At 71.3% G+C, this 113171-nt stretch carries 106 protein-coding genes, 1 tRNA gene and 2 pseudogenes (1 of these 109 cut by a window edge); 59 read left to right on the top strand and 50 right to left on the bottom strand.

What is annotated here, in order from left to right; genetic code table 11:
- Positions 1–88: 88 nt before the first annotated feature.
- From MRBLWS13_RS12460 to MRBLWS13_RS12430, 7 genes are all read left to right on the top strand, one after another.
- Positions 89–862: a hypothetical protein gene (locus MRBLWS13_RS12460; RefSeq protein ID WP_349425682.1), complete on the top strand. Its 774-nt coding sequence runs from the start codon at positions 89–91 to the stop codon at positions 860–862.
- A gap of 265 nt (positions 863–1127) precedes the next feature.
- A complete protein-coding gene (locus tag MRBLWS13_RS12455; protein WP_349425681.1) occupies positions 1128–2363 on the top strand; it encodes an amidohydrolase in 1236 nt (411 codons plus the stop codon).
- 25 nt (positions 2364–2388) lie between these two features.
- Positions 2389–3639 carry an MFS transporter gene (locus MRBLWS13_RS12450; protein ID WP_349425680.1) on the top strand — a complete coding sequence of 417 codons (1251 nt, stop codon included), beginning with the start codon at positions 2389–2391 and terminating at the stop codon, positions 3637–3639.
- Positions 3640–3858: 219 nt separating this feature from the next.
- Entirely contained in the window at positions 3859–5388 is a 1530-nt protein-coding gene (locus MRBLWS13_RS12445) for an MATE family efflux transporter (RefSeq protein ID WP_349425679.1), read from the top strand.
- A 229-nt stretch (positions 5389–5617) separates the two neighbouring features.
- Positions 5618–5983, top strand: coding sequence for a metalloregulator ArsR/SmtB family transcription factor (locus tag MRBLWS13_RS12440; RefSeq protein WP_349425678.1), 366 nt, complete (start codon positions 5618–5620; stop codon positions 5981–5983).
- Positions 5980–7014 (top strand): cation diffusion facilitator family transporter, encoded by a 1035-nt coding sequence (locus MRBLWS13_RS12435; RefSeq protein ID WP_349425677.1) that lies wholly within the window; start codon positions 5980–5982, stop codon positions 7012–7014. Before MRBLWS13_RS12440 ends, MRBLWS13_RS12435 begins: the two co-directional genes overlap by 4 nt.
- Before the next feature lie 245 nt (positions 7015–7259).
- A complete protein-coding gene (locus MRBLWS13_RS12430; protein ID WP_349425676.1) occupies positions 7260–8510 on the top strand; it encodes an alpha/beta fold hydrolase in 1251 nt (416 codons plus the stop codon).
- 265 nt (positions 8511–8775) lie between these two features.
- On the opposite strand, the gene MRBLWS13_RS12425 is transcribed toward MRBLWS13_RS12430, so the two are convergent.
- The gene (locus MRBLWS13_RS12425) at positions 8776–11058 is read right to left on the bottom strand and encodes an esterase-like activity of phytase family protein (RefSeq protein ID WP_349425675.1); all 2283 of its coding nucleotides are present in this window, start codon (positions 11056–11058) and stop codon (positions 8776–8778) included.
- Between the two features lie 225 nt (positions 11059–11283).
- Entirely contained in the window at positions 11284–11760 is a 477-nt protein-coding gene (locus tag MRBLWS13_RS12420; RefSeq protein WP_349425674.1) for an ATP-dependent endonuclease, read from the bottom strand.
- Between the two features lie 227 nt (positions 11761–11987).
- Between MRBLWS13_RS12420 and MRBLWS13_RS12415 the strand changes: the two genes are divergently transcribed.
- Together MRBLWS13_RS12415 and MRBLWS13_RS12410 are read left to right on the top strand one after the other, a co-directional pair.
- Positions 11988–12923, top strand: a complete 936-nt coding sequence (locus MRBLWS13_RS12415) for an aldo/keto reductase (protein WP_349425673.1) — start codon at positions 11988–11990, stop codon at positions 12921–12923.
- Between the two features lie 238 nt (positions 12924–13161).
- Entirely contained in the window at positions 13162–13620 is a 459-nt protein-coding gene (locus tag MRBLWS13_RS12410; RefSeq protein ID WP_349425672.1) for a GyrI-like domain-containing protein, read from the top strand.
- Positions 13621–13706: 86 nt separating this feature from the next.
- On the opposite strand, the gene MRBLWS13_RS12405 is transcribed toward MRBLWS13_RS12410, so the two are convergent.
- Positions 13707–14393 (bottom strand): type 1 glutamine amidotransferase domain-containing protein, encoded by a 687-nt coding sequence (locus tag MRBLWS13_RS12405; RefSeq protein WP_349425671.1) that lies wholly within the window; start codon positions 14391–14393, stop codon positions 13707–13709.
- A 115-nt stretch (positions 14394–14508) separates the two neighbouring features.
- On the opposite strand from MRBLWS13_RS12405, the gene MRBLWS13_RS12400 reads away from it, so the two are divergent.
- The gene (locus MRBLWS13_RS12400; protein ID WP_349425670.1) at positions 14509–15408 is read left to right on the top strand and encodes a LysR family transcriptional regulator; all 900 of its coding nucleotides are present in this window, start codon (positions 14509–14511) and stop codon (positions 15406–15408) included.
- Between the two features lie 72 nt (positions 15409–15480).
- On the opposite strand, the gene MRBLWS13_RS12395 is transcribed toward MRBLWS13_RS12400, so the two are convergent.
- Both MRBLWS13_RS12395 and MRBLWS13_RS12390 read right to left on the bottom strand, forming a co-directional pair.
- Positions 15481–15660 carry a CsbD family protein gene (locus MRBLWS13_RS12395; RefSeq protein WP_349425669.1) on the bottom strand — a complete coding sequence of 60 codons (180 nt, stop codon included), beginning with the start codon at positions 15658–15660 and terminating at the stop codon, positions 15481–15483.
- A 32-nt stretch (positions 15661–15692) separates the two neighbouring features.
- A complete protein-coding gene (locus tag MRBLWS13_RS12390; RefSeq protein ID WP_349425668.1) occupies positions 15693–16373 on the bottom strand; it encodes a hypothetical protein in 681 nt (226 codons plus the stop codon).
- Between the two features lie 155 nt (positions 16374–16528).
- On the opposite strand from MRBLWS13_RS12390, the gene MRBLWS13_RS12385 reads away from it, so the two are divergent.
- Together MRBLWS13_RS12385 and MRBLWS13_RS12380 are read left to right on the top strand one after the other, a co-directional pair.
- A complete protein-coding gene (locus MRBLWS13_RS12385) occupies positions 16529–17341 on the top strand; it encodes an alpha/beta fold hydrolase (RefSeq protein ID WP_349425667.1) in 813 nt (270 codons plus the stop codon).
- Positions 17338–17658: a SelT/SelW/SelH family protein gene (locus MRBLWS13_RS12380; RefSeq protein WP_349425666.1), complete on the top strand. Its 321-nt coding sequence runs from the start codon at positions 17338–17340 to the stop codon at positions 17656–17658. Before MRBLWS13_RS12385 ends, MRBLWS13_RS12380 begins: the two co-directional genes overlap by 4 nt.
- Before the next feature lie 3 nt (positions 17659–17661).
- Here the strand turns inward: MRBLWS13_RS12380 and MRBLWS13_RS12375 are convergent, their stop codons facing one another.
- On the bottom strand, positions 17662–18111 hold the full coding sequence (locus tag MRBLWS13_RS12375; protein ID WP_349425665.1) for a hypothetical protein: 450 nt from the start codon (positions 18109–18111) through the stop codon (positions 17662–17664).
- Between the two features lie 250 nt (positions 18112–18361).
- On the opposite strand from MRBLWS13_RS12375, the gene MRBLWS13_RS12370 reads away from it, so the two are divergent.
- The 3 genes from MRBLWS13_RS12370 to MRBLWS13_RS12360 all read left to right on the top strand — a co-directional run bounded on the left by MRBLWS13_RS12370 (position 18362) and on the right by MRBLWS13_RS12360 (position 20925).
- Positions 18362–19744 carry an aminotransferase class V-fold PLP-dependent enzyme gene (locus MRBLWS13_RS12370; protein WP_349425664.1) on the top strand — a complete coding sequence of 461 codons (1383 nt, stop codon included), beginning with the start codon at positions 18362–18364 and terminating at the stop codon, positions 19742–19744.
- A 111-nt stretch (positions 19745–19855) separates the two neighbouring features.
- The gene (locus MRBLWS13_RS12365) at positions 19856–20584 is read left to right on the top strand and encodes an acyl-CoA synthetase (protein WP_349425663.1); all 729 of its coding nucleotides are present in this window, start codon (positions 19856–19858) and stop codon (positions 20582–20584) included.
- Positions 20581–20925, top strand: a complete 345-nt coding sequence (locus MRBLWS13_RS12360) for an amino acid transporter (protein ID WP_349425662.1) — start codon at positions 20581–20583, stop codon at positions 20923–20925. The genes MRBLWS13_RS12365 and MRBLWS13_RS12360 overlap by 4 nt, the downstream gene beginning before the upstream one ends.
- Positions 20926–20950: 25 nt before the next feature.
- Here MRBLWS13_RS12360 and purB read toward each other — a convergent pair whose 3' ends face one another.
- The gene (purB, locus tag MRBLWS13_RS12355) at positions 20951–22333 is read right to left on the bottom strand and encodes an adenylosuccinate lyase (RefSeq protein ID WP_349425661.1); all 1383 of its coding nucleotides are present in this window, start codon (positions 22331–22333) and stop codon (positions 20951–20953) included.
- Between the two features lie 59 nt (positions 22334–22392).
- Positions 22393–22899, bottom strand: coding sequence for a low molecular weight protein-tyrosine-phosphatase (locus MRBLWS13_RS12350; RefSeq protein ID WP_349425660.1), 507 nt, complete (start codon positions 22897–22899; stop codon positions 22393–22395).
- Positions 22900–23065: 166 nt separating this feature from the next.
- Here MRBLWS13_RS12350 and MRBLWS13_RS12345 point away from each other — a divergent pair, with 166 nt between their 5' ends.
- From MRBLWS13_RS12345 to MRBLWS13_RS12335, 3 genes are all read left to right on the top strand, one after another.
- A complete protein-coding gene (locus MRBLWS13_RS12345; RefSeq protein ID WP_349425659.1) occupies positions 23066–25714 on the top strand; it encodes an ExeM/NucH family extracellular endonuclease in 2649 nt (882 codons plus the stop codon).
- A gap of 145 nt (positions 25715–25859) precedes the next feature.
- Positions 25860–26162: a hypothetical protein gene (locus MRBLWS13_RS12340; protein WP_349425658.1), complete on the top strand. Its 303-nt coding sequence runs from the start codon at positions 25860–25862 to the stop codon at positions 26160–26162.
- Positions 26159–27754, top strand: coding sequence for a hypothetical protein (locus MRBLWS13_RS12335; RefSeq protein WP_349425657.1), 1596 nt, complete (start codon positions 26159–26161; stop codon positions 27752–27754). Before MRBLWS13_RS12340 ends, MRBLWS13_RS12335 begins: the two co-directional genes overlap by 4 nt.
- 1 nt (position 27755) lies before the next feature.
- On the opposite strand, the gene MRBLWS13_RS12330 is transcribed toward MRBLWS13_RS12335, so the two are convergent.
- On the bottom strand, positions 27756–28145 hold the full coding sequence (locus MRBLWS13_RS12330) for a phage holin family protein (RefSeq protein ID WP_349425656.1): 390 nt from the start codon (positions 28143–28145) through the stop codon (positions 27756–27758).
- A 90-nt stretch (positions 28146–28235) separates the two neighbouring features.
- Here MRBLWS13_RS12330 and MRBLWS13_RS12325 point away from each other — a divergent pair, with 90 nt between their 5' ends.
- The 4 genes from MRBLWS13_RS12325 to MRBLWS13_RS12310 all read left to right on the top strand — a co-directional run bounded on the left by MRBLWS13_RS12325 (position 28236) and on the right by MRBLWS13_RS12310 (position 33346).
- The gene (locus MRBLWS13_RS12325; RefSeq protein ID WP_349425655.1) at positions 28236–29357 is read left to right on the top strand and encodes a histidinol-phosphate transaminase; all 1122 of its coding nucleotides are present in this window, start codon (positions 28236–28238) and stop codon (positions 29355–29357) included.
- Between the two features lie 53 nt (positions 29358–29410).
- A complete protein-coding gene (locus tag MRBLWS13_RS12320; RefSeq protein WP_349425654.1) occupies positions 29411–30535 on the top strand; it encodes a thiamine pyrophosphate-dependent enzyme in 1125 nt (374 codons plus the stop codon).
- A 95-nt stretch (positions 30536–30630) separates the two neighbouring features.
- Complete coding sequence (locus MRBLWS13_RS12315) at positions 30631–31596, top strand: alpha-ketoacid dehydrogenase subunit beta (protein WP_349429052.1); 966 nt, start codon at positions 30631–30633, stop codon at positions 31594–31596.
- Positions 31597–31966: 370 nt separating this feature from the next.
- Positions 31967–33346, top strand: coding sequence for a dihydrolipoamide acetyltransferase family protein (locus tag MRBLWS13_RS12310; protein WP_349425653.1), 1380 nt, complete (start codon positions 31967–31969; stop codon positions 33344–33346).
- Between the two features lie 21 nt (positions 33347–33367).
- Here MRBLWS13_RS12310 and MRBLWS13_RS12305 read toward each other — a convergent pair whose 3' ends face one another.
- On the bottom strand, positions 33368–34012 hold the full coding sequence (locus tag MRBLWS13_RS12305) for a hypothetical protein (protein WP_349425652.1): 645 nt from the start codon (positions 34010–34012) through the stop codon (positions 33368–33370).
- 81 nt (positions 34013–34093) lie between these two features.
- Here MRBLWS13_RS12305 and MRBLWS13_RS12300 point away from each other — a divergent pair, with 81 nt between their 5' ends.
- The 7 genes from MRBLWS13_RS12300 to MRBLWS13_RS12270 all read left to right on the top strand — a co-directional run bounded on the left by MRBLWS13_RS12300 (position 34094) and on the right by MRBLWS13_RS12270 (position 40997).
- Entirely contained in the window at positions 34094–35242 is a 1149-nt protein-coding gene (locus tag MRBLWS13_RS12300) for a zinc ABC transporter substrate-binding protein (protein ID WP_349425651.1), read from the top strand.
- Between the two features lie 29 nt (positions 35243–35271).
- On the top strand, positions 35272–36075 hold the full coding sequence (locus MRBLWS13_RS12295) for a metal ABC transporter ATP-binding protein (protein ID WP_349425650.1): 804 nt from the start codon (positions 35272–35274) through the stop codon (positions 36073–36075).
- A complete protein-coding gene (locus tag MRBLWS13_RS12290; RefSeq protein ID WP_349425649.1) occupies positions 36072–36935 on the top strand; it encodes a metal ABC transporter permease in 864 nt (287 codons plus the stop codon). The genes MRBLWS13_RS12295 and MRBLWS13_RS12290 overlap by 4 nt, the downstream gene beginning before the upstream one ends.
- A 144-nt stretch (positions 36936–37079) precedes the next feature.
- On the top strand, positions 37080–37493 hold the full coding sequence (locus MRBLWS13_RS12285; RefSeq protein ID WP_349425648.1) for a transcriptional repressor: 414 nt from the start codon (positions 37080–37082) through the stop codon (positions 37491–37493).
- Between the two features lie 121 nt (positions 37494–37614).
- Positions 37615–38580 (top strand): permease, encoded by a 966-nt coding sequence (locus MRBLWS13_RS12280; RefSeq protein ID WP_349429051.1) that lies wholly within the window; start codon positions 37615–37617, stop codon positions 38578–38580.
- Positions 38573–39574, top strand: a complete 1002-nt coding sequence (locus MRBLWS13_RS12275; protein ID WP_349425647.1) for a TIGR03943 family protein — start codon at positions 38573–38575, stop codon at positions 39572–39574. The genes MRBLWS13_RS12280 and MRBLWS13_RS12275 overlap by 8 nt, the downstream gene beginning before the upstream one ends.
- A complete protein-coding gene (locus MRBLWS13_RS12270; protein WP_349425646.1) occupies positions 39564–40997 on the top strand; it encodes a hypothetical protein in 1434 nt (477 codons plus the stop codon). Before MRBLWS13_RS12275 ends, MRBLWS13_RS12270 begins: the two co-directional genes overlap by 11 nt.
- Positions 40998–41079: 82 nt before the next feature.
- Here the strand turns inward: MRBLWS13_RS12270 and MRBLWS13_RS12265 are convergent, their stop codons facing one another.
- Positions 41080–42729 carry an MFS transporter gene (locus MRBLWS13_RS12265; RefSeq protein WP_349425645.1) on the bottom strand — a complete coding sequence of 550 codons (1650 nt, stop codon included), beginning with the start codon at positions 42727–42729 and terminating at the stop codon, positions 41080–41082.
- Positions 42730–42803: 74 nt separating this feature from the next.
- Between MRBLWS13_RS12265 and MRBLWS13_RS12260 the strand changes: the two genes are divergently transcribed.
- Entirely contained in the window at positions 42804–43481 is a 678-nt protein-coding gene (locus MRBLWS13_RS12260; protein ID WP_349425644.1) for a DNA-3-methyladenine glycosylase, read from the top strand.
- Here MRBLWS13_RS12260 and MRBLWS13_RS12255 read toward each other — a convergent pair.
- Positions 43465–48588 carry a hypothetical protein gene (locus MRBLWS13_RS12255; protein ID WP_349425643.1) on the bottom strand — a complete coding sequence of 1708 codons (5124 nt, stop codon included), beginning with the start codon at positions 48586–48588 and terminating at the stop codon, positions 43465–43467. The two genes, MRBLWS13_RS12260 and MRBLWS13_RS12255, sit on opposite strands and share 17 nt — an antisense overlap.
- 392 nt (positions 48589–48980) lie before the next feature.
- Here MRBLWS13_RS12255 and rpmB point away from each other — a divergent pair, with 392 nt between their 5' ends.
- The 3 genes from rpmB to rpsN are packed head-to-tail and all read left to right on the top strand — an operon-like array spanning position 48981 to position 49696.
- A complete protein-coding gene (gene rpmB, locus MRBLWS13_RS12250; RefSeq protein WP_055832508.1) occupies positions 48981–49217 on the top strand; it encodes a 50S ribosomal protein L28 in 237 nt (78 codons plus the stop codon).
- On the top strand, positions 49217–49387 hold the full coding sequence (gene rpmG, locus MRBLWS13_RS12245; RefSeq protein WP_005051772.1) for a 50S ribosomal protein L33: 171 nt from the start codon (positions 49217–49219) through the stop codon (positions 49385–49387). The genes rpmB and rpmG overlap by 1 nt, the downstream gene beginning before the upstream one ends.
- Before the next feature lie 3 nt (positions 49388–49390).
- Complete coding sequence (gene rpsN, locus MRBLWS13_RS12240; protein WP_163615787.1) at positions 49391–49696, top strand: 30S ribosomal protein S14; 306 nt, start codon at positions 49391–49393, stop codon at positions 49694–49696.
- Positions 49697–49777: 81 nt separating this feature from the next.
- Here the strand turns inward: rpsN and MRBLWS13_RS12235 are convergent, their stop codons facing one another.
- A complete protein-coding gene (locus MRBLWS13_RS12235) occupies positions 49778–50362 on the bottom strand; it encodes a TetR/AcrR family transcriptional regulator (RefSeq protein ID WP_349425642.1) in 585 nt (194 codons plus the stop codon).
- Positions 50363–50497: 135 nt separating this feature from the next.
- On the opposite strand from MRBLWS13_RS12235, the gene MRBLWS13_RS12230 reads away from it, so the two are divergent.
- Positions 50498–50845, top strand: a complete 348-nt coding sequence (locus MRBLWS13_RS12230; protein WP_349425641.1) for a DUF1048 domain-containing protein — start codon at positions 50498–50500, stop codon at positions 50843–50845.
- 135 nt (positions 50846–50980) lie between these two features.
- On the top strand, positions 50981–52111 hold the full coding sequence (locus MRBLWS13_RS12225; protein WP_349425640.1) for an alpha/beta hydrolase: 1131 nt from the start codon (positions 50981–50983) through the stop codon (positions 52109–52111).
- Positions 52112–52262: 151 nt separating this feature from the next.
- Here MRBLWS13_RS12225 and MRBLWS13_RS12220 read toward each other — a convergent pair whose 3' ends face one another.
- Positions 52263–53117, bottom strand: coding sequence for an alpha/beta hydrolase (locus MRBLWS13_RS12220; protein WP_349425639.1), 855 nt, complete (start codon positions 53115–53117; stop codon positions 52263–52265).
- 224 nt (positions 53118–53341) lie between these two features.
- Here MRBLWS13_RS12220 and MRBLWS13_RS12215 point away from each other — a divergent pair, with 224 nt between their 5' ends.
- The 3 genes from MRBLWS13_RS12215 (at position 53342) to MRBLWS13_RS12205 (ending at position 56535) form a co-directional block, all read left to right on the top strand.
- Positions 53342–53935: a TetR/AcrR family transcriptional regulator gene (locus MRBLWS13_RS12215; RefSeq protein ID WP_349425638.1), complete on the top strand. Its 594-nt coding sequence runs from the start codon at positions 53342–53344 to the stop codon at positions 53933–53935.
- Between the two features lie 210 nt (positions 53936–54145).
- Complete coding sequence (locus MRBLWS13_RS12210) at positions 54146–54433, top strand: HU family DNA-binding protein (protein WP_045301792.1); 288 nt, start codon at positions 54146–54148, stop codon at positions 54431–54433.
- Positions 54434–54555: 122 nt separating this feature from the next.
- Positions 54556–56535: a cytochrome c oxidase assembly protein gene (locus tag MRBLWS13_RS12205; protein WP_349425637.1), complete on the top strand. Its 1980-nt coding sequence runs from the start codon at positions 54556–54558 to the stop codon at positions 56533–56535.
- Positions 56536–56574: 39 nt separating this feature from the next.
- On the opposite strand, the gene MRBLWS13_RS12200 is transcribed toward MRBLWS13_RS12205, so the two are convergent.
- The 3 genes from MRBLWS13_RS12200 to MRBLWS13_RS12190 form a co-directional block, all read right to left on the bottom strand.
- Positions 56575–58374: a SulP family inorganic anion transporter gene (locus MRBLWS13_RS12200; protein ID WP_349425636.1), complete on the bottom strand. Its 1800-nt coding sequence runs from the start codon at positions 58372–58374 to the stop codon at positions 56575–56577.
- Positions 58375–58429: 55 nt separating this feature from the next.
- Positions 58430–59488 (bottom strand): hypothetical protein, encoded by a 1059-nt coding sequence (locus MRBLWS13_RS12195; protein ID WP_349429050.1) that lies wholly within the window; start codon positions 59486–59488, stop codon positions 58430–58432.
- Positions 59489–59686: 198 nt separating this feature from the next.
- On the bottom strand, positions 59687–60520 hold the full coding sequence (locus tag MRBLWS13_RS12190; protein ID WP_349425635.1) for an NAD(P)/FAD-dependent oxidoreductase: 834 nt from the start codon (positions 60518–60520) through the stop codon (positions 59687–59689).
- 54 nt (positions 60521–60574) lie between these two features.
- On the opposite strand from MRBLWS13_RS12190, the gene MRBLWS13_RS12185 reads away from it, so the two are divergent.
- Complete coding sequence (locus MRBLWS13_RS12185; RefSeq protein ID WP_349425634.1) at positions 60575–61057, top strand: MerR family transcriptional regulator; 483 nt, start codon at positions 60575–60577, stop codon at positions 61055–61057.
- Between the two features lie 9 nt (positions 61058–61066).
- Positions 61067–62431 carry a DEAD/DEAH box helicase gene (locus tag MRBLWS13_RS12180; RefSeq protein WP_349425633.1) on the top strand — a complete coding sequence of 455 codons (1365 nt, stop codon included), beginning with the start codon at positions 61067–61069 and terminating at the stop codon, positions 62429–62431.
- 15 nt (positions 62432–62446) lie between these two features.
- Here MRBLWS13_RS12180 and MRBLWS13_RS12175 read toward each other — a convergent pair whose 3' ends face one another.
- Both MRBLWS13_RS12175 and MRBLWS13_RS12170 read right to left on the bottom strand, forming a co-directional pair.
- Complete coding sequence (locus MRBLWS13_RS12175) at positions 62447–63100, bottom strand: biliverdin-producing heme oxygenase (RefSeq protein ID WP_349425632.1); 654 nt, start codon at positions 63098–63100, stop codon at positions 62447–62449.
- Between the two features lie 44 nt (positions 63101–63144).
- Positions 63145–63471 carry a DUF2470 domain-containing protein gene (locus MRBLWS13_RS12170; RefSeq protein ID WP_349425631.1) on the bottom strand — a complete coding sequence of 109 codons (327 nt, stop codon included), beginning with the start codon at positions 63469–63471 and terminating at the stop codon, positions 63145–63147.
- Positions 63472–63551: 80 nt separating this feature from the next.
- On the opposite strand from MRBLWS13_RS12170, the gene MRBLWS13_RS12165 reads away from it, so the two are divergent.
- The 3 genes from MRBLWS13_RS12165 to MRBLWS13_RS12155 all read left to right on the top strand — a co-directional run bounded on the left by MRBLWS13_RS12165 (position 63552) and on the right by MRBLWS13_RS12155 (position 66890).
- Positions 63552–64817: a serine hydrolase domain-containing protein gene (locus MRBLWS13_RS12165; RefSeq protein WP_349429049.1), complete on the top strand. Its 1266-nt coding sequence runs from the start codon at positions 63552–63554 to the stop codon at positions 64815–64817.
- A gap of 62 nt (positions 64818–64879) precedes the next feature.
- Positions 64880–65740: an EamA family transporter gene (locus MRBLWS13_RS12160; protein WP_349425630.1), complete on the top strand. Its 861-nt coding sequence runs from the start codon at positions 64880–64882 to the stop codon at positions 65738–65740.
- Positions 65741–65888: 148 nt separating this feature from the next.
- Positions 65889–66890 carry a Gfo/Idh/MocA family oxidoreductase gene (locus MRBLWS13_RS12155; protein ID WP_349425629.1) on the top strand — a complete coding sequence of 334 codons (1002 nt, stop codon included), beginning with the start codon at positions 65889–65891 and terminating at the stop codon, positions 66888–66890.
- Positions 66891–66893: 3 nt separating this feature from the next.
- Here the strand turns inward: MRBLWS13_RS12155 and MRBLWS13_RS12150 are convergent.
- A pseudogene (locus MRBLWS13_RS12150) lies at positions 66894–67214 on the bottom strand (substrate-binding domain-containing protein); the annotation flags it as partial.
- Here MRBLWS13_RS12150 and MRBLWS13_RS12145 point away from each other — a divergent pair.
- Positions 67167–67382: pseudogene (locus MRBLWS13_RS12145) on the top strand (hypothetical protein); the annotation flags it as partial. The pseudogenes MRBLWS13_RS12150 and MRBLWS13_RS12145 sit on opposite strands and share 48 nt — an antisense overlap.
- Before the next feature lie 147 nt (positions 67383–67529).
- Here the strand turns inward: MRBLWS13_RS12145 and MRBLWS13_RS12140 are convergent.
- From MRBLWS13_RS12140 to MRBLWS13_RS12130, 3 genes are all read right to left on the bottom strand, one after another.
- A complete protein-coding gene (locus tag MRBLWS13_RS12140) occupies positions 67530–67955 on the bottom strand; it encodes a pyridoxamine 5'-phosphate oxidase family protein (protein WP_349425628.1) in 426 nt (141 codons plus the stop codon).
- Positions 67956–68033: 78 nt separating this feature from the next.
- Positions 68034–68576, bottom strand: a complete 543-nt coding sequence (locus tag MRBLWS13_RS12135) for a GrpB family protein (RefSeq protein ID WP_349425627.1) — start codon at positions 68574–68576, stop codon at positions 68034–68036.
- Positions 68577–68971: 395 nt separating this feature from the next.
- On the bottom strand, positions 68972–69439 hold the full coding sequence (locus MRBLWS13_RS12130) for an HNH endonuclease (protein WP_349429048.1): 468 nt from the start codon (positions 69437–69439) through the stop codon (positions 68972–68974).
- On the opposite strand from MRBLWS13_RS12130, the gene MRBLWS13_RS12125 reads away from it, so the two are divergent.
- Positions 69438–70229 (top strand): hypothetical protein, encoded by a 792-nt coding sequence (locus tag MRBLWS13_RS12125; RefSeq protein ID WP_349429122.1) that lies wholly within the window; start codon positions 69438–69440, stop codon positions 70227–70229. The two genes, MRBLWS13_RS12130 and MRBLWS13_RS12125, sit on opposite strands and share 2 nt — an antisense overlap.
- Before the next feature lie 283 nt (positions 70230–70512).
- A complete protein-coding gene (locus MRBLWS13_RS12120; protein WP_349425626.1) occupies positions 70513–71271 on the top strand; it encodes a class I SAM-dependent methyltransferase in 759 nt (252 codons plus the stop codon).
- A 152-nt stretch (positions 71272–71423) separates the two neighbouring features.
- Here the strand turns inward: MRBLWS13_RS12120 and MRBLWS13_RS12115 are convergent, their stop codons facing one another.
- The 3 genes from MRBLWS13_RS12115 to MRBLWS13_RS12105 all read right to left on the bottom strand — a co-directional run bounded on the left by MRBLWS13_RS12115 (position 71424) and on the right by MRBLWS13_RS12105 (position 74817).
- Positions 71424–73442, bottom strand: coding sequence for an acyltransferase (locus MRBLWS13_RS12115; RefSeq protein WP_349425625.1), 2019 nt, complete (start codon positions 73440–73442; stop codon positions 71424–71426).
- A gap of 4 nt (positions 73443–73446) precedes the next feature.
- Positions 73447–73517: transfer RNA gene (locus MRBLWS13_RS12110), tRNA-Gly, on the bottom strand.
- A gap of 79 nt (positions 73518–73596) precedes the next feature.
- On the bottom strand, positions 73597–74817 hold the full coding sequence (locus tag MRBLWS13_RS12105) for a nucleotide disphospho-sugar-binding domain-containing protein (RefSeq protein ID WP_349425624.1): 1221 nt from the start codon (positions 74815–74817) through the stop codon (positions 73597–73599).
- A 132-nt stretch (positions 74818–74949) separates the two neighbouring features.
- Between MRBLWS13_RS12105 and dcd the strand changes: the two genes are divergently transcribed.
- Positions 74950–75555 carry a dCTP deaminase gene (gene dcd / locus MRBLWS13_RS12100; RefSeq protein ID WP_349425623.1) on the top strand — a complete coding sequence of 202 codons (606 nt, stop codon included), beginning with the start codon at positions 74950–74952 and terminating at the stop codon, positions 75553–75555.
- 4 nt (positions 75556–75559) lie between these two features.
- Here dcd and MRBLWS13_RS12095 read toward each other — a convergent pair whose 3' ends face one another.
- Positions 75560–76573 (bottom strand): hypothetical protein, encoded by a 1014-nt coding sequence (locus MRBLWS13_RS12095; protein WP_349425622.1) that lies wholly within the window; start codon positions 76571–76573, stop codon positions 75560–75562.
- 293 nt (positions 76574–76866) lie between these two features.
- On the opposite strand from MRBLWS13_RS12095, the gene MRBLWS13_RS12090 reads away from it, so the two are divergent.
- Positions 76867–77514 (top strand): PadR family transcriptional regulator, encoded by a 648-nt coding sequence (locus tag MRBLWS13_RS12090; RefSeq protein ID WP_349425621.1) that lies wholly within the window; start codon positions 76867–76869, stop codon positions 77512–77514.
- 3 nt (positions 77515–77517) lie between these two features.
- Here MRBLWS13_RS12090 and MRBLWS13_RS12085 read toward each other — a convergent pair whose 3' ends face one another.
- The 15 genes from MRBLWS13_RS12085 to MRBLWS13_RS12015 all read right to left on the bottom strand — a co-directional run bounded on the left by MRBLWS13_RS12085 (position 77518) and on the right by MRBLWS13_RS12015 (position 92756).
- Positions 77518–78528, bottom strand: a complete 1011-nt coding sequence (locus MRBLWS13_RS12085; RefSeq protein ID WP_349425620.1) for a HAMP domain-containing sensor histidine kinase — start codon at positions 78526–78528, stop codon at positions 77518–77520.
- Positions 78525–79229, bottom strand: coding sequence for a response regulator transcription factor (locus MRBLWS13_RS12080; RefSeq protein ID WP_349425619.1), 705 nt, complete (start codon positions 79227–79229; stop codon positions 78525–78527). The genes MRBLWS13_RS12085 and MRBLWS13_RS12080 overlap by 4 nt, the downstream gene beginning before the upstream one ends.
- Before the next feature lie 101 nt (positions 79230–79330).
- Entirely contained in the window at positions 79331–80296 is a 966-nt protein-coding gene (locus tag MRBLWS13_RS12075) for an NAD(P)/FAD-dependent oxidoreductase (RefSeq protein WP_349425618.1), read from the bottom strand.
- Positions 80289–80618: a ferredoxin gene (gene fdxA, locus MRBLWS13_RS12070; protein WP_045299416.1), complete on the bottom strand. Its 330-nt coding sequence runs from the start codon at positions 80616–80618 to the stop codon at positions 80289–80291. The genes MRBLWS13_RS12075 and fdxA overlap by 8 nt, the downstream gene beginning before the upstream one ends.
- The gene (locus tag MRBLWS13_RS12065) at positions 80615–82009 is read right to left on the bottom strand and encodes an FAD-dependent oxidoreductase (protein WP_349425617.1); all 1395 of its coding nucleotides are present in this window, start codon (positions 82007–82009) and stop codon (positions 80615–80617) included. The genes fdxA and MRBLWS13_RS12065 overlap by 4 nt, the downstream gene beginning before the upstream one ends.
- A 47-nt stretch (positions 82010–82056) precedes the next feature.
- A complete protein-coding gene (gene cobA, locus MRBLWS13_RS12060; protein ID WP_349425616.1) occupies positions 82057–82872 on the bottom strand; it encodes a uroporphyrinogen-III C-methyltransferase in 816 nt (271 codons plus the stop codon).
- On the bottom strand, positions 82869–83849 hold the full coding sequence (locus tag MRBLWS13_RS12055) for an ABC transporter permease (protein ID WP_349425615.1): 981 nt from the start codon (positions 83847–83849) through the stop codon (positions 82869–82871). The genes cobA and MRBLWS13_RS12055 overlap by 4 nt, the downstream gene beginning before the upstream one ends.
- 13 nt (positions 83850–83862) lie before the next feature.
- Entirely contained in the window at positions 83863–84750 is an 888-nt protein-coding gene (locus MRBLWS13_RS12050; protein WP_349425614.1) for an ABC transporter ATP-binding protein, read from the bottom strand.
- A 1-nt stretch (position 84751) separates the two neighbouring features.
- The gene (locus tag MRBLWS13_RS12045) at positions 84752–85822 is read right to left on the bottom strand and encodes an ABC transporter substrate-binding protein (protein WP_349425613.1); all 1071 of its coding nucleotides are present in this window, start codon (positions 85820–85822) and stop codon (positions 84752–84754) included.
- 54 nt (positions 85823–85876) lie between these two features.
- A complete protein-coding gene (locus MRBLWS13_RS12040; protein WP_349425612.1) occupies positions 85877–87268 on the bottom strand; it encodes a GTP-binding protein in 1392 nt (463 codons plus the stop codon).
- Entirely contained in the window at positions 87269–88231 is a 963-nt protein-coding gene (cysD, locus tag MRBLWS13_RS12035) for a sulfate adenylyltransferase subunit CysD (RefSeq protein ID WP_349425611.1), read from the bottom strand.
- Positions 88228–88971 (bottom strand): phosphoadenylyl-sulfate reductase, encoded by a 744-nt coding sequence (locus tag MRBLWS13_RS12030; protein WP_349425610.1) that lies wholly within the window; start codon positions 88969–88971, stop codon positions 88228–88230. Before MRBLWS13_RS12030 ends, cysD begins: the two co-directional genes overlap by 4 nt.
- Before the next feature lie 127 nt (positions 88972–89098).
- A complete protein-coding gene (locus MRBLWS13_RS12025; RefSeq protein WP_349429047.1) occupies positions 89099–90820 on the bottom strand; it encodes a nitrite/sulfite reductase in 1722 nt (573 codons plus the stop codon).
- A gap of 164 nt (positions 90821–90984) precedes the next feature.
- The gene (locus MRBLWS13_RS12020) at positions 90985–91692 is read right to left on the bottom strand and encodes a CbiX/SirB N-terminal domain-containing protein (protein ID WP_349425609.1); all 708 of its coding nucleotides are present in this window, start codon (positions 91690–91692) and stop codon (positions 90985–90987) included.
- Between the two features lie 125 nt (positions 91693–91817).
- Positions 91818–92756, bottom strand: a complete 939-nt coding sequence (locus tag MRBLWS13_RS12015) for a hypothetical protein (protein ID WP_349425608.1) — start codon at positions 92754–92756, stop codon at positions 91818–91820.
- A gap of 121 nt (positions 92757–92877) precedes the next feature.
- Between MRBLWS13_RS12015 and MRBLWS13_RS12010 the strand changes: the two genes are divergently transcribed.
- Entirely contained in the window at positions 92878–93582 is a 705-nt protein-coding gene (locus tag MRBLWS13_RS12010) for a MarR family winged helix-turn-helix transcriptional regulator (protein WP_349425607.1), read from the top strand.
- A gap of 92 nt (positions 93583–93674) precedes the next feature.
- Here MRBLWS13_RS12010 and MRBLWS13_RS12005 read toward each other — a convergent pair whose 3' ends face one another.
- From MRBLWS13_RS12005 to MRBLWS13_RS11995, 3 genes are all read right to left on the bottom strand, one after another.
- The gene (locus MRBLWS13_RS12005; RefSeq protein ID WP_349425606.1) at positions 93675–95729 is read right to left on the bottom strand and encodes a substrate-binding domain-containing protein; all 2055 of its coding nucleotides are present in this window, start codon (positions 95727–95729) and stop codon (positions 93675–93677) included.
- Positions 95730–95849: 120 nt separating this feature from the next.
- A complete protein-coding gene (locus MRBLWS13_RS12000; protein ID WP_349425605.1) occupies positions 95850–96422 on the bottom strand; it encodes a hypothetical protein in 573 nt (190 codons plus the stop codon).
- Between the two features lie 128 nt (positions 96423–96550).
- Positions 96551–98053 (bottom strand): MFS transporter, encoded by a 1503-nt coding sequence (locus MRBLWS13_RS11995; RefSeq protein WP_349425604.1) that lies wholly within the window; start codon positions 98051–98053, stop codon positions 96551–96553.
- Positions 98054–98137: 84 nt separating this feature from the next.
- Between MRBLWS13_RS11995 and MRBLWS13_RS11990 the strand changes: the two genes are divergently transcribed.
- The 6 genes from MRBLWS13_RS11990 (at position 98138) to MRBLWS13_RS11965 (ending at position 104802) form a co-directional block, all read left to right on the top strand.
- Positions 98138–99721 (top strand): MFS transporter, encoded by a 1584-nt coding sequence (locus MRBLWS13_RS11990; RefSeq protein WP_349425603.1) that lies wholly within the window; start codon positions 98138–98140, stop codon positions 99719–99721.
- Positions 99722–99926: 205 nt separating this feature from the next.
- The gene (locus MRBLWS13_RS11985) at positions 99927–100520 is read left to right on the top strand and encodes a peptidase M23 (protein WP_349425602.1); all 594 of its coding nucleotides are present in this window, start codon (positions 99927–99929) and stop codon (positions 100518–100520) included.
- Between the two features lie 190 nt (positions 100521–100710).
- Entirely contained in the window at positions 100711–102606 is a 1896-nt protein-coding gene (gene dnaK / locus MRBLWS13_RS11980; protein ID WP_349425601.1) for a molecular chaperone DnaK, read from the top strand.
- 2 nt (positions 102607–102608) lie between these two features.
- A complete protein-coding gene (locus MRBLWS13_RS11975; RefSeq protein ID WP_349425600.1) occupies positions 102609–103238 on the top strand; it encodes a nucleotide exchange factor GrpE in 630 nt (209 codons plus the stop codon).
- A gap of 14 nt (positions 103239–103252) precedes the next feature.
- Positions 103253–104248: a DnaJ C-terminal domain-containing protein gene (locus tag MRBLWS13_RS11970; protein ID WP_349425599.1), complete on the top strand. Its 996-nt coding sequence runs from the start codon at positions 103253–103255 to the stop codon at positions 104246–104248.
- 80 nt (positions 104249–104328) lie between these two features.
- Positions 104329–104802: a MerR family transcriptional regulator gene (locus MRBLWS13_RS11965; RefSeq protein ID WP_349425598.1), complete on the top strand. Its 474-nt coding sequence runs from the start codon at positions 104329–104331 to the stop codon at positions 104800–104802.
- Between the two features lie 4 nt (positions 104803–104806).
- On the opposite strand, the gene MRBLWS13_RS11960 is transcribed toward MRBLWS13_RS11965, so the two are convergent.
- The gene (locus tag MRBLWS13_RS11960) at positions 104807–105004 is read right to left on the bottom strand and encodes a hypothetical protein (RefSeq protein WP_349429046.1); all 198 of its coding nucleotides are present in this window, start codon (positions 105002–105004) and stop codon (positions 104807–104809) included.
- Between the two features lie 43 nt (positions 105005–105047).
- Between MRBLWS13_RS11960 and MRBLWS13_RS11955 the strand changes: the two genes are divergently transcribed.
- Entirely contained in the window at positions 105048–105413 is a 366-nt protein-coding gene (locus MRBLWS13_RS11955) for a dihydrofolate reductase family protein (RefSeq protein ID WP_349425597.1), read from the top strand.
- Positions 105414–105494: 81 nt separating this feature from the next.
- Complete coding sequence (locus MRBLWS13_RS11950) at positions 105495–106367, top strand: hypothetical protein (RefSeq protein WP_349425596.1); 873 nt, start codon at positions 105495–105497, stop codon at positions 106365–106367.
- Between the two features lie 99 nt (positions 106368–106466).
- On the opposite strand, the gene MRBLWS13_RS11945 is transcribed toward MRBLWS13_RS11950, so the two are convergent.
- Positions 106467–109811, bottom strand: a complete 3345-nt coding sequence (locus tag MRBLWS13_RS11945) for a DUF5979 domain-containing protein (protein ID WP_349425595.1) — start codon at positions 109809–109811, stop codon at positions 106467–106469.
- A 101-nt stretch (positions 109812–109912) separates the two neighbouring features.
- Here MRBLWS13_RS11945 and MRBLWS13_RS11940 point away from each other — a divergent pair, with 101 nt between their 5' ends.
- Entirely contained in the window at positions 109913–110335 is a 423-nt protein-coding gene (locus MRBLWS13_RS11940) for a hypothetical protein (protein ID WP_349425594.1), read from the top strand.
- A gap of 168 nt (positions 110336–110503) precedes the next feature.
- On the opposite strand, the gene MRBLWS13_RS11935 is transcribed toward MRBLWS13_RS11940, so the two are convergent.
- Both MRBLWS13_RS11935 and MRBLWS13_RS11930 read right to left on the bottom strand, forming a co-directional pair.
- Positions 110504–111295: an amidohydrolase family protein gene (locus MRBLWS13_RS11935; protein ID WP_349425593.1), complete on the bottom strand. Its 792-nt coding sequence runs from the start codon at positions 111293–111295 to the stop codon at positions 110504–110506.
- Between the two features lie 177 nt (positions 111296–111472).
- Positions 111473–112129, bottom strand: a complete 657-nt coding sequence (locus MRBLWS13_RS11930) for an amidohydrolase family protein (protein ID WP_349425592.1) — start codon at positions 112127–112129, stop codon at positions 111473–111475.
- Positions 112130–112209: 80 nt separating this feature from the next.
- Here MRBLWS13_RS11930 and MRBLWS13_RS11925 point away from each other — a divergent pair, with 80 nt between their 5' ends.
- Positions 112210–112824 carry a TetR/AcrR family transcriptional regulator C-terminal domain-containing protein gene (locus tag MRBLWS13_RS11925; RefSeq protein WP_349425591.1) on the top strand — a complete coding sequence of 205 codons (615 nt, stop codon included), beginning with the start codon at positions 112210–112212 and terminating at the stop codon, positions 112822–112824.
- Positions 112825–112851: 27 nt separating this feature from the next.
- On the opposite strand, the gene MRBLWS13_RS11920 is transcribed toward MRBLWS13_RS11925, so the two are convergent.
- Positions 112852–113171: the end of a DUF2252 domain-containing protein gene (locus tag MRBLWS13_RS11920; RefSeq protein ID WP_349425590.1), read on the bottom strand. Its footprint extends 1078 nt past the window's final position; only the last 320 of its 1398 coding nucleotides appear in the window; its start codon lies off the right edge, out of view; it ends in the stop codon at positions 112852–112854.

Here is a 113171-nt window from a genome sequence, read left to right as displayed (position 1 = left end):
CCGTGCGCCTGCGAGCGGAGCCCGGACGCCCGTCGGATCCGCGCCGCGACCATGGCCTCGCGACATCTCGTCCCAGTAGGTTCATCACATGAACCTCGCCGCCAAGGTCACCACGGGCGTCGCCGTGCTCATCGTCGGCGGCTTGGTGGCCCTCGCGGCACCTGCCGTCGCGTCGGTGCACGGGGCGCTGTCCTCCTGGGTGATCTTCCAGCCGACCGAGGAGCCGACCGAGGAGCCGACCGTCGAGCCCGCATCCGCGGAGGATGGCGCGATCGGCGAGGAGATGATCGACGAGCTGGGCGACGGGTACGTGTACGTCGGAAACGGCACCGCGATCCCGAAGGGTAGTCCTGCCGGGTGCGAGGAACCGGCCTGGCTCCACGTCGGCGGAACGAGCGCGAGCATCAGCGGCGACCTGGTGGACCGGGGCGCACGCGACCTCGCCGCGGGCACCGTGGGCCTGGACGACGAGGGTCGGATCAAGACCTACACGGTCGCGGCGGGTGACGCGCTGTTTGCTATCGGGGACCGGTTCTGCATCGCGAACGCGCTGACGATCGCGATGCTCAACCACACTCGCACGATCCAGCCCGGCGAGGTGCTGCTGCTCCACCCGGACAGTTCGATCCCGTGGGTGCCGTACTACAACCCGGTGACCACGCCCGCCGGATACCAGCAGATCCCCTACCAGCTCGCCGTCGAGGCGATGAGCGCCGCGGCCCACGCGGGCGACCTCGACCGGATGCGCGCGATCTTCGCGGACGAACTGTCCGGTCTGTTCCCCGATCCGGCTGAGGCCCAGGTGATCGCGCAGGCGCTCGACGCCGGCGACCTCGATGTGTTGCGCCAGATGTTCGCGTAGTGCCCAGCCCGCCGAGGGCGGCCGGAAGGCACCGCCCCCAAGGCGGACGGTGTTCCTGCCGAGTCGGGCGCCCAGCCCTCGTCGGAGCGGATGTCATCCGTGGGCGGGACCCTGACCACGATCCTCTGAGCGTCCACCACCGGGGTTCCGTCACGTCCAGCCAGCGATCACCCCCGTGTCCGAGGCATCCACCCGAGTACGTGCCCACGGTGCTGGACGGTCCGCCCGCCGGGTGAGTCCTCCGGCCCCGCGTAGGTTGGAGAGCATGGCTCGCATCCTCGCCGTGACCGGCGGCTACGTCGTCCCTGTCAGCTCTGACCCCATCCCGAACGGCACCCTCGTCGTCACCGACGGCGTCATCACCGCCTTCGGCGGGGCGGACACGGCGGTGCCCGCCGGCGCCGAAGTGATCGACGCGACGGGCAGTTGGGTCGTCCCCGGATTCGTCGAGTCCCACGGCCACCTCGGCGTCCACGAGGACGGCGAGGGATGGTCGGGCAACGACACGAATGAGATGACCGACCCGAACGGGGCACGGTTCCGCGCTCTCGACGGCATCGACATCGAGGAGGTCGGCTTCCGCGACGCGCTGCGCGGTGGTGTGACGACGGCCGTCATCAAGCCCGGGTCGGGCAACCCCATCGGCGGCCGGACGGTCGCCATCAAGACGTGGGGCGGCCGCACCGTCGACGAGCAGGTCCTCGCCACCGACGTGTCGGTGAAGGCGGCGCTCGGTGAGAACCCCAAGCGCGTGTACGGCGACCGGAAGCAGACGCCGTCGACGCGGCTGGGCGTGGCATCCGTCCTCCGCGACGCGTTCGTCGCTGCGCAGAACTACGCCGACAAGCGCACCTCGGCCGTCGACAAGGACGAGCCGTTCGAGCGAGACCTGGGCAAGGAGACGCTCGCCGCAGTGCTCGCGGGCGACCTCCTCTGGGATCAGCACTGCCATCGTCATGACGACATCGCCACGGCGATCCGGCTGTCGGAGGAGTTCGGCTACCGCCTGATCGTCAACCACGGCACCGAGGCGCACAAGATCGCCGATGTCCTCGCAGAGAAGCAGATCCCGGTGATCTTCGGGCCGCTGCTGACCTCGCGCTCCAAGGTGGAGCTGCGCGACCGCGCCATCGGCAACCTCGCCCTCATCGCCGAGGCGGGTGTCAAGGTCGCCATCACGACCGACCACCCCGTGGTGCCCATCGACCAGATCCGCCTGCAGGCGATCCTGGCGGTGCGTGAGGGCCTCCCCGCCGAGACGGCGCTGGAGGCGCTGACGACCAATCCGGCCGACATCCTCCGTCTGAACGAACGCGTCGGCGCTCTCGAGCCCGGCCGGGACGGCGACGTGGTCGTGTGGTCGGGCGACCCGCTCGCCGTCGACTCGCGCGTGCAGCGCGTGTTCATCGAGGGGCGCGCGGTCTATGAGCCGGGTACGGATGCCGGCTCGCGCGTCGTCGAGCGCTGGGAGCGCTTCGGTCGCACGTCGTGGATGGGATGACGACGCGCGGCCCGGCATCGTGAGCATGCCCGACGAGGACCGGGGTGCACCCGGCCACGTCCCCCGGTCGTCGTTCGCCCGTTACTGGGCGGCGGCCGCGATCAGCTCGTTCGGGACCGCCGTCTCGGCCGTCGCGATGCCGGTGCTCGTGGTGCAGCTGCTCGCGGCGACGCCGGCGGAGGTCGGCATCGTCAACGCGGCGCAGTTCGTGCCGTACGCCGTTCTCGGGCTGATCGCCGGCGCGTACACGGATCGCTGGCGCCGCAAGCCGATCCTCGTCTGGTCCAGCATCGGCCGGGCGGTGTCGCTCGGCGCGATCCCGGTGCTCTGGCTGACCGGCATGCTCGAGATCTGGATGCTCGTGGTGCTCCTGCTGCTGTTCGGCTCGTTCTCGGTGTTCGGGTTCGCGGCGACGCAGTCGTTCCTGCCCCGGCTCGTGCCGCGGTCGCGACTGGTGGTGGCGAATGCGCGCCTGGATCAGACGGATGCCGCAGCCCAGACCGTGGGGCCGGCACTGGGCGGCGGGCTCGTCGGCTTGCTGGGCGCTCCCATCGCGCTTCTGGTCGACGCGGTCAGCTACCTCGTCGATGCGCTGCTAAACGGGAGCATCCGCGTGGACGAGCCTCGCGAGCGCCGCCCCGACCGCAATCTCCTGCGCGAGATCCGGGAGGGGCTGCGCTGGGCGTACGCGCACCCGACGCTCGCCCCGCTCGCGGTGTCGACGCACGTCTGGTTCTTCGCGAACGGCATCGCGTTCACCGTGCTCTCACTCCTGGCGCTGCGGTCGCTCGGCTTCACCGCGTTCACCTTCGGACTGCTGCTGGCCGTGTCGGGATCGGCGGCTCTGCTCGGCGCGACCTTCGCGGCGAGATTCGGGTCGTGGCTGGGCACCGGGCCGGCGATCATCGTCGCCCGCGCGGCCTATCCGATCGCCTGGCTGCTGGTCGCGGCGACGGCGTGGCTGTCCGCGGGACCGGTACTCCTCTATATGGCGCTCGCAATTCACGGGCTCGCGGCCGGTGTCGAGAACGCGAACGAGATGGGGCTCCGGCAGGCGGTGACTCCCGATGCCCTGCTCGGACGCGTCAATGCGAACACGCGCTCGGCCAACCGGACCGCGGCGGCGCTCGGCGCCCTCGCCGGAGGTGCGGCGCTCGGCCTCGTCGGGGACCAGTGGACGCTCGTCGCCGTGATGGTCGTCTTCGCTGTCGCCGCGCTCATCGCGGTCCTCTCGCCGCCCCTCCGTGAGATGCGCATCCTTCCCGACTCGGACTGAGTCCGCGCACGCGGCTCGCTCGCCACTCCGCCCGCCGACCCGCTGGGCACGCGCCCCGGCTCGCCGGAGGAGGACCGACGACGGAGGCGGATCGCGACGAATTCCTCCCCCGAGGTTGGTGACTTCCCGAATCGATTCGATACACTGGTCGACTGTCGCCCGTCGCCTGCTGGTGCGGCATCCTTCCCTCTCCTCGCCTTCTCCTTCGAGAGCCGCCTCATGACCACCGCCCTGACGACGGGCCGCCCTTGGCGCGTCATCGTCGTGTTCGCTGTCCCGCTGCTCATCGGCAACGTCGTCCAGCAGCTGTACCAGTTCGTCGATGCGATCGTCGTCGGACGCCATCTCGGCGTCGATGCGCTCGCCGCGGTGGGTGCGACGGGCAGCATGCTGTTCCTGCTGCTCGGGTTCGCGTGGGGTCTGACGTCGGGCTTCGCCATTCCCACGGCGCAGGCGTTCGGCGCTCGCGACTATGCGGCCGTGCGCCGGTCGGTCGCGGCAGGCACCATCCTCACCGGCGCGTGCACGCTGCTGCTCACCGTCGGCGCGCCCCTCCTGGCGGGGCCGCTGCTCGTGCTGCTGCAGACGCCGCCCGAGCTCATGGACGATGCGGTCGTCTTCGCGCAGATCAGCTTCCTCGGCGCCGGCGCGATGATGTTCTTTAACTACCTGTCGGCGATCATCCGCGCCATCGGCGACTCCCGCACGCCGCTCGTCTTCCTCGCGCTGGCCTGCGCTCTCAACGTCGTGCTGGTCATCCTCATGGTCGGCACGTTCGGCTGGGGTGTCGGCGGCGCCGCCGTCGCCACCGTCGTCTCGCAGGCGATCTCGGTGCTGCTGTGCCTCGAGTTCGTCCGTCGACGGATGCCGGTGCTCCACGTCCGCCGCGAAGACTGGCGCGTGAGCCGCGCAGAGCTTGCCGAGCACCTGCGCCTCGGCCTGCCGATGGGCTTCCAGGCCTCGATCATCGCGATCGGGACGCTGTCGGTGCAGGTCGCCCTCAACGAGCTGGGCGCCGACGCGGTCGCGGCCTACACCGCGGCATCCCGCGTGGACGGCCTCGCCGTCGCCCTCCTGCAGTCGCTCGGCCTCGCCGTGTCGATGTTCGTCGCTCAGAACCACGGCGGCGGCCGGCCCGACCGCATCCGCCGCGGCGTCACCCAGGCGACGTGGATGTCGGTGGCGGCCGCGATCGTGCTCGGCGTCCTCCTCATCGCCTTCGGCGCCGCGCTGGTGCAGCTGTTCGTCGGCCAGGAGGCGGACGAGGTCGTCGACCTCGCCGCGCAGATGCTCGCGATCAACGGGGCGAGCTACTGGATCCTCGGCATCCTGTTCGTCCTGCGCGGTGCACTGCAGGGTCTCGGCCACACGCTCATCCCGACGGTGACCGGCGTGATCGAGCTCTTCATGCGCGTCGGCGCGGCGGTCGTGCTCGGCGGCATCTTCGGCTTCATCGGCGTCGCGGCCAGCAACCCGCTCGCCTGGCTCGGGGCCGTCGTCGTGCTCGTTCCCGCGTACATCCACTCCCACCGGCAGCTGGCATCGGCTCCGATCACTCCGATGGTCGCGACGCCGACCACGCCCATCGCCGTCATCGGTCCCACCGACGGCTCGATGGTCGTGGACGCCGTGGTCACGCAGCCCATCGTGCTGCCGACCGCCGCGCAGACGGCGACGCCGACTCCGCCGCGTCGTCGGCGCCGGCGTCTGCGCGCGTCCGACCGCGAGCGGCGCAGCGCCGGCGGCTGAGTCCGGCCTGCGGTGCAGCGGCGCGTGGGAGTCCCGGTTTCGCCGAGACCGAGGAATCCCGTCGAGCCGTGGGACGGCGCCCGCGGCCTCGCCGCGCATGCCCTGTCCCGGTGGGGGTGAGGGTCTTGCCTGCCGAGCGCGAGTCTTGCCCGCGAGCTTCGCCTGCCCCCGGCTCACGCCGGACCGCTGCTCGTGTGCGGTTGCGAGCCGATGGACGTAGTATCTGCGTATGAGTGCAGATAAGCAGGGATGCGGATACGCGGTCGACAGCAGCTTCGTCGAACTCGCGGTGGAGGTGTTCGCCATGCTGGCCGACGCGACCCGCGTGCGGATCGTGCTCGCCCTGCAGGACGCCGGCGAGCTGTCGGTGAACCACCTCGCCGACATCGTCGACAAGTCGCCCGCCGCCGTGTCGCAGCATCTCGCGAAACTGCGGCTCGCGCGCATCGTTTCGACGCGGCAGGAGGGGCAGCGGGTGTTCTACCGGCTCGAGAACGAGCACGCCTCCCGCCTCGTCGCCGACGCGATCCACCAGGCCGAGCACTCGCTCGGCGGCACGCCCCGCCACCACCACGCCGACAAGGGCTCCGAATGAGCGCGCAGGCCGCGGAGCACCACGACCACGACCACGACCACGACCACGGCGACCACGACCACTCCCACCCGGGCGGGCTGCGAGGGTTCCTCCACGAGGTGTTCGTGCCGCACTCGCACGACGCGGCGGATTCGATCGACGATGCGATGGAGGCGAACTCCGCGGGCATCCGCGCGCTGAAGATCAGCCTCGTGATCCTGCTCGCCACCACGGTGCTGCAGGCGATCGTGGTCTTCTTCAGCGGCTCGGTCGCGCTCCTCGCCGACACCGTCCACAACCTCTCCGACGCCCTCACGGCCGTGCCGCTGTGGATCGCGTTCGTGCTCGGCCGGCGCGCGGCATCCCGTCGCTACACCTACGGGCTCGGCCGCGCCGAAGACCTCGCGGGCCTGTTCATCGTGTTCGTCGTCGCGCTCTCGGCGATCGTGGCGGCCTGGCAGGCGATCGATCGGATGCTGCACCCGCAGCCGCTTCACAACCTCGGGTGGGTGATCGCCGCCGGCGTGATCGGGTTCGCCGGCAACGAGATCGTCGCCGTGTATCGCATCCGCGTGGGCAAGCGCATCGGGTCCGCCGCGCTCGTGGCGGACGGTGTGCATGCCCGCACCGACGGCTTCACCTCGCTCGCGGTGGTGCTGGGCGGCATCGGCGTGCTCCTCGGCTTCCCGCTGGCCGACCCGATCGTCGGTCTCGTGATCGCGGCGGCGATCTTCGTGCTCCTGATCGGCACCGTGCGCAGCGTCTGCCGCCGCCTCCTCGACGGCGTCGAGCCGGAGCTCGTCGACCGCGCCGAGCACGCGCTCGCGCACGTCGACGGCATCGCGCGGATCGACCGCGTCCGCCTCCGCTGGGTGGGACACCGCCTCCAGGGCGACGCGCTCGTCGCCGTCTCGGCGACCTCCGACGCCGGCGCGATCGCCGTCGACGCCGAGCGCAGCGTGCGCGAGCACCTGCGCAACGTCGACGACTTCATCGTCACGGCACGCGGCCTCAGGATGCTCGACCACCGGGACGAAACGCACACGCCGTAAGACGTCCGCTCGGAGGCTCGAGGCGTTTCGTCCCTGCGTTTCGACTCGCAAGCTCGCTCAATGGCCACGTTCCTCGCTCGCTCAACGACCGGGCGTCGCGTTGCCGCGTGCTGTGCACCCCGAGCCGGGCGGCGCTCCTTCAGGAGGCGCAGAACGTCCTTACCCCCGCGCCGTTGCGGCGTGTCGTGACCCCCGAGAGCGGCGGCGCAGGCACGGCGTCGGCGAGTGCCCCTACGCTCGTACGCATGTCCGTGACGACGCGCCGCATGCAGGACCTGACCATCGACGACCACATCCTCACCGTCCCGCTGGTGTGGGGCGATCCAGCGGACGCCCGCACGATCGACATCCATGCCGCCGTGGTCACGCGCGAGGGCGGAGAGCAGCTCCCGAACCTCGTGTTCCTCCAGGGCGGGCCGGGACACGAGGCGCCCCGCGCCTTCCACTCTCCGCAGGGGCCGTCGTGGCTCGACGAGGCTCTCGAGCACTACCGTCTGGTGCTGCTCGACCAGCGGGGCACCGGGCTGTCGACACCGGTCTCGGACCGCGACCTCGAGCGCGGCACGGGCGAGCTCGCGGAGTACATCACGCACTTGCGGGCCGACGCGATCGTGCGGGACTGCGAGGCGGTGCGCGAGGAGCTGGGCGCCTCGACCTGGAGCGTGCTGGGGCAGTCCTTCGGCGGCTTCACGACCCTCGCCTATCTCTCCACGGATGCCGGATCCCTCGAGCACGTGTACATCACCGGCGGCCTCAGCGCCGTGGGGCGTCATCCCGACGATGTGTACGCCCTCACCTACGACAAGATGCGCGAGGCGTCCGAGCGCTACTACCGGCGATTCCCGGCGCATCGCGACGCGATGCGGCGGATCGTCGACCTCGCGGACGCGGGTGCCATCGTGCTGCCGGACGGCGAAGTGGCCTCCGTCTCGCGGGTGCGCTCGGCCGGCTCGGCGCTCGGGACGAACGAGGGGTGGCAGAAGCTGTGGAGCCTGCTCGAGCTCGAGCCGCACACCAACGCCTTCCGCCACGACCTCGCCGCCGCGATGCCGTTCGATGTGCGCAACCCGCTGTACTACGTGTTCCACGAGTCGAGCTACGCCGACGGACACGCGACCGACTGGTCGGCCGAGCGCACCGAGCCCGACGACTTCCGGGACGACCCGACGCTCTTCACCGGCGAGCACGTCCGCCGCGAGTGGCTCGACACGGTTCCCGGCCTGCAGCCGTGGCGCGACGTCACCCTCGAGCTCGCCGAGTTCGCCTGGCCGCAGCTGTACGACGCCGACGCGATCACTGCATCGGGCGCCCGCGGCGCCGCCGCCGTCTACGCCAACGACCTCTACGTGCCGTTCGAGTTCTCGATGGAGACCGCACGGCTGCTTCCCGGCGTGACGCCGTGGATCACCAGCGAGCACGAGCACAACGGCCTGCGCTCGGGTGGCGAGGTGCTGTCGCGCCTCATCGACATCGCGCATGGCCGCCGCGTGCGCTGACACGGGCGGGAACGGATGCCGCGGGCTGGTGCGGCCGCGGGTTCGGCCCCGTCACCCCACGCCGAACGCACGGTCGTTGAGCGAGGGAGCGCCAGCGACAGAGACGAAACGTGCCGCGCCGCTCGTCTGCGTCGTGTCCGGCGCGTTTCGTTTCTGCGTTTCGACTCGCAAGCTCGCTCAACGACCACGTTCCTCGCTCGCTCAACGATCGAAACGGGGCGGAGGATGCCGCAGCATCCCCCGCCCCGTCCGGCGTCTCGTGGGCTCAGCCCGCGAGGGTCACCGTGTCGATGGTCACCGCGGCGATGCCGGGGTGGTCGCTGAAGACCCCGTCCATGCCGGCGGCGATGAACGCCGTCAGCTCACCGGCGAGGTCGCCGTACGCGTTCGGGTCGGCGCTGGAGCGGAACTCCAGCGGGAGGAACTGGTTCTCGGCGCGGAACGTCCAGCCGTGCACCGAGAGGCCCGCGGCGTGCGCGTCGGCGATGACCGGCGTCGGCGTGCCCAGACGGCCCTCTGCCGTGCGGGGGATCATGACGGACTTCTCGAGGCCCACGCCGTCGGCATAGGTGGCGATCTCAGCCAGCCCGGCGGGCGTCACCAGGTCCCTGTAGGTGCGGGTGTCGCCCGCGAGCGTGAAGTCGTACGGCCGACCAGATCCGCTCACGAGCTGCGCGAGCGTCACGTCGGTCAGGCCGTCGAGGTCGCGCAGGTTCGCGGTCTCGAAGCTCTGCACGATGACGGGCGCGTCCGCGCGGTCGAGGCCGTTCGCCTGCAGCGCCGCGACGAGCGGCTCCTCCAGCGACAGGCCGATCGAGTCGAAGTACGACGGATGCTTCGTCTCGGGGTACACGCCCACGGTGCGGCCGTCGCAGCTGACCGAGTGGCGGGCGAGGTCGATGACCTCGTCGAGCGTCGGGATCACGTACAGGCCGTCGAACGCCGTGTTGGCCGGACGCGTCTGGGGCAAGCGCTCCTTCGCACGCAGCGTCCGCAGCTCGGCGAACGTGAAGTCCTCGGTGAACCAGCCGGTGATCGAGACGCCGTCGATGACCTTCGTGGTCTTGCGGGCGGCGAACTCGGCGCGGGTCGCGACATCCGTCGTCCCGCTGATCTCGTTCTCGTGGCGCGCCACCAGCACGCCGTCCTTGGTGGAGACGACATCCGGCTCGATGTAGTCGGCGCACTGCACGATCGCCGCCTCGTACGCGGCCAGCGTGTGCTCGGGGCGCGACCCGCTCGCGCCGCGGTGCCCGATCAGGCTCACGGTCGAGGGCTCGATCTTGGTCTTGTCGAGGTCGATGATCGCGAACTCGGTGTCGTCGGGGGTGCCGGGGATGCGCGCGTCGTTGCCCGGGTAGTTGTTGTCGTTGCCGATGAGCAGGCTGCCGTCCTTCAGCTGCACGACGGTCTCGAACGACTGCACCGGGAGCGAGTAGATCTCGCCGGTGCCGTAGCCGTCGCCCGCACCGATGCCGTGGGGGTTCGCGATGCGCAGGGCGTCGAGCACCAGCTTCTTCTCGAGGTAGCCCTCGGCGTCAGTGCGGCGCAGGTCCACCTCGTAGACGCGCTTCGTCACCGACTGCTCGCCCTCGAAGTCGTCGCGCTCGATGAGGATGAGCACGTCGCCCCGCACAGTGAACGCGTCGCCGATGACGTTCGGCTCCTGGTCGGTCTGGTAGCTCCAGGTGCGGCCGGTGTACTCCCCCGCACGCGTGTCGAACTCGAGGATCTCGCGACGACGCAGGTCGTCGTCGTCGGCGTACGAGCCCTCGACGACCGGATAGAGGTAGCGGCCGTTCACCGAGGCGGCCATCGCCTCGAAGCCGCGGCTCGCCCGCACCCGCGGGGTCTCGCCCGCCCGCAGGTAAGGGTTCTGCGGCGACTTCGCGCCGTCGAGCGCGTACGGCTTTTCGAGCAGCGTGCCCTCGGCGTCGAAGTGGAGCAGGAAGGGACCGAACTCCTCGCCGACCCAGAACGACCCGTCCTTGGCCTTGACCACCGACTCGATGTCGAAGTCGCCGCCGGTGAGCAGGCGCTCCGTAGTGCCCTCGTTCACGATCGGGAAGTCGAGCACGCCGTTGCGGTCGTTGTACGAGATGAAGCGCTGGACCTGGATCTCGCCGGTGCCGCCGTCGGCGGTCTGCCACGCCGGCCGTACGAGGTAGTTGCGCAGCAGGAAGTCGGCCGAGTTGCCCTTGGTGCCGAACCCGTTGTCGGGCTGTGCCCAGAACGTGCCGTCGCCGTTGTCGATGGCGGCCGAGAATCCTGGGATGACCTGGCCGTCCCAGGGTCCGGTGCGGCCGTTCGCGGGGCTCGCGAGCGCGCCCGATGCCGGCCCTGGTTCGAGGTGATCGGCCGAGAGCGTGGCCCGGGCGACGAGCGTCGGCACGTGCGTCTGCACGAACGGCGACGACGACGTCGCCGACGCGGCGGGCACCGGCTGGGCGGAGGCGGCGGTGGCGGGGAGGAGGGCGACGGCGGTGACCGTCGCTGCTGCCGCGGCGAGAAGGCGCGGCAGGACGCGTCGGGTGGGGAATCGACTCATGTCCCCGACGCAACCGCGACCGCCGGACCGCACGCTGACCGGCCGGCGACGAGCCTGCGACGACTCGGTGAACGGGGAGCGAGCGGCGCGTGAGAACACCCTCATCACGGCAGACGGATGCCGCCCGCGACGGGTCCGGGGCGTTTCGTCTCGCTCGTTCCTCGCTCGCTCAACGACCGAACGCTTCTCGCAGCTCACCGCCCACGCGCACCGGCGGTCAGCCCGTCAGACGGCGGCGAGGAGCGCGGTCAGCGGCGGCGGCATCCGGTCCAGCGGAACGGCGTCGGCCAGGAGCTGCGCGTAGCGGGCCTTGTTGCCGCTGCGGCCGCCGAAGAACCGAGCGAGCTGCGCCTCGACGGGGCGACCGCGCTGGAAGGGCTGCCGCTGCAGGCTGCGGAACGACGCCAGCTCACCCTGCTCGGCGATCACTGCCTCGACTCCTGGGATGCCGAGGGCGCGCACGAACTCGGCCTCGAGGTCGGGGTCGCAGACCAAGACGTCGTCGAGCACCCGCTCGAAGTCGTGCCGCTCGCCCTGGTCGACGAGCCCCAGCAGCCGGATGCCGGCGAGCTCGGCGGCCACGCGCCGGGCGCCCTTGGAGCCGCCGACGACGCGCACCTGCGGCATCCGGATCCCCAGCCGGGTGGCGAGCGTCTGGAGGGCGATGCGGTCGCTCTCGCCCTCCACCAGCACGACGGTCATGCGGCTGCGGCTTCCGCGCGCTCGTCGGCGAGGGTGACCAGGTACTCGAGCTGACGGTGCTCCATGAGACCTCCCCCGCCGCGCGGATGCGGCATCCATTCGCGATGATTCTCAATCACACAACATACAGTTGTTGGACTTCTTTGTCCCTACTGCCTAGCGTGGAGCGCGCAGGACGGGCCGACCGCGCGCGGGAGGCCCGGCACACCCGAACCGAGAGCGGACCAATGAAGACCATCGAACTCACCGGCGTCGAGCGTCCCGCACCCAACGTGGTGCTGGGGCTCATGCGCATCCAGGACCTCGACGACGACGCGGTTCGCACCCTCGTCGGCACCGCCCGCGATGCCGGGATCGACTTCTTCGACCACGCCGACGTCTACGGCCGCGACGTGCACGGCTGCGAGCGACGGTTCGCCGAGGCCATGCGGCTCACCGCGTCGGAGCGGGCCCAGATCACGATCCAGACGAAGGCCGGCATCGTCCGCGAGGGGCCGTACTTCGACTTCTCGTACGACCACATCGTCTCGGCGGTCGAGGGGTCGCTGCGCGCCCTCGACACCGACTACATCGACATCCTGCTGCTGCACCGGCCGGACGCCCTTGTCGAGCCCGACGAGGTCGCGCGGGCCTTCGACGAGCTCGAGGCGGCGGGCAAGGTGCGCGCGTTCGGCGTCTCGAACCACACCCCGCGACAGATCGACCTGCTGAAGAAGTCCGTGCGCCAGCCGATCGTGGCGAACCAGATCCAGCTCTCGATCACCCACGCCCCGTCGATCGCACAGGGCGTCGCGGGGAACATGCAGGGCGAGGAGCAGTCGCTCACCCTCGACGGCGGCGGGATCGTGGACTACTGCCGCCTGCACGACATCGTCATCCAGGCGTGGTCGCCGTTCCAGGCGGGATTCTTCAACGGCGTCTTTCTCGGTTCGCCGGACTACCCCGAGCTGAACGCCGTCATCGACCGGCTGGCCGCCGCGTACGACGTGCCGGCCATCGCGATCGCGGTCGCGTGGATCACGCGCCACCCGGCGCTGATGCAGGTCGTGCTGGGCACGACGACCCCTGAGCGCGTGAGCGCGGCCACCGAGGGCTCGGACCTCCGCCTCACGCGCGCCGAGTGGTACGCGCTGTTCCGCGCGGCGGGCTACCGCGTGCCCTGAGGCGCACACGCCGCAGGAAGACGGATGCCGCGGCCCGCGGCATCCGTCTTCTTCTTGTTGTGCGCGCCCTGCGACGGTCGGGCTGTGTCGAGGGGGGTCGTCTGCGCGGCGGGGATATGCCATGGTCGGAGGTGGTCTCCCCTGGAACCCGTCGCAGCGCCCGCGCCGCGGCGGTCCCCGGATGCCGCGACACCGGCCGCCGGATGGGCGACACCGGAACTTCGAAGGAGAAGCGCAGATGACCGACCTCGAATACCGCCGCCTCGAACCCGTCACGGTCTACGCGGCCACCGACGTCGCGCCGGGCGGTGAGAACGTGCCCGCCGCGATCGACCGCATCCTGCCGTCGCTGCACGCGGCCCTGGACGCCGCCGGCGTCGACTATCGCGAGCCGGGCACGTTCTGGTACGAGCCGATGGAGGGCACCGACGACCTGCGGGTGTGGGTCTCGTGGGTCGCCGGCGACGAACCGGTTCCCGGCGACGCCTGGCAGGTGGTCGACCTCCCCGCCGTGGAGCGGGCGGCGGTGACGACCTACCGCGGCGAGATGTCCGCCATCGGCGCCGCCTGGGGCGCGTTCATGGGAGCGGTGATCGCCGACGGCGGCACGTTCGCGGGCCCGTCCCGCGAGGTGTACCTGCAGGCGGACGGCCCGCAGTCGACCTGGGTGACCGAGCTCCAGCAGCCGGTCGGCTGAGCCGGCACGCGGGAGAGCGGGGTCTCTCCGCGGCCCGGCGGTGCGGCGGGCTCCGGGGTGGCCGTGGTCGCGGCATCCGTGGTGCCTCAGTGCGCCGCGAGCACCTCGACCAGGCGCTGCGCGGTCGCGACGCTCGACTGCGGGTTCTGACCGCTCACGAGCGCTCCGTCGGTCGCGACCGTGACGGACCACGGCTGGCCCGGCTCGACGACCGCGCCGAGCTCGCGCAGACGGGTCTCGACGAGATAGGGCGAGGCGTCGCCGAGGCCGCCCTGCCGCTCCTCGTCGTCGGTGAAGACCACGAGCCGGCGGCCCGCGAACGCGAACGAGCCGTCCTCGCGTACCGCGCTGAGGAGCCCCGCGGGCCCGTGGCACAGCACGCCCACCACCGCATTCCGGTCGACCGCGTCGATGAGCAGGCGTCCGAGATCGGCGTCGACCGCGAGGTCCACCATCGGCCCGTGACCGCCCGGCAGTGCGATCGCGTCGTACTCGCCGTCGCGGACGTCGGCGAGTGCCCGCGGGTGCGCGAGCAGTCCGTCGATCGACGCGAGGTAGTCGCGCAGCGCCTCGGCGGAATCACCCGAGAGGCTGCCGGGATCTACCGTCGGGCGAACGCCGCCGGGGGTCGCGATGTCGACCCGGTGCCCGGCGGCGACGAGTTCCCGGTGCAGCTCGACCAGCTCCTCCGCCCAGAATCCGGTCGGGTGGGCCGTGCCGTCCGTGAGGGCGATCGCATCGGCGCCGGTGACGGCCATGAGTACGTGTGCCATGTGCTTCTCCCGTTCTGCGACCCGTGCGAGCCGCTGTGGAGGAAACCCGGTACCCATCACCGTCATTTCCTATGATCGGATCCAGCCATAGGTTTCCTGATGGAAGGACTGTTGCATGCAAGAGCTCGACCTGCTGTACACGTTCGTCGAGGTGCACCGCGCGGGCTCGATCACGGCGGCGGCCGCGCGCCTCGGCCTCAGCCAGCCGTCCGTGAGCGAGCGGATCGCCCGCCTCGAGGCAGAGCTGGGAACGCCGCTCTTCACGAGATCGGTGCGCGGCGCGACCCCCACACCCGCCGGCGATGCGCTCGCCGCACGCGTGGCCGCACCGGTCGACCGCCTGCGCGAGGTGTGGACGGTGCCCGACACCGGCGCGGTGGAGACGGTGAGAGTGGGCGGCGCGAGCGATGTGGTCGCGGCACGCGTCGTCCCCGCGCTGGCGCCGCTCACCACCCGCGGCGTGCGCCTGGAGTTCTCCCTCGGCCTCGCGCACGACCTGCTCGAGCGGCTCGCGGGCGGCGGTCTCGACGTCGTGGTGTCCTCGGTGCGGACGCCGATGCGCGGCATCCGCTATCGAGGCCTCGTCGACGAGGAGTTCGTTCTCGTCGGTGCGCCCTCGCTCGCCGGCACGATCGACCCGCATCGCCTGGCCGCCGATCCCGCCGAGGCCCTCCGGCATCTGCCGCTGGTCGCCTACGACGCCGATCTGTCGATCGTGCGGCGCTACTGGCGCAGCCAGTTCGGGCACCGTCCCGCCAACGCGGTGGCGATGACCGTGCCCGACCTCCGGGCGGTGCTCGCGGCGGTGATCGCGGGCGCTGGGATCTCGGCCCTGCCGCGTTACCTGGCGGAACCCGCGATCGGCGCCGGCGCCGTGGAGCTGGTCCACCGATCCGCCGAGGCGCCGATCAACACCCTGCACCTCGCAATCCGCGCTGGAGCGCCGCCGACGGCCGCGACCACGCGGGTCATCGACGCACTCGTCGAACGTGCGCGGGACTGGGATGTGTTCTGACGCCGGCCTCCGGCCCCCGGACACGACGATGCCCCGGACCCGCCGGGGATCCGGGGCACCGTCGCCGGCAGATCACCGATCGTCGGTGAACGCGTCCTTCACGTCCTGACCGGCCTTCTTGACCTTGGCGCTGGCCTGGTCGGCCACGCCTTCGGCCTGCAGGCGCTCGTTGTCGGTCGCGTCTCCGACCGCCTCCTTCGCCTTGCCCTTGACGTCTTCCATGTTGTGCTTGATGTCATCGTCCAGACCCATGGTGGATCTCCTTTCTCGTGGTGGATAGAGGTTCAGACCCGCTCGTCGCCGAAGCCTGCGCGGTCGACGCGGCGGTGGTAGCGCATTCCGGCCGCTCCGCCGAGGATCGCCGCGATGAGCGTGATCACGGCGGCGCCGATCGCGGTCAGGATCCCGGTCCAGGTCGCCGCGTCGGGGGTGACGGGGATGCGGGGGAAGATGTCGACGTTCGCCAGGATGTCCCACTGCGCCCCGGCGATGGCCGTCACGACGGCTACGACGATGGCGATGGCGATCGCCCAGAGCCAGACGGCCAGACCCTGCTTGGCCCCGCTCAGCCGCGCCATGCGCCCGGCGACATAGCCGCCGGCGAAGTAGGCGACGAAAAGCACGACGGCGATCGCGATCGCTCCGATGATGGTCGCAGCGCCCATGTTCTGGTCGGCGGCACCGACCGCGTCTTCGACGGTCTCAGGCGAGGCCAGGCCGGTCGCCGCTCCGATCGCGGCGACCACGGCGGTGAGGGCCACCAGCGCGCCCAGGGCCGCGAGCCATCCGAAGAAGGCGGCGCCGAACTTGATGCCGCCGAAACGCTCGTGCTCGCGAGCCACGACGGTGTCGCGCAGAGACGCGTCACGGCTGTCGGCCACGCCATTGCGGTCGAGGTCGGTGTCGGTGCGCCGCGGGGCCAGGGGCTCCGTCGGGCGTGAACCGCGGGGGTCGTCCATGCTCATGCCGCGACGTTAGGCGGAACAGCCGTGAACGCTCAGCCCGTTGCGATTCGGCGTCGAGAAGCGTAATCTCCGCGGCCTGGCCCGGTGGTGCGGGGTCGTTACGCGACGTGTGCGGCTGCGGCGGTGCCGGCGCGGATGGGAGCAGAATGGCGGGTATGGATGCCGTCGCCCCCGTCGTGCGCACCGAGATGCCGCAGCCCAGTTTCATCATGTCGAACGAGGGGTACCAGCTGGCGACCTACGCCTGGGGCGAGCTCGACGCCGACGCCGTCCTGTGCGTGCATGGATTCGCATCGAGCTGCCGTGACAACTGGGTCGAGACCGGCTGGGTGCGGATGCTGACCGCGGCGGGCTACCGGGTCATCGGGGTCGACCAGCGGGGCCATGGGGCCAGCGACAAGCCCGACGATCCCCGCGCGTACTCCATGACCGCGTTCGTCGGGGACTTGATCGCGGTGCTCGACACCTACCTCGTCGACGCCGTGCGGTACGTCGGATACTCCCTCGGCGCCCGCGTCGGGTGGCAACTCGCGGTCGACGCGCCGGAGCACATCAGCCGCGCGGTGCTGGGTGGCATCCCCGACGGCCGACCGCTCGGACGCCTGCGCATCGATCAGGCCCGGGCGTATGCCGGGGAAGGCATACCGGTGACCGACGCCGTCACGCAGAACTACGTGCGACTCGCCGAGCGCGTGCCGCAGAACGACCTGCGCGCGCTCATCGCGCTCGCCGAGGGGATGCGGTTCGGCGACGCCGACCCGGATCCCGCGCGTCCCCCGGCCCAGCCGGTCCTCTTCGCCACCGGTGCGGAGGACGCGATCCTCGAGCGCTCCCGGACGCTGGCGGCGACCGCGCCGAACGGCACCTTCGTCGAGATCCCGGGCCGGCATCACTTCAACACCCCCGGGTCGCGCGCGTTCCGGGACGCCGCGCTGGAGTTTCTCGCCCCGGACGGAGACGTCGCATGACGCACCGCGTCCGGGTCGTCTACTGCACGCAGTGCGCGTGGATGCTCCGCGCGGCATGGATCGCCCAGGAGCTGCTGACGACGTTCCAGGCCGAGCTCATGGGGGGCGGCGCCACCCTCGAGCCCGGCACCGGCGGCATCTTCGAGGTGTATGCCGACGACGAGCTCGTGTGGTCACGCACCGCGGACGGCGGCTTCCCCGACATCGTCGTCCTCAAGCGGCGCGTGCGTGACCGCATCGCGCCCGGGCGCGCGCTCGGTCACGCCGACCGCGCCGCCGATCGCCCGGCGCGCGACGGCGGCGAGGCGACGAGGTAGGCCTCAGGCGGGCTCGGCGACGGCGTTCTTCACCAGCTGGGTGATCTTCTTCTCGACCTCGGGAGTCCACGCGAGCACCGCGAAGCCGATCGGCCACATCTCGCCGTCGTCCAGCCGTGAGGGCTCGTCGAAGTTGATCGTGGCGTAGCGGGTCTTGAACTTCGACGCCGGCTGGATGAAGACGACGACCTTGCCGTCGCCGTTCGCGTAGGCGGGGAAGCCGTAGAACGTCTTCGGCACGAGGTCGGGCGCGGTGTCGGAGACGACCTTGTGCAGGCCCTCCGCCAGGACTTTGTCGGTGCCCTCGAGCTTGCCGATCGCCTCCAGCACCTGCTTCGTGCCCGCCTCGCGGTTCTTTCCCGCCTTGGCCTGAGCGCGCAGCTCCTTGGCGCGATCCTTGACAGCCTGGCGCTCGATGTCACTCAGTCCGTCGGATGACGTCTTCTCGGCCATTTCGTTCTCCTTCGCGTTCGAGGGGCTGCTTTCGCGGCTCGTGATCTCAAGCTACGACGCGGTCTGCGGGCGCGCTTCTCCATTCCTGCTTGATGGTGGACTCGTGATCACCAGGGTTCGGGGCGCACCGCGAACTCCTGGGGCGCACGCGGCACGCCCCGACCGGGCACGGTGCGCCCCGAACCCGGACGGTCCCGAAACGGCGCCCGTGGTCTAGCGTGATCTGCACCCTGAACACCGAGGAGCCGCAATGTCCGCGACATCCCCGGAGGAGATGCACGCCATCTCGTCCGACACCCGCCACACCGTCGAAGACGTCCTCGAGTACGCACGGCGCCGGGCGCTGTACGAGGACGTGCCGCTCGACAAGCCGATGACTCCCCGCGACCTGGAGCGGCTGGCATCGGGCTCGATCACGCCGGAGGGCATCGGCTCGCGGCGAGCGATCGCGCTGTTCGAGAACGTGCTCGCCCCGTCCTGCGTGTCGACCGATCACCCCGGCTATCTGTCCTTCATCCCCTCGGCCCCGACCAAGGCGTCCCTGGCGTTCGACGTCGTGGTGTCGGCATCCGCCATCTACGGGGGCTCGTGGATGGAGGGCTCCGGCGCCGTCTACGCCGAGAACGAGGTGCTGCACTGGCTCGCCTCGGAGTTCGGGATGCCGGAGGGCTCGGGTGGCGTGTTCGTGCAGGGCGGCACGATCGGCAACCTCTCGGCCCTGGTGACGGCGCGGGACGCCGCTCGGCGCCGCGCTGCCGAGGAGGGACGCGTGGCGCCGCCGCGCTGGGTGGTCGTGTGCAGCGCGGAGGCGCACTCGTCGATCGCGTCGGCCGCCGCCGTCATGGACGTGGACGTCGCGACCGCCGAGGTTGACGCGGACGGCCGCCTGCACGGCGAGGCGGTTGCGCGGGTGCTCGACGAGCACGGCGACGCGGTGTTCGCCGTCGTGGCGACCGGCGGCACGACGAACTTCGGCATCGTCGACGACATCGCGGGTGTCGGAGCCGTCGCTCGCGAGCGCGGCGTGTGGTTCCACGTCGACGGCGCCTACGGGCTGGCGGCGATGCTCGTCGAGCGGATGCGGCCGGCGTTCGCCGGCGTGGGGCTCGCCGACTCGCTCATCGTCGACCCGCACAAGTGGCTGTTCGCGCCGTTCGACGCGTGCGCGCTGATCTATCGCGAGCCCGCGCTGGCGCTGTCGGCCCACACGCAGAAGGCCGAGTACCTCGACACCCTCACCGGGAAGCCCGACTGGAACCCGTCCGACCTCGCCATCCAGCTCACTCGCCGCGCCCGCGGACTGCCACTGTGGTTCTCCCTCGCGACCCACGGCACCGAGCAGTACCGCGCCACCATCGAGTACGGCATCGACCTCGCCCGTGCAATCGCCGACGAGATCGAGGCGCGCGAGGGGCTGTCGCTCGTGCGCGAGCCGCAGCTGTCGGTCGTGGTGTTCCGCCGCGAGGGCTGGACGCTCGCGGACTACGAGGCGTGGTCGGACCGCCTCCTCGAGGAGCAGCACGCGTTCGTCGTGCCGAGCTCCCACGCCGGTGAGCCGGTGCTGCGCTTCGCGATCATCTCGCCGCTCACCACGTTCGAGCTCCTCACCGGCATCCTCGACACCCTCGCCTGACGGCGCGAGGACGGGGGCCGGGAGGGGGTTCAGGATGCTGTCACCTACGACGCACGTAGACTGAAGGCATCCGTTCTCGCTTCTGAGAACCCGCTCCTCCGCAGGATCACCGTGACCTCAGCCGATTCCCGCACGTTCGCCGTGCGCCATGTGCAGCTCGCGCGCGCCGCGTTCGCTGCCCTCGCGGCGCTCATGATCACGTTCTCGCCGGATCATTCGGCAGCTGTGGGCAGCGCGGTCTTCAGCGGCTTCGCGATCGCCACCGGACTGGTGCTGCTGCTCGCGATCTGGCTGGTGTACCCCGCCCGCCGCCGCTGGCCTGCGGCCGCCCTCGGCGGCATCTCTGTCGCCGCCGGCATGGCGGGCGGTCTCTCTCCGCTCCGCACCGTGACCGGCTACTTCGTCATCGTCATCGTGTGGGCGCTGCTCAGCGGCATCATCGAGCTCATCGCCGGGTGGCGCGGGCTCCGCGGTGACCGCGAGAGGCGCGAGATCGCGCCCGGTGTCGCCGACGCCCGGCCGGCCGCCCTCGTCGGCCCCCGCTCCGAGAGCCGCGACGCCGTCGTCGTCGGCGCCATCACGATCCTGCTCGGCGTCGCCCTGCTGTTCGTGCAGCCCGCGTATGCGCTCAACTACACGATCGAAGAGGCGCACGCGACCTTCACCCTCACCGGCATCACGATCGGCGTCGGGCTGTTCGGCGGCTACGCGGCGATCGTCGCGGTCTACCTCGGCATCGCCGGCTTCTCGCCGCGCCCGGCCGAGTCGGACACCGCCGAGAGCGTCACGGCGGAGGCACCCGCATCCGCCGACACCACCCCGCAGAAGGACTCCGCGTGAGCCACGACAGCCCCACCCGCCGCGACCTGATGAAGCCCCTGCAGCTGCTCGGGCTGGCGTTCGGCGCCGCTCTGTTCGCGGGCGTCGTGACGCTCGTGTCGATGGGCTTCTTCCAGCAGCGCACTGCCGACGAGGCGCAGCGCGCCGTGGTCACCGCCCTGGTCATCGCCGGCATCAGCTTCATCGCGGTGCTGCTCATCGTCTCGCTCCTGCTGCTCGCGGTCGACCCCGCCCAGGTGACGAAGCAGATCGACCGGCCCGTGCTGTTCGACGACGAGTCCGAGAAGCCGGAGCCGGGCGAGGACCCAGGTGCCGCGGCGTCCGGAGACCCGAAAGCCTGATCTCGCAACACTCCCGCCGGGACGCTCAGTCGAGCTCGTCGACCAGCTTCGAGGCGAGCCCGTCGTACGTCGCGGGGGTGAGCGCCAGCAGGCGCTCCTTCGCCTCGTCGCCGATGTCGAGCCCGCGCACGAACTCCGAGAGCTCGGGCCCGCCGACGCGGCGGCCGCGGGTGAGGTCCTTGAGGAGTGCGTACGGGTCGGTGATCCGCGACCGGCCGGCCGCGATCTCGGCGCGTACGACCGTCTGGATCGCCTCGGCCAGCACCTCCCAGTTGGCGTCGAGGTCGGCCCGCAGCGCGTCCTCGGCCAGCGAGATCTCCCCGAGGCCCCGCTGCAGGTTGTCGAGCGCGAGCAGCGCGTGCCCGAACGCGACGCCGATGTTGCGCTGCGTCGTCGAGTCGGTCAGGTCGCGCTGCAGGCGGCTCGTGACCAGCGTCTGCGAGAGCGTCGCCAGCAGTCCGCCCGCGATCTCGAGGTTCGCCTCGGCGTTCTCGAACCGGATCGGGTTGATCTTGTGCGGCATCGTCGACGAGCCGGTGGCGCCGGCGACGGGGATCTGCGTGAAGTAGCCGATCGAGATGTAGGTCCAGATGTCGGTCGCCAGATTGTGCAGGATGCCGCCGGCGTGCCGGACGCGGTCGTACAGCTCGACCTGCCAGTCGTGCGACTCGATCTGCGTGGTCAGGATGTTGAAGTCGAGGCCGAGGCCCTCGATGAACCCGCGCGAGAGCTCCGGCCAGTCGACCTCAGGGGCGGCTGCGAGGTGCGCCGACCACGTCCCGGTCGCACCCGAGAACTTCGCGAGGTACTCGCCGCCCTCGATCTGGTCGGCGACGCGCGAGAGGCGCCACGCGAAGACCGCGAGCTCCTTGCCCATCGTCGAGGGCGTCGCCGGCTGGCCGTGCGTGCGCGACAGCATCGCGGCGTCGCGATGGTCCGCGGCGAGCTGGGTGAGCGTGGCGATGACGGCGCGCAGCTTCGGCAGCCACACGCGCCGAACGGCGCGCTGCACGGTGAGCGCATACGAGGTCGAGTTGATGTCCTCGCTGGTGCAGGCGAAGTGCGTGAGCTCGGCGACGGCGTCGAGGCCGAGGGTCGACAGCCGGTCGCGCACGAGGTACTCGACGGCCTTGACGTCGTGGCGCGTCACCGCCTCCTTCTCGGCGAGCCAGTCGATCTCGGCCTGCCCGAACTCGAGGTACAGCGCGCGCAGGCGCGCCTTGTCGTCGTCCTGCAGCGGCGAGGTGCCGAACAGCGAGCGGTCGGTGAGGGCGATGAGCCACTCCACCTCGACCTCGACGCGGGCGCGGTTCAGCCCGGCCTCGGACAGGTACTCGCCCAGTTCGCCGACGGCGGGGCGGTAGCGCCCGTCGAGGGGGCTGAGGGGCTGCGGGGGAAGTGAGGTCACGGTGGCTCCCGTCGGTCTCGGCGAAGACGACCGTCGATCCGGCGTCATGGCACCGGAGGTCATGGCGCAGGGCGGATGGCGGGTTCGAGTTGCCGGAAGAGCGCCCGGCTCGCACTCTCGATCATACCGAGCACCTCGTCGAACATTCCGGGCCCGGCATAGTACGGGTCGGGCACGTCCAGCGTGAGAGCGGTTGGATCGAACGAGAGCAGCAGCGCGATCTTGTCGGCGTCGCCCTCGGTGCGCGCCCATCCGTGCAGGATCCGCTCGTGGCTGCGGTCCAGCGCCACCACGAGGTCGCTGTGTGCGAAGTCGGCGTGCGTGAACTGCCGCGCGCGGTGATGGGCGCCGTCGTAGCCGGCACGCTCGAGCGCCGCGATCGTGCGCAGGTCGGCCTGCTCGCCGACGTGCCAGTCGCCGGTGCCGGCACTCGTCGAGGCGACTCGGGCGCCCAGGCCCGAGGAATCCGCGAACTCCCGGAACACGACCTCGGCCATCGGTGAGCGGCAGATGTTGCCGGTGCATACGAACACAACGCGGAAGGGCGCCACGTCGGTCGCGGTCATGGGTTCCATTCTGGACCGAGGCGACACCGAACGTTAAGGATCTCTCCTCCGGAGGGCTTCCATCGGAGGATGCCGCTCCCCTAGCTTGTGACCAGCGGGGAGGCGACCGGCCTGCCCGCGGTCCCCTTGCGCGGTCCACCGGCCGCCGTCCTCGCGTGGAGGTCCCGTGTCCCCATCACCCCGCAGATTCGCCGCCGCCGCCGCGGCCCTCACGCTCGCCGCGGCGGGCGTGGTGGCCTTCGCCGCACCCGCGGCCGCGGCATCCGGAGATCTGCTCATCAGCGAGTACCTCGAGGGATCGTCGAACAACAAGGCGATCGAGATCTACAACCCGTCGACCGCGAGCGTGAATCTCGCGACGACCGGATACGCGCTTCAGCAGTATTCGAACGGCAGCGCCTCGGCCGGACTGACGATCCCGCTCACCGGCTCCGTCGCAGCGGATGACGTCTACGTGCTCGCGCACGGTGCGGCCAATGCCGCCCTCCTGGCGGCCGCCGATCAGGTGACGGGCACGACCACGGGGCTCTTCAACGGCGACGACGCGGTCGCGCTCGTGAAGAACGGGGTCATCGTCGACGTCATCGGCCAGATCGGGGTCGACCCCGGGACCGAGTGGGGCACCGGCCTGAACTCCACGGCCGACAACACCCTCCGCCGTGCCGCGGAGACATGCATCGGCGACACGAACGGCGCCGACGCCTTCGACCCGGCGGTCGGCTGGACAGGATTCGCAACGGACACGTTCGACGGGTTCGGTGCGCACGACGCGGACTGCGCTCTCGAACCGCCGACCGACCCGGACCCGGGCCCGGTCGCGGACTGCGCCGCCACCCCGGTGACGATCGGATCCGTCCAGGGCTCCGGTGCGGCGTCGCCGATCCAGGGGCAGAACGTGCTGATCAAGGGTGTCGTGGTCGGCGACTTCCAGTCGACCGGCGGCTACGACGGCTACTACATGCAGGACGGCGGCGACGGCGACACGGCGACCTCCGACGGCATCTTCGTCTACGCCCCGGGCGGCACCGCCGTCAACGTCGGCGAGAGCGTCAGCGTCGCCGGTGCGGTCAAGGAGCAGTTCGGGCTCACCGAGGTCGTCGCGGCCGACGTGGAGGTCTGCCCCGGCGGTGCGACCATCCCCGAGCCGACGCCGCTGCAGCTGCCGGCCACCGTCGAGCAGCGCGAAGCGCTCGAGGGCATGTACGTGACGCTCCCGCAGCAGCTCGCGATCGGCGAGACGTTCGAGTACGGGCGCTTCGGCACGATCACGCTGACCAACGGCCGGCTCGACACCCCCACGGCAGTCGTGGAGCCCGGTGCGGCAGCCGTCGCGCTGGCGGCCGCCAACCTCGACAACAGCATCACGCTCGACGACGGCCGCAGCACCCAGAACCCCGACCCGGCGATCCACCCCGACGGCGGGACGTTCACGCTCGAGCACTCGTTCCGCAGCGGCGACCTCGTGCAGAACGCCACCGGCGTGCTGGACTACCGCTTCGACGTGTGGGGCGTGCAGCCGACCGAGGCCGCCGACTTCACCGTCGGCAACCCGCGGCCCGAGTTGCCGGACGTGGGCGGCGACCTGAAGATCTCGAGCTTCAACGTGCTGAATTACTTCACCTCGATCGACCCGACCCCGACGATGTCGGGTGACGACGACTACTACCGCGGCGCCGACACGGCCGAGGAGTTCCAGCGCCAGCAGGACAAGATCGTCTCGGCGCTCGCCGAGATCGACGCGGACGTGTTCGGGCTCCTCGAGATCGAGAACAACGGCACGGCGGTGCAGGCGCTCGCCGACGCGCTCAACGCGCGCGTGGGTGAGGGCACCTACGTGCCCGTCACGACGGGCGTCATCGGCACGGATGCCATCGCGACGGCGATCATCTACAAGCCGGCGTCGGTCGCCCCGGTGGGCGCGCACCTGCTCATGACGAGTGCGATCGACCCCGCCTGGTCGGACGAGCGCAACCGCCCGGGGCTCACCCAGCGGTTCGCATCGACCGAGACGGGCGAGGAGTTCGTGGTGTCGGTGAACCACCTCAAGTCGAAGGGCTCGGCCTGCGCCGAGAGCCCCGACCTCGGCGACGGACAGGGCAACTGCAGCGCGCTGCGTACGGCGGCCGCCACGGCGCTCACGACCTGGCTCAACACCACGGTGGCGACGGACGGCCGGGCGATCGTGATCGGCGACCTGAACTCGTACGACCACGAGGACGCGATCGACGGGTTCGTCCAGGGCGGCTTCACCGACCTGGAGAAGCAGTTCAACGGCGAGCACGCGTACTCGTACGTGTTCGACGGGCAGTTGGGCTACCTCGACTACGCCCTCGCACAGCCGGCGCTGCTCGCGGATGTGTCGGGTGCCTCGGCGTGGCACATCAATGCCGACGAGCCGAGCCTCATCGACTACGACATGTCGTTCAAGCTTCCGGCGCAGGACGCCCTCTGGGCGCCCGACCCGTACCGCTCGAGCGACCATGACCCGGTGATCGTGGGGCTGAACCTCACGCCCCCGGACACGACGGATCCCACCATCGAGGTGTCGGCCGAACCGTCGGCCGTGTTCCCGCCGAACAACAAGATGCGCACGGTCGAGTTCACGATCGACGCCGCCGACGACAGCGGCGACGTCACCGTCGAGTTCACGGACGCGACTGCGACCGGCTCGTCGAAGGCGGACTGGGAGCAGATCGACGACGACACGTTCCGCGTCAAGGCTGTGAAGGGCGCGGTCTACCGCTTCACCTGGACGGCGACGGATGCCGCGGGCAACACCGCGACAGACACGGTCGAGGTGGTCGTGGGCAAGTAGGGCTCTCGAGCTCTCCACACCCCCGAGGGGCGTCGTTCCGATGCGGAGCGGCGCCCCTCCTCCACATGCGGCCGAGGGGCGCCGTTCTCCACGGACCGTCGCCGCCTCGGCGGCGCCCCGATCCCTCGAGGAGCACGATCGACGGGTGACTCTCGTTCCCCCGGTCGCCGATGCGGCGTCTCATCAGCTCGCCGAGGTCGTGCGCGAACTCGCACGACTCCTCGACCGGATCGCGGATGCCGCGCTCGTCGCGCGCGGACTCGCCGACGCCGTCGACTGGCAGGCGAAGGCGGCCACGGCGTTCCACGACCGGGCCACCGCATGGGCGGGCGACGTGTCGGGGCTCACCTGCCTGACCGAGACCGTGCGGTACGACGTCGCACGCGCCCGCGAGCGCGCGGCGTTCGCGGAGTCGCTTTCCGCAGTGTTGTCCGGGGCGGGACGATGAGAGACCCGTCCCCCGGGAACGACGTGTTGGCACCTGCCGTTCCCCGTCAGGACGGGGCGACGGAAGGCGGCCTGCTGGCGCCCGACCTCGTCCGTGATCCCGGACGCCTCGGTCCGAGCGAAGGACTCATCAGCCTGCTCGCCGACAACTGGCCGCGCGTCGACGACGGCCTGCAGATCCGCAGCGGCGGCGCCGTGGCGGTGGACACGGCCACCCTGTCTGCGGCCGCCGTGCGCTTCGATGCCGCTCGCGAGGAGCTCGCCGCCATCGCCGACCGCGTGCGCGCGCTGCAGGACGTGCTGCGGATGCTGCCGGCGCACACGGACGACGCGCGGGCGGCGGCATCCGCTCTCGCCGCGCAGCTGCAAACGGTGCACGAAGAGTCCGAGGAGATCGCCCGCGCGCTGCGCGAGGCGGCGTACGCCTACGAGATGGTGGAGGTCCAGGCCGAGCACCGGGCCGCCGTCCTTGCCGGCGAGGGCGCCCGCGCGGACCGCCTCGACGCGCGGATGACCGCGCTGGTAGAGCAGCATCCCGACGCCTGGCGGATGGCGCTCGACGCGGAGTTCGGGTACGCCCTCTCGTGGCCATCCGAGCTCGTGCGGCAGGCGACCCACTGGGGGGTCGGACTGGGCAGCGAGATCAACGACCCGGGCGCTGTCGTGGCGGGAGCCGGCGCCGGCCTGCTCACCCTGGGCGGCGCTGTGGCTGTCGGCCTGGCGGGCACCGGGAGGCTCCCTCGAGAGGCGAGGCTCACAGGCACGGCCGGGCCGGTGACGCTGATCCCGGTGACGCCGGCAGCACCTGGCAGTGCGGCGGGGGCGGCCGGGGTCGTAACCGCAGGCACCGCGCCTGCCGCCGGTGCCGGGGGTGCCGCGTCGCCCGGGTCGGCGGGCTCGCCGGCCTCGGTCGCGCCGCAGAGCCTGGCGGCAGCGACGGCGCGGATCCCGGGTTCGGGAGACTCGCGGGTGCGGGTCGAGCGGTACACGATGCCGGACGGCTCGCGGCAGTACGCCGTGTACATCGCCGGGATGCAGTCGGGCGCGATGGGCGGCGACGACGCATGGGACAACGCCTCGAACGTCGAGCTCTATGCCGGAAGGACGTCGGATTCGTACGCCGTGACCGAGGCGGCGCTCGCCGCGGCCGGGGCGCGGCCGGGCGAGGTGATCCACGTGTTCGGCTTCTCACAGGGCGCGATGATCGGTTCGCACCTGGCGCTCGAGGGCCTCTACGACACCCAGACGCTCGTGTCGCTGGGCTCGCCCGTCGACGCCGACGTCGGACCGGGGACGTTGAGCGTATCGGTGCGCCACTCCGACGATCCCGTCGTAGGGCTCGCCGGTGGTGGCCATGCCCAGCCGGTCGGCGCGTCCGGCAGCTTCATCGTCGAGCGGGTCTCCGACCCCGACGTCGCCGTCGACGAGGTGGGGCTGCCCGCGCACCGGCTGACCGCGTATGCCGAGACGGCGGCGCTCGTCGACGCGTCGTCCGATCCTCGGGTCGACGGCCTGCGCCACGTGTTCGACGACCTCGCGCGCGCGGATGCCGTCGATGTCACCGAGTACGCCGCGAGGCGTGATGCGGGCTGAGTCAGTCCTTGCGCGGTCGCAGGATGATGCCGAAGATCCAGTTGATCAGGGTGATGATGACCGCCGCGACGACGCCCCACCAGAAGTCCTCGACCCGCAGGCCCCAGTTCCACCAGTGCGTGAGCCAGGCCGTGAGCCACAGCAGGAACGCGTTGATGAGGAGGCCGATCAGCCCCAGCGTGAGGATGTAGAGCGGGAACGCCAGCACCTTGATGACGGTGCCGATGATCGTGTTCACGAGCGCGAAGATCACCGCGACGATGAGCAGCGTCAGCACCAGCTGAAGCGTCCCTCCCGGCGGGAACGGCACGACGAAGACCTGGAGCGCAGGGATCAGGGTGACGACCCAGATCGCGAACGCGTTGATGACGACGCGGATGAGGAAGCCCATGGTCCGCCCAGTCTTCCATGACGCGCGCCCGCGTCCAACGAGAATCGCGAGCCGAGACGCGGCCTCCCTACCGCTCGTAGACTCGGGACCGTGACCGACGCTCCCGAGATCCCCGTCCGCGTGCGCCCCGAGGTCGCCGCGCTGCCGCCGTACAAGCAGGGCCGGCAGGCCGGCGCCGAGGCGTTCAAGCTGTCGAGCAACGAGAACCCGTTCGACCCGCTGCCGGGCGTGCTCGAGCGCGTGCAGGCGGCGACAGCGCTCAACAGATACCCGGACGCCAGCGCCGCGCGGCTGCGCGAGCGCCTCGCCGAGCGCTTCGCCGTCGGTGCCGACGCGATCCACATCGGCGCCGGCAGCGTCTCGATCCTCGCCCAGCTCGTGCTGGCGACATCCGGCCCGGGCGACGAGGTCATCTACGCGTGGCGCTCGTTCGAGGCCTACCCCTGGCTCGCGGTGGTCGCCGGTGCCACGGCCGTGCAGGTGCCGCTCGCCGCGGGCGCCCGCCACGACCTCGACGCGATGGCAGCCGCGATCACCGACCGCACGCGCGCCATCATCGTGTGCAGCCCCAACAACCCGACCGGCCCCATCGTCACGCAGGCCGAGTTCGACGGGTTCGTCGCCCGCGTGCCCGCCGACGTGCTCGTGATCCTCGACGAGGCGTACTCCGAGTTCGTCACCGATACCGACGCCGTCGACGGTGCCCGGGTGCTCGCGACCGGCAGCCACCCCAACGTCGTGGTGCTCCGCACCTTCTCCAAGGCGTACGGCCTCGCCGCGCTCCGGGTCGGCTATGCCGTCGGCCACCCGCGCGTCCTCGACGCGGCCCGCAGCACCGCGATCCCGCTGTCCGTCACCGCCCACGCCGAGGAGGCGGCGCTCGCGAGCCTCGACGCCGAGGACGAGCTGCTCGAGCGCGTCCGCGTCATCGCCGAGCGTCGCGACGGGCTCGCGGACGGCCTCCGCCGGGCCGGCTGGAACGTCCCGGAGGCGCAGGGCAACTTCGTGTGGCTGCCGGCCGGTGACGAGACCGCGACCTTCGCCGCCGCCTTCGAGGAAGCAGGCCTGATCGTCCGTCCGTTCGCCGGCGACGGCATCCGGATCTCCGTCGGCGAAGAGGAATCTGTCGAGAAGGTCCTAGGGATTGCAGCATCCGTTGTGAAGAACCTCCCGGAAGGGCACGCAGGAGTGCGGGCTAGCGTAGAACGGTGACCCCGCCTGAAGACTTGGTGACGACTGGCGCCACGGCACCTTCGGAAACCACCGTGCCCGAAGACCCCGCTCTCATCCGCTTCCTGGAAGCGGACGGCACCTTCGCCCCGACCCCCGCCGCCGAGCGCTATCGCGCCGCCGTCGACGCGCTGAGCGACGCCGACCTCGAGACGTTCTACCGTGACATGGCCGTCATCCGCGCGTTCGACGTGCAGGCGACGAACCTCCAGCGCCAGGGCCAGCTGGCCCTCTGGCCGCCGAGCTACGGCCAGGAGGCCGCGCAGGTGGGTTCCGCGCGGGCGGCGCGTCCGCAGGACCACATCTTCCCGTCCTACCGCGAGCACGTCGTGACGAAGATCCGCGGCGTCGACCCGATCGACATCATCCGCGTGATGCGCGGACTGACGCACGGCGGGTGGGACCCGACCGACCCGAAGAACGGCAACACCCACATCTACACGCTCGTCCTCGGCTCGCAGACGCTGCATGCGACCGGGTTCGGCATGGGGCTGGTCTTCGACGGCCGGTGCGGCACCGGCGACCCCGACCGCGACGAGGCCGTCATCGTCTACTACGGCGACGGCGCGTCGAGCCAGGGCGACGTCCACGAGGCGATGGTCTTCGCCGCGAGCTATCAGACCCCCGAGGTCTTCTTCCTGCAGAACAACCAGTGGGCCATCTCGGTGCCCGTCTCGACGCAGTCGCGCTCGCCGCTGTACAAGCGCGGCGAGGGATACGGGATGCCGAGCGCGCTGATCGACGGCAACGACGTCCTCGCGAGCTGGGCCGTCACACGGGCGGCGCTCGACGAGGCGCGCGCGGGCGGCGGTCCGCAGGCGATCGAGGCCATGACCTACCGGCTCGGCGCGCACACGACGAGCGACGATCCCACGAAGTACCGGCCGTCGAGCGAGGAGGAGGCGTGGCGTCGCCGCGATCCGCTCGCACGCATGAAGGCCTTCCTGCTCACCCGGGGCGCGTCGGAGTCGTTCTTCGCCGACGTGGATGCCGAGGCGGACGCTCTCGCCGACGACATCCGCACCCGCACCAACGCGCTGGGCGGACTCGAGGCCGACGACATCTTCGCCCACGTGTACTCCGAGCCCCATCCGCTCATGGACGAGCAGCGGCAGTGGCTCGCCGGATACGAGGCATCCTTCGAGGGAGGCGCATCGTGACCGACACCCGGCCGCCCCGCGAACGAGGCACGAGCGAGACGAAACGCGCCGAGCCCGCCGTGAACCCCGTGCCCGAGGCATCCGCCACGCAGACGATGCCGCTCAGCCGGGCGATCAACGCCGGTCTGCGTGCGTCTCTCGCCGGCAGCGACCGCGTGCTGCTCATGGGCGAGGACATCGGCAAGCTCGGCGGCGTCTTCCGCATCACCGAAGGGCTGCAGGCCGAGTTCGGCGAGCGCCGCGTGATCGACAGCCCGCTCGCCGAGTCCGGACTCGTCGGCACTGCGATCGGGCTGGCGCTCGCCGGATTCCGCCCGGTCGTCGAGATCCAGTTCGACGGGTTCGTCTTCCCCGCGTTCGACCAGATCACCTCGCAGCTGGCCAAGATGACGAACCGCCTCGAGGGCGCGGTGCAGATGCCCGTCGTGATCCGCATCCCGTACGGCGGGCACATCGGGGCCATCGAGCACCATCAGGAGAGCCCCGAGGCGTACTTCACGCACACCCCAGGCCTGCGGGTCGTGAGCCCGTCGACGCCGAACGACGGGTACTGGATGATCCAGGACGCGATCGCCTCGGCCGATCCGGTGATCTTCCTCGAGCCGAAGAGCAAGTACTGGCAGAAGGGCGAGGTCGACACCTCCGCCCGCGCCCTGCCGCTGCACGCGTCGCGCATCGTCCGCCGCGGCACCGACGTCACCCTCGTCGGCCACGGCGCCATGGTCACGACGATGCTGCAGGCCGCCGTGCTGGCCGAGGTCGAGGGCATCAGCATCGAGGTCGTCGACCTGCGCTCACTGTCGCCCGTGGACTACGGCCCGATCCTCGAGTCCGTGCGCCGCACCGGTCGCATGGTCTACGCGCAGGAGGCCCCGGGCTTCACGTCGCTCGGCTCTGAGGTCGCGGCGACCGTGATGGAGCGTGCGTTCTACGCGCTCGAGGCTCCGGTGCTGCGCGTGTCGGGCTTCGACGCCCCGTTCCCCCCGGCCAAGCTCGAAGGCGTCTTCCTGCCCGACGCTGACCGCATCCTCGAGGCCGTCGACCGGTCCCTCGCCTACTGAGAGGGAGCCGGTCGTTGAGCGAGCGAGGAACGAGGGAGACGAAACGTCTGCGCCTGGCGTATCGGTTCGGTTCGGCGCGTTTCGTCTCGGTCGCTGGCGCTCCCTCGCTCAACGACCGAGGAATCTTCTCCCGGTCGTTGAGCGAGCGAGGAACGAGGGAGACGAAACGTCTGCGCCTGGCGTATCGGTTCGGTTCGGCGCGTTTCGTCTCGGTCGCTGGCGCTCCCTCGCTCAACGACCGAGGAATCTTCTCCCGGTCGTTGAGCGAGCGAGGAACGAGCGAGACGAAACGCCTGCGCGCGGCCGGAACGTCACGCGCGTTTCGTCTCGCAAGCTCGCTCAACGACCGGGTCTTTCGAAAGGACACTCCATGAGCACCCAGACGTTCGTTCTCCCCGATGTCGGCGAAGGCCTCACCGAAGCCGAGATCGTCCAGTGGCGCGTCGGCCCGGGCGACACCGTCGCGGTCAACGACGTGCTCGTCGAGATCGAGACGGCGAAGTCGCTGGTCGAGCTGCCCTCGCCGTTCGCCGGCACCGTCGGCGAGCTGCTGGCCGTCGAGGGCGCGACGGTGAACGTCGGCTCGGCGATCATCACGATCGCCTCGACGACGGATGCCGCCGCCCCGGCCACCGTCGGACAGTCCGAGCACGGGCAGCCCGCCGAGCCCGCCGAGGGCGAGGGAGCGGTGCTCGTCGGGTACGGCACTGGCGGTCAGGTGCAGTCCCGGCGGCGCAAGGCCGCCGTTCCCGCAGCGGAACGGGTCGCGGCATCCGTCGGCATCATCGCCAAGCCGCCGATCCGCAAGCTCGCGCGCGACCTCGGGGTGGAGCTGTCGGCCGTGGCGCCGAGCGGCCCCGCCGGCGAGGTGACCCGCGAGGACGTCGTGCGGCACGCGTCGCAGGCCAGCGTGTTCCGCAACATCGAGACGCCCGAGTGGGGCGACGTGCGCGAGGAGACCATCCCGGTCGCCGCGCCGGCGCCCGCGGAGCGGCCGACTCCCGGCCCCGCCGAGGTCGCGCCATCGACGCCCGCCCCCGACGCGGCCGGTCGCGAGGAGACCATCGCCGTCCGGGGTGTGCGCAAGGCCACCTCGTCGGCGATGGTGCAGTCGGCGTACTCGGCCCCGCACGTCTCGGTGTGGACCGACGTCGACGCCACCCGCACGATGGAGCTCGTCAAGCGGCTCAAGACCTCGCCGGACTTCGCCGACACGAAGGTCTCGCCGCTCTTGATCATGGCGCGCGCCGTGATCTGGGCGGCGCGGCGCACCCCGATGGTGAACGCTGCGTGGGTGGATGCCGAAGGGGGCGCCGAGATCCGGGTGCGGCGGTACGTCAACCTCGGGATCGCCGCGGCGACGCCGCGCGGCCTCCTCGTGCCGAACATCAAGGATGCACAGGACCTGTCGATGCGCGAGCTGGCCCGGGCGCTCGAGAGGCTCACCCTCACGGCGCGGGAGGGTAAGACGACTCCAGCCGACCAGCACGGGGGAACGATCACGATCACGAATATCGGCGTGTTCGGCATGGACGCCGGGACTCCGATCATCAACCCGGGCGAGGCGGGCATCGTGGCACTGGGCACGATCCGGCAGAAGCCCTGGGTCGTCGACGGCGAGGTCCGGCCGCGCTGGGTGACCACCGTCGCCGGCTCGTTCGATCACCGCGTGGTCGACGGAGACGGGATGTCGCGCTTCATCGCCGACGTGGCGTCGATCCTCGAGGAGCCGGCGCTGCTCCTGGACTGACCTCCTTCGGCGGAACCCGCCTCAGCCGTCGATGCGCCGAGGCGTCTCTGCGGCGGGGGCCCGGTGCGCGGCGCGCAGCAGGGACGCCGGCGCGAGGGAGCGCGGGCGACCGAGGATCAGCAGCAGCGCGATCGCGAACAGCCCGCCCATCGTGCCCGCCATGATGTCGGCCATCGTGTCGTCGAGCCCGCCCTGGGCGACGGTGCCGATGAGCCGGTCGCTCGCGAACTCGCAGATCTCCCACGCGGCGGCGAAAGCCATCGCGGTCAGCTGGATGACGGCCAGAGCGAACCACGCGGGGAACGGGGCGTTCACCCGCTCCTCCATGCGCCGCACCCACAGCATCCCGAGCCACGCGAGCATCACGCCGGAGTCGAAGTGGATGAGGGTGTCCCAGTCGGCGATCGCGACGTAGACGTTCAGCGCGCTGCCCGCGTACGGGCCCAGCGTGATGAAGATCACGTAGTGCAGCTGAAACGCGCGGGGCAGCGTCGTGCGGAAGACGAGCTCGGCGGCGGCAGGCGCCCACATCGACAGGACGAGCAGCACCGTGAGCAGCATCTGCGCCGGCAGACCGGCCGCAGACAGCACCAGGGCGACGACGAGGGCTCCCGCCTGGAACGGGAGGGCGAGCAGCAGCGAGCGGCGGACGACCTGCGGGAGCACGGGACCGACGCTATCAGCGGGTCCGGTCGCGTGAACGGGTGAGGTTTGAGAACGATTCTCATTAGCGTTAGAGTCGTTGACATGACCTCGTTGCGACGCTCCCTGCCTGTGCTCGGCCTGACGGCGGCATCCGCCCTCGTCCTCGCGGGATGCGCGGGCACCGCGGCGGGCGGCGACGACGACGCCGAGGGCCGGCTCTCGGTCGTCGCATCCACCAACGTCTACGGGCAGATCGCCGCCGAGGTCGGCGGCGACCTGGTCGACGTCACCTCGATCGTGACCAACGAGTCGCAGGACCCGCACTCGTTCGAGCCCAGCGCCCGCGACCAGCTCACGGTCTCGAAGGCCGACCTCGTCATCGAGAACGGCGGCGGCTACGACGCCTTCGTCGATGCGCTCATCGAGTCCAGCGGCACGGATGCGCCGGTCGTCACCGCCGTCGAGTACTCGCACGACTGGCCCGACAACCCCGGTCACGCCGACCCGCCCGCCGCGGACGAGACCGGCAGCGACGAGACGGATGCCGCGACCGACGACGCCGCGACGGAGGACGCCGAGGAGCACGCGACCGACGACGCCGCGACGGAAGCCGCCGACGATCACGCGACCGACGACGCCGCGACGGAAGCCGCCGACGATCACGCGACCGAGGACGCCGAGGCGCACACCGACGAGGCCGACGACCACGGTCACGATCACGTCGAGGGTTTCAACGAGCACGTCTGGTACGACCCGCACACCATCGCGCACGTCGCCTCCGCGATCGCCGACGAGCTGGGTCAGCTGAGCCCCGACGACGCCGACACCTTCATCGCGAACGCCGAGGCCTTCGGCGCCGAGGTCGAGACGCTCGAGGCCTCGCTCGGCGACATCGGCGCCGCGCACGGCGGCGAGAAGGTCTTCGTCACCGAGCCGGTGCCGGTGTACCTCACCGACGCCGCCGGACTCGAGAATTCGACGCCCGAGGCGTTCAGCGAGGCCGTCGAAGAGGGGCAGGATGTCGCGCCCGCGACCCTCCTCGAATCCCTGGCGCTCGTGCGCGACGGCGGAGTGAGCGTCGTGATCACGAACACGCAGACGGGCGGGGCGGAGACGCAGGAGATCGTAGGCGAGGCCGACGGCCTCGGCATCCCGGTGATCGCGTTTTCGGAAACGCTCCCCGAGGGGGAGACTTACATCTCGTGGATGCAGGCGAACATCGAGGCGCTGAACACGGCGCTGCAGGCGTGACACCGGCGTCGGCCCACCCCGATCGGCGGGTGGTACTGAGCATCCGGGATGCGGCGCTGCAGCGCGGGGATCGCGAGCTCTGGGCCGGCCTCGACCTCGACGTGCGCGCCGGTGAGCTGATCGCCGTGCTCGGACCCAGCGGGTCGGGCAAGACAACGCTGCTGCGGGCGATCCTCGGGCTCGAGCCGCTGTCCCGCGGCGAGATCACCGTCGAGGGCGCGCCGGTCGAGGGTCACGGCAGCCGCCGCATCGGCTACATCCCGCAGGCCAGGCCGCTGCCGCGCGACACGTCGCTGCGCGGCCGCGACCTCGTGGCCCTCGGTGTCGACGGCCACCGCTTCGGGCTGCCCATCCCGCGCCGCGGCGATCGCGCCCGCATCGACGCTCTCATCGACGCCGTCGGGGCGCGCGAGTTCGCCGACCGGCCGGTCGGACAACTCTCGGGCGGCGAGCAGCAGCGCCTGCGCGCCGGCCAGGCGCTCGCCGACGACCCGCCGCTGCTGCTGTGCGACGAGCCGCTCACGAGCCTCGACCTCGCGAACCAGCAGGCCGTCATCGGTCTCATCGACCGGCATCGCCGGGACAAGGATGCCGCGGTCGTGCTCGTGACGCACGACATCAACCCGCTCCTGGGCAAGGTCGACCGTATCCTGTACATCGCGAACGGCCGCTTCACGCTGGGGACGCCGCAGGAGGTGCTGCGCTCCGACGTGCTCACCGCGCTTTACGGCGCGCACGTCTTCGTGCTGCGCGCCGGCGACCGCCTTGTGGTGGTCGGCGCCCCCGACGCCGAGGCCTCGCACCACCACCACGAGGGCGAGGGGGCTGCGTGAACTGGAACGACATCGCGGACGCGATGTTCGGCGGCCTGCCGTACTACGGCGAGATCCTCGCCCTGGTGGCGAACTCCGTGTGGGCGGGCGCCGTGCTGGGGCTCGTCGGCGGGCTGATCGGCGTGTTCGTCATCCAGCGCGACATGGCGTTCGCCGTCCACGGCATCAGCGAGCTGTCGTTCGCCGGCGCTGCAGCCGCGCTCCTCATCGGCTGGGACGTCGTGACGGGCTCGATCATCGGGTCTCTCATCGCGGCTGCGATCATCGGCGTGCTGGGTGCGAAGGCCCGCGACCGCAACTCGATCATCGGCGTGCTGATGCCGTTCGGGCTCGGTCTCGGCATCCTGTTCCTCTCGCTCTACGACGGGCGAAGCGCCAACCGGTTCAGCCTGCTCACGGGCCAGATCGTGTCGGTGCAGACCGGGCAGCTCGGCTGGCTGATCGGCATCGGCGCCGTCGTGCTGGTGGGCGTGCTGCTCATCTGGCGTCCGCTGCGGTTCGACTCGCTCGATCCGCAGTCGGCGGCGGCGCGCGGTGTGCCGACCACGGCGGTCTCGCTCGCCTTCATGCTGCTGCTCGGGCTCATCGTGGCCGTCGCCGTGCACATCATCGGCGCACTGCTGGTGATGGCCCTGCTGGTCACCCCCGCCGCGGCCGCCGTGCGGATCGCATCGGGCCCGCTGTCGGTGCCCCTGCTGTCGGCGCTGTTCGGCTTCGTGTCGGCGGTGGGCGGCATCCTGCTCGCGATCATGGGGACGCTCCCGGTGAGCCCGTACATCACCACCATCTCGTTCGCGATCTACGTGGTGTGCCGGGTGATCGGCGCTCGCCGCGACCGCGTCACGAGGGTCGCCACGTGATCGCCACGACCGGCCCGGCCGTTCCGCTGTCACGATCTGTGGCCGCGGCCCATAGATTGCGACAGGTGAGCGAGCGGGCCCCGCGGCGGCGGCCTGCGGGAGGCGCCCGGCCGACGTCCAGGACCCGTCGGTAGACTCGCCGCCATGGTCCAGCGCAACACCTGGCAGCGCGAACGCGTACGCGAAGCGCTCTCGGACGCCCGTGGCTTCGTGAGCGCGCAGTCGCTGCACGCCACGCTCCGCGACGAGAGCACCGGCATCGGGCTGGCGACCGTGTACCGCACCCTCGCCGGGCTCGCCGCCCAGGGCGACGCCGACTCGCTGCAGAGCCCCGAGGGCGAGGCGCTCTACCGCGCGTGCACGAGCACCGGCCACCACCACCATCTGATCTGCCGCTCCTGCGGGCTGACCGTCGAGATCGAGGCGACCGACGTCGAGCAGTGGGCCAAGCGCACGGCCGAGCGCCATGGATTCCGCGACGCCGAGCACGTCGTCGACATCTTCGGACTCTGCGCGAGCTGCGCCGCGGCCCGGGACGCCGAGCGTGACGCGAACTGACCCCGCGCTTCGACGAGCTCAGGGATCGGCCTCGCGGGGTTCGGCAGCCGAGCTCGGCGACGGGCGCCGCCACCGCTCCCCGGGTTCAGCCCCCGGGCCGTCGTCACAGGCACGCGCTGCGCTGTGGCTGGGCGTGGGGCTCGCCCTCGTCGCAGGCCTCTTCCTCATCGACTGGCTCGCGCCCGCGCTGTTCCCGGCATCCCTCTCCACCCGTGCGCAGGACGGGCTCACACTCGCCATCAGTGTGCTCATCGAGTCGCTGCCCTTCGTGGCGCTGGGCGTGGTGCTGTCGATCGTCGTCCAGGTGTGGGTTCCCCCGGGGGTCATCGAGCGATGGATGCCGCGCCGCGCGTGGGCGCGCCGCGCGGTGCTGTCGCTGCTGGGCATGATCGTGCCGGTGTGCGAATGCGGCAACGTGCCGTTCGCGCGCGGCCTGCTCATGCGCGGGTTCTCGGTGCCCGAGACGCTGACGTTCCTGATCGCGGCGCCGATCGTGAATCCCATCGTGATCCTGACGACGCACCAGGCGTTCGGGTTCAGCGACGGCATCCTCGTCGCGCGCATTCTCGGCGGATACGCGATCGCGAACCTGATCGGATGGCTGTACTCGCGGCATCCGTCTCCCGACGCCCTCCTCACCGACCGCTTCCGCGACACATGCGAGCTCGTCTTCCACGAGCCCGGCGGCAAGTGGCGGCGCACGCTCGCGCAGTTCGTGATCGAGCTGCGCGCGGTCATGCCGGCGCTCATCATCGGCTCGGCGCTCGCCGGGGCGGTGCAGGTGCTCATCCCGCGCGACGCGCTGCTCGCGATCGGCTCGAACCCGGCGCTCTCGATCGTCGCGATGATGGCCCTCGCGATGGTGGTCTCGATCTGCTCGAACGTCGACGCGTTCTTCGCGCTGTCGTTCGCCTCGACGTTCACCCCCGGGTCGATCGTCGCGTTCCTGCTGGTCGGGCCGCTCGTCGACGTCAAGATGCTGGCCCTCATGCGCACGACCTTCACGTGGCGCACCCTCGGCGGCATCGTCGTCGTGGTGGTGCTGTCGGCGTTCGCGATCGGGACGGCGGTGAACCTCCTTGCGTAACGCCGGATTCGTCGGCACGCGGTGGCTCGGGGTCGGGCTGGCCGCAGCCCTCGCCGTGGTCACCATCTCGCTCGCGGTCACCGATCGGCTCGCGCTGTACATCAACCCCGACTCGACCTGGTTCGCCGTCTCGATGGCCGTGCTCGTGCTCGTCGGCGCCGTGGCGTCGTTCGCGCTGCCCCTGGGTGCCGAGGCCGACCATGGCCACGACCACGGCGACGGTTCTGCGGAGGCTCGAGACGTTTCGACTCGCTTCGCTCGCTCAACGACCGGGGCTGAAGGTGGGGCCGAGCGCGTTTCGACTCGCTTCGCTCGCTCAACGACCGGGGCTGAAGGCGAGGCCGGGGGCGTTTCCTCACGCTCCGCGCGCTCGACCGGAAGTCCGGTCGTTGAGCGAGCGAGGAACGAGCGAGACGAAACGCTCGAGCCGACGCCCGACCCCGGCCAGGCGCACCACGACGCTGCGCACGACGAACACGCGCACCGCAGCCATCCGCTCGGTGTCGCGGCCACCGTGCTCGGCGGGGTCGCCGCCTCGGGGGTGGTCGTGCTGACGCTGGTGCTGCCGCCCGCGTCGCTGTCGGCCGAGCTCGCGATGTCGCGCGACGTGGGGGCGACGCCGTTGTTCGGCGGGGCCGACACCGTGCAGCTCGCCTCCACCGGCGACACCGCCTCGTTCGGGGTCGGCGACTGGGCGACCGTGTTCGCGACCGCGACCAATCCGGACGCCTTCGACGGCGACACGGTCGAGCTCACCGGATTCGTCACTCCGGGCGACGACGGCGCCTTCGACCTGACGCGCCTGATCATCACGCACTGCGTCATCGACGCGCAACCCGCGAGCCTGCCGATCGTGGGCGCCGCGCCGTCGCCCGACACCGGGCAGTGGGTGACCATCACCGGCACGGTCCGCTCCTCGTCGGACGGACGTCTCGTGGTCGACGCGGCCGACATCGCGGAGATCGCCGAACCCGAGGACCCGTATGAGTACTGACGCCTCCCCGCGGCGCACGCGGTCCCGGCGTCGTCGAGGCCGCGCCTTCGTCGTGACGTTCGGCGTCGTGGTGGGCCTGCTCGCGGTGCTCGGCCTGGCCGGTGCCGCGGCCAGCGTCGCGCAGGGGCCGCGGGTCACCGATGCGTACGTGGATCCCGCGGCCGCGGCGGCGGCATCCGGGTCCCGTCTCATCGTGACGACCACCCAGTCGCTCGCCGAGATCGACCCGTCGCAGGTGACGATCACGCCGGCGACGCCGTTCGCCGTCGACACGTCGGGCCGGAGCGTCGGAATCAGGTTCACCCTGCCGCTCTGGGACGACACGGAGTACACCGTCACCATCGACGGCGTCGCCTCGCTCGGGGGCGGACCGGCCGCGACGATCACCGACAGCTTCCGCACGCCGCCGGCCCAGGTGTTCCTGCTGCAGCGCGGCACGAACGACGGCGACCTGATCTATCGCACCGACCTGACCGGCCAGAACGCCGTGCCGGTGTTCCGGCATCCGCACATCGAGGACTTCCGCGCCACCGGCGCGCATCTCGTGGTGTCGGTGCGCACCGACGACGACGAGGCCGGACTCATCGTCGCCGACCTCGACGGCGAGCACGCGCGCGAACTGCCCCTGCCGGTGGAAGACGGCGGGGACGGCTACGTGTCGAACCTGCAGAGTGCCGACCGCGGTGAGCGCATCGGCTACACCTTCTCGGACGCCCATCTCGACGCCGATTCCGGCCGCGAGAGCCGTCTGTTCACCGCCTCGCTCGGAGACCCCGACGCGGACCCCGTGGCGATCGAGGTCGAGGGCGCCGATCCCCGCGTGGCGGAATGGCGCTTCGTGCCCGACACCGACAGCATCCTGCAGCTGTCTTTCGACGGCTCACTGCTGCTGACCGGATCGGATGCCGCCGCCGGCGCCCCGACCGCATTGGGCGCGGCGATCGCCATCGACGGCATCGCGCGCGGGTCGAGCGAGGCCGTCGTCGACCGGGTCGACCAATCCGCGGTCATCGACCTCACCGACGCGAGCGAGCAGCCGCTGGTGACCCCGGACGCCGACCTCGGCGGCACGAGCTCGGTGACGCCGCTCCCCGACGGGTCGACCATCCGGACGGCGGCGGTGCTCGACGGCGACGCGATGCCGACCGGGCGCACGTCCGTCGCCCGCGTGGCTGCGGACGGTGCGACGACCATGCTCACCGAGATCGGCGAGACGGATGCCGTGATCCAGGTCTGCGTGTCGCCCAGCGCGCGCTACGTCGCGCTGCTGGTGGCGCCGGATGCCGTCTCGAATGCCTACGACACCTACCAGCTGCCGCTCCCCACGCGACCCGAGACGCGGATCCTCCAGGTCGCCGATGGCGAGCCCGTGGTCGCCCTCAACGGCGCGGCGATCTCGTGGTGCCAGGTGCCGCCCCGCTGACAGCTTCAGGCGAACGTCAGCCACGGCATCCGCTCTGGGCTGAAGCCCGGTGAACCGAATCAGCGGGCGTGGTGGAGGGGGATCAGGACGGGGTCCCCTGGGCATCGCCACCGGCGGCGGGCGCCGCAGCCTTCGGTGCGGCGGGCACGGGGATCCTCGACGGCAGGCCGGTCGACAGCAGGAGCCCGAGCACCGTCAGCGCGAAGACGAAGAACAGCGACTGGCGGAGCGACTCGACCTGCGTGTCGGCGTAGAGGCGGGCGACCTCGGCCGCGGCGTCCGGGTCGGCACCGGCATCCGTCAAGAGATCCTCGGCCTGCTGCTCGGAGATGATGGGCGCGCCCTTCGATGCGCTCGCCACGACCTGTTCGCGCACGTCGTCGGGAAGCGTCGTGCTCTGCTGCACCGCAGCAGTGAACCCCGAGGTGAGCAGCAGGATGAACACGGATCCCACGATCGCCGTGCCGAACGACGAGCCGAGGTTCTGGAACGTGCCCTGCAGGCCGCCGACCTCTGAGGTGTCTGACTGCTCCACCGCCGACATGTTGACGTTGCCCAGCTGCGAGGCGAGCAGGCCGAAACCGGCGCCGACCACGAACATGCCCGTGGCGAACAGCCAGTCCGCGAGCTCCGGCTGCACGGCGACGAACACCAGCAGCACCCCCAAGCCGAGGGTGAGCTGTCCGATGCGGCCGAGATTCCGGGCCGAACGGACCGTCGAAAGCCGCGAACCGAGCACCGAGAAGAGGATGAGTCCGAGCGACAGCGGCAGGATCTTCAACCCCGTCTGCAGGGCGTCGAAGCCGAGGATCGTCTGCAGGTACACCGGGATGACGAAGAAGAGCGCGGCGATCGCGAAGTACTGCGCCATGAACATCGTGAGGCCGCTGCGCAGCGCCGGGTTGCGCAGCAGGCTGACCTTGAGGAGCGGCACCCGGCCGGTGCGCTCGAGCTGCTGCTGGCGTTTCACGAACAGCCACAGCACGACGATCGACAGCAGGATCATGTAGGCGACGGGCGAGATGCCGAGCGGGGCGAACGGCTCGCCGTTGATCACGGGAGGATCCAGCGGCTCGAACCAGCCCCACGTCTTGCTCTGCAGGATGCCGTAAACGAGGAGCGCGAGGCCCAGGGCCGACAGCACGACGCTCAGCAGGTCGATGCGCAGCGTGCGGTCGCCGGGCACGTCCTTGATGCGCCCCGACACGATCAGCACGAGCGTCATCACGATCGCCTCCGCGACGAAGACGTAGCGCCACGACGAGTACGTGGTCACGAGTCCGCCGATGAGAGGTCCTGCCGCCGCGGCGCCGCCGGTGACGGCACCGAGTACGGCGAACGCGACGACCCGCGCGCGGCCCTCGTAGTTGATCGCCGCGAGGGCGGCGATGGCGGGGATCACGAGCACCGCGCCGAGACCCTCGACGAGCGACCACCCGATCATGAGGACGGTGAGGTTGGGGCTCAGTGCCGTCGTCAGCGAGCCGATGCCGTAGATGACGGAGCCGATCCGGAACGCAAGGCTGCGCCCCCAGCGGTCGCCGAGCTTGCCGCCGGTGAGCATGAACGCCGCCATCGTGAGCGCGTAGAACGTGATGGCCGCCTGCATGCCCGAGATGTCGGTGCCGAGGTCGGCGGCGACGGTCGAGATCGAGACGTTCATCACCGTGCTGTCGAGCACCATGATGAACTGCGAGACGCTCAACAGAATGAGTGCGAACCAGTTCCCCATGCGCGAACAGTATCGCTCGCAGCAACTCCCCCGGCACCGCCGGCGCCTCGACGCGCGGACGTAGACTCGGCGGCATGGTGCGGGAGCTCTGGAAAGCGGCGACCCGCGCCGCCCTGCAGGGCCTTCCCGCCGACGTCGCGCCGAGCCTGCTCGGTGCCCGGCTCACGACCGTGGTCGAGGGCGAGACCGTGGTGCTGCGGCTCACCGAGGTCGAGGCGTACCACGGCCGCGGCACCGGCACGGTGCCCGACCCCGGATCGCACGCACGCATGGGGCCGACGCCGCGCAACGCCACGATGTGGGGCGAACCCGGGCACCTGTACGTCTACCTCAGTCACGGCATCCACTCCTGCGTCAACGTGGTGTGCGGACCCGAGGGCGTCGCCGGCGGAGTGCTGCTGCGCGCGGGTCAGGTGATGGAGGGGACGGATGCCGCCGCCCGCCGTCGTCCGGCGGCCCGCACGCAGCGCGATCTCGCGCGCGGACCCGGCCGGCTGGGTGATGCCGTGGGGCTCCGGCATCCCGTGCACGACGGCATCGACGCGATCACCGGAGCGCCCCACCACGGCGCGGTCGCCCGTCTCGAGCTGCTCGCGGAGCCGCTGGCGGAGGTGGCTTCGGGCCCGCGCGTGGGCGTGGCCGGTGTCGCCGGCACCGCCGAGTTCCCGTGGCGGTACTGGATCCCGGGCGACCCGACCGTGTCGCCGTTCCGGTGGGGGCGCGGCGCCCGCGAGGTCAGCGAAGCGATGTGACGGCCGTGATGGCCGCCCGCAGCTGCTGCACGCGACGCTCGTAGCGCGCCGCGATGAAGATCAGCACGGCGCCTCCGATCCCGAGCCACAGCCACCACGGCACTGCGACGTACGACGTCGAGATCCACGGCCACAGCTGGGCGATCCCGTGCACGAGCACCACGGCCGACCCCAGCACGAGCGGCGCCTGCAGCGCGAAGACCGCGCCGATGACCACCAGGCCGACGGCCACGACGCCGAGCGCGACGATGCGCCACAGCTCGGCCTCGCCGAAGAAGTCGTAGAGCAGCGACGGCAGCAGCAGCAGTGCGAGCCAGGGACCGAGCGCGGGCCAGGTGCGCGACTCCGGCCGGCGCCGCAGCGTGCGAGCACCGTAGGCGATGCCGCCGAGCGCCGCCGGCACCGTCACGAGCTCCACCGGGTCGACCCCGAAGGCGAAGAACGCCAGCAGGCCGAAGACGGCGGTGGTCAGGGCCGCGATGACGGCGGGCGCAGCGCCCAGGCGGCCCCGCCACACGGTTCCGACGTACGCCGCCGCTGTCAGGATCGTCATGGTGGTCGCCGTCCGCACCTCGTCCAGGCCGGTGCCGGTCGCGAGCAGGGTCAGCTCGGCCGCTCCCACGAGCACCGTGGCGACGGCGAGGCCGGTGCCGACGGTGATGTCCACACGTCGCGAGGTCGTGGCGCGCATCGCGGCCATCGCGACCGCCACCGCGATCCCGGCCGCCGCGACCACCCACAGGTCCGCTTCGAACCCGGGGTCCCCGGCGACGGCGAAGAACCGGACGCCGCAGCCGACGGCCGCCACGACCAGCCCGCCGACGGCGAGCACGGCGCCCAGGGCCGCCCACCGCCGGAGCCCGAGGACCGAGGCCCCCGCCACGGCGGCCGCGCCCGCGATCGCCACGGTCACCGCGACCGCCGCCGGATCGTCGCCGGTGCGCAGCAGGGTGGTCGCGGCGAGCAGGACCACGCCGGCGGCGGCGAGCCCGGCCGCAGGACGCGCCTCGGCGAAGGTCACGGCGGTGGCGGTGAGGCTCACCGCGACGGCCACGGCGCCCACGGCAGCCGTGGCCGCCGCCGCGTCGCCGAACTCGAACCACGGGTCGACGAGCACGCGCACGCCCATCGCGAGCGCCGCGCCGGCGAGGATCAGCGCCGACGGCACCCGCACGCGCCACGCGTCGGGGATCGGGGTCAGCGAGAGTGCGACCGCGGCGATCAGCGCGATGCCGATGAGCAGCCAGACGCGCGCCGGCTCCGCCGCCACGAGGAGGCTCGGCACGGTGGCGATCACCAGCGCCGCGCACCACATGTACTGCTCGCCCGCCGGCCAGGTCGACCCGGCGCGGCGGCGGCGCCGCACCGCCAGGACGGCTCCGAGCCCGCAGGCCGCGGCGACCGGCAGCGTGGCGAACTCGATCTCTCGGGTGCCGCCGGCGAGCACCGACACCGCGGCGAGGGCTATGGCGCCCGCCAGCGCGGTCCATCTGGTCGCACGGGCCAACGGCGCGCGCCCGATCGCGGCGGAGGCGAGGTGCGCGGCGAGGAGCACGGCGAGCGCGCCGGCGACGACGGCGCCGTGGCCGGCGGAGCCGAGCACCATGAGCGAGGCCACGCCGAGCGCGATCGGGGGCAGCGCGACCGCGTACCCGTGTGAAGACGTCCGCTCCGGCCGTGCGCCCGCGAGGCCCACGCCGGAGGCGTAGGCGACGGCGACGAGAAGCGCGAGCCACGCCGTCTGCCACGGCCAGGCGTCCGGCGTCCACTCGACCGCGCGATCGACCGCGACGAGCCCCAGCGCGAGGAGGGCGACCGCCGAGCCGGCGACCGACGGCGGACGGATGCCGCGCACCGGCGGCGCCGCGAGCAGCAGGCACATCGCCGCCGAGACGAGCGCGACGACGGTACCGAACAGCGGCTCGTCCGCCGCCGACGACAGCCCGGCAATGCTCACCGCGCCCCAGATGGTCGCCGCGGGCCAGACGAGGCCGACCGTCAGAGCGAACCCGACGGCGACGCTCCCCTCGGCGCGGCGCCGCAGGCGCACGAGGATCACGGCAAAGCCGGCAAGCACGACGGCCACCGGGATCGCGTACGCCTCGAGCGTGAACTCGGCGTCGGGGGTGCCGGCGCCGAGAAGCGTCCACCACGCCGCGCACGCCGCGATGGCCGTCGGCCAGGCGAGAACGCGCCGCAGCGCGGCGCCGACCGGGACGCCGGGGCGTCGCGTGGCGAACAGGTCGTCCGCAGGGTCGCTCGCGACCGGTGCGGCCCAGCCTCGGGTGACGGATGCCGCGCCGCACGCGAGGGCGACCAGTGCGAGCAGCGCCCACACGAGGTCGGGGGCGATGCCCCAGACGATGCAGAGCCCCGTCAGCAGCGCGCCGAGATCGGCGGCGGTGCGCGCCCGGAGGGGGACGAAGGTCGGCGCGACCGGCGTGGCAGGGTCCGGGGTGCGGGGCACTCCCGCCGCCGGGGCCGCCGTCGCCGCAGGGACCACCGGAGCCGCAGGGGCCGTCGGTGCTCCGGTTGGTGCGAACCGCGCGATCGCGGCGGTGGCGATGGTCACGAGCACCGGCCCCGCGGCCAGTACGAGCGTCGCCCAGCCCTCGTCGCTTGCGCCGGCCATGTCGAGCGCGGAGTGTCCGAGTGACGCGATCGCCGGGGCGATGAGCAGCGCGGCGGCCGCCACCGCGTGTCCGCGCAGCCGCGTGCGACCGACGGCGATGAGCGCCAGCAGCGCGAGCAGGGCGACACCCCGCACCAGCCCGAGCAGCGGTTCGCCGACGACGGCGACGGTGGCCGCGGTCGCGGCATCCGTCGCCACGTCGTCGGCGGCCGCGACCAGCGTCCACACCAGCGTCAGCGTCGTGAGCGCGTATCCGGATACGGCGAGGCCGACGCGGCTCGCCGTGTCGATGCGCAGGAAGGCGGCCGCGGCGAGCGTCGCCAGTGCGACCCACTGCAGCAGCGCGAGGGCGACCGCAGGTCCCGAGCCGGTGAGCCCAGTGGCGGCGCCGAGGGCGGCGGGCGCGATGATCGCGGCCACGACGCCGACCCCGACCGGCGTCAGTGCGAGCAGGACCGCGAGCGGGCCGGCTGCGCGGCGGACCGCGCGCAGCACGATGGGGTAGCCGGCTGCCACGGCCACGCCGATCAGCCAGAGCCAGGGGGTCGCGGTGCCTGCGGCGAACGCGGTGATCACCGCGATCGTGCCCGCGATGCTCGAGCCCCCGAGCGATAGAGCACGGGGGACGGATGCCCGACGGCCGGCGGCGTCTGTCTGCGTGCCATCGTTCGTCCCCGCGTCCGGCGCGCCGTCGACCGAGGCGGAATCGCGGGCCTCTCTCGCGGCGTACGCCGAGGCGCGGGCGGCGCCGACGAGGCTCGCCACGGCCACGAGCAGGGCCGTGCCGACCAGCACTGCCGGGACGGCGGTCCGCGCGGCCGCCGACAGCAGCAGCACGGCGACGACGACGGCGCGCAGGTCGCTCAGCACCGGCCGGCGCAGCGTGGGCGCGGCGAACAGGAGTCCCGCCATCGCGACGGCCGCCGCCACCGCGATCACGGGCGCCTCGGCGGCCGAAGCCGGGAGGGCGAAGGCGTCCGTGTGCCACAGGGTCCATCCCGATGCGACCGCCGACTGCGCCTGCAGCAGCCAGACGACGAGCGTCCCCGCGATCGACCCGCCGCCGATGATCGCGGCGGTGAGGGTCGGGGGCACCAGCGCACCCGATGCGCGTCGCGCGCGGGCGACGTCCAGCGCGACGGCGATCATCACGGCCAGGACCGGGCCGACGAACAGCGTGAACACGACGTCGTCGAGGCGCAGTGCGAGCTGCCAGCCCGCCAGTCCCGCCGCCGCTGCCGCCACGCTCGAGGCGATGCCGGCGATCACGACCGCTCCGGGGAGCGGTTCGACGCCGGCGCGGGGATGCGCGGCCCACGCGTGCGCTGCCCCCAGCACCGTCACGAGCGCGCTGGACCACACGACCACCGGGGCCGCGTCACCCGTCGCCACCGCGGCGGTCACGGCGGCGCCGATCAGCGAGCCGATCCCCGCCAGCGCGAGGATGAGGCGCTCGGGCGCACCGGCCGCACCGCTCCTCGCCGCCGACCACGGCGCGGGCAGCGCGTGGGCGAGGCCCCCGACGGCAGCGCCGAGGATTCCCGCGGTCACGGCCTCCCCGGCCGGGAGGTCGACGACACCGCCCACGAGGAAGGCGACGCCGGCCGGCAGTGCGAGGGATGCGGCGAGATCGGGACCGCGCAGGCCCGAGATCCTCGCCCACAGCCGGCACACGACGGCGACGACGAGCGCCGCGACTCCTGCGTAGACGGCGGCGTCCGTGGAGCCGGCGCCGAACAGGTCATTGGCCCGCACCGCCCAGGCATCCAGCGCGAGCAGGCCGACACCGAGCACACCGATCGCCTCGGCGGTGGCACCGAGGTCGCGCCGCCGCAGCCACGAGGCGAGCACGACCGTCGCGAGCGTGATGCCGCCGATGATGAGCGCCCGCATCTCGATCCCCGCGACGAACCACGCCAGCAGCAGGAAGAACACCGCGGCCACACCCACGAGCGAGACGCCCACGATCAGCAGCAGCACCGGCACCGTGAGCCGGCGCCGGGGAGCGGATGCCGTCGGCCCGAGTGGCGCGGCGGGATCCGTTCCCGCACCGGCGAGGAGCGTCGCATCGGAGTCCGCCGCCGTCTGCGCGAGGACGGCCTCGGGCGCAACGACCTGGTCGGCGGCCGAGGGGGCGATGACGGGAGGGCTCGTGGCCGGATCGAGGACCGTGCCCGCCGCGACGAGCTGCGGGGCTGCGGCAGCCGTCATCTCCGCGTGCGCCGCCGCGAGCGACGCGCGCGACGCCGAGGCGAGACGGATCTCGTCCATCAGCTGCTGGCGGGCGAGCTCGACCGAAACGATCTCTCGGCCGAGCTCGAGCACCCGCACGGCGCGCGGATCGGTCAGCTCGAAGCCGCAGGCCGGGCAGGTGGCCGCCGAGATGGCGGCGAAGCACGACGGACAGCGATGCGCGTCTGCGAGGTCGAACGGCGACGCCGGCCACAGCCGGGTCTCGCCAAGCGGCTCGGTCATCTGCGTCGTCCTCTCCCACGCCGGAATGACGAACATGCTCCACCAGCGGAAATCACGCGCGGCAGAGTTTGTAGACAACCGCAGGGGCCGCCGTCGTGCAGAAGGCTATCGTTGGACGACCTGTCAGGATGGATTCCGGCACCGGAATACGTCGATCTGCGGCCGCACGCCGCTCGCCGAGAGTGCCACGAATGGCGGAGATCGCTCCCGTCAAGCCCGACACGCCGTGCATGCTAGACTCTCTCTTTGTCTGCGCGCACTCCAGCACGCAGTTCGCGCCCTCATCCTCACGCCTCAGGCCGGTTGATCCCGGTCCGTCGGCTTGTCGAAGGGTGCAGACAAGGGATCTTGGGTGGGGCCGTCCGGCTCCACGGTACTAAGGAGACATCACTATGGCAGCAGTGTGCCAGGTGACTGGAGCAGTTCCCGGCTTCGGTCACAACATCTCGCACTCGCACCGCCGGACGAAGCGCCGCTTCGACCCGAACGTGCAGAAGAAGACCTACTTCGTTCCGTCGCTGGGTCGCAACATCAAGCTCAACGTCTCGGCCAAGGGCATCAAAGTCATCGACGCCCGTGGCATCGAGTCGGTCGTCCGTGACCTCCAGGCGAAGGGTGTGAAGCTCTGATGGCCAAGAAGGCTCAGGACGTCCGTCCGATCATCAAGCTGCGTTCCACCGCGGGCACGGGTTACACCTACGTCACGCGCAAGAACCGCCGCAACAACCCCGACCGCATCGTGCTGAAGAAGTACGATCCGGTCATCCGCAAGCACGTCGAATTCCGAGAGGAGCGCTGATCCATGGCTAAGAAGAGCAAGATCGCGCGCAACGAGCAGCGCAAGGCGGTCGTCGACCGCTACGCCGCCAAGCGCGCCGAGCTGAAGAAGGCGCTCGTGTCGCCGACGTCGACCGACGAGGAGCGCGAAGCCGCTCGCGTGGGCCTGCAGAAGCTGCCCCGCAACGCTTCGCCGGTGCGCGTGCGTTCGCGCGACGTCATCGACGGCCGCCCCCGCGGTGTCCTCACGAAGTTCGGCATCTCGCGTGTCCGCTTCCGTGACATGGCGCACCGCGGCGAGCTGCCCGGCGTGACCAAGTCGAGCTGGTGAGCATTCCCGGTCGCTGAGACCACAGCCGGAAGGCCCGGAGTTCCTCGGAACTCAGGGCCTTCCGCGTTTTTGCGATCGCGCTCACCCCATCGCGCGCAGCCCGGCGATGACGTGGTCGACACGCGCGCGGATCTCGTGCTCGTCGGGCAGGCCGAGCCGATACACGAGCCGGTGGTAGATCGGGCCGTAGAACAGGTCGAGGGCCACCCCGAAGTCGGCGTTCTCCGGAATCTGACCGGCGCGCTGCGCGGATCGCATGCGCTCCTCGAATCCCGCGATGCTCGGCACGATCAGCTGCTCCCGGATGGATGCCGCCAGCGCGGGATCCCGCTGCCCCTCCGCCACCAGTGCGGCGAGCGGCGACGTGTCCTGCGGGCTGATGATCGCGACGACGTTGCTGAGCTGCGCGCGCATGTCGGCGGCGAGATCCCCCGTGTCGCCGTGGCGCGCGGTCCGGTTGGCGACTTCCGAGACCGCATCGAGCAGCACCGCGCCCTTCGACGGCCACCAGCGGTAGATCGTCTTCTTGCTCACGCCCGCGCGATCGGCGATCCCCTCGATCGTGAGCTGGGCCAACCCGTTCTCGCGGCACAGTGCGAGGGCGGCGTCGAGCACGGCGACGTGAGCGCGCTCACTGCGGCGGCTGGGGTCGGGTGCGGCATTCATGCATCCAAACTAGACGCTACGTGTCGTGTTGCGGCTCGGAGGGGACGCCTGCTAGCGTCCGGTGACACGATACGTAGCGTGTCGCTTAGAAGTCAGGCCCGGTAGAGCCCGACCCCGGCGCAGAAGGAGAACCCCATGCCGAGTCAGAGTCCGACGATCACCGGCACCGCCGATGAGCCCACGCTGTCGCCGCCCCGCACCGCCCGGATCGCGGCGCTGCCCGCCGAGTTCCGTGCCGCGTTCGGCACCTTCGAGACCTACCTGGCGGACCGCCGATCGATCGGAGAGGCCGACGCGACCGCCGGTGCCCTGGACGATCTGGCGCTCCTGTTCGAACACGCGGCCGCCGACGGCATCCCGATCCGCTCCGTCGTGGGCGAGGAGCCGGCCGACGTCGCCGAGGCGCTCCTCGAGAACCATCTCGACGGATCATGGAACGCCGCGATGAGAGCCGCGCTCACCGCGGCGATCGACGCCGCGTGACGGCCCGCCTCTGACTGCTCACAGATGGCCGAGGCCAGCACGCGGTCACTCCCCGTTTCCGCTCGGTGTCAATACCCGTCAGCGCCGCGGGCTCCGGCCCTACACTCGGCATGACGTCATACAGGGGAGTGATGGATGCCGCTGGATCCGTTCTTCGAGGAGCGCCTGCGTGTGCACCGCAAGTATCTCTTCGACCAGGCGCTGGGCTCGGTGCGCTCGCGGCTGAGCGCGCTGTGGCCGTTCGCCAAGGGGCCCGCGGCGATGACCGGCATGGGAGGCGGCCCGACGCCGGCAGCAGCCGCCCCGCCGCAGGACACCGTCTCCCAGGCATCCGCCGCAGCGCCGCCGGTCGTCGGACCGAACGCCCGTGCGCGGGCACGGCACCGCCAGGCCGCTCTCGCGTGGGACCGCCGCGAGCTGCACAAGGTGGGTCTCGCGGGACCGCGGATCCGCACCACCGAGCACGTCGTCGAGGTGTCCGGCCATCCCGACGTTCGTGTGCGCGTCTATCACCCTGACCCCGACGCCCCTCCGGCGCGGGGCGTGCCGGGCGTGCTGTCCTTCTTCGGCGGCGCATTCCGCATCGGCGGCATCGGTTATCCCACCACGGATGCCGCGAACCGGCGTCGCGTGCACGACGCCGGCGTCGCGGTCGCCGCGGTCGACTATGCCCTCGCACCGGAGCATCCGTATCCCGTGGCGGTGGAGCAGGCGCATGCAGCACTCGAGTGGCTGTTCGCTGCGGCCGACGAGCTCGGGATCGACGCGCACCGCATCGGGGTGGCGGGCACATCGGCCGGAGCGAATCTCGCCGCCGCGGTGACGCTGGTCAATCGTGACCGAGGCGGCCGTCCTCTCCGGCTGCAGGTGCTCGAGGTCCCCGTGGTCGACCTGACCGGCGGCCACCTGGACCTCGGGGCGACACGAGCCCTCGGCATCCCGCGGTTCATCGCCCTGCGCGAGCTGCGCTCTGTGGCGCGAACCTATCTCGCCGACCCGCGCCAGGCGCGTGAGCCCTATGCCTCACCGCTTCTCGCCGCATCCCTCGAGGGCTTGCCGCCCGCGGTGATCCTGACGGCCGAGTACGACCCGCTCCGTGGCGACGGCGACGCATACGGGGCGGCGCTGCGGCGGGCGGGGGTGGAGGCGAGTGTCGTGCGATACCAGGGCGTGACGCACGACACCCCGATCTTCACGGCGGCGCTTCCCGCTGCGCGGCGCTGGCACGACGACGTCGTCGCCGCTCTGCGAGGCCTGCACGCCTGACGCGATGAGGCCCGGGGCTCTCGCGAGCCTCGGGCCTCTGCGTCCCACCGCGGACACCGGCCGAGACACCACTCGACCGCTGGGCCACCACACAGGGCATGGTGGCTCAGCGGCGAAGTGGTTTCCCGCCGGCGCAGGGCGGGGCATCCGGTTACTGCGCCGCCTCCGTCTCGGGAGCCTGCTCCGTCTCGCGCACCTGGTGCGTCGTCGCCCATTCGAGCGCGTAGTCGGCGATCTCCTCCCAGCCATCCTGGCTCACCAGCCGGTGGGTGCGCCCCGGGTAGGTCTTATACTCGACGACGGCAGGGCTGCCGGACGCCTTGTACTTCTTCACGATCGCCTCGCCGATCGCCGGCGGCACGACGTGGTCGATCTCGCCGGTGATGATGAGGAGCGGTGCGCGGCCGGTGCGGCCGTAGTCGACGTGCGTGACGCCGCCCTTCTCGTTCAGCACCGAGAGCACGCCCTCGAAGAAGACCCGGTTGTACGAGTTCACCGCGAACTCCTCCCACAGCTCGTCGGACGCCGCGCGCGGAAGGTCGTTTCCGAAGGTGAAGTGGAAGTGCCGCTTCGACAGCGGCTTGGCGCCGTTCTTTCCGAAGGGGTTCGCGAGGATCGGCGTGCCGGTCCACAGTGTCGAGAGCGGGAGGGTCGTGACGCCGGCGGTCTGCCCGGGAGCGACGCCCACGTAGGCGACACCGAGGTCGCGGTCGGCGAGCATCTGGGTGAGGACTCCCCCGAAGGAGTGGCCGATGATGATCGGCTTCTCGGGGAGGGCGCGGATGATGCGCTCGTAGTTGTCGGCGATCTGCTTCAGGCCGGTGCCCTTTAGCGCCTCGGGGTTCCGGCGGATGTCTTCGACCGAGCGGTCGTCGATGCCGGGCCAGCCGGGGACGATCACCTGGTGGCCGGCGGCGCGGAAGCGCTCGGCCCACGTGTCCCAGCTCTTGGGGGTCATCCAGAGGCCGTGGATGAGGACGATCGGGGTCTTGGTCGTGGTGTTCATGTCGTGCTCCTTGTGTGGGTGATGCGGTGGGTTCTGTTGTGGTCTCAGGTTCCGGATCCTGGTGTGTCTCCGGCTGATGTGACCGATGGTAGACCGAACGTTCTATGTATGCAAGACTATTCCCAGAAATTCTTGAAATGATTCCGGAGCCCGATTCGGGCCGCGCTTCCGCACCCGGTCAGCGGGCAGAAACGATGGCACGATGGAGGACTGGAAGGGGATCCATGAGCACCACCGTCGCCGCGACCACCGCGGCACATCGTCCGTCGCCCGCCCGCGAGCGGCTTCTCCAGGCGGCGACCGACCTCTTCTACAACGAGGGCATCCACTCGGTCGGCGTCGATCGCATCATCGAAGAGGCGGGTGTGACCCGTGCCACGATGTACAAGCAGTTCGCCGGCAAAGAGGGTCTCGTGCTCGCCTACCTCGAGGGCGAGGACCAGGGCCTGCGTTCACTCTTCGCCCAGGCGGCAGAGGTCTCGGACGACCCCGACGTGCTGCTGGACCTCGTTGTCGCGGGCATCGAGCAGGACATCCGGGAGCGGCACACGCGCGGGTGCCCGTTCATCAACGCCGCGGCCGAGTACCCCGACCAGGGTCCGGTCCGCGACCTCATCGCCGAACATCGCGAGTGGTTCCGCGCCACTCTCCGCCAGCTCGCCGAGGGCGCCCGGCTGCGCGATCCCGAGGCGGTCGCGGCGTCCCTCGTGCTGTTGCGGGATGCCGCGCTCGTCGGCGGCTATCTCGACGGTCAGGACCGCGTCGGTCCCGCGTTCGCGCGGACGGCACGCGAGCTCATCACGGCGCACCGAAGCTGAGCATCGCGGGTGAGAACTCGTCACATCAGCCCCATCAGTCACACCAGTCACACGACACGCGGCCGATAACCTCAGAAATCCGCGAAAATACGCGGATCTGTCGGTCGTGTCAGGTACATTCGGTCCCGGTCGAACCGACCAGCCGGGGGGCGAAGCCATCCGGTCCCAGCAATGACAAGACGGCATCCGCCGTCTTTGGAGGACAACCACATGGCCGACAAGACCATCACCAAGACCGAACTCGTCGCGAGCATCGCGAGCGCGACCGGCCAGAGCCAGTCGGCCGTCTCGGGCGTGCTCGACTCCCTCTTCTCCACCGTCTCCGACGCGGTCGCCGCCGGCAGCAAGGTCTCGATCCCGGGCTGGATCGCGTTCGAGCAGGTCGCCACCTCCGCTCGCACCGGCCGCAACCCGCAGACGGGCGAGGAGATCAAGATCCCCGCGGGCAAGCGCGTCAAGGTCACCGCGGGCTCGAAGCTCAAGGCTGCCGTCAAGTAATCCGACGCAGACCTCCGGAGAGGGGATGCCGCGACCCGCGGCATCCCCTCTCCTGCTGTCTGCGCGGGGCATGCCGCCGGGCCTCGCTCAACGACCGGAATTCGGCAACGTAGGCTTGGGGGGTGAACCCCCGCGCGCTGCGGGCCGTCGGGCCCACGATCCTCGTCGTCGCCGCGCTCGCGGTGATGGTGTGGGCGCTGGCCTTCGGCGGCGGCGCCGCGCCCCTCGCGATCGCCGATCCCGGGCCGTGGGTGCGCTGGGGGCTGCCGACGGCGAAGCTCGTCGTCAACCTCTCGGCCGCCGGCATGGTCGGCGTGCTGGTCACCGCGCTCTTCGCCCTGCGCGCCGGCGAGCGCGAGTTCGACATCGCCCTCGACACCGCCTCGATCTCGGCGGCGGTGTTCACGATGGCCGCCGCAGCGACCGGGTTCCTGACCTTCATCGACGCGTTCAACCCCGTCATCAGCATCGGCCCCGAGTTCGGCGCCCAGCTCGGCCGCTACATCGTCGAGACCGAGGTCGGCCGTACGTGGCTCATCACCACCCTCGCCGGCGCCGCCCTCACGGTGCTGACCTTCGCCGTGCGGTCGTGGACCGCCACCTTCTTCGTCGCACTGCTGGCGGCGGCATCCCTCGTCCCCATGGGCACCCAGGGCCACTCCGGCGAGGAGGCCTTCCATCACGAGGCGATGACGGCCCTGATCCTGCACATCCTCGCGGCCGCGGTGTGGCTCGGCGGACTGCTGCTCGTGGTGATCGTACGGCCCCTCCAGTCGCGCGAAGGCAGTGCCTCGACGGTCGCGCGCTACTCGAGCATCGCGCTCGCCGCCTTCGCGGTCGTCGCGGTGTCGGGCACGGTGCGCGCCGCGATCGGGCTGCGGGACTGGTCGGCGCTGCTGTCGCCCTACGGCGTGATCCTCGGCGTGAAGGTGCTTGCGCTGATCGTGCTGGGGCTGTTCGGCGCCTGGTACCGCACGCGGCTGATCGGTCGCATGCGGGAAACCGAACGGGCCGCGCGGTCGTTCTGGACCCTCGTCGGATTCGAGCTCGTGCTGATGGGCGCCGCGAGCGGAGCGGCGGCCGCCCTCGCCCGCACGCCCCCGCCGGTCGCCCCCCTCATCCCCGAGACGCCGACACCGGCAGAGCGCCTCACCGATGCCCCGCTGCCGCCCGAGCTGACGCTGGACCGCTGGCTCACGTCGTGGAACATCGACCTGCTGTGGGCGATCGTCGCCGGCTTCGCGATCTTCTTCTACCTCGTCGGAGTCTGGCGGCTGCGTCGCCGCGGCGACGCATGGCCGGTGTACCGCACCATCATGTGGGTGGCCGGCTGGCTGCTGCTCGTCTGGGTCACCGGCGGCGTCATCAACGTGTACCAGGACTATCTGTTCAGCATGCACATGGTCGGGCACATGCTGCTCACCATGGCCATCCCGCTGCTGCTGGTGCCGGGAGCGCCGATCACGCTCGCCGCGCGGGCGATCCACAAGCGCGACGACGGCACGCGCGGCGGCCGTGAGTGGCTCCTGTGGGCGGTGCACTCGCCGGTCGCCCGCGTGCTGACCAACCCCTTCATCGCCGCCGGCCTGTTCGTCGGTTCGCTCTGGGTCTTCTACTACACCGAACTGTTCCGGTGGTCGCTGTACGACCACCTCGGGCACGAGTGGATGATCGCGCACTTCCTCATCACGGGCTACCTCTTCGTGATGAGCCTCATCGGCATCGACCCGGTCCCCTACCGCCTGCCCTATCCCGGCCGGCTGCTGCTCCTCATCGGCGTCATGGCCATGCACGCGTTCTTCGGCATCGCGATCATGATGCAGGAGGGCCTCATGATCGCGGAGTGGTTCGGCGCGATGGGCCGCACCTGGGGCGCCACGCCGCTGGAGGACCAGTACACCGGCGGCGGCATCGCGTGGTCGATCGGCGAGATCCCGACCCTCATCCTCGCCATCACCGTCGCGATCCAGTGGAGCCGCAGCGACGACCGCGAGACCAAGCGCCGCGATCGGCATGCCGACCGCACCGGCGACGCCGAGCTCGAGGCGTACAACGCCCGCCTCGCCGCCCTCGCCGAGCGCGACGCGCGCACCCGCGGCTGACGCCGCTCCGCAGGCGGGGACGTGCACGGCCGGTGACGGCTACGTCTCCGGAGCCGGTGGGTCCTCGGGAGGCGGCCGGTCACCGGTGTCGTCCGGGAGAGGAGCGTCCCGCCCGGTCGCGGCATCCCATCGCGTCCCGGCGATGTCGCCGCGCAGCGTTCCGGTCACGTCGTCGACCGCCGCGCCGACCGTCGGCGCGAACCGGTCGGGCGAGAAGCGGTCCGTGAGGCCGAACCTGGCCAGCGTGTCGACGACCGGCGACTTCATCTCGGCGATCACGAGACGGATGCCGTGCACGCGCAGGTACTCGTCGAGCTCGACCAGCTCGTCGGCCGCGGTGGTGTCGATATCGGTGATGGGCTCGGCCGCGAGGATCACCGTGCGTACGCCGTCGCCTGCCGCGCGGACGCGTGAGCGCACCCAGTCGTCGAAGATCGCGCCGTTCGCGAAGAACAGGGGCGCGTCGAACCTGACGATCACGATCCCGGGAACACGGGTCGCCGCCGGATTGCGCGACATGTCGTGGTAGCCCCGCAGGCCCTGCACACGCCCCAGTTCGGCCTTGTACGGCCGCCACGAGCGGTTCACGAATGCGACGAAGGACAGAGCGATCGTGATGACGATGCCCTCGAGCACGCCGAAGACGAGCACGCCGAGGAACGCGGCCAGTGAGAGCACCGCGTCGACGAGATGGATCCGAACGAACCGGGCGAAGCCGCGGACGTCGATCAGGCTGATCGCGGCGCTCGTGACCACGGCGGCGAGCGTGGCCGACGGGAGGAACTGCGTGAGCCCCGGCAGGGCGAGGATGAACACGATCAGCAGGAGGGCGCCGACGACCCCCGTGAGCTGAGTGCGCGCCCCCGCCTGCTCGGCGACCGGGGTGCGCGACGAGGAACCCGACACGGGGAAGCCGCCGAGAGCACCGCCGGCGATGTTCGCGATGCCGAGCCCGGCCATCTCCTGGCTCCCGTCGACGCTGTCGCCTCGACGAGCGGCGAACGTGCGCGAGAGCACGGCGGTGTCGGTGAACGCGATGAGCGCGATTCCCGCGGCCGGCAGTGCCAGGGCGGCGATGTCCGTCAGCCGGAGGCCCTGCAGCGCGGGTGCGGGAAGGCCCTGCGGGAGGGCGCCGACGACGGGCAGCAGGGTCGAGATGCCGAGCAGCGCCGTGAGCGCCGTCGACACCACCACGACGACGAGCACCCCCGGAATCCGCGATCGCAGTGCCTTGAGTGCGTAGATCACCACGAGAGACCCGACGCCGAACGCGGCCGCGATCGGGTCGATCATTCCCGAGGCGATCTCCTGGACGATCGCTGCTGCGCCCTGCCAGGGCGAGGATGCGTCGATCGAGAATCCGAGCAGCGCCGGCAGCTGCGACACGATGACGATGACCGCGATGGCGTTCAGATAGCCGACCCGGATCGGCTTGGACAGCAGATCGGTGACGAACCCCAGGCGCACCAGGCCGCCGACGACGAGCAGCGTCCCGACCATGATCGCCAGCAGCCCCGCGAGCGCGACCGCACGGGCCGGGTCGCCGAGCGCGAGCGGGAGGATCGCGGCCGCGACGATGGGAGCCAGTGCCGAGTCGGGACCGAGCACGAGCACGCGTGACGGTCCGAAGATCGCGTAGGCGAGCAGCGGCACGATCGTGGCGTACAGGCCGGTCTCCGGCGGCAGTCCGGCGACGACCGCGTAGCCCATCCCCGCGGGGATGAGCAGCGCCGTGACGACGATGCCCGCCCGCACGTCGGGCCACAGCCACGCGCGCTCGTACCTCCGCGCCACGGCGACAGCCGGAACCCAGCGGGCGAGACCCTTCACTGCCGTCATCATCGACTCCGGCATCCATTCTGGCGGAAGCCCGGGGCTGCCGTCCCGGGCGCGGTCAGGTGGTGTCGGGACCGGTGACCACGATCGACGCGGTGCCGTCCGGCTGCACCGTGATGGTGCCCTTGACGATGAACGGCACGTCCTCGCTCACCGCGCGGACCCGGCCGTCGAAGATCGAGCGGATGTCGACATCGATGTGCGCGACGGCCTCGGCGGCGAGGATCGACCAGCCGGCGCCGTCGGGCTCGACCGCGACGGTCGGCTGCTCCACGATCGACCACTTCGGCAGCGACACGATCCGGTCCTGTACGAAGAAGCCGAACGGGCAGGCGGTCGGCTGCAGCACCTCCTGGGTTGCGCAGGCGGTCAGGAACTCCTCGACCTTCTGCTGCACGACGCTCATGAACTTCTCGGTCGGCTGCGACTGCACGTTCACGGGGATCGCGTGGAACGGACTGTCGGACAGCACGGCCACACCCGGGGTGCTGGAGATCGCCGTGTCGACCGACACCGAGTACAGGCCCGGAGAGAACACCAGGAGCGAGACCGGCGCAGCAGGATCGGCATCCGCCCCGTCGGGCGAGACCTGACGCTTGTCGATCTCGAAGCCGTTGACGTCGAACACCATCGAGCCGCTGACGCCGAGGTTCATGACCGCGAGCGGGCTCTCGGCGAACCGCCAGGTCGGGGCGAGGCCGATCGTGCCGTCGCGTTCGACGGAGAACGTCGTGCGCCCGTCGTAGCCGCGGGCCCGGTACTCGATCGTCACCTGCGTGACGTCGCCGTCCTGCTCGGCGGACACGACCTCCACGTCGCTGATCGGGGCGAGGGCGGCACTGCGCAGCAGCGCCTCGGACGCCGTCGAAGGGAGCCCGGCGGCCTCGAGCTCCGCCGAGGTCACGGCCACGCCGGGCACGGCGAGCGCATCGGCCGCGCGGCCCTCGGCCAGGAGGTCGACGTAGCGTTCGACGAACGCCTTGGGGCTGTAGAACTGGCGCTCGATCACGCCCCACGCGGCGAAGACGGCCAGGATCAGCAGAACGCCGACGAGGCCGAGGAGCGACAGGTCGACGGCGAGACGACGGCGTTCGCGGACCTTGCGCGGCGGCTGGATGAGCGGTTGCTCGGCGGTTCCGGCCGCGGGCGCGGGGGTCGCCTCGACGGCCGGCGGCGCGCTCGCGCGACCGGATGCCGTGTCCAATGCCCCCTGGTCCACCCGGCCAGTCTAGGAAAGACTCGCCGGGAGGCCGCTGTGGACGGAAACATTGTGGACTCCCCGTCTCTTCGGGGCGTCGGCGATCGTTCGCCCAGGTCAGGCCATGATCGCGTCGCGCACCGCGCTCGCGCCCGCGAGCTGGCCCGAGGCGATCGCCGCCGCCAGCGACACCATCGGTCCCGGCACGGCGGCGAGGTGGGCCATGTCGCCGCCGGCGTAGACGCCGGGCACGGTCGTGCGGCCCAGCGGGTCGATCTCCACACCCCCGCTCGGCAGGATGCCGCAGCCCAGCTGCTCCGCGAACGGTGCGCGCTGCGCCGACGTCGCAGCCGTGAAGACGCCCGCGACGCGTTCTGCTCCGCCCCCGACCAGCGCGAGCTCGAGACCGCCGTCCACCTCGGTCACCGCTCTGACGTCGGCAGGACGGGCGATGAACGCGGACGCGACGACGGGACGCAGCATCCGGTCGATCATGGCGCCGTGCTCGCCCTCGATGAGGATGCCGATGCGCTGCCCGGCGAACTCGTGGCCGTGACAGAACGGGCATTGCGCGACACGGCGGCCCCACTGCTCGGCGAGCCCGGGGACGGCGGGCAGCTCGTCGCGCATGCCCGTCGCGAGCACCAGGCGGTGGGCGCGCTCCAGCCCCTGCGTCGTGGTGACTTCGAAGCCGCCGATCGCGCCGGCCACCGCCGTGACCTCGACCGCCCGCACCTCGACGGTGTCATAAGCGGCGAGCTCGGTGCGGGCGATGCGGCGCAGCTCCTCGGGGCTGCGGCCGTCGTTGGTGAGCAGATTGTGCGCGTGCTCGACCGTGGCGTTGCGGTACTCCCCGGAATCCAGCAGCAGCACGCTCCGGTGCATGCGGCCGATGGTGAGGGCGGCCTGGAGGCCTGCGGGGCCGCCGCCGATGACGATGACGTCGTACATGGGTGTTCCTCTCGTCGGGTTGCGTCGAGGTCGATCCTGTGACTTCATGTCGACATGAAGTCAAGTCTGTCGATCGGGGATACCGCGGCCCGGTTCTCGCTGCCCACGCACGTGCTGCGCCACTGGGAGGACGTGGGCCTGCTGCATCCGCAGCGCGACAGCGGCGACCGGCGGCGCTACGGCGACGACGACCTGGTGCGAATCGGCGTGATCGTGCGCAGCAAGAGCGCGGGCATGAGCCTGGAGCAGATCGGCGTGCTGCTCGACGCGCAGGCGCCCGAGCGCCATCGGGTGCTCGAGGAGCACCTCGCCGACCTCGCGCGGCGGATGGCCGACATGGAGCGATCGCGCCTGATGACCGAGCACGCCCTGAACTGCCGCTCGCACGACATCACCACGTGCCCGCGGTTCCGGGCGATCATGGACGAGGTCGTGGCGGGCACGGGCACCTGGCGCGAGGCCGAGACGCCTGTGGACAACGACGCGCACTCCACCGATCACGGCGCGCACGGCCGCGATGCGGCGGCGGCTCGTTAGCATGAATCGGTGAACACCCCGCCGCTGTCCCCCGAGCAGGAGGCGCTGTTCCGGCTCATCGAAGACACCCGCAAGCACGTGTTCGTCACGGGCCGGGCCGGCACCGGCAAGTCGACGCTGCTGCAGCACCTGGCGTGGAACACGAGCAAGCAGATCGCGGTGTGCGCGCCGACCGGCGTCGCGGCGCTGAACGTCGAGGGCCAGACGATCCACTCGCTGTTCAAACTGCCCCTCGGGATCATCGGCGCGCACGACGAGGACCAGTCCGACGCGACCCGCAAGCTGCTCAACGCCATCGACACCCTCGTCATCGACGAGATCTCGATGGTCAACGCCGACCTCATGGACGCGATCGACCGGTCGCTGCGCAAGGCGCGGGGGCGCCGGGGCGAACCCTTCGGCGGCGCGCAGATCGTCATGTTCGGCGACCCGTACCAGCTGGCCCCGGTGCCGCCCCGGGGCGACGAGCTGCGGTACGTGCGCGACCACTACCGCTCGTTCTGGTTCTTCGACGCCAAGGTCTGGGTGGGCGAGGCCGCGAGCGACGGCATCCTCGACGTCGGCTCGTACGGCGCCGACCTCAACATCCGCGAGCTGGTCGACATCCACCGGCAATCCGACCCGGCGTTCAAGGCGATGCTCAATGCCGTGCGGTACGGCCGGGTGACCGCCGACATCGCGGAGGTCCTGAACGGCACCGGTGCGCGCACTCCGCCAGATCCCGTCGACGGTGAGCACCCGATCATCACGCTCGCGACCCGCAACGACATCGTCAACAACATCAACCGCCGGCACCTGGGCGAGCTCGTCGGGCGCGAGCAGACGGCGATGGCGGAGGTCAGTGGCGACTTCGGACGCGGCGAGGCCGCCTACCCGGCCGACATCGAACTCAAGCTCAAGGTCGGCGCCCAGGTGATGTTCCTCCGCAACGACACCGGGTCGTTCCGCGAGCCGCCGCGCTGGGTCAACGGCACGATCGGCACGGTCACCCGGATCTCCGGCGAGACGGTGCGTGTCGACGTCGAGGGCGAGGAGTTCGACGTCGAGCCCTCGGTCTGGGAGAAGTATCGCTACGCGTACGACCCCCGCTCCAAGCAGTTGACCCGCGACATCGTCGCCGAGTTCACCCAGTTCCCGCTGAGGCTCGCCTGGGCGGTCACGATCCACAAGTCGCAGGGCAAGACCTACGACCGCGCGATCATCGACCTCGGCTCCGGAGCCTTCGCGCCCGGCCAGACCTACGTCGCACTGTCGCGGCTGACCTCGCTCGACGGGCTCTACCTCTCGCGACCGCTGCGGCCGCGGGACATCCAGGTCGACCCCGACGTGCGCCGCTTCATGGCGTCCGCCGTGCGCGGCGCGGCGCTGTCGTAGGCCGATCCGGCCGGGTCAGGCGACCTGCGCGGCCTTCGCCTGGGCGAGGTCCTCGAAGAGCTCGGTGTTGAAGCGGTAGGCGAGCAGGACCTCGTCGATCACGCGCTCCTGCTCGGCGGCATCCCACGGGGCGGCGTCGAGCTGCTCGCGATAGACGTCTTTGAACGCCTTCGGATCTGCGATGTCCTGGAACAGGTAGAAGCCGATGCCGTTCGTGTCGAACCCGAACCGGCGGGCCATCAGCCGGCCGATGAACTGACCGCCCGACAGGTCGCCGAGGTAGCGCGTGTAGTGGTGGGCGACGAAGCCGCCGGCCCAGGTCGCGCCGACCTCGTTGATGCGATCGACGTAGCGCTGGGTGGTGGGCAGCGCCTGGATCCGTTCGCGCCAGTCGGGGCCGACGAGGAACTCGAGGTCGGCCTCGAGCGCGGGAAGGCGCGTGAGCTTGTCGGAGATGAAGACGGCGGCGACGGGGTCGTTGCGCATCTGGCCCGCCGTGCGCTCGAGCGCCTCGTAGATGAACCAGTGCTGGGCAACGAGCGCGACGTAGTCGTCGCGCGTGCCCTCCCCCTTCATGAGGTCGGCCATGAAGCCGGAGTGCTCGCTCGACGAGTGCGAGCTGCTCGAGCGCTCGCGCAGCGCGGTGGAGAACGGGATCGGGTCGCTCATACCTTCATGCTAACTGAAGATAAGGCGAACCTAACCAAAAATTTCTAGGCGTGCGGTCTCGGCTCGACATCGAGCCGCCGGCACGCCTCGTCGTACAGCGCGACGATCTCGCGGCGCACCTCACGGCGCTCCGAGATCGCCCCCGACGGCCACGGCACTGCGACCTCGGCCGTCGAGCCGTCCGCGAGCGTCGCCTGCCACACCCCGCGGTCGCCATCGAACCCGGTCATGACCGAAGACGTGATCTCGGCCGTCGCGATCCCCGCGTCCGCGGCGAACGCCCGCGTGATCAGAAGGTTGTCGTCGCCGTGGTCGCCGTTCATGTGGCCGAGCACGCCCGTGAGGGCATCGTCGTCGAAGAGGTGGGTCATGCTCACACCCTACGGATCGCCGTGCAACGCAAGCCACCGGTGTGTGTTTGAATTCAATGCACGATCGTCGGGGGGTGAGAATGCGGACCCGGTCTACACGTCGCCGCGCCATCGCGGTCATCGCCGGCGCCATAGCGTCGGCACTGCTCCTGGCGGGCTGCTCCTTCGGCGGCGAGGTCGAGCCCGACCTGCCTCCGCAGGCGGCGGCCTCCCTGCCCGATGAGACGGTGCAGCGATTGACGGATGCCGTCACCCACGCGATGGGCACCACCGGGTCGTCGGGCGCCATTGTCGGCGTCTGGGCGCCCTGGAGCGGCACCTGGGTGGCGGGCCTCGGCACGCAGCGTCCCGACGGCGGCGGCGATGTCACCGCCGACCTGGTCTTCCGCGCCGGCAAGGTGACCCGGGCCATGACCTGCGACGTACTCTTCCAGGTCGCCGCCGACGGCAAGGTGAAGCTGAACGACAGCGTCACCCAGTACGTGTCGGGCGTTCCCGACCTCGCCGACATCACCCTGCTCGAGCTCTGCGACGGCACGTCGGGCATCGGCTCGTACGCGGGCCAGCTGTACTCGTCGTGGATCGCGAACCCTGCACGCGAGTGGGATCCGCGCTACCTCGCGAGCTTCGGTCTCGGGCAGCCACGCTCGGGCGAACCGGGTACGGCATACCGCGACTCCGATGCCGGCTACCTGCTGCTGGGCCTCGCGCTCGAGCGGGCGACCGACATGACGGCGGCGCAGCTCATCCAGACCTATGTCGCCGATCCGCTCGGCCTCGACGCGACGGCCCTCGGCGACCTCCCCGCGGAGGGCGTGCTGAAGGGCGGGCAGTCCGTCAACACCCCCGAGGGTGCGCTCGACTGCGCGGCCCCGATCGACCTCACGGCCGCGTCCTCGAGCACCGGGTTCACCGATGCCGGCGCCGTCTCCGATATCGAGGATCTCGGCCGCTACGTGCAGGCGCTCGCCTCGGGCGCGCTCGTGGCGGACGACGATCGCTTCGGCGCTCCGGTGGCCGTCGCCGCTGACGGGCCGTCGTGGTACACCGCCGACGGCGGTGCGGTGATCGCCGGATCCCTCATCGGGCAGTACGGCAAGGTGCCCGGCTACATCACCGCCGCCTTCGCCGATCCGACGACGGGGCTGACGGTCGCCGTCGTGCTCAACAACTCCGCCGCCGACGCCGCGGTGGGCGAGTACCTCGCGTGGGAGCTCGCGGCGATCGCGTCGAAGGCGCCCGCGGCGGCCGGCGAGACGGTGCCCGAGGCCGGGCTCCCCTGGACGCCCGAGCAGTACCACGACGCTATCGCCGGCGCGGCGGTGTGCACGCCGCCGGCGACGTAGTGGGGGCCCGAGCGAGCTCGGGAGGTGCGGGCGCCCCCGGCGCGAGCGGGCCGGGCCGATCCGTGACGACGCCGGCCATCCTGCTTGTGGTCGCGGGCCTGGCGTGTCAGGAGGTCGGCGCGTCGATCGCGGTGCTGCTGTTCCCGCAGGTGGGGCCTCTCGGCATGGTGATGCTGCGGCTCATCTTCTCCGCGATCGTGCTGCTGCTCATCGCGCGTCCCCGGGTGCGCGGACACTCCCGCGCCGACTGGACCGGGGTCGTCCTCTTCGGGCTCGTGCTCGCCCTGATGAACGGCCTGTTCTACCTGGCCCTCGAGCGTCTGCCCCTCGGCGTCACCGTGACCATCGAGGTGCTCGGTCCGCTCGTGCTGTCGATCGTCGCCGCGCGCCGGGCATCGGCGTGGCTGTGGGCGGTGCTCGCCCTCGTCGGCGTCGTGGCGCTGGGGGGAGGTGGCTGGGACCGCCTGGACCCGCTGGGCGTGCTGTTCGCGCTCGGCGCCGCGGGCAGCTGGGCGTTCTACATCCTGGCGTCGGCGCGCGTGGGCAGGGCCTTCCCCAAGCTCGACGGGCTCGCCCTGGCGATGACGGTCGGAGCGGTCATCGCGCTCCCGTTCGGCATCGCGGATGCCGGAGCCGCCCTCCTGCGCCCCGAGATCGTCGCGCTCGGCGCGGCGGTCGCCCTCCTCTCGTCGACGATCCCGTACGCGTTCGAGCTGATCGCCCTCCGGCGCCTGCCGGCCGCCGTGTTCGCGATCCTGATGAGCCTCGCGCCCGCCACAGCAGCGCTCGCGGGCTTCATATTCCTCGGCCAACATATGACGTGGCTCGAGATCGCCGGCATCGGCCTCGTCATCGCCGCGAGCATCGGCGCGGTGCGCTCCTCGTCGCGCGCGGCCAGCGAAGCCGCAGAGCCGCTCGCCTGACGCGGAGTAGGTGCACGGCCCCGCCGTTGTTGCTGCTGCCGCTGCCGGTGCCGTTGCCGGGGCTGTTGCGGGCGAGCGCGGGCAGCTGAGATGGATGCCGCGGCCGGTGTGCGACGGCGCGACCGGCGGGCTCGCTACGATCAGGGCCATGACTCAGGCGGACGACGCGGTGCAGACGAGATGGGCCGTGCTCGGCCCCGGGGCGATCAGCCGGGACTTCGTGGTGGGGCTGCGCGCCTCGCGGCACGGCGTGCTGCACGCGGTGGGCAGCTCGTCGGCGGAGCGGGCGGGGGCGTTCGCGGCGGAGCACGGGGCTGCGGCATCCGGAACATACGACGAGATCCTGGCCCGCGACGATGTCGACGCGGTCTACGTCGGAACCGTCCACACGACGCACGCCGAACTCGCGATCCGCGCGCTGGAGGCGGGTAAGGCCGTGCTGTGCGAGAAGCCCGCGAGCCCGACCCTCGACGAGGTCGAGCGCATCCTCGACACGGCCGGGCGGATGCAGCGGCCGTTCCTCGAGGCCTTCAAGACGCGGTTCGGGCCGTTCGCCGACGCCCTGCGCGACCTGGTGACACGCGGTGAGCTGGGCGCGCTGCAGGGCGTCGAGGGCGCCTTCGGCTTCGCGGCGGGCGCGCACGAAGGCCGCCTGTTCGACCCCGCGCTCGCGGGCGGCGCGATCCTCGACGTGGGGTGCTATCCGCTCGCGCTCGCGATCGACCTCGCCGCCGCTGCCGGCGAGCCGATCGATGCTCCGGACTACCGCGCCTTCGAGGCCGAGCTGGTGGCGGGCGTGGACGGCACGGCATCCGCGGTGATCGCGTTCGGCGGCGTCACCGCCGCGATCGCCACCTCGGTGATCGAGGACCTGCCCGACACCGGCGTCCTGCGGTTCGCAGATGCCGAGGTCATGCTCCCCAACGTCTGGGGCAGCAGGACCGAGAGCCCGTCGAGGCTCATCGTCCGGCGCGGCGGCGAGGAGCGGGTGATCGAGGTGCCGGTCGTGCAGCCGATGGCGGCCGAAGCCGACGCGCTGTCGCTGGCCATCGCCGAGGGCCGGCTCGACGTGCCGGAGATGCCCTGGTCGCACACGCGTGCGGCCGCGCGGGTGCTGACGGAGTGGCGCGCGGCGGCTCTCGCTGGCTGAAGGTCAGGCTCCGCGCGGCGGGGCGGTCGAGCCGCGCACGTTCAGGGTCGGGTTCAGGACGACGCGGTGCACCGGGCGGGTCGGATCCTCGATGCGCCGCGCCAGCAGGTCCACCGCGGCGCGCCCGACCGAGTTGCGGGGCGGGCTGACGGCGGTGAGCGCGGGGGTGAACAGCTCGGCGACCTCGTCGTCGTAGGCGACGACCGAAAGGTCGCCGGGCACCGAGATGCCACGGTTGAGGGCGAGGTCGGCGAACGCCATCGCCTCCGGGTCGGAGTGCACCAGGATCGCAGTCACCGAGTTCGCCAGCGCCGCATCGAGCGTCGCGTCGACGACGGCCGAGAAGTCGGAACTGGTGCGCGCTGCCTCGACCGTAGGCCGCGACTCGCCGTCTGCACGCGGGGTGCGCGCCGTGCGGTAGCGCTCGCCGCATCAGGGGAGCGCGCCGCCGTGGCCGCGCAGCCGGTCACGGTCGTCGATACGAACGGTGCGGGCGACGCGTTCTTCGCCGGCTTCCTGGCGGCGTCGCTCGCCGGGCGGATCTGGACGGATGCCTGGAATCCGGCGCCCGCCAGGCGGTCGTCGCCCTGTCATCCGAGCACCTTCACCCGGCCGTCGTCGGGAGCGAGGACGGGGGCGTCACCAGCGCGCTTCGGTGACGACTGCCGGCCGTGCCGAGGCGTCGTAGACTCGGACCCAGTCCGGCCGCACGACGACGACGGCGAAGCCCTGGTCGAGGGCGCGGGAGCCTGCGAACTGCTCGTTGTATGCGGCACCGTGGAATTCGCGCGACGTGTCCGAGGCGATGGTGGCGACGCCCTCGACCTGCACGGTCACGTCGCCATCCGTGCCGGCGACGACAGCGACGCGGCCGTTCTCGCGCAGATTGTGGATTTTGCGGGAGTCGTCGGAGGCATCGAAGATCAGCGTTCCGTCGTCGAGTGCCGCCATCCCGACCAGTGCCGCTTCCGGCACGCCGGAGGGCGCGACGGTGGCCACGACTGCGCGGCCCTGCGCGCGGACGAAGGCGGCGAATGCGGCGGTGTCGCGGGGGTCGAAGGTCACCGGTTCACAGTAACGGCAGTCCCCGGTCGCTCGGAGCGGGGCGGTGGGCGGTGGCGTCGGCTCGGTCAGCCGGGTAGCTCAGGTGCCCCCGTTGATTGCGAGGATCGCCCGCTTCTCGGCGTCGGTGAGGTCGGACAGGGCCAGCACCTCTTGGAGCACGGGCGACTTGAGGGCGAGGTAACGTCCGATGTCCATCGCCGGGTCGCGGGCGAGTTCTGTCTTGATGGCGCCATAGCGATCGCGGAGATCTGGTCGCGCGCGGAGGATCCTGCGTACCGCGAGGTGGTTGCGCAGGTGCAGCGTACCGTCGATGCAGACGTAGACGTTCCGCCGCGGATCGTCGTCGGGTGCGGCCAATGACTCCCGGTCGGCGACGCCGAGGTCGCCCCGATGCGTGTAGCCTGCGGCGACGAGCGCCGTGATCGCCGCCGGGAGATCCGCACGCCGCACGACGACATCGATGTCGATGACGGGCTTGGCGGCCAGTCCCGGCACCGATGTCGAGCCGACATGCTCGATCGAGAGCATCGGAACATCCGCCACCGCTCGCCTGAGGTCCGCAGCCACACGCGCGAACTGCTCCGGCCACTCCCGCGAGTAGGGAACGACGGTGACAGCCATGCCACAAGCATCGCATCCCGATTCGCGGGCAGCGTGCGCCGGCATCACCCCGCACCGTTTGCCTCGCCAGATGCTCACGACGCCACCACACCCGGCGCTGCCCGGGGTGGGGTCGGCGCGTGCAGCGCCACCACCTCGCGCCCGCTCTCGTGCTGGGTGTGGCTCCGCCGCACCCAGCACCTCACGCCCGCTTCCGGCGCAGGCGGGAAGCGGCAGCGCCGGCACCTCACGCCTGTGCCCGTGCCCGTCCCAGACCCTCATGCGGCGCCGAAGCGTCGCGTCGACTTCGACTGCAGCCGGACCGGATCACCGATCTCGCCAGTCAGCGGGTCGGGAGGCGGATGCAGCCAGTACGTGTCGGCCGAACTGGCGGGATCCCGGTGGCGGCTGATGCGCTATCGCTGGTTGTGCAGGCGCAGGCGCAGGTGGCAGTTGCGGCACAGGGGAACGCCGTCGTCGACATCGGTGCGGCCGTGGTGATCCCACCAATGGTCGATGTGGTGGTACTCGCATTGAGAGATCGGCGCGCTGCACGACGGCCAGACGCACCCGCCGTCGCGGGCAGCGATCGCGATCCGCTGCTTGCGGCTGAACAGCCGCAGCTGGCGGCCGACATCGAGCGGCCGACCATCGGGGTCCCAGATCACCGGGATGGCGCCCGCATCGCAGAGACGCGCCTCAACGACCCCGCCGGGCACGGCGTGCCCACCGTCTTCCAGATGACCGACGCCGGTCACCCGCGTGTCTCCCCGCTCGTCGATGGCCGTGATCGCCGCCGACTCGACGACGATACGCACACCTGGCTGTCGGTCGCCGAATGCCTGTTGCGGGTCGGCGTCGGCACCGGTGCGGAGCACCGCGATGATCGTGTCGTACTGCAGCTGCTCGTTCGTCCGATCGTCGGCTTCGGCCTCGCGCGTCTTCTCGACGGCATCCGAGCCGACGATCGTACTGCAGCTGCTCGTTCGTCCGATCGTCGGCTTCGGCCTCGCGCGTCTTCTCGACGGCATCCGAGCCGACGAAGCGCGGCCCACGCCGTGGTCGCAGTGCGGCTTGGAGGAGCGAATCGACCCATGCACCCGCGTCGTCGTCGAAGAGGATGTGGGCGTGGCGCTGGCCGCTCTCGTCGATCCACCGGCGGAAGGATCGGGCGGCGAACCGCTCCTCGAACCGCAGCGTCACCCCGAGGGGATCGAGTCGGTCGCGGGCGATGCGTGCCTGGATGCGGAGGTCTTCCACCGTCAGCGTTGTCGCCTCGTCGAGCAGCAGACGCACCGCCCGGGACCACGCCTGGGGCAGGAAGTCGGCGTCCAGCTCGGGATAGCGATCGACGGGCGGCTCGCCGAGACCCGAGCGGAGCGCGTGGAACTGCGCCTGCGAGAGCGCGCCCGCCGCGAGCGCATCCCGAACGAGTCTCAGCCACTCGGGCGCCGCCGGCGTCGGCGGCTGCTCGGCAACTTCCTGACGCGAGGCATCCGTCCCGGTTGTGGTGGGTTCGGACGAAGAAGGAGTGGTGGGCGCGAGCTCTTGCCCCGCCTGCACCGCGCGGGTGACATCGCGGCGGCCGAGGCCGGTGATCTGCTGAACCAGCGCCGTCCCGGTGCGCAGCCCCTTGCGCTTCGCGGGTCCGCCGTATCCGCGGTCGCGTGTTGATCGGCGGGACACCTCCGCCGAGCCGCTCGCGACGACGAGCTCCAGGGCCTTGCGAGCCTCGGTCGTGTCGGTCAACAGCTCCAGCAGTTCTTCGTCGTCCAGCCTCTCGACCCCGGTTCCGTCCGCGCCGAGTCGCTGTGCGACGCGGGCGACGGCATCCGTCAGCCGCATCGCCGGAGGCGACGACACCGAAGAACTCACGGAACAAATATACGAGCAACCTCCGACATCGAAGAGGGGCCGAGTCTCGACGCGACCGCCGACTGTGCATACGCTCGTGCCTGTGGTGGACCCGATGCACTTCGAGGCGAGCGCCGACGACTACGCCGCGGCTCGGCCGCCGTACCCGGCCGGACTCTGGGAGCGACTGCGAACTCTCGGGCTCCTGCGGCCGGGCGCTACCGCGCTCGATCTCGGCGCCGGAACCGGTCAGGCGACCGGTCCGCTTCTGGAGGCAGGACTGCGGGTCACCGCCGTCGAACCCGGCCCGCGCCTCGCGGCCCTCCTGCGCGCGGCCCATCCCGCGGCCGATGTGCGGGTCTGCCGCGCGGAAGACGTCGAGCTCGCCGCCTCGGCCGTCGACCTCGTTGTGGCGGCGACGTCGATCCATTGGATGGATGTCGACGTCCTGCTACCGAAGATATATACGATACTCACGCCGACGGGCCGCCTCGCTGTGTGGCGCAACGTGTTCGGAGACGCCGACGCCTCCACCACGCCTTTTCGGGCGCGGATCGCTGAGATAATCGCCGCCCGTCGCGCGCCGCCGCGACCGGGTCCGCCTGCCGAGGACATCGATGCGACGATCGAGGCTCTGACGACGTCGGGCCTCTTCGTCGTGACGGATGTCTCCACCTACCGATGGACTCTCGAACTCGACGCGGCTGCGATCGGGCGTCTCTTCCGTACGTTCAGCGACTGGTCCGCCGGCGAGGTGGAGCAGGCGGTCGAGGCCGTGAACGATCCGGGCGGCACCGTCACCGAGCACTACTCGTCGTGGCTGGTGGTGCTCGCGCCGATCGAGCGGTTATCCGCGCAGTGACGGCGGAGTCCGTCACGACGCGGGCGCGCGACCATCCCGGAGAGCTCATCGGTGTCCTGCCAGCAGGTGTATGCGGCAGGGGTGCGACCGGCCCTCACGCCGTTTGCCGAGCGAGTCTGCCGGCTCAGGGCGGAATGCGACCCGGACGCGGTCTACCGGAGCGCCGCGGCCGGCTCGGGGCGGTGCACCCCGCGGGGGCGGTAGCCGAGGGCATCCGAGACGCCCGCGAGATCCGCGAGGTACCAGAGGATGGCGAGCCACATCTCGGTGCCCTGCAGGCCGGGCTCGGTCTCGGCGAGGCCACGGGTCGCGGGAGCCGGCTCGCGGAACGAGAACCCGGCGCCCGGCGCCCAGGTCGACACGGCGTCCGACAGCAGGCGCGCGGCGAGGTCGCGCACCTCGTCGCTGCGATAGCCCGTCGCGCGCGTGAGCCACAGCGGGTGCGCGACATCGAGCACGTTGCACGCGTTGCGCGCGCCAACGGCGAACCATCGTGGGTCGCGTGTATGGCGCAACGCGGTGTCGATGACGCGCTCGGGGTAGGGGAGCGGCATCCCGAACTGCGCGAAGGTGCCGCGCGACGCCCGGTAGAAGCCGTTCACGACGGGCAGCAGGCCGCCGTCGGCGCTCGGCGAACCCCACATGCCGGTGTGGGGATCGGCGTTCATGACGAGCCAGCCGAACAGCGCCTCCTCCACACCCGCCGGAATCGGATGGCCCGCACGCCGTGTCCACAGAAGTGCGGTGCCGAAGCCATCGATATGGTGGCCGGCGTTCCACGCGTCGGAGGCCCACGGCAGACTCTCGCAGAACGCGATCACCCGTTCCGGAGTGGCCGCCGTCACCCAGGTGAGAGGAGCCGGAAACGCCGACCCCAGCAGATCGAGCGCGTATCCCACGCTCAGCACGTGGTACGCGACATCGCCGTGCGAGAACCCGAGGCCCGCCTCCTGGCGACCATCGGAAGCGAGGGGTGCGACCGCACCGGTCGCGGGATCCTGCCAGTCTTGCAGCCGTCGGATCTGCGCCTCCGCGGAGGTCTGTGGCGGGGCACTGCCGAGTAGCAGGTCGGCGATCTCGATCGCATCGCCCTGCGCGCGCACGGTCGGCGCTGCTCCCGGGCGGTCGGCGAAGAGCTCGAGGTCGTCGTCCCAGGAGCGCTGGAGGAGAGCGGATGCCTCCTCCCGCGCGCGTGCGGCCAACTCGGCGACCCGCTCCGCGAGGCCTGCGGCGTCGTCCGCGCTCGACGTCGGTGCGCCGGCCGGGACCCAGGCGGACGCCTCGGCTCCAGTCGAGGCCGGATCCGGAGCAGACGCTGCCGCTCCGGCGGGGGCGGAGGTTGCGTCGGGGACCGAGGCAAACGTCTGGTTGGAGGGGGTCGGGGGGCCGTCGGCGCTCATTGCACCGTCGTCGCCGGCCGCGGCCTGCGACACGATTGCACGCATGGCGGCCGCGGCGGCGAAGGCTGCGCCGGTCTCGCTGACGGGGGAGCGCTCGTCGGCCGCGTTCTCCGCATCCACCTGGACACTCGCACCCGCACCGACACCCTCGTCCGTGCCGCGTGCCGCCGCGTCGGCAGCCGCGTCCGGCGCGACCCCGGTGTCGTCCGGCTCGACGCGCCAGCGGATGAACCGGGCGGGGTTGCCGCCGACGACGGCGCCGGCGGGCACGTCCTTGGTGACGACGGCGCTGGCGGCGAGCACCGCCTGAGACCCGACCCGGACGCCGTCGAGGATGACGACGTGCGAGCCGATCCACACGTCGTCGCCGATCTCGATGCCCTTGGAGGTGAGCGGCTGGCGGAAGACCGGCGTGCCGGATTCCATCGAGTGGTTGAAGCCGAGGATCGACGTGTGCGCGCCGATGCGCACGCCGTCGCCCATCGTCACGCGTCCGCGGATCACCGTGTACGGATTGATGCTGCAGTCGGCACCGGCGAGCAGGTGACCTGTGAGGTACGCGCCGGCTGCGACGTACGTGCGGTCACCCAGACGCAGCGAGTCGTTGTCGATCGATGCGAGCTCCGAGATGAAGCACTGCTCGCCGAGCGAGTGATCGGCGCGGCCGTCCGCGAGCGTGTGCTGGATCGCGAGCTGCGCATAGCGTTCATCGACAGACGCTTCGCGCCAGAAGTCCCAGGGCGAGTACTCGTGGGCGGCGATCGCTGGCATAGGGAGGGGCTGACGGGAATCGAACCCGCGCTGTCTGCTTGGGAAGCAGAAGTTCTGCCATTGAACTACAGCCCCGGACGCCGGATGCCGGCGCGTGGCAAGGATAACAGAGCGGATGCCGTGGGCACGAAGTCGCGGCATCCGCCCGCGTCGATCAGAGCGATGCCTCGATGATGCGCGCGCTGGCCGCGGCTCCGTCCTCGTCTGCGTACGCCCGCTGCACGTCTCGGGCGACGGAGCGGATGCCGGGGTCGGACAGCACGCGGCGCACGGCGTCGAGGAACTCGGGCGATCCGGCACGCTTCGGTGGGATCGCGATGGCGTGTCCGCGCTTCTCGCACATGCGCACGTGCCAGGTCTGCTCGGGCTGCAGCCCCATTCCGACAAAGGGGATGCCGTTGGCGCACGCCGTCTGGACGGTTCCCTGTCCACCGTGGAGCACCGCCGCGTCGACGAGACCGCCGAGACGGTGAGCGGGGAGGAGGTCGGTGACGTGGACGTTCGGCGGAAGGTCGTCACCCGGTTCGAGGTAGTGGGCGATCGGGGCGACGACGTTCACGGGCAGCGTGCCGAGCGCGCGGGCCGCACGCAGGGCGAGTTCGCGGTTGGCCGACGAGCCGAGCCCGAGATAGACCAGCGGCTCGGCGGCCGCTGCGAGCTGCTCGACGATCTCGGGAAGCGGAGCGTCGATGTGGGCGAAGATCGGACCCACGCGCTCGAAGCCGTCGGGCAGGGTGAAGCCGTGGAGCTCCCACGGCATCTCGGTGATCAGGTTCCGGTCCGCGGTGATGAGGGAGGCGACCGTGCGCAGCGGCGGCACGCCGTTGTCCGCGGCGACCTGGGCGAACGCCCCAGGCGCGAGCGGAGCTTTCGTGTAGATCCACCGGAAGGCCGCCGTGGCCAGCAGATCAGCGAACCGAGACACGCGCCCGCGCCCGCCGACGAGGAACAGGTGGCGCGCCTGCCGCACCTGCGGCTCGGTCAGCGCGAACGGCACCGGGTAGAAGAGCGGCACCTGCTCGGCGCGGGCCGAGATGTACGACGTCAGGTTCGATCCCGTCACGACGGCGGCGGCGGAATGCTCGCGGATGAGCTGCCGTTCGACGTCGACGCGGGCGCCCACGAGCTCGCGCGTCAGCGGGCTTTTGAGCGTCTTGCCCTGGTCGAAAGCGATCAGCTGGTCCCGCTCGCGCGAGGTGAACACCGGCGTGCACGAGACGTACTCGAACCCCGCCTCGCTGATGAGTCCGACGTAGTCGTCCTCGTAGCCCATGAAGACGATCCGGTGCACGGGATCCATGGCTCGTGCGACCTGGATCATGCGCGTGGTCTCGGCCAGGTTGAACGTCACCGGGCAGAAGAGAACGGTCGCCATGTCATCCCTCTCTGTCGGGTCCGGCGGCGCACGGGTGGGTGCACGCCGGGCGGCGGCTTCCGTCATCGTCGTCTCGAGCGTAGGGCCCGTCACGTTCGGTCGGCGAGGACGCCGCCCGGATAGGCTGGCTGCGTGCTGCTCAGTGACCGCGACATCCGGCTCGAGATCGACGCGGGACGCATCGGGCTCGATCCGTGGGACCCGGCGATGGTGCAGCCCTCCAGCGTCGACGTGCGGCTCGACCGGTACTTCCGTCTCTTCGACAACCACAAGTACCCGTTCATCGATCCGGCCGAGGACCAGCCCGAGCTCACGCGGCTCATCGAGGTCGACCCCTCCGAGCCGTTCATCCTGCACCCCGGCGAGTTCGCGCTCGGGTCCACGTTCGAGCAGATCTCGCTCCCCGACGACATCGCGGCCCGTCTCGAGGGCAAGTCGTCGCTCGGTCGTCTCGGCCTGCTGACGCACTCGACCGCCGGCTTCATCGACCCGGGGTTCACGGGTCACGTCACGCTCGAGCTGTCGAACGTCGCGACGCTCCCGATCAAGCTGTGGCCGGGCATGAAGATCGGGCAGGTCTGCTACTTCCGGCTCACCTCGCCCGCCGAGAGCCCCTACGGCTCCGGTCCCTATGGCAACCGGTATCAGGGTCAGCGGGGGCCCACGGCATCGCGCTCGTTCCAGAACTTCCACCGCACGAACGTGGGGGACAGGGATGCCGGGAGCCGCGGCTCCTGAACGCTCAGGGCGTCGGCTCGACGATGCTCGGCTCCCGCGCGTAGACCCGCACGTTCGGCCCCTCGAGCACGAACTGGAGCGACGTGCCCAGCGGGAAGCGCTCGCGCAGCTTTTCGGGCGACGACTGGACGACCTCCAAGGACGCCGACGCCGGATATGACCCGGCAGCACAGCTGCCCGCACCGAACCCATCCGGCGGGGTCAGGATGTAGAGGCAGGTCTGGGAGCTGCCCGGTACGACGGATTGGCGAAGAGACAGCACGCGGAGGCCGTGGAAGTCGTCGAAGACGCGGCCACCCGAGGGGCGTACCCCGAAGGACTCGTCCGGCCACTCGGCCTCCGCATCCTCGCTCAGGACGGCGACTCCGCCCTCCTCGATGTTCTGGATCCAGGTGGACAGCCCCGCGCCGATGAGCAAGGCGGCGACGACCGAGGCCGCCCACAGCACCGGGATGCGGCGCCACCATGGCCGGACCGGCGCCTCCGCGGACATGTCCGAGGCCGGAGCGTCATCACCGCCGGGGTCGGTCGTCGCCGGTCCGGCATCGGCGTCCGCAGCTTCGGAGACGCCGCGCCGCACCCCGGCGCCGGCAATGGCACCGGGTGGCGTCGCCGCCCCGGCCATCGGCGTGGGAGCATCGGATCCCGGTGCGGGTTCAGCCGAGGCCGTGGCGGCGCGGTGCGCGCCGGCTGCGGCATCCGTCCCTGCTCCGCCCTCACCCGGGAGCGTCGGCTGACGGACAGCCGCCCCGGGTGCGCTTGCCCGCGATGCCCCATCGGCGCCGATGTCTGCCGGCGCGCCGCCTGCCGCCGTCTCGACGCGGGTTGCCGACTCCATCCCCGGAGCGGCGTCGGCTGCCGGCGCGGTCGACCCGGCACGCGCGGCGGACGCCATGGCCTCGAGCTCGTGCAGCCGCGCCAGCGCTGCGGGATCGGAGTGGATGTCGGCATCGCGCCCGTAGGCGCGCGCCTGGAGAGCGCGGAGCTCGTCCAGCGGCAGGTCGGTCGGCGTTGACATCGAGGCAATCCTCCCTCACCCGGGGGCGAAGGCGATCGTGCGCCGACGGGCCGCAGCATCGTGTCGGGCAGCGTGCCGGGCGAGGGATGTGCGGCGGGCGATCCCCAGATCGCCCGCCGCACGGACGAGCCCGCGCCCCCACGTCGTGCCCGTCCTCGGAAACGGTCCCTGTCCCCACACGGGATGCCGCGACCACCGATTACTGCACTCCGCAGTATAGGCTCGATCGCGCGCCGGCGGGATTTCTTTTACGCTCTGCGACGGAAGCCGATGCGAAGAGGAAGGAGCCCACCGTGGCCGATCGCGAACTCTCGACCACGGGCTACCTCATCCTGGGCCTCCTGGCCGACCACGACTGGTCGGCGTATCAGCTCGCCGAGCAGCTCGGTCGCGGTGTCGCGGAGCTGTGGCCATCGGCCGACCGCGGCCGCTATGCCGTCCTGAATCGCCTCAGCGAGGAGGGTTTCGTGCAGACCCGGCAGGAGCGCACCGGCAAGCGGGCCCGGACGATCTACTCGATCACCGCGGCCGGCCGCGAGGCGCTCGCCGCCTGGCTGAGCACGCCCGTGCGTCCGCCGACCCTCGAGTTCGAGGGGATGGTGCGGGTCCTGCTCGCCGACCAGGGGTCGGTCGAGGATCTCCGCCGCACGCTCGCGCAGACGAAGGAGCGGGCTCTTGCCAACCGAGAGATGTTCGCCCGCTACGCCGCATACATCAGCGTCACAGGTGGCACGTTCCCCGAGCGCCGCCACCTCTTCGCGCTCGCGAACACCTTCATGATCGGCCACTACGAGCACATCGTCGCGTGGGCGGACTGGGCCGAGGACCAGATCGCGTCGTGGCCCGACACGGTGACCCCCGCCACTACGCACGGCGACCAGGTGCGCGAGATGCTCGCCCCCGGACGCGACGCCCTACAGGGCGACGCCCCGGAGGCCTGAGATTCACACCGCGGAGCGCAGAGGCAGCTCCAGTTCGAACACGCATCCTGCCGTCGCATTGCGGACGGTGGCGGAGCCGCGATGCGCGTCGGCGACGCCGCGGACGATCGCGAGGCCGAGCCCGGCGCCGGCATCCGTCGGCCGTGCCGCGCTGCCACGCCACCCTGTCTCGAAGACGTGCGGCAGGTCGTCCGCGGCGATGCCGCCGCACGCGTCCGCGACCGCGATGCGGAATGCGCCGTCGTGCAGTTCGACGGTGGTCTCCACCATCGAGCCGGACGGCGAGTGACGGATGCCGTTGGCCACCAGATTCGCCACGGCCCGGCGCAGCTCGGGGGCGGCCACCCGCGCGCGCGCGCCGGTCTCGGCGCGTCCCGACAGCGTGACGCCGCCGGCATCGGCGAGGGGACGCAAGGAGGCCACGGTGTCGGACACGAGGTCGCCGACATCGACGTCGGTGCGTTCCAGCGCGACCGACGGCGCCTGCAGCCGGGAGAGCGTGAGGAGGTCGTCCACCATGTCGCTCATGCGCTCTGCGTTGCGCTGGATCGTGGTGGCGGCCGCGGCGGTGTCGGGCAGCACGCCGTCGTGGATGCCCTCGGCGGTCGCACGGATGCCGGCGAGCGGTGTGCGCAGGTCGTGCGAGATCCACGCCACGAGGTCGCGTCGCTGTCCCTCGACCCGGCGCTCCGTCTCGGCGGCCGCGGCGGCGCGCTCGGCGGCGCGTGCGGCGGACTGGATGCGGGCGGCGATGACGATGCCGGCGGCGAGGGCGGCCGGCACGCTGGCGAGCAGCACGAGCAGCAGGCCGGTCATGTCGCCGGCGGTGAGGAGCATCGAGGCGGCGCCGACGACGACGCCCACCGCGATCGACAGCACGACCACCAGCGGGGCGACGACGGCGGCGGCCGCCACGCGCACGCGGGCGAGCGCCAGCACCAGCGCCGCGCCGACGATGCCGGTCGCCGCCGCGGCGCCGGCGGAGAACAGCAGGGCGTCCGTCGAGACGGTCATGGCGCGGCATCCCAGCGATACCCGACGCCGAACACCGTCACAAGCCGCCGCGGTGCCGCGGGGTCGTGCTCGATCTTGTCGCGCAACCTGCTCACGTGCACGGTCACGGTCGAGGGGTCGCCGAAGTCCCAGCCCCACACGTCCCGCATCAGGTCGTCCCGGCGCAGGGCGTCCCCCGGGTGCGCGACGAGCCACGAGAGCAGGTCGAACTCGCGCACGGTGAGCGAGAGCTCGCTGCCGGCCAGGTGCACACGACGGGCGCGCCGGTCGATGACGAGGTCGCCGTCGACCGCGACGTCGGGCAGTTCCGCGGGGGCCGACAGGTCGGCGGCGGGCGAGACGCTGCGCCGCAGCACCGACTGCACGCGCAGCACCAGCTCGCGCGGGCTGAACGGCTTGGTCACGTAGTCGTCGGCCCCGACCTCGAGCCCGCGGATGCGGTCGTCCTCCTCGCCTCGGGCGGTCAGCATCACGATGGGGAGCTCCGGCGACCTCTGCCGGAGCCGCCGGCAGACCTCCAGGCCGTCGATGCCGGGCAGCATGAGGTCGAGCACGACGATGTCAGGACGATCCGCGACGACCGCCTGGAGCGCGTCGATCCCGTCCGCGGCCCGCCGCACGACGAGACCGGCGCTGCGGAGGTACGCGGCGACGACGTCGCCGACGTCCTCATCGTCGTCGACGACCAGCACCGTGCTCACGTGGTCAGGATAGGTCTCCGGCGGAGCGCCTGCACCGGTCCAGGCGCCTTCCCGCCGGTGCGAAAGGACTTCGTAAGGACTCGGCGAGGATGCCGTGCGTCTCAGTGGGCGGTGCGGACCCCGACGAGGTCGTGCACGAGCACCGCGGCGGCGCGGGCTCCCTGGCCGGCGGCGACGATGAGCTGCTGCGGACCCGGTGAGGCGGCATCCCCCGCGGCGTACAGCCCCGCGACGGACGTGCGCCCGGAGCGATCGGTGACCAGATTGCCGAACTCGTCGCGGTCGAGCTCGATGCCGCCGACGAAATCGAGCGCCGGGTGCCACTGGGGTCGCACGAAGCCGCCGTCGATCTCGACGCGGGTGCCGTCGACGAGCCGCACGGCCGACACCGTACCGCGGTCGCCTTCGAGGTCGTCGATCGACCGTCTCTCGACGACGATCCCGGATGCCGCGAGTTCCGCCGCTTCGACCGTGTCGACGGCATCCGACCCGTTGGTGAAGACGGTGAGCCGGTCGGTCCAGCGGGCGATCAGCCGGGCGCGCGCGGCCAGGTCGGGCGTCTCGCCGATCAGCGCGAGCGGACGGTCCTGCAGCTCCCACGCGTCGCAGGCGGCGCAGCTGAAGATCGTCATGCCGTAGAACGCGCGCAGGCTCGGGATGTCGGGCAGGGTCTCGCGGAGCCCGGTGGCCACGAGCACGGATCGCGCCGCGACGGCGGGCGGGATGCCGGAGCCCCGGCCGTGCAGCGCCGCGATGAAGCGTAGCCCGTCGCCGCCCTCGTTCTCGAGCAGCGCCGTGACGACGGTGCGATCGAGCACGCGCACGTTCGAGTAGGCGGCGAGCTCGGCGCGGGCGAGCTTGCGCAGCTCGAGCGGCGGCACGCCGTCGCGCGTGAGGAAGCCGTGCGAGCGCAGCGTGGCGGCGTTGCGCGGCCGCCCGGCGTCGACCAGCACGACCGAGGCGCGGGCGCGCCCGAGGTTGAGGGCGGCCGAGAGCCCCGCGGGGCCGCCGCCGATGATGACGACGTCGACCTCGGTCGACTCCGCCGCGGGATGGGGGTCAGTCATGGCCGTCTCCTTGGGGAGGAAGCGCCGCGATGACCGGATGGTCCTTCGCGATGACGCCGGTCTTGGCCGCACCGCCGGGCGACCCGATGTCGTCGAAGAACTCGACGTTCGCGGTGTAGTAGTCCTGCCATTCCTCGGGCAGGTCATCTTCGTAGTAGATCGCCTCGACCGGGCACACCGGCTCGCAGGCGCCGCAGTCGACGCACTCGTCGGGGTGGATGTACAGCGACCGCTCACCCTCGTAGATGCAGTCCACCGGGCACTCGTCGATGCAGGCGCGGTCCTTCACATCGACGCACGGCAGGGCGATCACATACGTCACTGGACGAGCACTCCCCGTGAGATGCCGACCTGCTCGTCGCGCGGCACGACCTTGACGCGCTCGCGGGTGTGCGCGTGGTTCGCGCCGAGGTCGCGCTCGTGCGCGTCGAGGGCGAGCCAGCCGTCCCACGTCGTGTACGCGACCTCGCGCTCGTCGAGCACCTCGAGCACGTCGCCGCCGACGGTCGGGGCCGACAGGCGCCCGGCCTCGAGGTCGGACACGAGGTGCGCGATGGTCTCCATCGCGTCGGACTTCGTGTGGCCGATGAGCCCGACCGGCCCGCGCTTGATCCATCCGGTGGCGTACAGGCCCGGGATCACCGGAGCCTCGGCGTCGCCGGTGGTCGCGGCATCCTTCACACGTCCCTCGACGTTCGAGACGACGCCGGCCCTCTCGTCGAAGGGCGCGTCGATGACCGGCGTGCCGTAGTAGCCGACAGCGCGGTACACCTGCTGCACGGCGATCTCGCGGAACTCGCCGGTGCCGCGCACGCGTCCGTCGCCGGTCGGCTCGGTGCGCTCGAAGCGCAGGCCCTCCACGCGGCTCTCGCCGAGCACCGCCACGGGCGCGTGGTAGAAGTGCAGGTGCAGGCGCCGGCTCGCGCCCGTCGACTCCCGCGTGCGCCAGCTGTTCAGGACCCGCAGCATGACCTTGAGCTGGTTGTTGGCCGCGTTCGCGGGGTCGGCGTCGACGAAGTCCTCGTCGTGCACGACGATGTCGACGTTCGGCACCTCGCCGAGCTCACGCAGCTCGATCGGCGTGAACTTGATGTCGGCGGGGCCTCGCCGGCCGAAGACGTGGACGTCGGTGACCGCCGATGCCTCGAGACCGGCCAGCACGTTGTCGGCGATCTCGGTGGAGCGCAGGTCCACGGCGTGCTTCGCGAGCACGCGGGCGACGTCGAGCGCGACGTTGCCGTTGCCGATGACGGCGACCTCGCGCTGGTCGAGCGTCCAGTCGGTCGGCACGTCGGGGTGGCCGTCGAACCAGGCCACGAAGTCGGCGGCCCCGTACGAGCCCGGCAGATCGATGCCGGGGATGTCGAGGGCGGCGTCGCGGATCGCGCCAGTCGCGATGATCACGGCGTCGTAGCGCTCCTGCAGCTCGGCGAGCGAGATGTCGCGGCCGACCTCGACGTTGCCGATGAACCGCGTGGTGCCGGCGTCGAGCATCTCGTGCAGCGAGTTGACGATGCCCTTGATACGGGGGTGGTCAGGGGCGACGCCGTACCGGATGAGCCCGTACGGGGCCGGCAGCGACTCGAACAGATCGATCGACACGGACCCGCCGGCCTCGACGACCGAGTTGGTGAGGATGTTGCCGGCGTAGATCCCGGCGGGGCCGGCGCCGACGATCGCGACGCGGAGATTGCGGAGGCTCGAAGAAGTCACAGTGGGGGTTCTTTCGGGTCAGGCGGACGGAGCGCGCGTGCGGCCGGTCAGGCGCGCGGGCTGCGCTCGGGAGTGAGCGGGTCGTACGAGGACAGATCGAGGGTCGCCAGCGCTGCGGGTGCGTAGGGACTGAGCCGCACCACGTCGCCGACGACCACGACGGCGGGGGAGCGGATGCCGCGGGCCGCCGCCTGGTGGGCGATGGTCGAGAGCGTCCCCACCGTCACCCGCTGGCGCGGCCCGAAGCCGTCCTCGACGACCGCGACGGGGCAGTCGCCGCCGCGCTCGCCGCGGGCCAGCGTGATCGCGGAGTTCGCCAGCGTGGCGATCCCCATGAGCAGGACGACGGTGTGGTCCCGCCCGCCGCCGAGCGACTCGATCTGGTCGTGGGCGGTCGCGACGGTGAAGGCGGTCGCGACGCCGCGGTGCGTGAGCGGGATGCCGGCGATCGCGGGCACCGAGATGGCGCTCGTGATGCCGGGGACGACCTCGACGGCCACACCCGCGTCCTGGCAGGCGGCGAGCTCCTCGCCACCGCGGCCGAAGACGTACGGGTCGCCGCCCTTGAGGCGGACCACTGTTTTGCCGTCCTGGGCGAGCTGGACGAGTAGGGCGTTGATGGCGTCCTGCGGCACGGCGTGGTGACCCGGCTGCTTGCCGACGTCGATGACGTCGCCCGGCAGGACCACGCCGTCGGCGGCGAGGCCGTCGAGCACGGCGCGCGCGCCCAGCCGGTCGGCCACGATGACGTCGGCTGCCTCGAGGGCGCGCAGCCCCTTGATGGTGAGCAGCCCGGCGTCGCCGGGCCCCGCGCCCACGAGCCACACCTTGCCGGCGGTCGTCGATTCCGGTCGTACGGTCATCGGGCGCCTCCCGTGACGAGCAGGCCGCGGCGCTTCAGCATCCGTCGCTCGAGAGGTCCGAAGAAGACGAGCTCGATGAGGATGCCGATCGCGAGGATGACGATGATGGTGCCCAGCACGCCGGCCAGGTCGGCGAGCTCGCGGCTCTGGTCGAGCATCGAGCCCAGCCCGAAGCCGATGGTGCCGCCGGTCGCGATGATCTCCGCCGCCATGAGCGAGCGCCAGGAGAAGGCCCATCCCTGCTTGAGTCCGGCGAGGTACCCCGGAAGCGCGGCGGGAAGGATGACGGCGGTCGCGAGCTGCCACCGCGAGGCGCCCAGCACGGTGCCGACCCTCCGCAGCTGCGGCGGCACCTGGTCGATGCCCGCGATCAGGCCGTTGACGATCGAGGGGATCGCACCCATGAGGATGACGAAGTAGACGGTGGCGTCCGACAGGCCGAACCAGATGATGGCGGCCGGCACCCATGCGACCGAGGGCAGCACCTGCAGGCCCGAGATGATGGGGCCCACAGCGCGGCGGATCGGCCGCACCTCGGCGAGCAGCAGGCCGATAGGCGTGCCGACGACGATCGCGATGAGGAAGCCTACGATGCCGCGCTCGAGGCTCGTCGCGACGGCCACCTGCAGGCGGCCCGAGTCCCACGCCAGGCCCAGCGCGTTCCACACGTCCACCGGCCCGGGCACGATGTCGGGCCGCGGCTGGGCGATCACGACGTAGAGCTGCCACGCGACGATGAGGATGATGACGAAGAGGATCGGCGGCACGACGCTGGTCGCGAACCGGCGCCAGGGGCCGGGCCCCAGGTCGGCATCCGTCTGGAGGTTGTCGAGACCGGCGGCAAGGCTGCGCAGGTCGTTCGCTTCGGTCGACGAGCGAGCTTGCGAGTCGAAACGAGCCGGCCAAGCGTCGTGCGTCGGCTCGTGGCGTGTCGTCTCGCTCGCGGTCCCTGAGCCTGTCGAAGTGCGCTCCCTCAACGACCGGACTGTGTCACGCGGCATTGCGGCGGATCTCCTTCCGCAGCTGGTCGGTGATCTCCACCGACAGGGCGGCGACCTCGGGCGACTCGATGCGGCGGCCCGTGGTCTTCGCGATGGTCCACTCCTGCACGATGCGGCCGGGGCGGCTTCCCATGAGCACGACGCGCTGGCCGAGCCGCGCGGCCTCGCGCACGTTGTGCGTGACGAACACGATGGTGCGGCCGGTGGCTCGCCAGACGCGCTCGAGCTCCTCGTGCAGCAGGTCGCGGGTGATCGCGTCGAGCGCAGCGAAGGGCTCGTCCATGAGCAGCACCGGGCGGTCCTGGGCCAGAGCCCGGGCCAGAGCCACGCGCTGGCGCATTCCGCCCGACAGCTCGTGCGGGCGCTTCTCGGCCGCGTCCGCCAGGTTCACGGCATCCAGCAGCGTCAGCGCCTTCTCGCGCCGCTCGCCGCGGGGGACGCCGCGCAGGCGCAGCGCCAGCTCGACGTTGCGGCGCGCGGTGAGCCACGGCATGAGCGCCGACTCCTGGAACATCACGGCCGCACCCTCGGCGGGCGTGTCGATGCGCCCGGCGGTGGGCTTGTCGAGGTCCGCGATGAGGTTGAGGAGCGTCGACTTGCCGCAGCCGGAGGCGCCCAGGAGGCACACGAACTCGCCCGGCGCGATGTCGAGCGACACGTCCTCGAGCACGACGGGCCCGGTGCCGAAGCGCTTGGAGACGCCGTCGATCCGCACCGCGGGTGCGGGCGCGGGTGCCGCTGCGGGCACGGGGGTGACGCTGTCGAAGCTGGGGCCGAGAGGACTGCGGGGCGTCGCGCGGGTCTGCTGTTGGGCCTGCACGCCCGCCACCGGGGTCGCCTGCGCGGCCCCGGAGGCGGATGCGGGAGCGGTGCTCATGTCAGTCCTCGCCGAGCCCTGATGCCGAGACGGTGTCTTCACCCTCGGCCGCGAGCTGCTTGTTCAGGAGGCGCAGATCGAAGAGCCCGTGGATCGAGCCCTCCTTCTGGGTGCCCGCTTCGATGCCGTTCTCGACGAGCGTCTCGAACGTGTCGGCATGGGGGTCGACCGAGAACGTCACGTGCCCGAGCGCCCGCTCGATCACGGCGTCGTCCAGCGGCTTGCCGGTCTCCTTCTCGATCGCGCCGTTGATGACGGCCGGCGCCTCGTCGGGGTTGTCGGCGATCCACCGCACGGCTGCCTCGTGGCCCTTCAGTAGGGCGGCGACCACGTCGGGGTGGTCGTCGAGGAACTCCTTGCGCACGAGGAGCACGGTGGTCGGGAACTCGCCGTCCTCCCAAAGCTCGGCCTCGTCCTGCAGCACGTGCGCGCCGGCATCGAGGACCAGGCGCGACACCCACGGCTCGGGCAGCCACGCGCCGTCGAGCTCGCCCTGCTGGAAGAGGGTGAGGGTCTGCGCGTTCTCGGTGGGCGTGACCTGCACGTCGCCGCCGCCGGAGGTGTCGGTCTGGAAGCCCTCGTCGGCCAGCCACGTGCGCAGCGCGACGTCCTGCGTGTTGCCCAACTGAGGTGACGCGAGCGTCGTGCCGGCGAGGTCGTCCGGCGAGTCGATGCCCTCGCGCACGACGAGCGCCGCGCCGCCGGTGGCGGCTCCCGCGACGATGCGCGCCGACGCGCCGCCCGACTGGATGAACGTGTTGATCGACGGGTTCGGGCCGATGTACGTGGCATCGATCGCGCCGGCCGAGAGGGCCTCGATGGCGGCGGGGCCGGCATTGAACACCTGGGTGGTGACGTCGACGTCGCCGAGCGCGTCCTTGAACAGACCCTCTTCGAGTCCGACCAGCGAGGGAGCGTGGGTGACGTTGGCGAAGTAGCCGAGGCGCACCTCGTCCACCGGCGCGGAGGTCTCGCCGCTGCCGGGGTCCGCCGCAGCGGAGGCGCACCCGGCCATCATGCCCGCCACGAGTCCCAGGGTTGTGATTGCGGTCGCGGTGCGGATTGTGTTCACGGTGTCGCCTCCTTCGGTTCGGATGTTGCTCGGTTGGGGGGTGCGCGCGACCGGTCAGTCGCGCACGATGCCGGCGGCGAGTGTGGCGCCGTCGGACGGATGGATCACGAGGAACGAGCCCCCGTGGCGGCTGGTGCGGTACGGCTCGAGCGGCAGGTCTGCCGCCACCCGCAGCCGCACGCGGCCGATGTCGTTGGTCTCGAGCGTCTGCGCGGGCTCGTGCGTGAGCGCGTCGAGGTCGTAGCGCGACTCGATCTGCGCGACGATGGCCTGCACCGTCGCGGTGCCGTGCTTGACGAGGACACGGATGCCGGGGGTCAGCGCCCGCCCATCGAGCTGGAACAGCTCGGCGTCGAACTCGCGTCGGGGCGCCGGCAGCGAGCCGGCCGCGACCACGAGTGCACCGCGTGCGGTGTCGATGTCGTCCTCGAACTCGAGCGAGACCGACTGCGGGGCGGTCGCCTCTTGGACCTCGGTGCCGGCGGAGCGGATGCCGGTGACCGTGGTCTCCCGCCCGGAGGGGAACACCTCCACCCGGTCGCCCACGCGCACGACGCCGCTCGAGATACGGCCCGCGACCGCGCGGTAGTCGCGCAGGCGCTCCGCCTCGGCCTCGTCGATGCCGGGTGCCAGGCCGCCCTGCGGGCGCAGCACGAGCTGCACCGGAAGCCGCAGCGGCTCGAGCTCCTGCTCCAGCTCGTCGGTCGCGGGAAGGGTCTCGAGCAGCTCGAGCAGCGCCGGGCCGTCGTACCAGGGCGTGCGGTCCGAGCGGTCGACGATGTTGTCGCCCTCGAGCGCCGACACGGGCAGCACGTGCAGATCCTCGATGCCGAGCTCGGTCGCGACGGTGCTGGCCTCGGCGGCGACGCCGGCGAAGGCATCGGCCGAGAAGCCGATCAGGTCGATCTTGTTGACCGCGACGATCACGTGGGGAACGCGCAGCAGCGCCACGACGGCGAGATGCCGCTTGGTCTGCTCGAGCACGCCCTTTCGGCCGTCGACGAGCACGATGACGGCGTCGGCGGTCGTCGCGCCGGTGACCATGTTGCGCGTGTACTGCACGTGGCCCGGGCAGTCCGCGAGCACGAACGATCGCGTGCCCGTCGAGAAGTAGCGGTAGGCGACGTCGATCGTGATGCCCTGCTCGCGCTCGGCGCGCAGGCCGTCGGTGAGGAGGGCGAAGTCGAAGTCGCCGTGCGCGAAGCCGCGGTCGGCGGACGTGCGGGCGACCTGCTCGAGCTGGTCGGCGAGGATCGCCTTCGAGTCGTGCAACAGCCGGCCGACCAGCGTCGACTTGCCGTCGTCGACCGATCCCGCGGTCGCGAACCGGAACAGCGTCGGCTCGCGCGTTTCGTCTCGTCGCTGCGCTCCTCGCTCAACGACCGGAGGGTTCTCGGTCGTTGAGCGAGCGAAGCGAGACGAAACGCTCTGAGTATCGAGAGACATTTAGAAGTACCCGTCCTTCTTGCGGTCCTCCATGGCCGCCTCGCTGAGGCGGTCGTCGGCGCGGGTCGCGCCGCGCTCGGTGAGGGTGGAGACGGCGACCTCGGCGACGATCGCGGCGAGGTCCGCGGCATCCGATTCCACCGCTCCGGTGCAGCTCATGTCGCCGACGGTGCGGTAGCGCACGGTGCGGCGTTCGACGTGCTCGTTCTCGCGGGGCGGCGAGAACGGGCCGACGGGGCGCCACATGCCGTCGCGGGCGTAGACGTCGCGCTCGTGTGCGAAGTACAGCGGCGGCAGCGCGATGCCCTCGCGCTCGATGTAGCGCCAGACGTCGAGCTCGGTCCAGTTCGAGATCGGGAACGCCCGCACGTGCTGGCCGGGCGTGTGGCGTCCGTTGTAGAGGCTCCAGAGCTCCGGGCGCTGGTTGCGCGGATCCCACTGCCCGAACTCGTCGCGCAACGAGATGATCCGCTCCTTGGCGCGGGCCTTGTCCTCGTCGCGGCGGGCGCCGCCGAACACGGCGTCGTGGCGGCCCGCGGCGATGGCGTCGAGCAGCGGCACCGTCTGCAGCGGGTTGCGGGTGCCGTCGGCGCGCTCCTGCAGGCGGCCGTCGTCGATGTAGTCCTGCACGCGGGCGACTTCCAGACGGATGCCGAGCCGCGCGACGGTCTCGTCGCGGAAGGCCAGCACCTCGGGAAAGTTGTGCCCGGTGTCGACGTGCAGCACGGGGAACGGCACGCGGCCCGGCGCGAAGGCCTTGGCCGCCAGGTGCAGCACGACGACCGAGTCCTTGCCGCCGGAGAACAGCAGCACAGGCCGCTCGAACTCGGCGACGACCTCGCGGATGACGTGGATCGCCTCGGCCTCGAGCAGGTCGAGGGTGCTGAGGCCGTCGGCGCGTTTCGTCTCGCTCGTTCCTCGAGCGAAGCGAGACGAAACGCCCTGAGATGTTTCGAGAGTCATTCGTGGAGTCCGCATTCGGTCTTCGAGAGCCCGGCCCAGCGGCCGGACCGGGGGTCTTCGCCGGCGGCGACCGGCTTCGTGCACGGTTCGCAGCCGATGGAGGGGTAGCCGAACCCGACGAGCAGGTTCACCGGCGCCTTGTGCGCGGTGGCGTAGGCGAGCACGTCGTCGAAGCTCCACGCTGCGACCGGGTTGACCTTGACGAGCCCGTTGCGCTCGTCCCACGTCACGAGGGGCGTGTTCGTGCGCGTGGGCGCCTCGTCGCGGCGGACGCCGGTGAACCACACCTCGTAGCCGCCCAGCGCGTCCTGCAGCGGGGCCACCTTGCGCCGGGCGCAGCACAGGCCCGGGTCGCGGGCGAAGAGCTGGGCGCCGAGCTCGGCGTCCTGCTCGGCGACGGTCTGGTCGGGGGTGATGTCGACGATCCGCACGTCGAGCGCACGCTGCACCTCGTCGCGCGTCGCGTAGGTCTCGGTGAAGTGGTAGCCGGTGTCGAGGAAGAGCACGTCGACGCCCGGCAACTGCTCGGCGACGAGGTGGGGGAGAGCGGCGTCGGCCATGGAGCAGGCGACCGCTGCGGCATCCGTTCCGAAGTTGCGCGCGACCCACGCGACCACCTCGGCGGCGGATGCCTCGTGGTCGGTGAGGCTGCCGAGCTCGAGGTTGCCCTGCTCGGCGAGGGCCTGCAGCTCTTCGCGCGTGCGCTTGACGGCGACGCGGGGGGCGAGGGAGACGGTCATACCTGAGCCTCCTCGTTGGTCCGGGGCGCTTCGTCTCGGTCGCTGGCGCTCCCTCGCTCAACGACCGAAGGGCCCCGGTCGTTGAGCGAGTGAGGAACGAGCGAGACGAACCGCGTTGCGGAGACGCTCACTGCAGCGCCTCTTCTTCGGCGCGGTGCGCCCACTGGGCGAACGTCTCGTCGGCCTCGCGGTCGGCGAGGAAGCGGGTCACGACGCGCTCGACGTAGTCGGCGATGCCGTCCGCGGCCACCTTGAGCCCGCGCACGGTGCGCCCGAGGCCCGGCTCGTCGCGGTCCTGCGAGGCGAGTCCGCCGCCGAGGTGCACCTGGTAGCCGGGCACCTGCTCGCCGTCGATGGTGACGAGCTGGCCCTTGAGTCCGATGTCGGCGGTCTGGATGCGTGCGCACGAGTTGGGGCATCCGTTGACGTGCAGGGCGATCGGATGTGGCAGCTCGAAGCCCTTGAGACGCTCTTCGAGGTCGAGCACGGCAGCGGTCGCGTTGACCTTCGTCTCGACGATCGCGAGCTTGCAGAACTCGATGCCGGTGCAGGCGATCGTGCCGCGGCGGATCAGGCTCGGTCGCGCCTGCAGCCCGAGGGCGTCGAGCTCGGCGACGAGCGGCTCGACGTTCTCGGCGGGGACGTCGAGGATGACGAGCTTCTGGTGCGGCGTGGTGCGCAGGCGGCTCGAGCCGTGCGCCTCGATGACGTCGGCGAGCTTCGCGAGCGTCGGGCCCGAGACGCGGCCGACGATGGGCGTGACGCCGACGTAGAAGCGTCCGTCCTTCTGCTCGTGCACGCCGACGTGGTCGCCGGGGGTCGCCGGCGTGGGGGCGGCGGGGCCGTCGGAGAGCGCATAGCCGAGGTACTCGTCCTGCAGCACCTGCCGGAACTTCTCCGTACCCCACTCGGCGAGCAGGAACTTCAGGCGCGCCTTGTTGCGCAGGCGCCGGTAGCCGTAGTCGCGGAAGATCTGGGCGACGCCGTGCCAGGCCTCCGCCACCTGATCGGGTCGCACGAACGTGCCGAGGCGCTCGCCGAGACGCGGGGTCGTCGACAGGCCGCCGCCGACCCACAGGTCGTAGCCGACGCCCAGCTCGGGGTGCTCGAGGGCGACGAACGCGACGTCGTTGATCTCGTGGACCACGTCCTGGCTGGGGTGCCCGGTGATCGCCGACTTGAACTTGCGGGGGAGGTTCGCGAGCGTCTCGTCGCCGATGAAGCGCGACGTGATCTCGTCGATCTGCGGCGTGGGGTCGATGAGCTCGTCGGCGGCGATGCCTGCCACGGGCGAGCCGAGCACGACGCGGGGCACGTCGCCGCACGCCTCGGTGGTCTGCAGGCCCACCGCCTCGAGGCGGCGCCAGATCTCGGGCACGTCCTCGACGCGGATCCAGTGCAGCTGGATGTTCTGGCGGTCGGTGATGTCGGCGGTGTCGCGGCCGAACTCGGTCGAGATGCCGGCGATCACGCGCAGCTGCGCGGTGGTCAACTGGCCGCCGTCGATGCGGACCCGCAGCATGAAGTACTCGTCTTCGAGCTCTTCGGGGGTCAGGGTCGCGGTGCGGCCGCCGTCGATCCCGGGCTTGCGCTGGGTGTACAGCCCCCACACGCGGAACCGGCCGTGCAGGTCGGTCGGGTCGATGGAGGCGAAGCCGCCCTTCGAGTAGGTCTGCTCGATGCGGTCGCGGACGCTCAGGCCGTTGTCGACCTGCTTCCACTCCTCGTTGCCGTTGAGCGGCGCGGTGCCGTCGATCTTCCACTGGCCGTTCGGCTTCGACGACGCCCGCGGCGGTCGCACGGCGGCGCGCGGGCGTTCCGACGCAGCGCGCGCTTCGGTTTCGCTGATGGTCACGGTGGCCTCCGGGGTGATCCCGGGCGTCCCCGGGCGGACTCTAACGAGTCCATTCCGTGAGGCTAGAAGCGACCGGGCCGAGGGCCTATCCGAACGTCAAGAGCCGTTAACCGGCGTAATGGGGCGTCACACAGTTGCGGGTGGACGCGTTCGTGGACTCAGTCCGATAAAGAGGCGACCGCGCGGTAGCGATCGACGACGATGTCGACCAGGGACACCGGCGGCTCGTCGTCGCCGAGCAGCGGCGGCGCCACGGGGGCACCGGCCGCCATCCGCACGGCGAGGTCGTGGAAGTAGCCCGGTGCGAGCAGGTAGTCCGCGACCACGGTGCGCGCGGCCGATGTCGCAGCGGCCTGCGCCACCGCGACGTCGAGCCGCGGGTCGGCGGCGGCGAGGAAGCCCACCGACACCTCGCGCCCGAGGCGTTCGCCGAGCATCCTCGCGGTGACGCGGCAGTCCTCGTTCGCGCGGTCGTCACTGGATCCCGCCACCGCGAGCACGAGAGCGTCGCCGGCCTCCGGCGCGAGCGGCGCGAGTCGTGCCACGAGAGCATCAACGAGCCGGGGGTCGGGGCCGAGTGCGGGGGCGATGACGATGCCCTTCCTGCCCGCGGTCTGCGCGATGAGATCGACGCGCACGTGGTACCCGGCCGACAGCAGCAGGGGCACGATCACGACCGGTGTGCCCTCCGGGATCGCGTCGAGGGATGCCGCCACATCGGGCTGCTGCACGTCGACGTGCCCGAGGCGCACTGTGACCTCCGGGAGGCGCCGTGCGACGGCATCCACCAGCCCCGCGACGGCCGCCTGCCCGGCGGGCGACGCCGTTCCGTGCGAGATGGCGAGGAGCGCGGGCGCGTTGGTCACCTGCCCATTTTGCCTTCCGCGTGTGACGCGCGCGTGACGCCGGGTCCGTGAAACCCTGCTCGCCCGTCACGAAGTGCGGCGTGCGGCCGCAGATCGTGACGGGCGAGCGGGGTGGATGCCGGGGGTCAGGCGGCGCCGGCCTCGCGGCCGCGGGTGAACCCGGCGTCGAAGCCGCGCTCGTACGCGCGCTGGGTGCGCGGGCCGTGACCGCGGTGGCCGTGGTGGCCGTGACCGTGGTCGCCCTGGTGGTGGGGACCGCCGTGGTGACGGTGGTCGCCGTGCTCGTCGCCCTCGTGGTCGTGATGGCTGTGGCCGGCGTGCGGGTGGTGGCCCGCGCAGCCGTGCTCACCGTAGCCGCGCATCGGCTCGTCGAAGCGCTCGGCCGGGTGGCCGTGGCGCCCGGGAGCGAAGCCGCGGTGGCGGTTGTGGCCGTAGCCGTCGTGGATGTCGGGATCGAACGGACGCGGACGCCCGCCGAAGCCCGGCCCCCAGCCCGGTCCGAAGCTGCGGCCGCGGAACTCGGGTCCGAAGCCCGGGGCGCCGCCGCGGCCGAAGCCGGGCCACCCGAACCCTCCGAACCCTCCGAAGCCGCGCCCACGGCCGGCGGAGTTCTCGTCCCAGCCGAACTCGCGGGCGACCGCCTCGAGGGAAGCGGTCAGCGCGGCGTACGCCTCGTCGTCGCCGACCGCGGCGACGACCCGTGACCGGATGCCGTCGACGACGGTGCCGATGCGCTCCTTCTCGGAGTGGCCGAGGTCGGTGAGGGCCCACGTTCCGTCGCCCTGCTCGACGACCCAGCCGCGCTCCTCGAGGCCGCGCAGGCGCTTGCCCTTGCGGGCCAGGCGCTCACGGAAGTCGGGGGCGTCGACGTCGCCCGAGAGCATGTTCAGCAGCATCCAGTCGCGGCGGGTGATGCCCTCGGCCTCGAGCGCCGTCGCGAACTCGCGCGTCAGCAGTGCGTCGACGGCTCGCAGCCAGGAGCCCAGCGGGCGGCGGTCGGTGGGGCGGGGAGCGCCGGTCTCGTTCTCGTTGTCGTTGTCTTCGTTGTCTGTGTTGTCGTTCATGTGTGAAGTCCTTCGGGGAGGGGCGGCGTGAGAAGCCGTCACGTTTTACATGTCGAAGTGCATGTACATGCAGTGTGACATGCAGTTGGGATGCATGTCAAGTCACATGTAAGTTGGACGCATGCCGTCCACCCCCGACGACCCGTCCGACGCCATCGCAGCCGCGCTCGCCCGGCTGCGCGGTCGACGTATGCCGCGCCCGCCGTGGGCCGAGGGAGCCGGGCCGCACGGCGGCGGGCCGCACTCCCACGGTCATGCCGGGCCCCACGGCGCTCATGGCCACGGCGGAGCGCACGGCGCCGGCGCCGATCACGGCGACGACGCCCCGGATCACGGGCACGGCGACGACATCCGAGGCTTCGCCGGCCGCGGTGGACGCGGCGGGCCGTGGGGGCGCGGTGGAGTCGTCCCGGGCTTCGGCGGGCCGCCCGGGTTCGGCGGACCGTCCCCCTGGGGCGGCGCCGGCCGCATCGGCGGACCCGCACGCCTGCGGCTGCTCGAGGCGCTGGCCGCGGCATCCCACCCGCTGTCGGTGGGCGAGATCGCCGACGCCGTCGGGGTCGATCAGCCCCGCGCGTCGCGGCTGGTGCAGCAGGCCGTCGAGCTCGAACTGGCTCGGCGGGAGGCCGACCCCGACGACGCGCGCCGCACCCGTGTGGCTCTGACGGATGCCGGCACCCGGCTCGTGCGCGGCTTCCGGGGCGAGCGGCGCGAAGCCATGGACGCAGCGCTCGCGGCCTTCACCGACGACGAGCGCGCCGAGCTCGCGCGTCTCCTCACCAAGCTCGCCGACTCCTGGCCCGGGGCGTCACCAACCGGTCGTTGAGCGAGGGAGCGCCAGCGGGCGAGACGAAACGCGCTGAGCGGTGCGAGACGGTCCGGGGCGTTTCGTCTCGCTCGTCCAGGCCGCTCCGCGGGTCAGAAGCTCGTGACGAGATCGCCGAGCACGGCCTCGAGCTTGGACGGGTCGGTCGCGTCGTAGTAGTGCGCGCCGGTCGCGCTCGAGATCGACTGCAGGGTCGCCACGTCCGCGTCGGCACCGTAGGCGAGTGTGAAGATGAGCACCGGTGTCGCGTGATGCATGTCCTTCAGGTTCGCGAGCATCTGATCGGCGCCGATGGTGGGGGCGTTGGGGGTGTCATTCTCGCCGTCGCTGAGCAGCACGATCGCGTTGATGTGGTCGCTCGTCCACGACGCCGCCTGCTGCGCGGCGAACGTGTCGACGGCCTGGTACAGAGGCGTGTCGCCCATCGAGCTGAGTCCGCCGAGGGCCCCGAGAAACCCGTCGCGCGACGTTCCGATGTCGGTGACCGGCGAGACCAGGCCCGGCAGCATCGCACCGTCCGGCCCCTGCGCGAACGCGGCGAGCCCGACGTCGTCGCCGGTGGTGAAGTGCCCGAGCGCCGCCTCGATGGCCTTGCGCGCCTGGGCGAGCTTCGTGTCGCCCGCGGGGATGGGCTCGTCCATCGACCCCGAGACGTCGAGCAGGAACAGCACGTTCGCGCGCTTGCGCACCTCGGGGAACGACGCCTGCACGGCCGTCACGACGTCGGCGGCGGGGAACGCGAGCGTGCCGCGCTGTGCGCCCTGGAGCTGGCCGACCTTCTCGACGCTCTCGTCGAGCGCGCGGTTGAGGTCGCGGTAGCCGGCGGCGCGCACGGCCGACTGGCCCTGCGCGGTGTGCGTGAACCGGATGAAGTCGGCGGCGGCCTCTGCCTCGACCGGATCGATCCATTCGCCGGTGAGGCGCATCACCGGGTTGTCGGCGGAGTAGTACCCGTCGGCGGGGTAGATGGGCACGAGCTGCTCCGACGGCGGCTCGCCCTGCGTGCGGGTGATGCCGTCACGGCTGGTGATGCCGCGGTTGTAGTCCCACACCGACTTCTCGTCGACGATGACCGCCGAGAGGAAGTCAGCGGTGGAACCGGATGCCTCGGCCTGGCGCGCGTGCCACAGGAAGTGCTCGGGCGTCGCCATGTAGTGGCTGGTCGCCGTCTCGTTCTGGTGCACCTGGGCCTCGACGCCGGGATCCTGCACCTGGGTGGCGGTGAGCTCGGCCAGCGAGCCTGCCGCCGTGCCGTAGGACGCGTACATCGCCGCCTCGCCCGAGGTCGCCATCAGCGGGCTGGTCTTGCCGAGCTTGAACGCGCCCCATTCGGGGTGGCCGAGACCGCTCCACAGGTCGGGGTCGCCGGCGGCCTCGAAGATGGCGCTCCACGTCGGGGCCTCGGCATCCCATCCGATGGTCTCGGCGAGGTTCTCGGGCATCGCGATCACGACGTCCGAGATGCCGACGCTCGTGCCCTCGGCGCGCAGGTTGGTGGCGCCCTGCGACTGGGCGACGTCGACCCAGGTGGAGGAATCCGGCAGCCACACGGTGGGCTTCTGGTCGTCGGGCAGGCTCGGGAACCCGGTGGCCACCACCGCGGCGGCGACGCCCGACTTGTCCTTCGTCGTCGTCACCGTCACGCACGAGCCGGCGACGTTGCGCGGCTGGCTGTTGTACGCGGCGGCAAGGCCCTCGACCATCTCCGCGTTCTCGAACGACGACAGGACGCTCACGGTGGCGCACGGCTGGGCGCCCGCAGTCGCGGCCGGCTCGTCCTGCGGGAACTCGATCGGCTCGACCACGGCGGGGGCTGCCGGCGCGGGGTCCTCCGCGACAGGCTCGGGCCCGGCGAAGTTCGAGACGATCGCATACGACACCGTGCTGATCGATCCCACCAGCACGACGATGCCGACGACGGTGGTCCAGATCAGCATCTGGCGGCGGCGCTTGCGGCGGTGCTCACGGCGCTGCTCGATCGCCGACGGCTTCGTCGGCTGAGGCGGCTTCGTCGCCGATCCGGCTGCGGAGAAGGGGGGAGTGGAAGCGGAGGGCGACGCTGCGGGAAGGGCAGCGGTCGCCGGTTGAGAGGACTGGCCGCGGCGGGGTCCGGGCGCGTCCTCGTCGCCGCGCGTGCGATCGCGCATGGGCATCCTCGAGGTCGATGCGGCCGTGAGGCCGGGCGGGGGGTCACCGGCCGGGTAGTCCGGTAAGGCTTGAGCCTAACCCCCTCGCGGTTGCGAGGCGAGGGTGAGGATGCCGAGAGATCACCGTGAGGCGGTGTTCAGCATCCCGATCAGCACCGCGGTCCACCACGCCGACTGCGACACGACCGCGCTCCAGGCGCACCAGGCCTGGAGCCTCCGGGGGAGCGCCGCGAACCGCACGCCGCTGGGGAGCCGGGCGAGTTCGTCGGTCAGTCGCGTCATCCCGACCCCGTTCATCGCCGCGACGAGCACGGCGATCATCTTGATCGCCGTGAGCGGCTGGCCGAGGTCCGGCTGCAGGAACGCGCCGGTCCCGAGCAGCCCCACGATGCCGAGCCACGCGAGCCCGCTCACCGTGCGCTCGACGCGGCGGAGGTCGTCGAGACCGGCGCGGCGCAGCATCCAGAGCAGTCCGCTCATCTCGAGGAGGACCGCGGCACCGAGCCCCACGATCACCGACGCGAGGTGGCCGAAGAGCGCAGGAGTGTGCAGCCACGCGGGGGGGACGACGGTCGTCCCGATCCACAGCGAGATGAGCATCGCCAGCAGAACGCCCCAGTACCCGACCGCGCGGCGATGACGCGCGGCGCGTCGGCGCTCGGCGAGTCGTCGGGGGGTGCGAGGGATCGACACGGTGCCTCTCGGGAATCGGCTGCAGCGCGGGAAGCGCGACGGCCCCCCAGTCGCACCGGTGAAATCTCACCGATTGCGAGGGTATCCGATGCGGCGGTGCTTCCGGCCGGTCGCGCGGACGCCGCGACTCAGCGCGGACTGCGCGCCGGCGCCGCGGCGATGTCCGCCGGCCTCACCTTCACCGGCAGCAGCAGGAGGAGTCCCACGAGCAGCACGATCACGATGCCGAGGATGCCGTAGTGCGTCGCGCCGAACCAGCCGATGAACGCGGCCCAGAGCAGCGGCGACAGGAAGCTCATCACGCGGCCGGTGGTGGCGTAGAGACCGAACACCTCACCCTGCATGCCGGCGGGGGTGACGCGGGCGAGCAGCGATCGGCTGGATGCCTGGGCGGGGCCGACCGCGGCCGACAGCAGGATGCCGCCCACCCAGAACACCGGCTTGCCGCCCTCGCGCAGGATGAAGACGAACAGCGCGCTCACGATGAGGATGGTGAGCGCCGTGATGATGACCGCGCGGGCTCCGAACCGGTCGTCGAGGCGGCCGGCGATGATCGTCGACACGCCGGCGACGAGGTTCAGCGCGATGCCGAACGCGATGACCTCGGTCGCGCTGAAGCCGAACGACACGGCGGCGAGCACTCCGCCGAAGGCGAAGACGCCGGCCAGGCCGTCGCGATAGACGGCGCTCGCGATCAGGAACCAGAACGTCGGCCGGTGCTCGCGGAAGAGGGCGACGATGTCGTGCACGAGCACCGCGTAGCCCTCGAAGAAGCCGACGCGCCGGCGGTCGGGGCTCGCCGGCGACTCGGGCACGAGGAAGACGAAGGGGAGCGCGAACAGCACGGTCCAGATCGCGGCGCCGACCGCGATGAGGCGGTACGCCAGCCCGTCCGACACGTCGAGCCCGAACCAGTCGAAGGTGTTGAGGACCACGACGAGAGCGAGGGCGAGGATGCCGCCGATGTACCCGAGTCCCCAGCCCAGACCGCTGACGCGGCCGATGGTCTTCGGAGTCGAGACCTGCACCAGCATCGCGTTGTAGTTGACGCCCGCGATCTCGGAGGCGACCGATCCGAGCGCGACGAGGATCGCTCCGAGCCAGAAGAACTGGGGCTCGGCGTAGACGAAGAAGAGAGCGAACTGCAGCAGCGCCAGCACGGCGGTCGCACCGACCACCCAGCGCTTCTTTGTGCCCGCCGCGTCGGCGCGCTGGCCGAGCACGGGCGCCAGCAGCAGGATCAGGATGCCGGCGGCGAAGGTGACCCAGCCGTACCACTCAGCGAGATCCGAGAGGGCGCCGCAGTACTCCGTCGCCGCGTCCGCCGCCCGCGAGCACACCATCTCGCCGTCGGCATTCTGCGCCGCGACGCCGGCGGGGAGGAACGCGTCCGACACCAGGTACAGCGATACGAAGACGAACGTCAGGATGACCGAGTTGAAGGGCTGCGTCGCCCAGTCCCACAGCGCCCAGGCGAACACCCGTCGCCGGGGGACCGGGGTCTCGTCCAGTCCGTCGGTGTTGAGCGCCGCCGTCGACAGGACGTGCTCCGGAGGGCTGCCCGCGCCGGGGGCGCCGGCGGGCTGCGCGGCAGCGCCGGGCTCGTCCGATCCGGGGGCGGGGGAGCTCATGTCGGTCACGGTAGGGCCCTTCGGTGAACGGCGGGTGCGCACTCACCGTAGCGCTCGAGGGGCGCCGGGTGGTTTGCTTCGTCCATGACTGGGGATACCCCGCCCGCGCCGGCCTTCAATGGGCGCCTCGCCATCCTTCTCGCGATGGCGATGTTCGTCCTCGTGGTCGACACCTCGATCATGAACGTGTCGATCTCGGCGGTGGTGACCGAGCTCGACACGACCGCCAGCGGCGTGCAGGGTGCGATCGCGCTCGAAGCCCTGGTGTCGGCCGCCTTCATCCTGCTCGGCGGCAAGACCGGCGACCTCATCGGCCGCAAGCTCGCCTACACCCTGGGCCTCCTCGGCTACGCGGTCGGCGCGGTGGCGATGACGTTCGCCCAGAGCCTGACCACCGTCATCATCTTCTGGGCGGTGATCGGCGGCATCGGCGCATCCCTCCTCCTGCCGTCGATGCAGTCGCTCATCCACGGCAACTTCGCCGGCGATCACCAGAAGCGCGTCTACGCGCTCGTGGGAGCGTCCGCGGCCATCGCGGCGGCGGTCGGCCCGCTGCTCGGCGGATTCATCACGACGTTCTGGTCGTACCGGGTCGCGTTCGCGCTCGAGGCCGTCATCATCGCCGTGGTGCTCCTGGGCCTCGGTCTCGTGAAGGACGTGAAGTACCACGGCGACCGCTCCATCGACCTCGTCGGCGCGGGGCTGTCGGTCGTCGGCATGGGCGGCGTCGTGCTCGGCATCCTCGTCTGGCAGGAGGGCGGCGGCTATGTCGGGCTCCTGATCGGCCTCGGCGTCGTCGCGCTCGGTGGTCTCGCGTGGTGGCTCAACGCGCGCAAGAAGAGGGGCAAGCCGGTGCTGCTCGACCCGGCGCTGTTCTCGTCGAAGCCGTTCCGTACGGGGGTGAGCGGGCAGCTCCTTCAGCAGATCGCGCTCGGCGGCACGATGATCGTCCTGCCGCTCTACCTGCAGATGGTGCTCGAGTACAACGCGCTGCAGGCGGGCCTGTCGATCGCACCGCTGTCGCTCAGCATGTTCGTGGTGGCGATCTGGGCGGGCCGGCGGGGCAAGGGGCGCCCGGCGAACCTCATCCTCAGGGGCTTCTCGCTCGCCCTCGTCGGTCTCGTCGCCATCGTGCCCCTCGTACCGATCGCCGACTCGGGCTGGTACCTCGCGGTGCCACTCATCATCGCCGGATCTGGCCTCGGCCTGCTCGTCTCGCAGCTCAACAACTACACCCTGTCGCCGATCTCCGACGAGCGGGTCAGCGAGGCCGCCGGAGTCAACTCGGCGGCAGGGTCTTTCGGGCTCTCCTTCGGTCTCGCGTTCGCCGGCGCCATCATGCTCGCGACCCTCGCCGCGTCGTTCACATCGCTCGCATACTCGAGCACGGTGCTGTCGGCGGACCAGCAGGAGCAGGTCGCGACCGTACTCGAGGAGGATGCCGAGCTGATGTCGAACACGGGCCTCGAAGAGCTCCTCGCAGACGAGCCCCCGGCCGCCGCCGCCGAGGTCGTCCGCATCAACACCGAAGCCCGCCACATCGCGCTGCAGGTCGCGCTGCTGATCCCCATCCTCGCTGCGCTGCTGGGCGCGCTGAACGCGTTCCGCATGCGGCGCCTGCCCGACCCGAAGCCGAACGAGGCCGCGGAGGGGACGATGCTCGGGTGAGCGGGCGGCTCCCAGGTGTGACTGCGAGACTTCCCCCATGGCGCGATCCGTCCCCTCACGAGCCGGCGCGCGCCGACCTGCTCCCGCGAAGAAGCGAAGCGCGTCGCGTCCCGTGCCGAGTGGCCGGCGCCGCTCCACCGCCGCGCGCCGGCGTGCGGCCGCAGTCCGTGCCCGGCGGCTGCGGTCGGCACTGATCGTCGCGATCGTGACCATCGCGATCGTCACGGTCGCGGGCATCGCCGCCGTCTTCACGGTCGTGGGCAGCGCCGCCCGCGGCTTCGGCGACTGCGCGAGCTTCGCCCTCGCCCCCGGTGGGGCCCCGGCATCCGTATCGCAATGGAACACGGAGCAGCTCGACAACGCCGCCGTCATCATGGGCGCGGGCAGCGACCTCGGCCTCTCGGCGCGCGACCAGGCGATCGGGGTCATGACCGCCATGGGGGAGTCGTCGCTGCGCAACCTCGACCACGGCGACTGGGAGACGAGCGGCGCCACCAATCCCGACGGCAGCCGCACCACCTCGGTCGGACTGTTCCAGCAGCAGGACAGCTGGGGCAGCCGTGAACAGCGCATGGACCCGTACACCGCGGCCACGCTGTTCTACCGCGCGATGGCGAAGGCCGTCCCCGACGCCGAGAGGCCGGCGCTGGCGCCGACCCTTGTCGCTCACCGCACCCAGGTCAACGCCGACCCGCAGCACTACGCGCGCTACTGGCCCGCCGCCGTCGGCGTCGTCGAGAAGCTGTCGGGCGTCGACACCGGGCTCTCCGACGCCGATCGCCTGCGCGAGTGCCGGTGAGAGCACTGAACGCGCCGCACGCCAACTTGAGCCGCGTCGTATCAACTTTGATTTGACGGATGCCGCACCCCGGGCGTATGGTTGAGCCATCGCGACTCAACCTCGACGACTGGGGTGGGGACGCGAGCAGACTTCCCATCGACCCCGGGCGCCGGCATCCGTTCTGCGTCCATATGAAGGAGAGATACACATGGCACGTGCTGTTGGAATCGACCTCGGTACGACCAACTCGGTCGTGAGCGTCCTCGAGGGCGGCGAGCCCAAGGTCATCGCGAACGCCGAGGGCTTCCGCACGACCCCGTCGGTCGTCGCATTCACCAAGGACGGCGAGGTGCTCGTCGGCGAGACCGCCAAGCGCCAGGCCGTCACCAACGTCGACCGCACCGTCTCGTCGGTCAAGCGCCACATGGGCACCGACTGGACGTTCGAGGTCGACGGCAAGAAGTGGACGCCGCAGGAGATCTCCGCGCGCATCCTCCAGAAGCTCAAGCGCGACGCCGAGCAGTACCTCGGCGACACGGTGACGGATGCCGTCATCACGGTCCCCGCCTACTTCAACGACGCCGAGCGCCAGGCCACCAAGGAGGCCGGCGAGATCGCGGGCCTCAACGTCCTGCGCATCATCAACGAGCCCACCGCGGCGGCGCTCGCGTACGGCCTGGACAAGGGCAAGGAGGACGAGCTCATCCTCGTCTTCGACCTGGGTGGCGGCACGTTCGACGTCTCGCTGCTCGAGGTGGGCAAGGACGACGACTTCTCGACGATCCAGGTGCGCTCGACGGCCGGTGACAACCGCCTCGGCGGCGACGACTGGGACCAGCGCCTCGTCGACTACTTCATCAAGCAGTTCAAGGACACGACCGGTGTCGACGTCTCGGGCGACAAGATCGCGCTGCAGCGCCTCAAGGAGGCCGCCGAGCAGGCGAAGAAGGAACTCTCGTCGTCGACCTCGACGAGCGTCAACCTGCCGTACCTGTCGCTGACCGACTCGGGCCCCGTGTCGCTGAGCGAGACGATCACGCGTGCCAAGTTCGAGGACCTCACCAAGGACCTGCTCGACCGCACCAAGAAGCCGTTCGAAGACGTGATCCGCGAGGCCGGCATCAAGGTCGCCGACATCGACCACGTCGTGCTCGTCGGCGGCTCGACCCGCATGCCCGCGGTGTCGGAGCTCGTCCAGCGCGAGGCCGGCAAGGAGCCCAACAAGGGCGTCAACCCGGACGAGGTCGTCGCCGTGGGCGCTGCCCTGCAGGCCGGCGTCCTCAAGGGCGAGCGCAAGGACGTCCTCCTGATCGACGTCACCCCCCTGAGCCTCGGCATCGAGACCAAGGGCGGCATCATGACGAAGCTCATCGAGCGCAACACCGCCATCCCGACCAAGCGCAGCGAGACCTTCACGACCGCCGATGACAACCAGCCGTCGGTCGCCATCCAGGTCTTCCAGGGCGAGCGCGAGTTCACCCGCGACAACAAGCCGCTGGGCACGTTCGAGCTGACCGGCATCGCGCCGGCTCCGCGCGGCATCCCGCAGGTCGAGGTCACCTTCGACATCGACGCGAACGGCATCGTCCACGTCTCGGCGAAGGACAAGGGCACCGGAAAGGAGCAGTCGATGACGATCACCGGTGGCTCGTCGCTGCCGAAGGACGACATCGAGCGCATGGTGCGCGAGGCCGAGGAGCACGCCGCCGAAGACAAGAAGCGCCGCGAGGCCGCCGAGGTGCGCAACCAGGCCGAGACCCTGTCGTACTCGATCGAGAAGCTCATCAAGGAGAACGACGACAAGCTTCCCGAAGACGTCAAGACCGAGGTCCAGGGCGACGTCGACGCGCTCAAGACCGCGCTCGCGGGCGAGGACGACGAGGCTGTGAAGACCGCGTTCGACAAGCTCAACCAGAGCCAGGGCAAGCTCGGCGAGGCGATCTACGCCTCCGGCCAGGCCGCTCAGTCGGCCCCGGATGGCGCGGCAGGTCCTGAGGCCGGTGACGCCCAGGGTGCGACGAACTCCGACGAGGATGTCGTCGACGCCGAGGTCATCGACGAAGACGAAGAGAACTCTTCGGCAAGCTCAGGGGAGTCGAAGTAACCATGGCCGACAAGGACCACGACCCCACGCCCGGCTCGGGAGCCGGCGACGAGGAAGAGGTCCGTCCTGACGAGGAGGGGTCGGAGGCACAGGCCTCCGGCCCCGTCCCGCAGGACGGAGAAGAGCCGGACGAGGGCGACGAGCTGACGGTGGACGACATCCTCGGCTCGGCGCAGAACGCCGACGCCGCGGCCGAGGACGCCGTGCTGGCCGACCTCGAGTCGGCGCTGCTGAACGACCTCAAGCGGCTGCAGGCGGAGTATGCCAACTATCGCCGTCGCACCGAGGAGCAGCGCGAGGTCGAGATCGAGCGCGCCCAGGGCGCGGTCGCGAAGGGCCTGCTGCCGGTGCTCGACGACCTCGACCGCGCTGAGAAGCACGGGGACCTCGAAGAGGGCTCGCCGTTCGCCGCGATCGCCGTGAAGCTGCGCGGCGTCGCCGAGCGCATGGGGCTGACCACCTACGGCGCAGCCGGAGAGGTCTTCGATCCGCAGCACCACGAGGCGATCTTCCAGGTGCCGACGCCCGGCGCGACCGAGACCACGATCCTCGAGGTCGTCGAGATCGGCTACCGCCTCGGCTCGGTGGAGCTGCGTCCGGCGAAGGTCGTCGTCGCGGTTCCTGCCGACTAGCCCGAAGGAGCACGATGGCCAGTCAGGACTGGTTCGACAAGGACTTCTACTCGGTGCTCGGCGTCTCGAAGGACGTCAGCGAGGCTGACCTCAAGAAGACGTACCGCAAGCTCGCGCGGAAGTACCACCCCGACTCCAATCAGGGTGACGCTGCCGCCGAAGCGAAGTTCAAGGAGGTCAGCGAGGCGTACTCGGTGCTCTCCGATGCGGAGCAGCGCAAGGAGTACGACCAGATCCGCGCGATGGGCTCGGGTGCCCGCTTCACCGCGGGCGGCCAGGGCGGAGCAGGCGGCTTCGAAGACGTCTTCTCGATGTTCAATCAGGGCCGCGGCGCGCGGTACCAGAACGCCGAGGACTTCGACGACATCTTCGCGATGTTCAACCAGCAGCAGGGTGCGGGCTTCGGCACGGGCCGGTTCGGGCAGTCGACCGGCGGTTTCCGCGGCTACGGCGGCCCGACTCGCGGGGCTGACGTCACGGCACGCACGACGATCGACTTCGTCACGGCGACCAAGGGCGAGACCATCTCGCTGCAGGGTGAGGACGGCAAGCCGTTCAAGGTGAAGATCCCCGCCGGGGTGTCGGACGGGCAGAAGATCCGTCTGCGCGGTCGCGGCCGCCCGTCGCCCGACGGCGGAGAGAACGGCGACATCGTCGTGCAGGTCGCGGTGCGCCCGCATCCGGTGTTCACCCGCGACGGGCTCAACCTGCGCGTCACCGTGCCGGTCACGTTCACCGAGGCGGCGCTCGGCGCCACCATCGAGGTGCCCACGCTCGGAGGCGACCCGGTGCGGCTGCGCGTCGCGCCGGGCACGCCGTCCGGCCGCGTGCTGCGCGTCAAGGGGAGGGGCGTCGAGACCGCCAAGGGCACCGGCGATCTCCTCGCCGAGGTGCAGGTCGCGGTGCCCTCGCACCTCGACGACGCCGCCCGCGAGGCGCTCGAGCGCTTCCAGAGCCTCGAGCCCAAGGAGAACCCGCGCGCCGACCTCATGGCGAAGGCGCAGGGCTGAAATCATGGTGAAGTCGGTCGTTGAGCGGCCACGTTCGTCGCTCGCTCAACGACCGGGTGTGTGAGAAGGAGGTGAGGGGCATGGCTGAACCGCACGACATCGACGAGGATGCCCCCATCTTTGCGATCGCCGTCGCCGCCGAGCTGTCGGGCATGCACCCGCAGACCCTCCGCCAGTACGACCGGCTGGGCCTCGTCGTGCCCGCCCGCACCCAGGGCGGTTCACGGCGGTACTCGCTCCGGCACGTCGAGCAGCTGCGCGAAGTCGCCCGCATGTCGGCGGACGGCATCGGACTGCCCGCCATCGTGCGGATCCTGGAGCTCGAGAACCGTGTGCAGGAGCTGCACGGTCGCGTGCGCGACCTCGAGGACCGCATGCGCGCCGAGCTCGAGAAGCGTCCCGGTGCCCGGGTCTTCGCCGCCGGCTCGACCGGCAACGTCGTGACGCTGCGGCACGGCACTCGCGCACGGCGGGCGACGGAGGTCGTCGTGTGGCGACCCCGCACGCCGATCGCGCCGGCCGCCGAGGACCGCGAGCAGTCCGCAGGCGACTGACGCGCTACGCCGCCTCGCCGTCCGCGGTGTGAAGTCGGTCGAGCAGGAAGGCGTGCGTCTCGGCATCTGCGGCAGCCACCAGGCCGTGGTCGCCGGTGTGCAGCTCGTCGCCGGCGAGGTTGGTGACCACCGCGCCCGCCGCACGGCACAGCGCGATCCCGGCCGTCCAGTGGACGCTGCCGCGCAGATCGCCCCCGGTGATGTAGCCGGCCTGCTGGCCGGTGGCGACCCACGCGAGAGCCAGCGTGGTCGATAGCTACGGCGGCGCCTGGTCGGGAACGGAGTTCATCCTGACGCATCGTCCTCACGAGATCGCGGTCGACGCCTCCATCGTCGCGGTGAACTGCACCGTCGTCGAGGCGATCCGCCGGGCGCAGGAGATAGCAGGCGACAAGGACGTGCAGATCATCAGCGCAGACATCGCCCGCCAGGCCCTCGAGCACGACCTCATCGACGAGCTGCAGGTCTTCGTCGCGCCGGTGTTCCTCGGCGACGGCACCCGCATCTTCGATGTCCCCGGCGGGCGCCGCTATGACTGGGAGCTGGTCGAGATCTACGAGGGCGCAGAGCGCAGCTTCGGCCGGACGTACCGGCCGAAGCGCGTCGACTGACGCTGCCCTCCTCTCTGCACTCTCCCCAGGTTCGCCGCTCCTCCTCACAGGCGCCGGCCGGATGGTGGCACGATGCAAGGGATGGACACTGCCACCCTCGACGAGCTGCGCGCACTCCGGGCCCGCGCGTACGGTCCCTCGGCGGATATCGACCAGGACCCGGCCGCGCTGAGACGACTGCACGAACTCGAGGCTCGCCAGCGGCCGGGGGCGGCGTCCGACGCGCCCGCACTGGTCCACACGCCTGCCGCGCCGGCCGAGGACGAGTCGGCAGCGGCGAGAGCCGAACCGGCGGCGCGGGCCGAGCCTGCGTCCCCCCGGGTTCCCGCGCCGCAGCCGACGCCGCCGCCGCGACACGTCGAAGGCCACGGAGCGTCGCCGTCAGGCGAGCACCTCGTGGCAGAGGCGGACTCGACGTCCACCAGCGCCGATCCCGCGCCACCGAAGGGCGGCCTGCGCCTGCGCACGCGACTGCTGTGGGTGCTGTCGGTGGTTGTGGCCGCCACGGTCGCAGCCGGAGTCACCTATGCGATCACATCGATGGCTCCCGTCTCGGTCTCCAGCGGTGCCGAGCAGATCGCCACCCTCGAGCCCGACACGCTGGTGGACGTGCCCGCGGGCTGGTTCGGCGCCGGGCTGAGCTCGGCCGCCTACGAGTACTACGGACTCACTCTCTTCGAGGCCGCCGGCGGCTTCAGCTCCGCCGGAAACGGAACCGACTGCTTCACGATCGTCGCGACGGACCAGCTGCCCGCCGACGACGCCGACACGAACTCCTGGTCGATGAACGGACCGATCTACTCCGGCTGTCGGGTGGGCGTCTTCCCCGCCACCGTGCAGTTCGCGATCGACAGCAACAGCCCCGAAGAGCTGCGTGCGCGCTTCCCCGACGGCAGCGCACTGCAGTTCGTCCGCGACGGCGATCGCATCGGGGTGTTCCACTCCAGCGAATAGGCGGTCTGCGTTCGTGGGCAACGGCGCATGCGCGCTGATCCGCGGCGAGGGCGGGCACGCGTGGCCGACCCCGCCCTCGCGACGGTGGAGCGCCTGACATCAGCCGCGCCGCACGCGCTGCGTCCGTCGTGTCGCGAGCAGTGCCCCGAGGGCGATCAGCGCGACCGAGCCGATCGGGACCAGCGGCGAGATCGCGCCGCCACCGGTCGCCGGAAGCGGCCGGGTCGCCGCCGTGTTCGTCAGCGTGAGCTCGGCCACGTCGGTATCGCGGGCGACCGACATGGGCAGCAGCGTTCGCCCGTTCGCCTCGGGTGTCAGAGTCTCTCCGTCGACGGTCCACACCGGAGCGCCCCAGTCGACGCCCGGCACGGAGGGCAGCTCGCCCTCCTGCACCTCGAGGATGGTTCCGACCGGGAAGTACGGCGAATGCACCGGGACGTTCGGGGTGAGCTCCACGCGCGGCTGGGCCACGCCGTCCCACCACCAGTCGACGGGGAACGTCGTCCCGGCAGGCAGGGCGGATGCGGCATCCCCGTCCACCACCTTCGTCACTGCCCAGCGCGTCAGCTCGACCGCGGTGTTGGTGACCTCGAGCACAGGGGTCGTGTCGAACTCGACCACGACGTGGCTCGACGGGCTCCAGATCGTCTCGCCCCACTCGAACCCAGGCGGCAGAGCGGATGTCTCGACCTCGGTCTCGGCGAGGTCCACGGCGGTGCCGATCGGGAACTCGAGCGGCGCGCCCGTCTCGTCGACGGGGCCGGCCGGCGTGCCGTCGGCGGGGAGCGAGAAGGTGCCTGTCACCGGGTCCTGCCCGGGGATGTGCGCGATGTAGGCGACAGTGAAGGAGTCGACGAGCAGCTCGTCCGGATCGATCCCGACGAGGTCCTTGACCACTTGGAACGTGCCGGTGATCAGCGTGGCGTCGTTGGTGAGCGTCGTGCTCACGACGAGCTCGCCGTCGGCGCCGATCACGAGCTCGTCGGGGTCGAACGTCGCGGGTCCCCACGTCACGCCGCGGACGGCCGGTGCGGCCTGCTCCTCGAAGGTCACCACCGTGCCGAAGGGGAAGGTGAGCGGCGCGCCGCGGTCATCGACCGGACTCACCGGTGTGCCGTCGCCGGAGACGCGCATGGTGCCGGTCTCGACGGCGCCCGTGGGCAGTGTCGCCGTCCAGGTCACCGTGACCTCGAGGCCGGAGGGCACGCTCTCGGGGGGAATGCCTGTGAACGCCTTCGCCACGTCGAAGGTGCCCTCGCGCAGCGCGTTCACGACCTCGATCGCGATGTCGCCCGATTCCGGCAGCGGGATCGAGACGATCGCGGTCTCGAGCGGACCGGCTCCCTCGAAGTTCCCGGGACGGTACTCGGTCACGACACCGTCGACCGTGACGCGGATGACGGGCGTGAACCAGTCGTCCGGATCGACGGGCGTGCCGTTCACCGTCGGTATCAGCTCCGCCAGCTGCAGCGCCTCGGCACCGGCCTCGACATCGTCGAGCAGCTCGGGATCGCCGACGGGGAGCACTCGCGTCGTGCGGGTGCCCGGCGGGTCGGTGTTGTAGCTGACGGCGAACTCGTAGGCGGGGTCAGCGGCATCTCCGACGGCCGATTTCACGATGGTGATGGTGCGCTCGGTCTCGGCGGGCGTGACGGCGTTGACCAGTTCGACGGCGACTGTGCCGGTCTCGCCGATGACGAACGTGCGTCCGGGAGTCCAGTGCGCGCCCGCCCACTCGTAGCCGACCGGAGGCTCGATGCCGTCGAGCTCCTCGGTGAGCACGATGACGGTGCCGACCGGGAAGTCCTGACCGACGTCGACGACAGTGCCGTCGAACGGCACATCCAGCGTGCCTGAGCCGATCTGCTCGCCGCCGAAGGTCGCGGTCCACGCCACGGCGACGGTGGGTTGGGACGGCTCACCCGGCTGACCGCCTGACACGTCCTCGATCGATTTCGCGATGCTGAACGTGCCCGTCTGCGCGGTCGCGGTGTTCGTGACCACCACCTGCGCCGTGCCGGCGCCGATGGTGAGCGGATTCGGGTCGATCGTCGGATCGCCCCAGAGCCATCCGGGCACGGACTCCGGCGCGATCTCCTCGAACTCGACGGCGGTGCCGATCGGGAACTGGCCGTCGGCGACGACGGGAGTGCCATCGGCCGGCACCTCGAGCGTCCCCGTCGCGACGGTGCCATCCGGCTCCGCGGCGATGTAGTTCACGGTGAACGTGGTGCCCGCGGGCAGATCGTCGGGTGCGATGCCCGACAGCTCCTTGCGGACGGCGAAGGTGCCGCTGTCGGCGCTGCACGAGATCTCGCTCGAGAAGAGGAAGGAGTGCGTCTCGCCGCCCTGCAGCGTCACGTTCCGGCCGATCACCTGCCCGTCCAGAGGCGCCGCGTCGACGGTGACCGACGCTTCGGGGGCGTAGATCGAGCCGTCGATCCTCGCCTCGGCCGCCGTCACCGTGACATCTCCGGTGAGCTGGGAGAGGTCCCACAGCATGTACGGCGAGAAGGCGCCCTGAGGGTCGGCGCGCGCACCGACCACGTCGGTGGTGCCGGCGGGAACGCGGATCACCAGGGGATTCGAGACGCCCGGTGTCGGGCCGGGGGAGAACTGGATCAGCGCCGCGCCGGCGATGTCGGCGTAGTCGACGATGTTCGGCTGATCGGCGCTCAGGGGCGCGAGCACGACGCGGCTGCCGGCGTCCTCGGCCACCGCGACCGGATAGCCGACGCCCGCGATGGGGTCGGCGATGTCGTCGAGGCAGCTGCTCGCCTCCTCCCACGACGCATCGCGGTTGGCCTCGACGTAGTCGGCAACGGCCGTGGCGGAGGTGTTCGCGGTGAAGATGCTGTTGTTGCCCGCTGCACCGCTCGGGGGTGCGGCATCCTCCGGGTACTGCTGATGGGTCGAGTCGATGAGCGGCGTCTGATCCGGGTTCGCCGGGTTCTGGTTCAGGCGCAGCCAGTCAGCGCGGGCGAACGCCTGCCACCCGCCGTCCCGGTCCACCATCTTGAGGTCGCCCCACAGCGCCGGATCGCTGGTGCCCGCGCTGGTGATCGCCAGGATGCCGGTGCTCGCCGTGCTGTACTCGCCGACGAGGAAGCGCGTCGGGTCGCCGTCGACCCTGGGCAGGTCGTAGTCGCCGGTGCCGGCGGAGACGTGGATGATCGCGTACTGGCTCGCGGCGGCCGGTGCGACGGTCGCTGTGCCACCGACGGCGATGCTCCCTTCGGTCTCCTGGTTCTGCAGGAGTGCGTCCTCCCGGGCGTACACCGTGAAGCCGCCCGCGATGGCGAACGGATTGACGGTCTCGGGGTAGGCCGCGTGTGCCGGCGCGGGCTGGGCGATGCCTGCGGTGACGGCACCCGTCGTGGCGAGCAGGGTCGCTGCGACCCCTGCGATCCAGCGCCGCAGGCGCGGCCGCTCCGTACGTCCCATCAAGTGTCTTCCCCTGGTCGGCTGTTTCAGTACATCACACGGCGGGAGACGGAGACAGAAACGTTTCGTGTCGCGTGGATTTCGGGCGCATGATGGTGCTCATGGCGACTCTCGACGACGTGCGCGCCATCGCGCTCGGGTTTCCCGAGGTGGTCGAGCGCGTCGACGGTCACCGCGGCGGGGCCTCCTGGCGTACCCCTGCCGGAGCGTTCGTCTGGCAGCGCGGGCCGAGCGGCCGCGACCTCGAGCAGCTGGCGGCGCTCGGGCGCGAATGGCCGCCAGGCGACGTCGTCGGCGTGCGGACCGACGGGCAGCAGGTGAAGCAGGCGCTGCTCGAGACCTATCCCGACGCGTTCTTCACCATCCCCCATTTCGACGGGTATCCCGCCGTCCTCGTACGCCTCGACGGCATCGACCTGGCCCAGCTGCGCGAGGTCGTCACCGACGCCTGGCTGCTGAAGGTGCCCAAGCGCGTCGCGAACGGGTGGCTCGCCCAGCATCCGCCGGCGTCTCCCGCCCCCTGATCCCGGGATCCGGACCGCGCTCCGCGTGGTCTCTGCAACAGGTCAACCGGGCTTGTACAGGACGTTCGGCAACCGGATCTCCTGTGGAAATGCGGTTGACCTGTCGAAGCGGCGGTCGGAGTCCGCCGGCGTCGCCGAGCGCGTGATCCGCGGCGCCCGAAGCCGCCGTCAGAGTGCGTCGGCGTCGTAGACCGTCTCGCCCGCGACGACGGTGCGCACGACGCGGGCCGTGAGCAGCGACTCCGGCCCCGCCGCGAACGGGTCGACGTCGACGATCGCGAAGTCGGCGGCGAGGCCCGCCTCGAGCCGCCCGCGCGTCCCGCCGTCGCCGACGGAGGCCGCGGCATCCCTCGTCGCGTGGGCGAGGGCCTGCTCGAGGGGCAGTGCGTACTGCGGATGCCGCGGCGCGAACGACCCGTCGAGCGCCGACTTGCGGGTGGCCGCGATGTACATGTTGGGCAGCGCCTCGTGGGGAGCGGTCGGCGCGTCGGTCGAGAATGCGAGCAGCGCGCCGGCCTCGACGTACTCGGGCCACGCGAAGGCGCGGTCGACGCGTTCGTCGCCGAGCATCGCGGCCCAGTTGTCGAAGATCGCGGGGTCGGCATGCACGGGCTGCATCGACGCGGTCACGCCGAGCCGCGCCATCCGCTCGGCGGTGCCGGGCGCGGCGTACTCGAGGTGCTCGATGCGGTGCCGGCGGGCCCGGGGTTCGTTGACCTCCGCCGCGTGCTCGAGCGCGTCGAGGGCGATGTCGCTCGCGAGGTCGCCGATCGCGTGCAGCGCCACCTGCAGTCCTGCGGCGTCGGCTGCGGCGACGACGGGCTTCACGTCGGCGAGCGGCCAGATCGGCTCGGCGTTGGAGCCGTTGGAATACGGATGCCGCATCGCGGCGGTGCAGGCATCGATGACGCCGTCGACCACGAGCTTGATGCCGACCACCCGCAGCCACGGTGATCGCACCGTCTCCGACTCGCCCGGCCGCCCGGGCGACCTGCGCCAGGTTCGCGGCCTCGTCACCGGTGTTCTCGATGAACCAGTGCGCGGCGACCCGGAGCGGCAGTCGTCCGCCGCGCCGCTCGGCGGCGCGCTGGAACGCGGCGAGGCCGAGCTCGTCGAACGCCATGTCGACCGCCCCGGTCACGCCGGTCGCCGCATACGCGGCGAGCGTGCGCTCGACGGCGGCGTCGCGGTCGCCGTCGTCGGTCTGCTCGGCGAGGAACGCCCACGCGTGCGCCTGTGCCGCCGTCTCGTAGAGCATGCCGTCGGGCTCGCCGCCGGCATCCCGCCCGATGCGGCCGCCGAGCGGATCGGGGGTGTCGCGGTGATGCCCAGCTCCGCGAGGGCGGCCGTGTTGACCCAGCACGAGTGGTAGTCGTTGGCGTCGAGGTACACCGGCACGTCGTCGACCGCCGCGTCGATCATGGCGGCGGTGGGGATGCCGCCGGGCACGGAGTCGAAGAGCCAGCCGCGTCCGAGCACGCGCACCGCGTCGGGCCGGGCCTCGCGCGCGGCGCGAAGGCGCTCCTGGATCTCGCCCAGCGTGCGCGCGTCGGTGAGCCCGACCCGGCCGAGAGCCTCGCCCATCATGACGAGGTGGGTGTGCGCATCGGTGAAGCCGGGGACCAGCAGGCGGCCGCCCAGATCGACGGTGGCGGCATCCGGTCCCGCTGCTGCCGTCGCGCGCGCCGCATCGCCGGCGAACACCACGGAGTCGCCGTCGACGACGAGGGCGTCGGCCCAGGGCTGCGCGCCGGCGGTGAAGATGCGCCCTCCGGTGTAGACGGTCGCGGTCATGCGGGAACCTCCCTGTGCCCGGAACCGCGTCGCGGTCCGCTAAACGAATACCGTTCGTTATTATGCCTCATGGAGGACGGATGCCGAGACCCAGAGTGAACCTGCTGTCGGTGGAGCTGATCGCCGACGCCGCCATCGACCTCGCCGACTCGGGCGAGCCGTTCGGCGTGAACGCCCTCGCACGCCGGCTGGGCGTGACGCCGTCATCGCTCTACAACCACGTGGACGGCAGGGACGCGATCGTCGAGCTCATGCGCGGTCGCCTGTCGCGCCGCTATCTGTCCGCGGCCATCACGGGGGAGTGGGATGCCGTGGTCATCGGCACCGTGCGGGCGCTCCGGCGCCTGTATGCCGAGCATCCGCTCATCGTGCCGCTCATCGTCGGCAAGACGATCACCGACCCCGATGTGATCGCCGGCTACGACCGCCTCGCGACGGCGCTCGTCGCCGCAGGGGTCGCCGACGACGAGGTGCTCGCGATCGTCGCCATCGTCGATGCGTATGCGATCGGGTTCGGCATGGACCTCGCGTCGCCCGACGAGATCTGGCGGCCGGACGTGCCCACCGCGACGCTCGGCCGGCTGATCGCGGGCGCGGCCGGGGTCTCCGATCGCAGCGACGCCGCCTTCGAGATCGGCCTCGACATGCTCGTCGCCTCCCTCCGCATGCGGATCGAAGGCACTCAGGCGCCGTGAGGCCTGCTCAGGCGCCGTGAGGCCTGCTCAGGCGGCCGCCTCCACGCCGCGGTGCGTCCGGAACAGCTTCCAGTCCGCGCGCGAGAGATCGGCGTAGGCGTAGGCCCATTCGAGGATCGCCTCGCCCGCGACGCGACCCCCTCCGGCATACCCCGCCACGGCGGCGGAGGCAGGGGACTGGCCGTGTGCGCGGGCGAGCGTCGCCGCGCAGGCGTCGGCGTACCAGAGGAACCCCTTGTCATCGAGCGCGTCCATGTCGAACCCGCCCTTCTTGTCGCGGAACTGGCGGACGTAGAAGTCGCGCTGGGCCCCGTACGTCGTGCGGCCCACATAACCGAGGAACGGGT

The sequence above is a fragment of the Microbacterium sp. LWS13-1.2 genome, assembly GCF_040144835.1.
Lineage (GTDB): Bacteria > Actinomycetota > Actinomycetes > Actinomycetales > Microbacteriaceae > Microbacterium.
Note: the sequence above shows the minus strand (reverse complement) of the source record. Positions and strands in the feature narration are given on the sequence as shown.

Excerpts from the sequence above, each read along its gene's own strand:
- MRBLWS13_RS12430 (WP_349425676.1), top strand. The coding sequence starts at position 7,260 with ATGTCCGTGACGACGCGCCGCATGCAGGACCTGACCATCGACGACCAC.
- MRBLWS13_RS11970 (WP_349425599.1), top strand. The coding sequence starts at position 103,253 with ATGGCCAGTCAGGACTGGTTCGACAAGGACTTCTACTCGGTGCTCGGC.
- MRBLWS13_RS12300 (WP_349425651.1), top strand. The coding sequence starts at position 34,094 with ATGACCTCGTTGCGACGCTCCCTGCCTGTGCTCGGCCTGACGGCGGCA.
- MRBLWS13_RS12395 (WP_349425669.1), bottom strand. The coding sequence starts at position 15,660 with ATGGGTCTGGACGATGACATCAAGCACAACATGGAAGACGTCAAGGGC.
- MRBLWS13_RS12455 (WP_349425681.1), top strand. The coding sequence starts at position 1,128 with ATGGCTCGCATCCTCGCCGTGACCGGCGGCTACGTCGTCCCTGTCAGC.
- MRBLWS13_RS12165 (WP_349429049.1), top strand. The coding sequence starts at position 63,552 with ATGCGGACCCGGTCTACACGTCGCCGCGCCATCGCGGTCATCGCCGGC.
- MRBLWS13_RS12410 (WP_349425672.1), top strand. The coding sequence starts at position 13,162 with ATGACCGACCTCGAATACCGCCGCCTCGAACCCGTCACGGTCTACGCG.
- MRBLWS13_RS12005 (WP_349425606.1), bottom strand. The coding sequence starts at position 95,729 with ATGCGCGATCGCACGCGCGGCGACGAGGACGCGCCCGGACCCCGCCGC.
- MRBLWS13_RS12015 (WP_349425608.1), bottom strand. The coding sequence starts at position 92,756 with ATGAACGACAACACAGACAACGAAGACAACGACAACGAGAACGAGACC.
- MRBLWS13_RS12200 (WP_349425636.1), bottom strand. The coding sequence starts at position 58,374 with ATGACGGCAGTGAAGGGTCTCGCCCGCTGGGTTCCGGCTGTCGCCGTG.
- MRBLWS13_RS12375 (WP_349425665.1), bottom strand. The coding sequence starts at position 18,111 with ATGGCCGAGAAGACGTCATCCGACGGACTGAGTGACATCGAGCGCCAG.
- MRBLWS13_RS12190 (WP_349425635.1), bottom strand. The coding sequence starts at position 60,520 with ATGTACGACGTCATCGTCATCGGCGGCGGCCCCGCAGGCCTCCAGGCC.
- MRBLWS13_RS11945 (WP_349425595.1), bottom strand. The coding sequence starts at position 109,811 with ATGGGACGTACGGAGCGGCCGCGCCTGCGGCGCTGGATCGCAGGGGTC.
- MRBLWS13_RS12230 (WP_349425641.1), top strand. The coding sequence starts at position 50,498 with ATGCCGAGTCAGAGTCCGACGATCACCGGCACCGCCGATGAGCCCACG.
- MRBLWS13_RS12210 (WP_045301792.1), top strand. The coding sequence starts at position 54,146 with ATGGCCGACAAGACCATCACCAAGACCGAACTCGTCGCGAGCATCGCG.
- MRBLWS13_RS12435 (WP_349425677.1), top strand. The coding sequence starts at position 5,980 with ATGAGCGCGCAGGCCGCGGAGCACCACGACCACGACCACGACCACGAC.
- MRBLWS13_RS12010 (WP_349425607.1), top strand. The coding sequence starts at position 92,878 with ATGCCGTCCACCCCCGACGACCCGTCCGACGCCATCGCAGCCGCGCTC.
- MRBLWS13_RS12350 (WP_349425660.1), bottom strand. The coding sequence starts at position 22,899 with ATGACCGCGACCGACGTGGCGCCCTTCCGCGTTGTGTTCGTATGCACC.
- MRBLWS13_RS12370 (WP_349425664.1), top strand. The coding sequence starts at position 18,362 with ATGTCCGCGACATCCCCGGAGGAGATGCACGCCATCTCGTCCGACACC.
- rpmB (WP_055832508.1), top strand. The coding sequence starts at position 48,981 with ATGGCAGCAGTGTGCCAGGTGACTGGAGCAGTTCCCGGCTTCGGTCAC.
- MRBLWS13_RS12310 (WP_349425653.1), top strand. The coding sequence starts at position 31,967 with ATGAGCACCCAGACGTTCGTTCTCCCCGATGTCGGCGAAGGCCTCACC.
- MRBLWS13_RS12255 (WP_349425643.1), bottom strand. The coding sequence starts at position 48,588 with ATGACCGAGCCGCTTGGCGAGACCCGGCTGTGGCCGGCGTCGCCGTTC.
- MRBLWS13_RS11925 (WP_349425591.1), top strand. The coding sequence starts at position 112,210 with ATGCCGAGACCCAGAGTGAACCTGCTGTCGGTGGAGCTGATCGCCGAC.
- MRBLWS13_RS12425 (WP_349425675.1), bottom strand. The coding sequence starts at position 11,058 with ATGAGTCGATTCCCCACCCGACGCGTCCTGCCGCGCCTTCTCGCCGCG.
- MRBLWS13_RS12265 (WP_349425645.1), bottom strand. The coding sequence starts at position 42,729 with ATGGGGAACTGGTTCGCACTCATTCTGTTGAGCGTCTCGCAGTTCATC.
- MRBLWS13_RS11995 (WP_349425604.1), bottom strand. The coding sequence starts at position 98,053 with ATGAGCTCCCCCGCCCCCGGATCGGACGAGCCCGGCGCTGCCGCGCAG.
- MRBLWS13_RS12260 (WP_349425644.1), top strand. The coding sequence starts at position 42,804 with ATGGTGCGGGAGCTCTGGAAAGCGGCGACCCGCGCCGCCCTGCAGGGC.
- MRBLWS13_RS11930 (WP_349425592.1), bottom strand. The coding sequence starts at position 112,129 with ATGACCGCGACCGTCTACACCGGAGGGCGCATCTTCACCGCCGGCGCG.
- MRBLWS13_RS12420 (WP_349425674.1), bottom strand. The coding sequence starts at position 11,760 with ATGACCGTCGTGCTGGTGGAGGGCGAGAGCGACCGCATCGCCCTCCAG.
- MRBLWS13_RS12400 (WP_349425670.1), top strand. The coding sequence starts at position 14,509 with ATGCAAGAGCTCGACCTGCTGTACACGTTCGTCGAGGTGCACCGCGCG.
- MRBLWS13_RS12460 (WP_349425682.1), top strand. The coding sequence starts at position 89 with ATGAACCTCGCCGCCAAGGTCACCACGGGCGTCGCCGTGCTCATCGTC.
- MRBLWS13_RS12135 (WP_349425627.1), bottom strand. The coding sequence starts at position 68,576 with ATGGCTGTCACCGTCGTTCCCTACTCGCGGGAGTGGCCGGAGCAGTTC.
- MRBLWS13_RS12215 (WP_349425638.1), top strand. The coding sequence starts at position 53,342 with ATGAGCACCACCGTCGCCGCGACCACCGCGGCACATCGTCCGTCGCCC.
- MRBLWS13_RS12125 (WP_349429122.1), top strand. The coding sequence starts at position 69,438 with ATGATCGTGTCGTACTGCAGCTGCTCGTTCGTCCGATCGTCGGCTTCG.
- MRBLWS13_RS11950 (WP_349425596.1), top strand. The coding sequence starts at position 105,495 with ATGGACACTGCCACCCTCGACGAGCTGCGCGCACTCCGGGCCCGCGCG.
- MRBLWS13_RS12095 (WP_349425622.1), bottom strand. The coding sequence starts at position 76,573 with ATGTCAACGCCGACCGACCTGCCGCTGGACGAGCTCCGCGCTCTCCAG.
- MRBLWS13_RS12285 (WP_349425648.1), top strand. The coding sequence starts at position 37,080 with ATGGTCCAGCGCAACACCTGGCAGCGCGAACGCGTACGCGAAGCGCTC.
- MRBLWS13_RS12390 (WP_349425668.1), bottom strand. The coding sequence starts at position 16,373 with ATGAGCATGGACGACCCCCGCGGTTCACGCCCGACGGAGCCCCTGGCC.
- MRBLWS13_RS12040 (WP_349425612.1), bottom strand. The coding sequence starts at position 87,268 with ATGTCTCTCGATACTCAGAGCGTTTCGTCTCGCTTCGCTCGCTCAACG.
- MRBLWS13_RS12235 (WP_349425642.1), bottom strand. The coding sequence starts at position 50,362 with ATGAATGCCGCACCCGACCCCAGCCGCCGCAGTGAGCGCGCTCACGTC.
- MRBLWS13_RS12115 (WP_349425625.1), bottom strand. The coding sequence starts at position 73,442 with ATGCCAGCGATCGCCGCCCACGAGTACTCGCCCTGGGACTTCTGGCGC.
- MRBLWS13_RS11990 (WP_349425603.1), top strand. The coding sequence starts at position 98,138 with ATGACTGGGGATACCCCGCCCGCGCCGGCCTTCAATGGGCGCCTCGCC.
- MRBLWS13_RS12450 (WP_349425680.1), top strand. The coding sequence starts at position 2,389 with ATGCCCGACGAGGACCGGGGTGCACCCGGCCACGTCCCCCGGTCGTCG.
- MRBLWS13_RS12405 (WP_349425671.1), bottom strand. The coding sequence starts at position 14,393 with ATGGCACACGTACTCATGGCCGTCACCGGCGCCGATGCGATCGCCCTC.
- MRBLWS13_RS11975 (WP_349425600.1), top strand. The coding sequence starts at position 102,609 with ATGGCCGACAAGGACCACGACCCCACGCCCGGCTCGGGAGCCGGCGAC.
- MRBLWS13_RS12385 (WP_349425667.1), top strand. The coding sequence starts at position 16,529 with ATGGATGCCGTCGCCCCCGTCGTGCGCACCGAGATGCCGCAGCCCAGT.
- MRBLWS13_RS12030 (WP_349425610.1), bottom strand. The coding sequence starts at position 88,971 with ATGACCGTCTCCCTCGCCCCCCGCGTCGCCGTCAAGCGCACGCGCGAA.
- MRBLWS13_RS12330 (WP_349425656.1), bottom strand. The coding sequence starts at position 28,145 with ATGGGCTTCCTCATCCGCGTCGTCATCAACGCGTTCGCGATCTGGGTC.
- rpmG (WP_005051772.1), top strand. The coding sequence starts at position 49,217 with ATGGCCAAGAAGGCTCAGGACGTCCGTCCGATCATCAAGCTGCGTTCC.
- MRBLWS13_RS12085 (WP_349425620.1), bottom strand. The coding sequence starts at position 78,528 with ATGACCGTCTCGACGGACGCCCTGCTGTTCTCCGCCGGCGCCGCGGCG.
- MRBLWS13_RS11965 (WP_349425598.1), top strand. The coding sequence starts at position 104,329 with ATGGCTGAACCGCACGACATCGACGAGGATGCCCCCATCTTTGCGATC.
- MRBLWS13_RS12050 (WP_349425614.1), bottom strand. The coding sequence starts at position 84,750 with ATGAGCACCGCTCCCGCATCCGCCTCCGGGGCCGCGCAGGCGACCCCG.
- MRBLWS13_RS12155 (WP_349425629.1), top strand. The coding sequence starts at position 65,889 with ATGACTCAGGCGGACGACGCGGTGCAGACGAGATGGGCCGTGCTCGGC.
- dnaK (WP_349425601.1), top strand. The coding sequence starts at position 100,711 with ATGGCACGTGCTGTTGGAATCGACCTCGGTACGACCAACTCGGTCGTG.
- MRBLWS13_RS12220 (WP_349425639.1), bottom strand. The coding sequence starts at position 53,117 with ATGAACACCACGACCAAGACCCCGATCGTCCTCATCCACGGCCTCTGG.
- MRBLWS13_RS12335 (WP_349425657.1), top strand. The coding sequence starts at position 26,159 with ATGAGAGACCCGTCCCCCGGGAACGACGTGTTGGCACCTGCCGTTCCC.
- MRBLWS13_RS11940 (WP_349425594.1), top strand. The coding sequence starts at position 109,913 with ATGGCGACTCTCGACGACGTGCGCGCCATCGCGCTCGGGTTTCCCGAG.
- MRBLWS13_RS12075 (WP_349425618.1), bottom strand. The coding sequence starts at position 80,296 with ATGACTGACCCCCATCCCGCGGCGGAGTCGACCGAGGTCGACGTCGTC.
- cysD (WP_349425611.1), bottom strand. The coding sequence starts at position 88,231 with ATGACTCTCGAAACATCTCAGGGCGTTTCGTCTCGCTTCGCTCGAGGA.
- MRBLWS13_RS12415 (WP_349425673.1), top strand. The coding sequence starts at position 11,988 with ATGAAGACCATCGAACTCACCGGCGTCGAGCGTCCCGCACCCAACGTG.
- rpsN (WP_163615787.1), top strand. The coding sequence starts at position 49,391 with ATGGCTAAGAAGAGCAAGATCGCGCGCAACGAGCAGCGCAAGGCGGTC.
- MRBLWS13_RS12105 (WP_349425624.1), bottom strand. The coding sequence starts at position 74,817 with ATGGCGACCGTTCTCTTCTGCCCGGTGACGTTCAACCTGGCCGAGACC.
- MRBLWS13_RS12270 (WP_349425646.1), top strand. The coding sequence starts at position 39,564 with ATGAGTACTGACGCCTCCCCGCGGCGCACGCGGTCCCGGCGTCGTCGA.
- MRBLWS13_RS12440 (WP_349425678.1), top strand. The coding sequence starts at position 5,618 with ATGAGTGCAGATAAGCAGGGATGCGGATACGCGGTCGACAGCAGCTTC.
- MRBLWS13_RS12225 (WP_349425640.1), top strand. The coding sequence starts at position 50,981 with ATGCCGCTGGATCCGTTCTTCGAGGAGCGCCTGCGTGTGCACCGCAAG.
- MRBLWS13_RS12380 (WP_349425666.1), top strand. The coding sequence starts at position 17,338 with ATGACGCACCGCGTCCGGGTCGTCTACTGCACGCAGTGCGCGTGGATG.
- MRBLWS13_RS12445 (WP_349425679.1), top strand. The coding sequence starts at position 3,859 with ATGACCACCGCCCTGACGACGGGCCGCCCTTGGCGCGTCATCGTCGTG.
- MRBLWS13_RS12185 (WP_349425634.1), top strand. The coding sequence starts at position 60,575 with ATGAAGTCAAGTCTGTCGATCGGGGATACCGCGGCCCGGTTCTCGCTG.
- MRBLWS13_RS12315 (WP_349429052.1), top strand. The coding sequence starts at position 30,631 with ATGCCGCTCAGCCGGGCGATCAACGCCGGTCTGCGTGCGTCTCTCGCC.
- cobA (WP_349425616.1), bottom strand. The coding sequence starts at position 82,872 with ATGACCGTACGACCGGAATCGACGACCGCCGGCAAGGTGTGGCTCGTG.
- MRBLWS13_RS12170 (WP_349425631.1), bottom strand. The coding sequence starts at position 63,471 with ATGACCCACCTCTTCGACGACGATGCCCTCACGGGCGTGCTCGGCCAC.
- MRBLWS13_RS12175 (WP_349425632.1), bottom strand. The coding sequence starts at position 63,100 with ATGAGCGACCCGATCCCGTTCTCCACCGCGCTGCGCGAGCGCTCGAGC.